Annotated in this window: 97 protein-coding genes (1 of these 97 cut by a window edge); 49 read left to right on the top strand and 48 right to left on the bottom strand. The window is 71.8% G+C overall.

Annotation, left to right across the window (positions count from 1 at the left end; genetic code table 11):
- Positions 1 to 45: 45 nt before the first annotated feature.
- Complete coding sequence (locus tag ACZ4SA_RS04320) at positions 46 to 642, top strand: TetR/AcrR family transcriptional regulator (RefSeq protein WP_468269840.1); 597 nt, start codon at positions 46 to 48, stop codon at positions 640 to 642.
- A gap of 146 nt (positions 643 to 788) precedes the next feature.
- On the opposite strand, the gene ACZ4SA_RS04315 is transcribed toward ACZ4SA_RS04320, so the two are convergent.
- Entirely contained in the window at positions 789 to 1,472 is a 684-nt protein-coding gene (locus ACZ4SA_RS04315) for a GDSL-type esterase/lipase family protein (RefSeq protein ID WP_468269649.1), read from the bottom strand.
- 148 nt (positions 1,473 to 1,620) lie between these two features.
- Here ACZ4SA_RS04315 and ACZ4SA_RS04310 point away from each other — a divergent pair, with 148 nt between their 5' ends.
- Positions 1,621 to 2,595 carry an SdiA-regulated/phytase-like domain-containing protein gene (locus ACZ4SA_RS04310; RefSeq protein ID WP_468269647.1) on the top strand — a complete coding sequence of 325 codons (975 nt, stop codon included), beginning with the start codon at positions 1,621 to 1,623 and terminating at the stop codon, positions 2,593 to 2,595.
- A gap of 173 nt (positions 2,596 to 2,768) precedes the next feature.
- Here ACZ4SA_RS04310 and ACZ4SA_RS04305 read toward each other — a convergent pair whose 3' ends face one another.
- Positions 2,769 to 3,536 (bottom strand): TetR/AcrR family transcriptional regulator, encoded by a 768-nt coding sequence (locus ACZ4SA_RS04305; protein ID WP_468269645.1) that lies wholly within the window; start codon positions 3,534 to 3,536, stop codon positions 2,769 to 2,771.
- Positions 3,537 to 3,654: 118 nt separating this feature from the next.
- Here ACZ4SA_RS04305 and ACZ4SA_RS04300 point away from each other — a divergent pair, with 118 nt between their 5' ends.
- Both ACZ4SA_RS04300 and ACZ4SA_RS04295 read left to right on the top strand, forming a co-directional pair.
- Positions 3,655 to 4,599 (top strand): ATP-binding cassette domain-containing protein, encoded by a 945-nt coding sequence (locus tag ACZ4SA_RS04300; RefSeq protein ID WP_468269838.1) that lies wholly within the window; start codon positions 3,655 to 3,657, stop codon positions 4,597 to 4,599.
- Entirely contained in the window at positions 4,596 to 5,480 is an 885-nt protein-coding gene (locus ACZ4SA_RS04295; protein ID WP_468269643.1) for an ABC transporter permease, read from the top strand. Before ACZ4SA_RS04300 ends, ACZ4SA_RS04295 begins: the two co-directional genes overlap by 4 nt.
- A 339-nt stretch (positions 5,481 to 5,819) precedes the next feature.
- Here the strand turns inward: ACZ4SA_RS04295 and serC are convergent, their stop codons facing one another.
- On the bottom strand, positions 5,820 to 6,938 hold the full coding sequence (serC, locus tag ACZ4SA_RS04290; protein WP_468269641.1) for a phosphoserine transaminase: 1,119 nt from the start codon (positions 6,936 to 6,938) through the stop codon (positions 5,820 to 5,822).
- A gap of 83 nt (positions 6,939 to 7,021) precedes the next feature.
- The gene (locus ACZ4SA_RS04285; protein ID WP_468269639.1) at positions 7,022 to 7,690 is read right to left on the bottom strand and encodes a GTP-binding protein; all 669 of its coding nucleotides are present in this window, start codon (positions 7,688 to 7,690) and stop codon (positions 7,022 to 7,024) included.
- 218 nt (positions 7,691 to 7,908) lie between these two features.
- On the opposite strand from ACZ4SA_RS04285, the gene ACZ4SA_RS04280 reads away from it, so the two are divergent.
- Complete coding sequence (locus tag ACZ4SA_RS04280) at positions 7,909 to 10,728, top strand: FAD-binding and (Fe-S)-binding domain-containing protein (protein WP_468269637.1); 2,820 nt, start codon at positions 7,909 to 7,911, stop codon at positions 10,726 to 10,728.
- Between the two features lie 54 nt (positions 10,729 to 10,782).
- Positions 10,783 to 11,076, top strand: coding sequence for a hypothetical protein (locus tag ACZ4SA_RS04275; protein ID WP_468269635.1), 294 nt, complete (start codon positions 10,783 to 10,785; stop codon positions 11,074 to 11,076).
- 16 nt (positions 11,077 to 11,092) lie between these two features.
- On the opposite strand, the gene ACZ4SA_RS04270 is transcribed toward ACZ4SA_RS04275, so the two are convergent.
- Both ACZ4SA_RS04270 and ACZ4SA_RS04265 read right to left on the bottom strand, forming a co-directional pair.
- Positions 11,093 to 11,521, bottom strand: coding sequence for a pyridoxamine 5'-phosphate oxidase family protein (locus ACZ4SA_RS04270; RefSeq protein ID WP_468269633.1), 429 nt, complete (start codon positions 11,519 to 11,521; stop codon positions 11,093 to 11,095).
- Between the two features lie 80 nt (positions 11,522 to 11,601).
- Entirely contained in the window at positions 11,602 to 12,459 is an 858-nt protein-coding gene (locus tag ACZ4SA_RS04265) for a LysR family transcriptional regulator (protein WP_468269631.1), read from the bottom strand.
- Positions 12,460 to 12,560: 101 nt separating this feature from the next.
- Between ACZ4SA_RS04265 and ACZ4SA_RS04260 the strand changes: the two genes are divergently transcribed.
- A complete protein-coding gene (locus ACZ4SA_RS04260) occupies positions 12,561 to 13,550 on the top strand; it encodes an EamA family transporter (protein WP_468269629.1) in 990 nt (329 codons plus the stop codon).
- 213 nt (positions 13,551 to 13,763) lie between these two features.
- On the opposite strand, the gene ACZ4SA_RS04255 is transcribed toward ACZ4SA_RS04260, so the two are convergent.
- Positions 13,764 to 14,942, bottom strand: coding sequence for a glycosyltransferase (locus ACZ4SA_RS04255; protein ID WP_468269627.1), 1,179 nt, complete (start codon positions 14,940 to 14,942; stop codon positions 13,764 to 13,766).
- Between the two features lie 104 nt (positions 14,943 to 15,046).
- Entirely contained in the window at positions 15,047 to 16,516 is a 1,470-nt protein-coding gene (locus ACZ4SA_RS04250) for a DUF2079 domain-containing protein (protein ID WP_468269625.1), read from the bottom strand.
- A gap of 315 nt (positions 16,517 to 16,831) precedes the next feature.
- On the opposite strand from ACZ4SA_RS04250, the gene ACZ4SA_RS04245 reads away from it, so the two are divergent.
- A complete protein-coding gene (locus ACZ4SA_RS04245) occupies positions 16,832 to 17,752 on the top strand; it encodes a hypothetical protein (RefSeq protein WP_468269623.1) in 921 nt (306 codons plus the stop codon).
- A 169-nt stretch (positions 17,753 to 17,921) separates the two neighbouring features.
- Here the strand turns inward: ACZ4SA_RS04245 and ACZ4SA_RS04240 are convergent, their stop codons facing one another.
- Both ACZ4SA_RS04240 and ACZ4SA_RS04235 read right to left on the bottom strand, forming a co-directional pair.
- Complete coding sequence (locus ACZ4SA_RS04240; protein ID WP_468269621.1) at positions 17,922 to 19,754, bottom strand: Dyp-type peroxidase; 1,833 nt, start codon at positions 19,752 to 19,754, stop codon at positions 17,922 to 17,924.
- A 45-nt stretch (positions 19,755 to 19,799) separates the two neighbouring features.
- The gene (locus tag ACZ4SA_RS04235) at positions 19,800 to 21,674 is read right to left on the bottom strand and encodes a galactose oxidase-like domain-containing protein (RefSeq protein WP_468269619.1); all 1,875 of its coding nucleotides are present in this window, start codon (positions 21,672 to 21,674) and stop codon (positions 19,800 to 19,802) included.
- Positions 21,675 to 22,091: 417 nt separating this feature from the next.
- Here ACZ4SA_RS04235 and ACZ4SA_RS04230 point away from each other — a divergent pair, with 417 nt between their 5' ends.
- From ACZ4SA_RS04230 to ACZ4SA_RS04195, 8 genes are read left to right on the top strand one after another with little or no spacing between them, the layout of a single operon-like run.
- Positions 22,092 to 23,057 (top strand): TIGR03084 family metal-binding protein, encoded by a 966-nt coding sequence (locus ACZ4SA_RS04230; protein WP_468269617.1) that lies wholly within the window; start codon positions 22,092 to 22,094, stop codon positions 23,055 to 23,057.
- Positions 23,054 to 25,012 (top strand): acyclic terpene utilization AtuA family protein, encoded by a 1,959-nt coding sequence (locus ACZ4SA_RS04225; RefSeq protein ID WP_468269615.1) that lies wholly within the window; start codon positions 23,054 to 23,056, stop codon positions 25,010 to 25,012. The genes ACZ4SA_RS04230 and ACZ4SA_RS04225 overlap by 4 nt, the downstream gene beginning before the upstream one ends.
- Positions 25,009 to 26,607 (top strand): acyl-CoA carboxylase subunit beta, encoded by a 1,599-nt coding sequence (locus tag ACZ4SA_RS04220; protein ID WP_468269613.1) that lies wholly within the window; start codon positions 25,009 to 25,011, stop codon positions 26,605 to 26,607. The genes ACZ4SA_RS04225 and ACZ4SA_RS04220 overlap by 4 nt, the downstream gene beginning before the upstream one ends.
- Before the next feature lie 9 nt (positions 26,608 to 26,616).
- Positions 26,617 to 28,563: an acetyl/propionyl/methylcrotonyl-CoA carboxylase subunit alpha gene (locus ACZ4SA_RS04215; RefSeq protein ID WP_468269611.1), complete on the top strand. Its 1,947-nt coding sequence runs from the start codon at positions 26,617 to 26,619 to the stop codon at positions 28,561 to 28,563.
- On the top strand, positions 28,560 to 29,690 hold the full coding sequence (locus tag ACZ4SA_RS04210) for an acyl-CoA dehydrogenase family protein (protein WP_468269609.1): 1,131 nt from the start codon (positions 28,560 to 28,562) through the stop codon (positions 29,688 to 29,690). The genes ACZ4SA_RS04215 and ACZ4SA_RS04210 overlap by 4 nt, the downstream gene beginning before the upstream one ends.
- 44 nt (positions 29,691 to 29,734) lie before the next feature.
- On the top strand, positions 29,735 to 31,321 hold the full coding sequence (locus ACZ4SA_RS04205; protein ID WP_468269607.1) for a 4-coumarate--CoA ligase family protein: 1,587 nt from the start codon (positions 29,735 to 29,737) through the stop codon (positions 31,319 to 31,321).
- 3 nt (positions 31,322 to 31,324) lie between these two features.
- The gene (locus ACZ4SA_RS04200) at positions 31,325 to 32,056 is read left to right on the top strand and encodes an enoyl-CoA hydratase family protein (RefSeq protein WP_468269605.1); all 732 of its coding nucleotides are present in this window, start codon (positions 31,325 to 31,327) and stop codon (positions 32,054 to 32,056) included.
- On the top strand, positions 32,044 to 32,637 hold the full coding sequence (locus ACZ4SA_RS04195; RefSeq protein ID WP_468269603.1) for a TetR/AcrR family transcriptional regulator: 594 nt from the start codon (positions 32,044 to 32,046) through the stop codon (positions 32,635 to 32,637). Before ACZ4SA_RS04200 ends, ACZ4SA_RS04195 begins: the two co-directional genes overlap by 13 nt.
- Before the next feature lie 211 nt (positions 32,638 to 32,848).
- On the opposite strand, the gene ACZ4SA_RS04190 is transcribed toward ACZ4SA_RS04195, so the two are convergent.
- Positions 32,849 to 33,949 (bottom strand): citrate synthase 2, encoded by a 1,101-nt coding sequence (locus ACZ4SA_RS04190; RefSeq protein ID WP_468269601.1) that lies wholly within the window; start codon positions 33,947 to 33,949, stop codon positions 32,849 to 32,851.
- Positions 33,950 to 34,348: 399 nt separating this feature from the next.
- Between ACZ4SA_RS04190 and pdxH the strand changes: the two genes are divergently transcribed.
- Positions 34,349 to 34,975, top strand: coding sequence for a pyridoxamine 5'-phosphate oxidase (pdxH, locus tag ACZ4SA_RS04185; protein ID WP_468269836.1), 627 nt, complete (start codon positions 34,349 to 34,351; stop codon positions 34,973 to 34,975).
- A gap of 989 nt (positions 34,976 to 35,964) precedes the next feature.
- Complete coding sequence (locus tag ACZ4SA_RS04180; protein ID WP_468269599.1) at positions 35,965 to 37,323, top strand: PAS domain-containing protein; 1,359 nt, start codon at positions 35,965 to 35,967, stop codon at positions 37,321 to 37,323.
- Positions 37,324 to 37,571: 248 nt separating this feature from the next.
- Here ACZ4SA_RS04180 and ACZ4SA_RS04175 read toward each other — a convergent pair whose 3' ends face one another.
- Positions 37,572 to 38,327 (bottom strand): SIS domain-containing protein, encoded by a 756-nt coding sequence (locus tag ACZ4SA_RS04175; RefSeq protein WP_468269597.1) that lies wholly within the window; start codon positions 38,325 to 38,327, stop codon positions 37,572 to 37,574.
- A 188-nt stretch (positions 38,328 to 38,515) separates the two neighbouring features.
- Here ACZ4SA_RS04175 and ACZ4SA_RS04170 point away from each other — a divergent pair, with 188 nt between their 5' ends.
- From ACZ4SA_RS04170 to ACZ4SA_RS04160, 3 genes are all read left to right on the top strand, one after another.
- Positions 38,516 to 39,214, top strand: a complete 699-nt coding sequence (locus ACZ4SA_RS04170) for a metal-dependent transcriptional regulator (RefSeq protein WP_468269595.1) — start codon at positions 38,516 to 38,518, stop codon at positions 39,212 to 39,214.
- 779 nt (positions 39,215 to 39,993) lie between these two features.
- Positions 39,994 to 40,857, top strand: coding sequence for an alpha/beta fold hydrolase (locus ACZ4SA_RS04165; RefSeq protein ID WP_468269593.1), 864 nt, complete (start codon positions 39,994 to 39,996; stop codon positions 40,855 to 40,857).
- Positions 40,858 to 40,904: 47 nt separating this feature from the next.
- Positions 40,905 to 41,681, top strand: coding sequence for a hypothetical protein (locus tag ACZ4SA_RS04160; RefSeq protein WP_468269591.1), 777 nt, complete (start codon positions 40,905 to 40,907; stop codon positions 41,679 to 41,681).
- Here ACZ4SA_RS04160 and ACZ4SA_RS04155 read toward each other — a convergent pair.
- From ACZ4SA_RS04155 to ACZ4SA_RS04140, 4 genes are all read right to left on the bottom strand, one after another.
- Positions 41,674 to 42,633, bottom strand: coding sequence for a hypothetical protein (locus ACZ4SA_RS04155; RefSeq protein ID WP_468269589.1), 960 nt, complete (start codon positions 42,631 to 42,633; stop codon positions 41,674 to 41,676). The two genes, ACZ4SA_RS04160 and ACZ4SA_RS04155, sit on opposite strands and share 8 nt — an antisense overlap.
- Positions 42,634 to 42,681: 48 nt before the next feature.
- Positions 42,682 to 44,280, bottom strand: coding sequence for a transporter (locus ACZ4SA_RS04150; protein ID WP_468269587.1), 1,599 nt, complete (start codon positions 44,278 to 44,280; stop codon positions 42,682 to 42,684).
- Complete coding sequence (locus ACZ4SA_RS04145; RefSeq protein ID WP_468269585.1) at positions 44,277 to 45,104, bottom strand: ABC transporter ATP-binding protein; 828 nt, start codon at positions 45,102 to 45,104, stop codon at positions 44,277 to 44,279. The genes ACZ4SA_RS04150 and ACZ4SA_RS04145 overlap by 4 nt, the downstream gene beginning before the upstream one ends.
- 118 nt (positions 45,105 to 45,222) lie before the next feature.
- Positions 45,223 to 45,888 carry a bifunctional DNA primase/polymerase gene (locus ACZ4SA_RS04140; RefSeq protein WP_468269583.1) on the bottom strand — a complete coding sequence of 222 codons (666 nt, stop codon included), beginning with the start codon at positions 45,886 to 45,888 and terminating at the stop codon, positions 45,223 to 45,225.
- A gap of 347 nt (positions 45,889 to 46,235) precedes the next feature.
- Between ACZ4SA_RS04140 and ACZ4SA_RS04135 the strand changes: the two genes are divergently transcribed.
- On the top strand, positions 46,236 to 47,621 hold the full coding sequence (locus tag ACZ4SA_RS04135; protein WP_468269581.1) for a transcriptional regulator: 1,386 nt from the start codon (positions 46,236 to 46,238) through the stop codon (positions 47,619 to 47,621).
- 118 nt (positions 47,622 to 47,739) lie between these two features.
- Here ACZ4SA_RS04135 and ACZ4SA_RS04130 read toward each other — a convergent pair whose 3' ends face one another.
- On the bottom strand, positions 47,740 to 48,327 hold the full coding sequence (locus ACZ4SA_RS04130) for a hypothetical protein (RefSeq protein WP_468269579.1): 588 nt from the start codon (positions 48,325 to 48,327) through the stop codon (positions 47,740 to 47,742).
- Between the two features lie 189 nt (positions 48,328 to 48,516).
- Here ACZ4SA_RS04130 and ACZ4SA_RS04125 point away from each other — a divergent pair, with 189 nt between their 5' ends.
- The gene (locus ACZ4SA_RS04125) at positions 48,517 to 49,620 is read left to right on the top strand and encodes a hypothetical protein (RefSeq protein ID WP_468269577.1); all 1,104 of its coding nucleotides are present in this window, start codon (positions 48,517 to 48,519) and stop codon (positions 49,618 to 49,620) included.
- 67 nt (positions 49,621 to 49,687) lie between these two features.
- On the opposite strand, the gene ACZ4SA_RS04120 is transcribed toward ACZ4SA_RS04125, so the two are convergent.
- Entirely contained in the window at positions 49,688 to 51,001 is a 1,314-nt protein-coding gene (locus ACZ4SA_RS04120; RefSeq protein WP_468269575.1) for an ABC transporter substrate-binding protein, read from the bottom strand.
- Positions 51,002 to 51,173: 172 nt separating this feature from the next.
- Here ACZ4SA_RS04120 and ACZ4SA_RS04115 point away from each other — a divergent pair, with 172 nt between their 5' ends.
- Positions 51,174 to 51,620 (top strand): SCO4402 family protein, encoded by a 447-nt coding sequence (locus ACZ4SA_RS04115; protein ID WP_468269834.1) that lies wholly within the window; start codon positions 51,174 to 51,176, stop codon positions 51,618 to 51,620.
- Between the two features lie 45 nt (positions 51,621 to 51,665).
- Positions 51,666 to 52,517, top strand: a complete 852-nt coding sequence (gene purU, locus ACZ4SA_RS04110; RefSeq protein ID WP_468269573.1) for a formyltetrahydrofolate deformylase — start codon at positions 51,666 to 51,668, stop codon at positions 52,515 to 52,517.
- A gap of 16 nt (positions 52,518 to 52,533) precedes the next feature.
- On the opposite strand, the gene ACZ4SA_RS04105 is transcribed toward purU, so the two are convergent.
- The 3 genes from ACZ4SA_RS04105 to ACZ4SA_RS04095 are packed head-to-tail and all read right to left on the bottom strand — an operon-like array spanning position 52,534 to position 54,967.
- Positions 52,534 to 52,899 (bottom strand): hypothetical protein, encoded by a 366-nt coding sequence (locus ACZ4SA_RS04105; RefSeq protein WP_468269571.1) that lies wholly within the window; start codon positions 52,897 to 52,899, stop codon positions 52,534 to 52,536.
- A 23-nt stretch (positions 52,900 to 52,922) separates the two neighbouring features.
- On the bottom strand, positions 52,923 to 54,329 hold the full coding sequence (locus tag ACZ4SA_RS04100) for a zf-HC2 domain-containing protein (RefSeq protein WP_468269832.1): 1,407 nt from the start codon (positions 54,327 to 54,329) through the stop codon (positions 52,923 to 52,925).
- Between the two features lie 56 nt (positions 54,330 to 54,385).
- Positions 54,386 to 54,967 (bottom strand): sigma-70 family RNA polymerase sigma factor, encoded by a 582-nt coding sequence (locus ACZ4SA_RS04095; protein ID WP_468269569.1) that lies wholly within the window; start codon positions 54,965 to 54,967, stop codon positions 54,386 to 54,388.
- Positions 54,968 to 55,254: 287 nt separating this feature from the next.
- Between ACZ4SA_RS04095 and ACZ4SA_RS04090 the strand changes: the two genes are divergently transcribed.
- Entirely contained in the window at positions 55,255 to 55,629 is a 375-nt protein-coding gene (locus ACZ4SA_RS04090) for an STAS domain-containing protein (RefSeq protein WP_468269830.1), read from the top strand.
- Positions 55,630 to 55,799: 170 nt separating this feature from the next.
- The gene (locus ACZ4SA_RS04085; protein WP_468269567.1) at positions 55,800 to 56,318 is read left to right on the top strand and encodes an EF-hand domain-containing protein; all 519 of its coding nucleotides are present in this window, start codon (positions 55,800 to 55,802) and stop codon (positions 56,316 to 56,318) included.
- Between the two features lie 54 nt (positions 56,319 to 56,372).
- Here ACZ4SA_RS04085 and ACZ4SA_RS04080 read toward each other — a convergent pair whose 3' ends face one another.
- A complete protein-coding gene (locus ACZ4SA_RS04080; protein ID WP_468269565.1) occupies positions 56,373 to 57,872 on the bottom strand; it encodes a class I adenylate-forming enzyme family protein in 1,500 nt (499 codons plus the stop codon).
- A gap of 124 nt (positions 57,873 to 57,996) precedes the next feature.
- Here ACZ4SA_RS04080 and ACZ4SA_RS04075 point away from each other — a divergent pair, with 124 nt between their 5' ends.
- From ACZ4SA_RS04075 to ACZ4SA_RS04060, 4 genes are all read left to right on the top strand, one after another.
- The gene (locus tag ACZ4SA_RS04075) at positions 57,997 to 59,208 is read left to right on the top strand and encodes an amidohydrolase family protein (protein WP_468269563.1); all 1,212 of its coding nucleotides are present in this window, start codon (positions 57,997 to 57,999) and stop codon (positions 59,206 to 59,208) included.
- The gene (locus ACZ4SA_RS04070; protein WP_468269561.1) at positions 59,208 to 60,341 is read left to right on the top strand and encodes an acyl-CoA dehydrogenase family protein; all 1,134 of its coding nucleotides are present in this window, start codon (positions 59,208 to 59,210) and stop codon (positions 60,339 to 60,341) included. Before ACZ4SA_RS04075 ends, ACZ4SA_RS04070 begins: the two co-directional genes overlap by 1 nt.
- Entirely contained in the window at positions 60,341 to 61,306 is a 966-nt protein-coding gene (locus ACZ4SA_RS04065) for an acyl-CoA dehydrogenase family protein (protein ID WP_468269559.1), read from the top strand. The genes ACZ4SA_RS04070 and ACZ4SA_RS04065 overlap by 1 nt, the downstream gene beginning before the upstream one ends.
- Positions 61,307 to 61,710: 404 nt before the next feature.
- The gene (locus ACZ4SA_RS04060; RefSeq protein ID WP_468269557.1) at positions 61,711 to 62,181 is read left to right on the top strand and encodes an ATP-binding protein; all 471 of its coding nucleotides are present in this window, start codon (positions 61,711 to 61,713) and stop codon (positions 62,179 to 62,181) included.
- A gap of 101 nt (positions 62,182 to 62,282) precedes the next feature.
- Here ACZ4SA_RS04060 and ACZ4SA_RS04055 read toward each other — a convergent pair whose 3' ends face one another.
- Positions 62,283 to 63,209, bottom strand: a complete 927-nt coding sequence (locus ACZ4SA_RS04055) for a cyclase family protein (protein ID WP_468269555.1) — start codon at positions 63,207 to 63,209, stop codon at positions 62,283 to 62,285.
- Between the two features lie 83 nt (positions 63,210 to 63,292).
- Here ACZ4SA_RS04055 and ACZ4SA_RS04050 point away from each other — a divergent pair, with 83 nt between their 5' ends.
- Both ACZ4SA_RS04050 and ACZ4SA_RS04045 read left to right on the top strand, forming a co-directional pair.
- A complete protein-coding gene (locus tag ACZ4SA_RS04050; protein ID WP_468269553.1) occupies positions 63,293 to 64,204 on the top strand; it encodes an SDR family NAD(P)-dependent oxidoreductase in 912 nt (303 codons plus the stop codon).
- 78 nt (positions 64,205 to 64,282) lie between these two features.
- On the top strand, positions 64,283 to 65,332 hold the full coding sequence (locus ACZ4SA_RS04045) for a Zn-dependent alcohol dehydrogenase (RefSeq protein WP_468269551.1): 1,050 nt from the start codon (positions 64,283 to 64,285) through the stop codon (positions 65,330 to 65,332).
- Positions 65,333 to 65,421: 89 nt separating this feature from the next.
- Here the strand turns inward: ACZ4SA_RS04045 and ACZ4SA_RS04040 are convergent, their stop codons facing one another.
- On the bottom strand, positions 65,422 to 66,414 hold the full coding sequence (locus tag ACZ4SA_RS04040; RefSeq protein ID WP_468269549.1) for a GlxA family transcriptional regulator: 993 nt from the start codon (positions 66,412 to 66,414) through the stop codon (positions 65,422 to 65,424).
- 59 nt (positions 66,415 to 66,473) lie between these two features.
- Between ACZ4SA_RS04040 and ACZ4SA_RS04035 the strand changes: the two genes are divergently transcribed.
- Positions 66,474 to 67,793, top strand: coding sequence for an MFS transporter (locus ACZ4SA_RS04035; RefSeq protein WP_468269547.1), 1,320 nt, complete (start codon positions 66,474 to 66,476; stop codon positions 67,791 to 67,793).
- A 25-nt stretch (positions 67,794 to 67,818) separates the two neighbouring features.
- Here ACZ4SA_RS04035 and ACZ4SA_RS04030 read toward each other — a convergent pair whose 3' ends face one another.
- From ACZ4SA_RS04030 to ACZ4SA_RS04015, 4 genes are all read right to left on the bottom strand, one after another.
- On the bottom strand, positions 67,819 to 68,436 hold the full coding sequence (locus tag ACZ4SA_RS04030) for a flavin reductase family protein (protein ID WP_468269545.1): 618 nt from the start codon (positions 68,434 to 68,436) through the stop codon (positions 67,819 to 67,821).
- Positions 68,437 to 68,482: 46 nt separating this feature from the next.
- Positions 68,483 to 69,199 (bottom strand): enoyl-CoA hydratase/isomerase family protein, encoded by a 717-nt coding sequence (locus ACZ4SA_RS04025; RefSeq protein ID WP_468269828.1) that lies wholly within the window; start codon positions 69,197 to 69,199, stop codon positions 68,483 to 68,485.
- A 68-nt stretch (positions 69,200 to 69,267) separates the two neighbouring features.
- The gene (locus ACZ4SA_RS04020; RefSeq protein WP_468269543.1) at positions 69,268 to 71,496 is read right to left on the bottom strand and encodes an acetate--CoA ligase family protein; all 2,229 of its coding nucleotides are present in this window, start codon (positions 71,494 to 71,496) and stop codon (positions 69,268 to 69,270) included.
- 287 nt (positions 71,497 to 71,783) lie between these two features.
- Complete coding sequence (locus tag ACZ4SA_RS04015) at positions 71,784 to 72,941, bottom strand: flavin-containing monooxygenase (RefSeq protein WP_468269541.1); 1,158 nt, start codon at positions 72,939 to 72,941, stop codon at positions 71,784 to 71,786.
- Positions 72,942 to 73,112: 171 nt separating this feature from the next.
- On the opposite strand from ACZ4SA_RS04015, the gene ACZ4SA_RS04010 reads away from it, so the two are divergent.
- Both ACZ4SA_RS04010 and ACZ4SA_RS04005 read left to right on the top strand, forming a co-directional pair.
- Positions 73,113 to 73,565, top strand: coding sequence for a DoxX family membrane protein (locus ACZ4SA_RS04010; protein ID WP_468269539.1), 453 nt, complete (start codon positions 73,113 to 73,115; stop codon positions 73,563 to 73,565).
- 35 nt (positions 73,566 to 73,600) lie between these two features.
- Positions 73,601 to 74,065 (top strand): Zn-ribbon domain-containing OB-fold protein, encoded by a 465-nt coding sequence (locus tag ACZ4SA_RS04005; RefSeq protein ID WP_468269537.1) that lies wholly within the window; start codon positions 73,601 to 73,603, stop codon positions 74,063 to 74,065.
- Here ACZ4SA_RS04005 and ACZ4SA_RS04000 read toward each other — a convergent pair.
- On the bottom strand, positions 74,011 to 74,694 hold the full coding sequence (locus tag ACZ4SA_RS04000) for a pyridoxine/pyridoxamine 5'-phosphate oxidase (protein ID WP_468269535.1): 684 nt from the start codon (positions 74,692 to 74,694) through the stop codon (positions 74,011 to 74,013). The two genes, ACZ4SA_RS04005 and ACZ4SA_RS04000, sit on opposite strands and share 55 nt — an antisense overlap.
- A 76-nt stretch (positions 74,695 to 74,770) precedes the next feature.
- Positions 74,771 to 75,940 (bottom strand): thiolase C-terminal domain-containing protein, encoded by a 1,170-nt coding sequence (locus ACZ4SA_RS03995; protein WP_468269533.1) that lies wholly within the window; start codon positions 75,938 to 75,940, stop codon positions 74,771 to 74,773.
- Positions 75,941 to 76,060: 120 nt separating this feature from the next.
- Between ACZ4SA_RS03995 and ACZ4SA_RS03990 the strand changes: the two genes are divergently transcribed.
- Positions 76,061 to 77,248, top strand: a complete 1,188-nt coding sequence (locus ACZ4SA_RS03990) for an acyl-CoA dehydrogenase family protein (RefSeq protein WP_468269531.1) — start codon at positions 76,061 to 76,063, stop codon at positions 77,246 to 77,248.
- On the top strand, positions 77,248 to 77,733 hold the full coding sequence (locus ACZ4SA_RS03985; protein ID WP_468269529.1) for a nitroreductase family deazaflavin-dependent oxidoreductase: 486 nt from the start codon (positions 77,248 to 77,250) through the stop codon (positions 77,731 to 77,733). Before ACZ4SA_RS03990 ends, ACZ4SA_RS03985 begins: the two co-directional genes overlap by 1 nt.
- Here ACZ4SA_RS03985 and ACZ4SA_RS03980 read toward each other — a convergent pair.
- The 3 genes from ACZ4SA_RS03980 to kbpA form a co-directional block, all read right to left on the bottom strand.
- Positions 77,720 to 78,421 (bottom strand): hypothetical protein, encoded by a 702-nt coding sequence (locus tag ACZ4SA_RS03980; RefSeq protein ID WP_468269527.1) that lies wholly within the window; start codon positions 78,419 to 78,421, stop codon positions 77,720 to 77,722. The two genes, ACZ4SA_RS03985 and ACZ4SA_RS03980, sit on opposite strands and share 14 nt — an antisense overlap.
- Before the next feature lie 154 nt (positions 78,422 to 78,575).
- Positions 78,576 to 80,990, bottom strand: coding sequence for a protein serine/threonine kinase AfsK (afsK, locus tag ACZ4SA_RS03975; RefSeq protein WP_468269525.1), 2,415 nt, complete (start codon positions 80,988 to 80,990; stop codon positions 78,576 to 78,578).
- Between the two features lie 205 nt (positions 80,991 to 81,195).
- Complete coding sequence (kbpA, locus tag ACZ4SA_RS03970) at positions 81,196 to 82,008, bottom strand: AfsK-binding protein KbpA (RefSeq protein WP_468269523.1); 813 nt, start codon at positions 82,006 to 82,008, stop codon at positions 81,196 to 81,198.
- 284 nt (positions 82,009 to 82,292) lie between these two features.
- Between kbpA and ACZ4SA_RS03965 the strand changes: the two genes are divergently transcribed.
- Complete coding sequence (locus ACZ4SA_RS03965; protein WP_468269521.1) at positions 82,293 to 82,940, top strand: TetR family transcriptional regulator; 648 nt, start codon at positions 82,293 to 82,295, stop codon at positions 82,938 to 82,940.
- Between the two features lie 181 nt (positions 82,941 to 83,121).
- Positions 83,122 to 83,616 carry a hypothetical protein gene (locus ACZ4SA_RS03960; RefSeq protein WP_468269519.1) on the top strand — a complete coding sequence of 165 codons (495 nt, stop codon included), beginning with the start codon at positions 83,122 to 83,124 and terminating at the stop codon, positions 83,614 to 83,616.
- A 31-nt stretch (positions 83,617 to 83,647) separates the two neighbouring features.
- Here the strand turns inward: ACZ4SA_RS03960 and ACZ4SA_RS03955 are convergent, their stop codons facing one another.
- Genes ACZ4SA_RS03955 through ACZ4SA_RS03945 form a run of 3 tightly spaced genes read right to left on the bottom strand, consistent with a single transcriptional unit; the run spans position 83,648 to position 86,033 of the window.
- On the bottom strand, positions 83,648 to 84,424 hold the full coding sequence (locus tag ACZ4SA_RS03955) for an enoyl-CoA hydratase/isomerase family protein (RefSeq protein WP_468269517.1): 777 nt from the start codon (positions 84,422 to 84,424) through the stop codon (positions 83,648 to 83,650).
- On the bottom strand, positions 84,421 to 84,876 hold the full coding sequence (locus ACZ4SA_RS03950; RefSeq protein ID WP_468269515.1) for a Zn-ribbon domain-containing OB-fold protein: 456 nt from the start codon (positions 84,874 to 84,876) through the stop codon (positions 84,421 to 84,423). The genes ACZ4SA_RS03955 and ACZ4SA_RS03950 overlap by 4 nt, the downstream gene beginning before the upstream one ends.
- A gap of 8 nt (positions 84,877 to 84,884) precedes the next feature.
- The gene (locus ACZ4SA_RS03945; RefSeq protein ID WP_468269513.1) at positions 84,885 to 86,033 is read right to left on the bottom strand and encodes a lipid-transfer protein; all 1,149 of its coding nucleotides are present in this window, start codon (positions 86,031 to 86,033) and stop codon (positions 84,885 to 84,887) included.
- A 70-nt stretch (positions 86,034 to 86,103) separates the two neighbouring features.
- On the opposite strand from ACZ4SA_RS03945, the gene ACZ4SA_RS03940 reads away from it, so the two are divergent.
- Complete coding sequence (locus tag ACZ4SA_RS03940) at positions 86,104 to 87,672, top strand: FadD3 family acyl-CoA ligase (RefSeq protein WP_468269511.1); 1,569 nt, start codon at positions 86,104 to 86,106, stop codon at positions 87,670 to 87,672.
- Between the two features lie 69 nt (positions 87,673 to 87,741).
- Here ACZ4SA_RS03940 and ACZ4SA_RS03935 read toward each other — a convergent pair whose 3' ends face one another.
- From ACZ4SA_RS03935 to ACZ4SA_RS03895, 9 genes are all read right to left on the bottom strand, one after another.
- Positions 87,742 to 88,977, bottom strand: a complete 1,236-nt coding sequence (locus tag ACZ4SA_RS03935; protein ID WP_468269509.1) for a cytochrome P450 family protein — start codon at positions 88,975 to 88,977, stop codon at positions 87,742 to 87,744.
- On the bottom strand, positions 88,974 to 90,215 hold the full coding sequence (locus ACZ4SA_RS03930) for a cytochrome P450 (RefSeq protein WP_468269507.1): 1,242 nt from the start codon (positions 90,213 to 90,215) through the stop codon (positions 88,974 to 88,976). The genes ACZ4SA_RS03935 and ACZ4SA_RS03930 overlap by 4 nt, the downstream gene beginning before the upstream one ends.
- Complete coding sequence (locus tag ACZ4SA_RS03925; protein WP_468269505.1) at positions 90,212 to 90,907, bottom strand: GTP-binding protein; 696 nt, start codon at positions 90,905 to 90,907, stop codon at positions 90,212 to 90,214. Before ACZ4SA_RS03925 ends, ACZ4SA_RS03930 begins: the two co-directional genes overlap by 4 nt.
- Positions 90,882 to 91,241 (bottom strand): DUF742 domain-containing protein, encoded by a 360-nt coding sequence (locus tag ACZ4SA_RS03920; RefSeq protein ID WP_468269503.1) that lies wholly within the window; start codon positions 91,239 to 91,241, stop codon positions 90,882 to 90,884. Before ACZ4SA_RS03920 ends, ACZ4SA_RS03925 begins: the two co-directional genes overlap by 26 nt.
- Positions 91,238 to 91,660 (bottom strand): roadblock/LC7 domain-containing protein, encoded by a 423-nt coding sequence (locus ACZ4SA_RS03915; RefSeq protein ID WP_468269501.1) that lies wholly within the window; start codon positions 91,658 to 91,660, stop codon positions 91,238 to 91,240. Before ACZ4SA_RS03915 ends, ACZ4SA_RS03920 begins: the two co-directional genes overlap by 4 nt.
- A complete protein-coding gene (locus tag ACZ4SA_RS03910; RefSeq protein ID WP_468269499.1) occupies positions 91,657 to 93,141 on the bottom strand; it encodes an ATP-binding protein in 1,485 nt (494 codons plus the stop codon). Before ACZ4SA_RS03910 ends, ACZ4SA_RS03915 begins: the two co-directional genes overlap by 4 nt.
- Before the next feature lie 267 nt (positions 93,142 to 93,408).
- On the bottom strand, positions 93,409 to 93,609 hold the full coding sequence (locus ACZ4SA_RS03905; RefSeq protein WP_403861313.1) for a hypothetical protein: 201 nt from the start codon (positions 93,607 to 93,609) through the stop codon (positions 93,409 to 93,411).
- Positions 93,610 to 93,918: 309 nt separating this feature from the next.
- Positions 93,919 to 96,867 carry an SARP-family global regulator AfsR gene (gene afsR / locus ACZ4SA_RS03900; RefSeq protein WP_468269497.1) on the bottom strand — a complete coding sequence of 983 codons (2,949 nt, stop codon included), beginning with the start codon at positions 96,865 to 96,867 and terminating at the stop codon, positions 93,919 to 93,921.
- Between the two features lie 122 nt (positions 96,868 to 96,989).
- The gene (locus ACZ4SA_RS03895) at positions 96,990 to 97,775 is read right to left on the bottom strand and encodes a polysaccharide deacetylase family protein (RefSeq protein WP_468269495.1); all 786 of its coding nucleotides are present in this window, start codon (positions 97,773 to 97,775) and stop codon (positions 96,990 to 96,992) included.
- A gap of 215 nt (positions 97,776 to 97,990) precedes the next feature.
- Between ACZ4SA_RS03895 and ACZ4SA_RS03890 the strand changes: the two genes are divergently transcribed.
- A complete protein-coding gene (locus tag ACZ4SA_RS03890) occupies positions 97,991 to 99,211 on the top strand; it encodes an amidohydrolase family protein (protein ID WP_468269493.1) in 1,221 nt (406 codons plus the stop codon).
- Positions 99,212 to 99,249: 38 nt separating this feature from the next.
- Here the strand turns inward: ACZ4SA_RS03890 and ACZ4SA_RS03885 are convergent, their stop codons facing one another.
- Positions 99,250 to 99,849: a Uma2 family endonuclease gene (locus ACZ4SA_RS03885; protein ID WP_468269491.1), complete on the bottom strand. Its 600-nt coding sequence runs from the start codon at positions 99,847 to 99,849 to the stop codon at positions 99,250 to 99,252.
- A 142-nt stretch (positions 99,850 to 99,991) separates the two neighbouring features.
- Here ACZ4SA_RS03885 and ACZ4SA_RS03880 point away from each other — a divergent pair, with 142 nt between their 5' ends.
- The 7 genes from ACZ4SA_RS03880 (at position 99,992) to ACZ4SA_RS03850 (ending at position 108,837) form a co-directional block, all read left to right on the top strand.
- Positions 99,992 to 100,405, top strand: coding sequence for a PaaI family thioesterase (locus ACZ4SA_RS03880; protein ID WP_468269489.1), 414 nt, complete (start codon positions 99,992 to 99,994; stop codon positions 100,403 to 100,405).
- 97 nt (positions 100,406 to 100,502) lie between these two features.
- Positions 100,503 to 101,423 (top strand): LLM class F420-dependent oxidoreductase, encoded by a 921-nt coding sequence (locus ACZ4SA_RS03875; protein ID WP_468269487.1) that lies wholly within the window; start codon positions 100,503 to 100,505, stop codon positions 101,421 to 101,423.
- Positions 101,424 to 101,438: 15 nt separating this feature from the next.
- The gene (locus ACZ4SA_RS03870) at positions 101,439 to 102,191 is read left to right on the top strand and encodes an SDR family NAD(P)-dependent oxidoreductase (protein WP_468269485.1); all 753 of its coding nucleotides are present in this window, start codon (positions 101,439 to 101,441) and stop codon (positions 102,189 to 102,191) included.
- 106 nt (positions 102,192 to 102,297) lie between these two features.
- The gene (locus ACZ4SA_RS03865) at positions 102,298 to 103,416 is read left to right on the top strand and encodes an LLM class flavin-dependent oxidoreductase (protein ID WP_468269483.1); all 1,119 of its coding nucleotides are present in this window, start codon (positions 102,298 to 102,300) and stop codon (positions 103,414 to 103,416) included.
- A gap of 413 nt (positions 103,417 to 103,829) precedes the next feature.
- Entirely contained in the window at positions 103,830 to 105,572 is a 1,743-nt protein-coding gene (locus ACZ4SA_RS03860) for an N-acyl-D-amino-acid deacylase family protein (RefSeq protein WP_468269481.1), read from the top strand.
- Positions 105,569 to 107,023, top strand: a complete 1,455-nt coding sequence (locus ACZ4SA_RS03855) for an aldehyde dehydrogenase family protein (RefSeq protein ID WP_468269479.1) — start codon at positions 105,569 to 105,571, stop codon at positions 107,021 to 107,023. Before ACZ4SA_RS03860 ends, ACZ4SA_RS03855 begins: the two co-directional genes overlap by 4 nt.
- A 260-nt stretch (positions 107,024 to 107,283) precedes the next feature.
- Complete coding sequence (locus tag ACZ4SA_RS03850; protein ID WP_468269477.1) at positions 107,284 to 108,837, top strand: APC family permease; 1,554 nt, start codon at positions 107,284 to 107,286, stop codon at positions 108,835 to 108,837.
- 190 nt (positions 108,838 to 109,027) lie between these two features.
- Here the strand turns inward: ACZ4SA_RS03850 and ACZ4SA_RS03845 are convergent, their stop codons facing one another.
- The gene (locus ACZ4SA_RS03845; protein WP_468269475.1) at positions 109,028 to 109,402 is read right to left on the bottom strand and encodes a VOC family protein; all 375 of its coding nucleotides are present in this window, start codon (positions 109,400 to 109,402) and stop codon (positions 109,028 to 109,030) included.
- Positions 109,403 to 109,475: 73 nt separating this feature from the next.
- Positions 109,476 to 109,927, bottom strand: partial view of a CehA/McbA family metallohydrolase gene (locus ACZ4SA_RS03840; RefSeq protein WP_468269473.1) — the final stretch only. It continues 1,111 nt past the right edge of the window; the window shows 452 of its 1,563 coding nt (coding positions 1,112–1,563); its start codon lies beyond the right edge, outside the window; its stop codon occupies positions 109,476 to 109,478.

Raw genomic sequence — 109,927 nt, 5'->3', positions numbered from 1 at the left:
CGGAGCAGTGTTCCGTTTCGTCAACTCCGCCGGAAGGAGAGCATGGTGCCGACTGCAGGCCAGTCCAGAGGGGCGTCGGCCCGCAGCAAGCGGGCCGATGCGGTACGCAACCAGCAGACGCTGCTCGACGCCGCAGCCGAGGTGTTCGTCACCTCTGGCGTCGACGCGCCGATCCGGGAGATCGCGGCCGCGGCCGGCGTCGGGATGGGAACGGTCTACCGCCACTTCCCCACCCGGGCGGACCTCGTCGTCGCCGTCTACCGGCACCAGGTCGAGGCCTGCGCCGAGGCCGGCCCGACCCTGCTGGCCGACGCCGACTCCCCGTTCACGGCACTCCGCCAGTGGGTCGACCTCTTCGTCGACTTCCTGGTCACGAAGCATGGACTCGCCGGCGCACTGCAATCGGACAGCAGCGGCTTCGACGCGCTCCACGCCTACTTCCTCGACCGCCTGGTGCCCGTCTGCACGCACCTGCTCGACGCCGCAACCCACGCCGGCGAAATCAAGCCCGGTACGCACGCCTACGAACTGATGCGCGGCATCGGCAACCTCTGCATCGGCCATGACAGCGATCCCCGCTACGACCCCCGCCGACTGATCGAACTGCTCCTCCAGGGACTACGGCGACCGCGGACACCCTGAAGTCGACTGCGTCGATGCCCCCTTCGAACCCCGCGGGTCCTCGCCTTCGCCCTTGTGGGCGCGCCCGCTGACCTGGCTCACCTTTCCCGTTCGCCACTCGGCCGGCTCCCCGTCGACCGTGCAGGTGGCGCGCCACGCGCCACGTGTTACGCGGCGATCGCGTACGCCCCGCCCAGCCCCCACGCCTGATGCATCGCGTCCGCGAACGCGCCCGCCAGTTTGATCTCGCCCGTCGGGCCGGGGTGGGTACCGTCGTAGGTGTCGGTGTGGATGTCGTAGGACGCCGGGTGGGAGGCCAGCAGGATCGGGGACGTGGACGTGTCCAGGTCAGCGACGGCCTTGGCGAGCAGTGTGTTGAAACGGTCGCATTCGGCGGCGAAGGGGGCGTCGGACTCGGCGCGGATGTTCGGGATGACCGGGAGCAGGACCATGCGGACGTGCGGGTTGGCGAGACGTGCCTGGGCGATGAACGCGCGGGCGTTCGCCGCGGTCTGGTCGCTGTCCGTGTAGAAGCCGAGGTCTATCAGGCCCAGCGACACGAGGAGGATGTCCGCGCGCTCGCGGGCCACCGTCCCGCGGATCACGGGGGCCATGTGCAGCCAGCCCTCGCCCCAGCCGGCCAGGTGCCGGCGGGCGGCGGCGGGGAACGCGGGGTCGGCGTAGGCGTGGGACACCGGGGCGTTCGCCTCCGTGTCGTACAGCTCGTCGCGCGGGCCGACGATCTCGTACGGGGCGGGGGATGCCTCGAGGTGCTGCCACATCCGGTAGCGCCAGCTGTAGTCGCCCGCGCGTCCGATGGTCATGGAGTCGCCGACGAACAGGAATCGCATGGGCGCAATCATCGCCGAACCCGCCGGTAACCCGTCACCGGTCTGCGATGTGAGACCGGCCACGGACACCGGTGAGTGCCGTGACCGTAGGCGCCGCCCGGCAGAGGAGGCAGGCGGAGGTGGCAGGCGGAGGTGGCAGGCTTGGGGCATGCGTTCGCTTCCGTACGTCACCGGCCTCGCCGTCGCTCTCGTCCTCGCCGCCGCCGTGCCCGCCGCCGCCGACGACGGCTCCGGGTTCACCATCGAGGACCCGCGGATCACCGAGTCGAGCGGGCTCGCCGCGAGCCGGGCGCACCCGGGGATCTACTGGACGCACAACGACCAGGACCAGCCGCGGATCTTCGGCGTCGACGCGAAGACGGGCAAGACGGTGGCGACCATCACCCTGCGGGGCGTCGGGGAGCCGAGGGACATGGAGGCGATCTCGGTCGGTCCCGACGGCAACATCTACGTCGGCGACATCGGCGACAACCTCGACGGAAGCTGGGACCACGTCTGGATCTACCGCTTCCCCGAGCCGGAGCAGCTGCGCGACCAGACGGTGAACGCCACGCAGTTCGACGTGAAGTACGCCGACGGCGCGCGCAACGCCGAGGCGCTGATGGTGCATCCGAAGACCGGGCGCGTCTACATCGCGTCGAAGAACGAGGACGGCGGGGGCCTCTACGAAGGCCCGGCCACGCTGAAGACCGGGCAGACCAACGTCTTCCGGCGGATCGGGGAGGTGCCGTGGGTGACCGACGGTGCCTTCTCGCCGGACGGCAAGGAACTCGTCCTCCGCTCGTACTTCTCCGCCCGCGGCTACGAGTGGAAGGACGGCCGCCTCGGCGCCGACCACCGGGTGCGCGCGCCGATCCAGGGGCAGTCGGAGTCGGTGACGTACACGCTCGACGGCACGGCGCTGATGTTCGGCACGGAAGGGGAGCGCAGCCCCGTCGAGCCGGTGGCGGTCGAGGGCGCAGGCGACGGCGGGTCCGGCCGGACCGAGGACCGCACCAAGCCCGAGGGGGGCGGGGGAGAGGCCGCCGGCGGTGACGGCGAGGGCGGCGCCACCACGTACGGGTTGCTCATCCTCGGCGGCGCCGGGCTGCTGGTGCTCGCACTGCGGCGGCGCCGCAACTAGGGCGTGTTTCGAAAGTAGCGTCGTCCGCCCGCAGGGCGGGGCCCGTGGCGTCTGGTGCGTGCAATCGCAAGGCGGAGGATCATCCTCGTACTGGACGTACCTGGATGACTCCGACAACGCAGCGAGTGTGCGTGCCAGGCGTCGTGGGCCAGGCGGGACTTCCGAAACACGCCCTAGCAGCCGCCCGAGCCCCGTTCGCGTACCAGCTGCTCGAAGCCGTCGATCAGACGGTCGAGTCCGAAGGCGAAGTGGTCGAAGTCCGAGCCGAACGCGTCCTCCGACAGGCTCGCGAGCCGCGGGTAGTTGCCGGTCGCCATGGCCCGTTCGAGGAAGGGCTCCTGGCTCTTCCAGAACTCCGCGTCGCTCTGCCCGGTCTGCTTCGCGGCCTCCGCGGCCTCCAGTTCCATGCGGGCGATGCCGGAGACGAAGCTCTGCACGGCGATGATCACCGAGATCAGTTCGGGGTCGCGCAGGCCCATGCCGTGCAGGGTGGCCAGTGACAGCTCCAGGCCGCGTACGGCGCCGGGGCCGAGGACCGTGCGGGACTGGTTGACCTTCAGCAGCCACGGGTGCGCGCGGTGCAGCGCGAGGTGGGCACGGGCCATCGCGCGGACCGCGTCGCGCCAGTCGGTCCCCTCGGGTGGGGGCTCCTGACCGGCGAGCATGTCGCCCGTGATCCGGTCGAGCATCAGGTCGAGCAGTTCGCCCTTGCCGGGGACGTACCGGTAGAGGGACATCGTGCCGGTGCCGAGCTCGGTGGAGAGGCGGCGCATCGAGACCGCGGGGAGGCCCTCCGCGTCGGCGATCTCCACGGCGGCGGTGACGATCCGGTCGACGGTGAGCCCTGGCCGGGGGCCGCGTGAGGGCCGTTCGCCGGTGCCCCAGAGCAGCTCGAGGCTGCGCCGGATGTCGCCGCTGCCACTCGTCTCCGTCGTCGTCATGGCTTCACCCTAATCCCGCGCCCAGAAATTGAGTACGGTGTACTCTTATCTGGGTACGGTGTACTCGGTTGGTTTGTCGGGTCGATGTAAAGGGGCGGACGTGGACGAATACGCAGTGATGGCCGAAGGGCTCGAGAAGCGGTACGGGGACAAACGCGCCCTCGCCGGTTTCGACCTCGCCGTGGGCAAAGGCAGCGTGCACGGCCTGCTCGGGCCGAACGGCGCAGGGAAGACCACCGCCGTACGGGTCCTCGCGACCCTGCTGCGGTTCGACGGAGGCCGAGCGCGGGTGGCCGGGATCGACGTCCGGCGCGCCCCGCAGCAGGTGCGCCGCCGGATCGGACTCACCGGCCAGTACGCCGCGGTCGACGAGGTGCTCACCGGCCGGCAGAACCTGGAGATGTTCGGCCGCCTCTTCCACCTCGGAGGCAGGCGCGCGGCACAGCGGGCCACCGAACTGCTGGAGCAGTTCGACCTGGTGGAGGCGGGCGACAAGGGCGTCGGCGAGTACAGCGGCGGCATGCGCCGCCGACTCGACCTCGCCGCGTCGATGATCCTCGCGCCCGACGTGCTGTTCCTGGACGAGCCGACGACCGGGCTCGACCCGCGCTCGCGCGGCGAGGTGTGGGAGGCGTTGCGCCGGCTCGTCGCGGGCGGCACGACCGTGCTGCTCACCACCCAGTACCTCGAGGAGGCCGACCGGCTCGCCTCCCGGATCACCGTCATCGACCAGGGCCGCGCCATCGCAGACGACACCCCCGACGGGCTGAAGAACCGTGTGGGCGCCGACCGTATCGAGGTCGTCGCCCGCGAGGCGGCCGACCTGCCGGCCATCGCCAGGACCGTGGCCCGGGTCGCCGACACCGACCCGACGACCGACGCCTTCGAACGCCGGGTCCACGCGCCGGTGACCGACCGGGTGGCGGCGCTCACCGAGGTGGCGCGGAATCTCCAGGACGAACGGATCCCGGTGGAGGACATCGGGCTGCGCAGGCCGAGCCTGGACGACGTGTTCCTGCGCCTGACCGGACACGGCACACAGACGACGGAGGAAGCGGCATGAGCACGACCGACACGGCGGACGTGAAGCACGCGCAGGCCCGGACGACCGCGACGACGACCACAACGACGGACCTGAGCCTCGACGACAGGCACGGCCGCGTCTACTGGGCGGTGGCCGACTGCGGGAACATGGTCCGGCGCGGCCTGACCTATTACCAGCGCCAGCCGGTCCTGATCGCCTGGCAGCTCGGCTTCCCGATCCTCTCCGTGCTGCTCTACGGATATGTCTTCGGCGGCGCGATGAAGTCACCCGACGGAGGCAGCGTCCGTGACTTCCTGATGCCGGGCATGTTCGCCATGACGATGGCCTTCGGCTTCATGAACACGGCGATCGCCGTGGTCACCGATGCCTCCAAGGGCGTCATCGACCGCTTCCGCTCGATGCCGATGGCGCCGTCGGCCGTCGTCACGGGCCGCGGGGTCAACGACCTGATCATCGCCTGCGCCGAGCTGACGATCCTGGCCGCGACCGCCTTCGCGATGGGCTGGCGCACGGACACCGGCGTCGTCGCGTCGGTGGCCGCGTTCGGACTGCTGCTGCTTCTGCGGTTCTGCCTGATCTGGGTCGGCATCCTGCTCGGGCTGCTCGTCCCCAGCACGGAGGCGGCCGGCAGCCTCTATGCGGTGGCCTTCCCGCTCACCATGATCTCGAGCGTGTTCGTGCCCCCGTCGACGATGCCGGACTGGCTCGGCACGATCGCCGCATGGAATCCGATCTCCTCGACGGCCGCGGCGGCCCGTGAACTGTTCGGCAACCCGGTGGCGAGCGACGGCAGCTGGATCCAGGAGCACTCGCTGCTGATGGCGGTCGTGTGGCCGGTCGTCATCACGGTGGTCTTCGCACCGCTGGCCGTCCGGCGCTTCCAGCGGCTCAGCCGCTGACGGTATCCGTCCGTCGTTGCCCGGCCTTCAACAGCTCGGCCGCATCCAGCTTCACCTCGGCGCCGATCGAGGCGGGAAGGGTGACCTGCCGGCCGGGGGGCGTAGATTTCGTGGCGTACTCGTCGGCCGAACCGGGTTCTGCTCCATGAGGCGGCCGGCCTCTTCGGGCAGCGTCCGCGGCTCGCCGTCACAGGGGTGCTCGACTGCTGCGGCAGACATGCGGGCCTCCTGGTGGCTGGTGCAGATGGCCTGAGGTCCGCCGTCCGCCGCCGCGGGGGAACGAGGAAGGGCCCGGCGTCCGCGATTCCGCGACACCGGGCCCTTCCTGGTGAAGAGCGGTTACAGCTTCTCGATCACGTAGTCGATGCAGGCCGTCAGCGCCTCGACGTCCGCCGGGTCGACCGCCGGGAACATCGCCACACGCAGCTGGTTGCGGCCCAGCTTGCGGTACGGCTCGGTGTCGACGATGCCGTTCGCGCGCAGCGCCTTGGCGACCGCGGACGCGTCGATCTCGTCGGCGAAGTCGATCGTGCCGATGACCTGCGAACGCTTCGCCGGGTCGACGACGAACGGGGTCGCGTACTTGGACGCCTCCGCCCAGCCGTACAGCGTGCGCGAGGATGTGGCGGTGCGGCCGACCGACCAGTCCAGGCCGCCCTGGCCGTTGATCCACTTCAGCTGCTCGTTCAGCAGGAAGAGCGTGGCCAGCGCCGGCGTGTTGTACGTCTGGTTCTTCAGCGAGTTGTCGATCGCCGTGGGCAGCGAGAAGAACTCGGGGACGTGCCGGCCCGAGCCGTGGATGCGGGCTGCGCGCTCGAGCGCGGCCGGGGAGAAGACGCCGATCCACAGGCCGCCGTCGGAGGCGAAGGACTTCTGCGGGGCGAAGTAGTAGACGTCGCTCTGCGTGATGTCGACCGGCAGGCCGCCCGCGCCGGAGGTGGCGTCCACCAGGACCAGCGCACCCTCGTCCGCGCCGGCGACCCGCTGGATCGGGGCGGCGACGCCGGTGGAGGTCTCGTTGTGGGTGAAGGCGTAGACGTCGACGCCTTCCTCCGCCTGCGGGTCCGGGTGCGTGCCGGGGTCCGAGGAGATGACGGTGGGCTCCGCCAGCCACGGCGCCAGCTTGGCGGCCTTGGCGAACTTGGAGGAGAACTCGCCGAACGACAGGTGCTGGGACTTGTTGTCGATCAGTCCGTGCGTCGCGATGTCCCAGAAGGCGGTGGATCCGCCGTTGCCAAGGATCACCTCGTAGCCGTCGGGGAGCGAGAAGAGCTCGCGCACACCGTCGCGCACCGCGCCGACCAGGTTCTTGACCGGGGCCTGGCGGTGGGACGTACCGAGGAGAGAGGTGCCGGTGGCGGCCAGGGCGTCCAGCGCCTCCGTACGCACCTTGGAGGGGCCCGCGCCGAAACGGCCGTCGGCGGGCTTGATGTCAGCGGGAATCTGGATATCAGCCACGTCCCGGAGCGTATACCGGTCCGGCTGCCGGGCGGGCGCGCGGTCCGGCGGCTGAGACGCCTCCACCACTGCTGACCTGGAGGTCAGGTGCCGTGTGCGCGGCCGAGCGAGCGCAGATGCTCCACCAGGGCGATCAGTACGAACTTGCTTGACGAATGGTCCCGGGCGTCGAACTCGACCATCGGCACCAACGACCCGAGGGCGAGATCCTTGCGGATCTCTTCCTCGGAGCGGAACGGGCCGCCGAAGTCGTTGACGGCGACGATGAACGGTGTGCCGTGCTCTCCGAGGCGCTCGATCGCGTACCGGGCATCGGCCACGGCGCGGGTGTCGACGAGGACGACCGCGCCGGTGGTGCCCGCGAGGAGGCGGTCCCAGAGAAAGCGGAAACGTTCCTGTCCGGGTGTGCCGAACAGATACAGCACCTGTTCCTCGTCGATCGTGATACGGCCGAAGTCGAGGGCGACGGTCGTCGCCGTCTTGGCGGGGACCCGGCCCGAGCCCTCCTGCCGGTCCGCGGGCCCGGTCATCGCCTCCTCCGTGTGCAGCGAACGGATCTCGCTGACGGAACGCACCATCGTCGACCGGCCGGCGCCGAAACCGCCGACAACCGCGATCTTCAGCGCGCCGGGACGGGCGTCGGGAAACGCGCCGGAGTGGGCCTCGGGACGGGCCTCGGAACGGGCGTCGGGACGGGCGTCGGTGGCCGTGCCGACGTCTCCGGGGACCGCCCGGGTGGTCGTGCCGGTCATCGTTTCTCGGAGGTGCCGGTCATCGAGTGGTGCCTTCCGGGGTGGCGGGGGGCGCAACTGGAGCCGCTGCTTCCTGGCGAAGTGGACGTCACTATAGGGGGGTTGACGATCACTTGGGCCAGTCCTGTGGCACTCCTCATGTTCGGGTGCGCACAACGTGTGCAAGTGACACGTTTCCTGCGGGTGCGGCAGCGGCCCCAGGGGTCATCCTGGATCACATGGTTGAACACACCAGGGGTACGAGCGAACTGGCCCGCGCGCTCAATGCGGCAGTCGGCGGCGAGGTCGACTTCTCCGTCGCCGCCCGGGCCCTGACGACCATGGACGCCTCCAACTACCGGCGGGTCCCGGTGGGCGTCGTCGCACCCCGCGACGCCGACGACGTCGCCGCCGCCCTCGAGATCTGCCGGCAGCACGGCGTACCCGTCGTGCCACGCGGCGGCGGCACCTCCATCGCCGGACAGGCCACCGGCACCGGCGTCGTCCTGGACTTCACCCGCCACATGAACAAGATCCTCGGCGTCGACCCGGAGGCCAGGACCGCGCTGGTGCAGCCGGGCGTCGTCCTGGACCGGCTGCAGAGCGCCGTACGGCCCCACGGCCTGGTCTTCGGGCCCGACCCGTCGACGCACAGCCGCTGCACGCTGGGCGGGATGATCGGCAACAACTCGTGCGGATCGCATTCGGTAGCGTGGGGGACGACGGCCGACAACGTCCGGGACCTGTCGGCCATCACGTATTCCGGTACGCGTCACCACCTCGCCCGGGGCGCGCAGGGCAGCGCCCCGCCCGGCCTGGCCGAACTCGTCGACAGCAGCCTCGCCCTCCTGCGCACCGGCTTCCCCGCCGGCCTGCCCCGCCGCATCTCCGGCTACGCCCTCGACGCCCTGCTGCCCGAGAACGGCGCCGACCTCGCCCGCGCGTTCTGCGGCAGCGAAGGCACCCTGGCCGTGCTCACCGAGGCGACCGTACGCCTCGTGGACGCCCCGGCCGCCCGCGCACTGGCCGTCCTCGGCTACCCCGGCGAGAGCGCCGCCGCCGAGGCCGCCGCCGGCCTGCTGCCGCACGGCCCGCTGACCGTCGAAGGCATGGCGGAGGACCTCGTGCCCACGGGGCACGGCCTGCCGCGCGGCGGGGCGTGGCTGTTCGTCGAGACGGGCGGCGCCACGCCGGCGGAAGCGAGGGACCGCGCGGAACGGATCGTGCGGGCGGCCGACGTGCTCGACGGCACCGTCGTCGACGACCCGGCCGCCATGCGCGTCCTGTGGCGGGTACGGGAGGACGCGTCCGGCACCGCGACCCGGATGCCCGACGGCGGCGAGGCCTGGCCCGGCTGGGAGGACTGCGCCGTACCGCCCGCCCGCCTCGGCGGCTATCTGCGCGAGTTCCGCGCCCTGCTCGCCGAACACGGACTGCGCGGCACCCCCTACGGCCACTTCGGTGACGGGTGCATCCACGTCCGCATCGACTTCGACCTGCTGACCGAGGCCGGAGTGCGGCGCTTCCGTGCGTTCTCCGAGCAGGTCGCCGGCCTCGTCGTCGCGCACGGCGGCTCGCTGTCCGGCGAACACGGCGACGGACAGGCCCGTGCCGAGCTGCTGCCGAAGATGTACGGCGACGAACTGGTCGCACTCTTCGGCCGCTTCAAAGACGTGTGGGACCCGGCCGGCGGCATGAACCCGGGCATGCTGGTACGCCCCCGCCCGCTGGACGCGGACCTGCGCTTCGCCGTGCTGCCCGACCGGCCCGTCGACGTCGTCTTCGGCTATCCGCACGACGGCGGCGACTTCGCCGGCGCGGTGCGCCGCTGCGTGGGCGTCGCCAAGTGCCGTACGACGCAGGCCGCGGCGGGCGGCGGCGTGATGTGCCCCTCGTACCGGGCGACCGGCGAGGAGCAGCACTCCACCCGCGGCAGGGCGCGGCTGCTGCACGAGATGCTCGCCGGCGAGATCGTCACCGGCGGCTGGCGCTCCACCGAGGTGCGCGACGCGCTCGACCTGTGCCTTTCCTGCAAGGGCTGCCGAAGCGACTGCCCGGTGGGCGTCGACATGGCCACCTACAAGGCCGAGTTCCTGCACCACCACTACGCGGGCCGCCGCCGGCCGGCCGCCCACTACGCCATGGGCCGCCTCCCGCAGTGGCTGCGGGCCGCAGCGCCGTTCGCGCCCGCGGTCAACGCGCTGGGGGGCGTACGGCCGCTGGCCGCTCTCGCCAAGCGGATCGGTGGCATCGCCCCGGAGCGGGACCTGCCGCGCCTGGCGCCGCAGACGTTCCGCGGCTGGCTGCGCGGGCACATGGGCGAGCGTGCGGAAGTGCTCAGGGAAGGCCGTACGGCCGTGCTGTGGCCGGACACCTTCACCGACCACCTCTCGCCGTCCGTCGGCCGGGCGGCGGTACGGGTCATGGAGGCGGCGGACATCGGCATCGTGCTGCCGCCCGGCCGGGTGTGCTGCGGGCTCACCTATGTGTCGACGGGCCAGCTCGACCGGGCGCGGAAGGTCATGCGGCACACGCTCGACGTCGTGGAGCCGCTGCTGGAGCTCGATGTGCCGGTCGTCGTCCTGGAACCGAGCTGTGCGGCGGCCCTGAGGACCGACCTGCCCGAGCTGCTGGGCGACGACCCGCGCTCGGGCCGGCTCGCGGCGACGGTACGGACCTTCGCCCAGGCGCTGGAGGAATGTGCCCCCGACTGGGCGCCGCCGCACATCGGCCGCCCGGTGGCGGGCCAGACCCACTGCCACCAGCACGCGGTCCTCGGCGACGCGGCCGAACGGCGGCTGCGGGAGAAGGCAGGCCTGAAGGGGGAGTTGAGCGGCGGTTGCTGCGGACTCGCGGGCAACTTCGGTTTCGAGCGGGGCCACTACGAGGTGTCGGTGGCGTGCGCGGAAGACCAACTGCTGCCCGCCGTACGGTCCGCCGCGGCGGGCACCGAGCTGCTGGCGGACGGCTTCTCCTGCCGCACCCAGCTCGATCAGCTTGCCGACCGCCGGGCCAGGCACCTGGCGGAGGTGCTGGCGGAGGGCCTGGCCGCGGGGTGAGGTGAGGGATCGGGCAGGATGGGCGGCCGGCCACGCAACGAAAGGGCGGTCGTCATGCGGGGGAGAGCCAGGCGGGCCGACATCGTGGGGCTGCTGACGCGGGCCGCTGCCGTCCTGCTCGTATCGGCCCTGGTGGGGCAGCTGCTGGTGGCCGCGATCGCGGTGGACCCGGTGGACGAGGCCACGTCCAGGGGCATCGGCTCCTTCGTCGTCTCACTGCTGCGCGGCGGTTCGCTGGGCGCGCTGAGCGCGGCGGGCTGCGTGACGGCGGTTCTGCTGCTGATCCTGGCGGTGCGGGGCGTCCGCCTCGGCTGGAAGCTTCTGGCGGGCCGCCGACAGGCGCTGTGATCCCCCGCCCGTGGGCTCAGTCCAGCTGTGCGGCGGAAACCTCGACGACATGCGGCGGCTCCTGGGCGAAGTCGCTGTACCGCACCCATGAGGGCCGCACCCTCACGTGGGTGATCCCGGGCCAGCTCAGTCGGTCACGCCCGTCCGGATACACGCGGAAGTAGCAGTCCCGTACGCGCTCGAGCTCGTCCCCGGTGGGAAAGTCGGCCGTGCCCTCGAGCTGGACGGTGATGGCGTCGTCCCAGCCGACGACGAGCGCGATGCGCGGGTCGGCCCGCAGGTTGAGGCTCTTGCGTGTCGTCTCGACGGTGTCGAACACGATCTCCAGGTCGTCGCTGACGGCGTATCCGACGACCGCCGCCTGCGGGGATCCGCCCGGCGCCACCGACGCCTGGACGGCGAGCCTGTACCTGCGGAGGAACCACACCAGTTCGTCACGCTTCATGCGCCCTGCCTATCACGGGGCCGCCCGGGCGGCCCGGCGTCGCGCCGGTGCCCGCGCAGCCGGGCCGGGGGCAGGGCCTGTCAGCGCTGCCGGGCCACCGCGCGTGCCAGAGCCACCAGTTGAGGGACGGCCGGATGCGGTCTCGTGCTGCGCCAGGCCAGATACACGGGCGCGCTCGGGGCGTCGGACAAGGGCCGGTAGGCCACGCCCCGGTGCGCGTGCATCTGGGCGGTGGAGGCCACCGACGAGCCCACGCCGCGGCCCGCGGCGATCGCGGTGAGCCAGTCGTCCGTGTTGGCGACCCTGATCGTCGCCGTGGGCCGGGCGTCCGCGGGCCACAGGTCGAGCGTCGTCAGCCCGGAGACGGTGTTGAGGACGACCGGCCAGGCGGCCAGGTCCGCCAGGGTCAGCGAGGCCCGTGCCGCGAGCGGGCTGTCCGACGGCACCGCCGCGACCCGGGGCTCCGTGAACAGCAGCTCGGTGGCGAGTCCCGGGTCGCCGACCGGGCCGCGCAGCACGGCGGCGTCGACCTCGCCGCGCGAGAGGCCCGCCGTACGGTCGTCGATCCTCAGCAACTCGAGCGGGGTGTCGGGGTGGTCGCGCTCCCAGCAGCGCAGCAGCGGGGTGGTGTACGGGCCGAGCGCCGACCAGGCGTGCCCGAGTCGCAGCGGCCGGTGCGGCAGGCCCCCGGGATCGAGCGCCTCGTCGAAGGCGGCGACGGCCACGGCGGCCTTGTCATGGAAGGCCCGGCCCTCAGCCGTGAGGACGAGATGGTGCGTGGAGCGGTCCACCAGCCGCACACCCACGTGTTCTTCGAGCGCGGCGAGCGTGCGGGAGACGCTGGGCTGAGTGAGGCCCAGCCGCGCCGCGGCCCTGGTCACGCTCGACTCCTCCGCGACGGCGAGGAAGCAGCGGAGATGGCGCAGCTCGATGCTCATACGTGTGGAGCATAACCGCAGCGAGAATCGCATTTCACGCGCGACGCCCCGGTCCGTAGCGTGGGGAGGACGGTCGAGGGGCAGGCTTTCGGGAGGCACGAGTGAAGGACGCGCAGTCCGTGGACACGGGCGCCGGCGCGCAGGCGGGCGCGGCGGTCGTGCTGCCGGAGGCGGCGGGCGCGGCGACGCAGGCGGCCGGGGGCACGGCCGCGCAGGCTCCTGGCGTACGCTGTTCGCTCGGCCCGGTCGCGCTTGTCGTCGCCGGCGGCCTCTCGGTGCAGTTCGGGGCGGCCGTCGCCGTGCTGCTGATGCCGCGGGCCGGTGCGCTCGGCGTCGTCACGCTGCGGCTGGTGCTCGCCGCCGTCGTGCTGCTCGCGGTGTGCCGGCCGCGGCTGCGCGGGCACTCCCGCAACGACTGGGCGACCGTCATCACCTTCGGCGCCGCCATGGGCGGGATGAACATGCTGTTCTACCAGGCTGTGGACCGGATCCCGCTCGGCGCGGCGGTCACGCTGGAAGTGCTGGGCCCGCTCGCCCTGTCGGTGATCGCCTCACGGAGACTGGTGAACCTGCTGTGGGCGGCGCTCGCCCTGGGCGGCGTGGTCCTGCTCGGCGGCGGCGGCTTCGACCGGCTCGACCCGGTGGGCGCGGCGTTCGCCCTGGCCGCGGGCGGCATGTGGGCGGCATACATCGTCTTCAGCGCCCGCACCGGCCGGCGCTTCCCACAGGCGGACGGGCTGGCGCTGGCGATGGGTGTCGGCGCGCTGCTGAGCCTGCCGTTCGGGCTGGTGGAAGCGGGCTCGCGGCTGTTCGTGCCGTCGACGCTGGGGCTGGGGCTCGCGGTGGCGCTGATGTCGTCGGTCCTGCCGTACACCCTGGAACTGCTGGCGCTGCGCAGACTGCCGGCGGCGACGTTCGCGGTCCTGATGAGCCTGGAGCCGGCGATCGCGGCGACGGCCGGGTTCCTTGTGCTGTCCCAGGCCCTGTCGCCGGCGGAGGGGCTGGCGATCGTGCTGGTCGTCGTGGCGAGCATGGGGGCGGTGCGGACGCAGGCGGCGGGGAAGCCGGGGAAGGCCGCGCGTCGGGCGTAGGGAGTACGTGTGGCTGAGGTCCGGGCTACCAGTCCACGAGGGCGTGTTTCGAAAGTCCCGCCTGGCCCACGACGCCTGGCACGCACACTCGCTGCGTTGTCGGAGTCATCCAAGTACGTCCAGTACGAGGATGATCCTCCGCCTTGCGATCGCACGCACCAGACGCCGCGGGCCCCGCCCTGCGGGCGGACGACGCTACTTTCGAAACACGCCCTAGGACTTCGCCCTCGCGGGGTTCCCCTGGCCGGACACCGCTTTCTGCATCCGCTTCGCGGACTTCGCCCGGGCCTGCCCGTCCCGCTTCCCGCCAGGTGACTGCAGGATCGCGGAGGCCCGCCGGGCGGCGAACTCCCGGTTCGCGCGTGTCTGCTTGCGGAATGCCTCGGGGAGGTCCGACATGGCCAGGAGGCGGTCGCACGCCTGCAGCGAACGCGCATAGTCCCCCACCCAGTATGCGGTGATCGAGAACTCGAACAGCAGCCCCCAGCGGTACACCCAGGGGTTGACGAAGAGCAGGTCGTCCGGGGCAGGCCGGCCGAGAGCGGCGCACGCGAAGGCGTGCGCCGCACGATGGCGGCCCATGGTGCGCAGGCGTGAGGAGAGCTCGTAACAGGCCTCGAGGCGAGCGGGACGGGACTCCCACGCCCGCACCAGCGCCTCCATACCGCCCGGCCAGTCCCCGCTGTTCGCCTTCAGGATTCCGACCTGGAGCAGCGAGTAGTAGACCTCCTCCGCCCAGCCGCCCATCCCCGCACGGTGCTCGTAGAGGTCGATGGCCTCCCGCGTCTTGCCCATGTCCCGCTTGGTCTGGGCGAGATAGAAGACCGTCCGGGTGTTGGCCGGGTCGCGCTCCAGCTCAGCGCTGAGCAGACGCTCGTCCCGCTCGAACTTGTCGTGGCGCGATCCCCCGTCGGCGAAGTCCATGATGACCAGGGCGTCGAGGTTCTTCTGATCCGCGGACGGATCGTCGGTGGTGAGGTACTCGTGTGTGACGCCCTCATATCGCCAGGCGATGTCGGCCCGGACGAGCCGCTTGATCCGGTACTCCAACTCGCCTTCGTGCCGCAGCATGTACGAAGCGGCCGTCAGCCGCGGGAGCGGACCGTCCTGGCGGACCACGTGGTCGGCGTCGAGCAGCAGCAGGTAGTCGGCCTTGCCACGCGCATGGGCGAGGTTCAGGCTGCGGTTGTGCCCGAAGTTCACCCAGGGCTCCTCGTGGAGCTCACCCGGGATGCCCGCGAGCGCACTGCGGATCAGCTGCTGGGTGCCGTCCGTCGATCCCGTGTCGGAGATCACCCAGGTGGACACGAGATCACGGACCGACGCGAGACACCGTTCGATCACACGCGACTCGTTCTTCACGATCATGTTCAGGCAGATCGTCGATTTCATCGGGGTCCATCCAACTCTCTGACGCAAAGGCCTGCATGACCGGTGCGCGAAGGTCTCTGGTGCTGTGGGGCCGGACTCCAGTCCGGGCAGGGGCGGATCATCCGTCAGTTCCTGCGGTTGAGCAGGACGAACCCCTGCTCCTCGGCCACGATGCGATACCCCTGGGTCCGGACAGCACGGTCCAGCGATACGCGCTCCTCGATCAAGCTCTGGGGCCATCGCCGGTGCTGCGGCACCTGGGTGTCCACGACGATCCACTCAGGGCCGGTCCGGCTGTCCGGCCAGCCGTAGAGGCTGACGCTCGTACGGTTGCTGAGCTGAGGCACGAGGTCGTTGTTCGCCTGGACCGTGGCTCCGTCGGGGATACGGTCCATCAGGCGGTGGGCGACGGCGACACGCGGATCGGTCCGCCAGGTGGCCGGCTCGACCAGCTGCCGCAGGGGGAACTGCGGAAGGATCAGAGCGGTGATCACGGCAGAACCCGCGAGGTAGCGGCGCAGGCTGGGTGCGTTCGAGCGCCGTCGGACCAGGGCGTCGACGAACGCCGCGAAGATGATGGGCATCAGGATCAGCGAGTAGTGGTACGTGGTGCCCCAGTGAGTGGAAAGCGTCGATGCGTAGCGCCACAGCATGGTCGGCAGTGCGATCCACAGCAGCGGGGACCGGAGGGCCAGGAACAGAGTCGGGGCCAGCAGGAACAGCAGGGTGCTGACCTTCGGCTCGGGCGTGATGAGACCGATCGTCACCTTGTACAGCAGATCCGTCAGCCCGCTGTCACCGCGTTCCTGGATCGTGTGCGAGAACAGATAGCCCTGGAGCCCTTGGGGATGGAAAGCCGGCAGGATCACCAGCGTCGTCAGCAGCGTCCCGGCCAGGCCGGCCGCCGCGGTGCCGATCCCGAGCCTGCGCTCGCCCCGCCAGGCGATGACGAGACCGATCACGGCGACCGTGAGCCCGAGATCCTCCTTCACCAGCAGGAGCGGCAGCGCCCAGTACACGGCCGTGCGCGACCGGCCGGTCCCCAACGCGACCAGCGAGCAGGCGAGGAGGGGGACGGCGAACGCCACTTCGTGGAAGTCCGCGCCAACGGCGCTCGCGATACCCCAGGAGAGCCCGTAGCAGACACCGATGACCGCGGCGGCCGGGGAGCCGAGCGCCTGGCGGGCCCAGAGGGCCATGGGCACCACGCTCACCGCGATCAGCGCCGCCTGGACGACGAGCAAGGTCTCCGGCCTGGACCACAGCGTGTACAGGGGTGCCACCAGAGCCAGGATCGGATGGAAGTGATCTCCCAGGACGGGGAAGCCGGGGCCCTTCACCTCGGAGACCGGCAGATGCCCTTCCGCGTAGGAGCGGACGACCTGCTCGAAGATCGCCAGGTCGAAGGCGTGGGAATGCAACTGGTGATGGATGCGTACGGACAACGCCGTGTACGCGAGGAACAGCGCTCCCGCCAGGGCCCAGATCCACCACGGAATGTTGAAGCGACGTGCGCGAGAAGGCTCCTGTGTCTTCCCTTCCCGGAGGGTCGACTGCTGCGGTGGGAATGTGCCGGTGGTGGGGGGCGCGTGCATGACGATGCCTTCCAGAGGCTGAGGCAGTCCGAGGCCCTCAAGATGCCAGCAAGGCCCCGGGCTCGGCTCTGAGCCGACCCCTGTGTAGCCGGAAACCCCCGAATGGCGGCATGCCTGCGGCCTCACCCATCGGCCGGTGGAAGCGCGGGCGGCACGACCGTGTGTCATACGAACGGTCACCTCTTGCTGGGCCAAAGTGTTGATCGTTCGGTGTGTGGGTCAAGACCGGGGCTCTGGAAGGCAAAGCATGCCGAGGGGGACGCCCTCAGGTCCTCCCGGTGCAAGCACCCCACTCGGTTCCAGAAGGAGTAATTCATGAGTCCTGACCACAGGCCCCCTTCCGGCCTCGGCCCGCTTCCGCAGCGGAGCAGGCTGGTCGCCCGCGGCGCGATGGCGTCGCTGGCCATCCTGATGCTGGGCTTCACCGTTCCGGCGATGGCGGCCGCCCCCGCTGGAACATCCCCGGGTTCGGCGGGCACGTCCGTGGCCGAACTCTGCGCCACGGTCGAGGACAGCCCGAACGGTCCCCGTCACTCGGAGCTGAGCGACGACTGCGACAAGGACAAGGACAAGGACAGGAAGGGGAAGACCGGTCCGACGGGTCCGACCGGTCCGACCGGTCCGGAGGGTCCGACCGGTCCGGAGGGTCCGACCGGTCCGACCGGTCCGACGGGTCCGGAGGGTACCGGTGCGACCGGTGCGACCGGTCCGACCGGTCCGGAGGGTCCGACCGGTCCGACCGGTCCGGAGGGTGAGCCGGGTACCAGCGGATGCGTCGACATCGACAGCTACGCTCCCAGCAACGCCAAGGAGTTCAGCATCGCGCTTCTTCCCAACGGGGAGACGTGGGTCGGTCAGCGGCCGCACGACGGCGGGGTCGACGATGACGGCGACGGCATGGTGGGCGAGCCGATCGGTGACTACACGTGGGAGGACCTGACCGACAACGATGACTACCCCGCGGACGAGATCCCGTGTGCGGTGTCCATCACGGCCCAGGGCAACACGGCCAACGCCAAGGTGCTCACGCTCGAGGGCAACGTGTGGGAGACCCAGGGCATGGTCAACAGCGGCGCGGGACTCGCACCCTTCATCTGGGACCAGGAATGGGTACTTCTCGACATGCAGCCCGGAATGGCCCTGAACTTCCAGGCCGACAAGGCCCTCAGCGGCCTTCCGCAGAACGCGCCGCTGAACACCCTCACCCCCGACGCCACCAGGAGCAAGGAGGACTGACCGCCCCGGCCGTCTCCTGGCGGCCGATCATCTCCTGAAGGCAGCGTGCGTGCCGTGCCCGGAACCGTACCGGCACGGCACGCACGCCGCCGGCCAGGGCGATGAGGACGTGCCCTGGCCGACAGCCGCCTCGGGCGGCGGGCCGGTTCCCGTCGAGGGGCGGTCCCGGTCAGTGCTGGGTCTTCGTGTGCCAGATCGGGTTGTCGCCGCTGTCGTAGATCACCACGTTCCCGTCGGACTGGACCGAGAGTTTGGCTCCCGGGTTGCCGTCGGTCCCCGTCGCCCACACCGGCTGGTTGTCCGGCGTGTAGATGACGAGGTTGCCGTCCTCCTGGAACACGGCGCGGGCGTCTGCGGTCGCCGGGTTGTTCGAGGCCCAGCGGGGGTTCTCGTTCTCGTCGAAGACGACGAGTCTGCCGTCGTCCTGGAGCGTCAGCTTGGCCTTGCCGGCGTCGACCTGTTCGCCGATGTCGATGACGGAGACGGCGGAGATGTCGTGGTTTCCGTTCTCCCTGACCCGTACCTTGATCTTGGGGGCGTCGTCCGCCAGTTTGCCGTCGGCCAGCCGGTCGAGGGCCGACAGCGACGGCGCGAACGCGTAGACCGCGCCCTCGGTCCGTACGAACTGCTCGAAGTGCACCTGCCGGCCGCCGATGGTGACGTCGGTCGACGGCCCGATCATGGGGTCGGCGCCGACCTTGGGGTCACGGTCGGGGAAATTCGTGTCGACGACCCAGTCCTTCTGGATGAACTCGAACTGCCGTACCAGGTCTGCCTGGTAGCTGACGAAGACCAGGCCGCGAGCGGCGTCGGGGCCGTGGCCACCCGCGCCCGCGGGGTCGAAGGGCAGACCGTACGGGATGCCGCGGCGCATGATGCGGCGGCCGTCCAGCCCACCCTTCTCCGGTACCGGCTTGTCGCCCTTCTTCAGCGCGAGGCCGTCCCGGGGGCTGGTCTTGCGGAGGTGGGAGAAGAGCGGGGTGATCTCCCCTTCCAGGTCGTTCGCGAAGCTGATGTCGTTGTCGTTCGCGCACTCCGGGTCGAACGGCACGTCGGCGTGCGGGCACTTCGCCACCGGCGTGCCCGATCGCCAGCGCCCGACCATGCGGGCCGCCAGCCACTCCGAGGTGGCCTCCGGCGGCACGGCCTTCGCGTTCTTCAGCTCCTTCAGCCGCGCGCCGACCTGCGCCCACCAGCCCGGTACGTCCTGGCCGAGCCGGCGCACCACGTGGAACGAGCCGTTCTTCGCCCATTCCGGCATGCCGGAGGGCGTGCCGGAGACCGTCTCCTCGCCGACGACGAACTCGCCGGCCGGGATGATCCGGGTCCCGGGGCTGCCCTTCTTCCACTCGGGGCGCTGGGGGTCGGGCTCGTCGAAGCCCCTGACGGCCGGCTCGCTGACGCCGTCCTTGAAGCCGAAGTGCTCCTTGCCCCGCCGGTCGCCCAGCAGGGTGCCGCCGTCCTGCTCGAAGATGATCACCACCTTGTGGACGGAGGCTTCCTGCCGCTCCTGGGCGAGGGCCGCGCGCAGATCCTCGACCTTGTCGGCGGCGATGGTGAGTACCGCGTGGACGGGCTGTGCGTTGCTGTCGCCGAACAGCCAGTTCTCCGGCGAGTTGTCCCCGGTGTCCCCGAGCCTCCCGGCCCGCATGGCGGAGCCCTGCTTGAACGCGTGCTCCGTGGTGCCCTCCCTGGCGTCCGGGAACGGGTCCTTGTCCGTCAGCGTCCGGATACCGCCGTGGGTGAAGCTGACGCTGCGCCATACGGCGGTGAGCGCCCTGGGGTCGTCGCCGCCGGTGTTGCGGCGTGCCGCGCTGAAGGCGGCGTTGAACGCCGCGACCTGCCGCGTCGTGGCGATGCGCGGCTTCAGCCGCCGCAGCCAGGTGCGCGCCCGTGTCGCGTCGTCGAACTTCAGGAAAAGCAGCTGTACGTGGTCCTTCTTGAAGCCGGCGATCACGTCGCCCTGGATCTCCGTGCTGTTCCGCAGTGCCAGATCAGTCATGCTGCCTTCACTTCCTCTCTTTCGGCGTCGGTCCGGAGCGCTGTGTCACCGGGCGGCCGGCGGGCCGAAGGACACGAACTTGGCGATGCTGGGCACGCCGTCCTCGTTGAGGAGGAAGAGCATGTAGTAGCCGGGGGGCGCGGCCTTGGCCGACGGCGGCGCCTGCAGTTCGAGGGAGCCGTCGCCCCGGCTCCTGATGCGGACGTCGAGGTGGCGCTGGCTGAAGTTCACCGCGTGGGTCGCCGTCGTGGGGGCCAGCAGGACGGCGCGGCTGACGGCCTCGGAGTCCGCCGTGAGCACCGTGAAGCGGGAGTCGTAGCCGATGGTGCGGCGCGGCACGGCGGAGAGGCCGGGGCGCGCGCCGTTGTGCAGGTAGGCGGGCTCGTAGATCTCGATGCTGCCGTCCATGTCGTCGCCGATATCAGGGTCGTTGGCGATCTGCTGGGCCTCGTCGCCGGTGACCATGATCCGGCCGTCGGGCAGGACGACGGCGTTCGAGTGGTAGCCGCGCGGCAGCCGCTGGGCGGGCCCGAGCTTCCAGTTGCCGTCGGTGTCGCGCATCTCGGTCTGGCGGTACTTCAGATCGGCGTTGGGGTTGTAGAGGCCGTTGCCGTAGTCGCGGATGTCGTGGGCGCCGTTGACGGTGAACAGGGTGCCGTCGGGCAGGATGAGGGTGTCGTCCTGCGTGCGGCCGAAGGCCCGGGGCTCCTTCTTCTTCCACTGGCCGCCGACGAGTTGGTAGGTGTTCGGGTCGTCCCTGTTGCCGCCGAGGACGAGGATGGAGTCGGGGCCGCGGAAGCCGGCCGGCAGCGGCACGGCGGAGCCGTAGTTGCGCATGAACTCGTCGGGCCTGTCGGGCAGGCTCGTGCGGGTCTCGGTGAGCGGGTTGAACAGCCACTGCTGGTCGTGGTCGCGGCCGAGCCCGTAGATCATGCCGTCGCGCAGCGAGAACAGGTGCGGATAGTCGTGCTTGTACGGGGCTTCCGCCTTGAAGACGTCCACCGGCACGTTCTCGGGGACGTCGGTGCTGGAGGTCGGGACCTCGCGGGTCAGCGCCGGGAAGCGTTCCACGATCGCGGTGGGGGTCGCCCAGCCGAGCTCCGACTGGCCGGACATGATGAGGATCCGCCCGTCGGCCCCGGTGACGGCGCTCGGGTACCAGCGTCCGACGGACATCTCCTGGTTGAGGGACCACGATTCGGTCCACGGGTCGAAGACGAGGGAGAGCTTGGCGCCGGCGCCGTGGTTCCCGCCGAGGTTGCCGCCGAAGACGCCGAGCATCCCGTTGGGCAGGAAGGCATGACCCGCGCAGAAGAACGGCGCGGGCCGCGGCTCGTTCTTCCCGTCCGGCATGTTGATGGTGGGCGGCGTGACCTTCTTGAACGCAGCAGCGCCGGTGCCCTTCGGGTCCCACAGATACGCGCGGCCCGCGTTCTCCTTGCCGATGATCTGGGTGGGCGCGGTCTCCCTGGTGGGGTCGGTCTCGATCCTCTCGAAGGAGAACAGCAGGACCTTGCCGGTGGGCAGTTGCGCCACGTGCACCCCGAAGTCGGGTGACGGGAAGTAGTCCTTGAAGGCCCCGTACTCCGCGGCGTCGAATGTGGCGTTGTGCTCCGCCTGCGACTTGGTGAGCGACTCCAGCCGCCCCGTCCGCATCGGCTGCGGGTAGTCGCCGGCGTCCTGCGCCCGCACACGGGCCTGGGCGTGCCGCTCGGCGTGCTCCTGGCCGAGCACGGCGGCCTCCGCCTTGTCCACGGCGGCCTCGCCGCCGGTGACGGGCGCACCGTCCTTGGAGGCGACACGGGGCTCCGGTGCCCCGTCGTGAGCGGTGGCGGGCAGCGCGGCTGCGAGAGGGGCGGCGGTGAGGGCGGAGAGGACGGCACAGGCGGAGACCAGCCTGGACAGTCGTGGTCGTGACATGGGGCTCCTCGTGGGCTGTCGGCCTGGGCGCATGGCAAGACGGCCCCGCGGTCGGGGCTGAATATGTCATCGGAACAGGCTGGACGTAACTGACTGTGACATATGAGCACAGAGAGTAAGCATCTGCAATGCGGTGGATCGACGTGTTGACCGGGCGGACGCGGGCGGTCCGGGCCGGACCGAAGGGGGGCGGTCCTCAACGTAGGCGGGGTGGTGGTGTCGGCCGCAATGGCCGATGGGTCGAACCACCCCTGCGGTGCAAAGAGAATCAATTCTGCGACGGCAACCGGTTTGACCTGCGAGGGGATCGGGTCGCCGCTTGAGTCGGCCGAAAATCAAAGCAAGCATGCTTGCTTGTTTCTTCGTGCGCTGCCATGCTCCGAGCCACAGACCGTCGTGCCCACAGGGGAGCGTTCCGTGTCCGATCCGGCCGTCGTACTCGACGACTTGCGCAGCGAAAGCGATGAACTCGACCGGCTGGTCGGGGAGCTGAGCCCCGGCGAATGGGCGGCAGCGACCCCCGCCGCGGGCTGGACCGTCGCCCATCAGATCGCCCACCTCGCCTGGACCGACTCCGCCGCGCTCGTGGCCGTCACGGACGCGGCGGGCTTCGCCGCGGAGGTGGAGACGGCTCTCGCGGCGCCGGACTCGTTCGTCGACGACGGCGCGGCGGCCGGCGCCGCGCTGCCGCCCGCCGAACTGCTCGCCCGCTGGCGCGCCGGCCGCGAAGCCCTTCAACTGGTTCTCCGGTCCGCCCCCGCCGGGGCACGCTTCCCCTGGTACGGACCGCCGATGAGCGCCGCGTCGATGGCGACCGCGCGGCTGATGGAGACGTGGGCGCACGGCCAGGACGTCGCCGACGCCCTCGACGTCGTACGGCCGCAGACGGCCCGCCTCGCGCAGGTCGCCCGGATCGGGGTGCGCACGCGCGACTTCGCGTTCGGGGTGCACGGCCTCACCCCGCCGGCCGAGCCGTTCCGGGTGGAACTGGACGGGCCAGGAGGCGAGTTGTGGGCCTACGGGCCCGAGGACGCGGAGCAACGGGTGACCGGCCCCGCGCTCGACTTCTGCCTGCTGGTGACCCAGCGCGCCCACCGCGACGACCTGGCCCTGCGGGTCGAGGGTGCGGACGCCGACCGCTGGCTGGACATCGCGCAGGCCTTCGCGGGCCCGCCGGGCAAGGGGCGCGCGTCGGGCGGGGGAGCTGGTGGGCGCGCGCCGGGTGGGGCCGGCGGTGGGCGCGCGCCCGGCACGGCGGGTGGAGGGCGCGCGCCGGGCGGAGTCGGCGGTGGGAGTGCGCCCGGTGCGGGCGGGTTCTCGGCCGCGGCCCGGTCCGATGGAGGCGCGACCGCGGCCGGGGCGCCTGAAGGCGGCCGCTCATGACCGGCAGATCCGGCGGTGTGGGCGCCGCCCCGGGCGCCGCCCCGGGCGGCGCCCCGGGCATCGGCACCGCGCCGGCTGCGGGAGGGGCCGCTTCCGCGGGCCGGCCGGCACGGATCGACGCCACAAGCCCGGAAGCCCGCGACGCGCGGTCGGCCACCGGCCCGGCCTCCGGGCACCCGGACAGCTCCTGGACCGGCTCGGCCTCCGGACCCGTTGCCGGATCCGGAGCCGCTCCCGACCCCGTACCCGTCCCGCCCGGCGCCGGAGGCGCCTTTGGCGCAGGCGTGTTGCGCGTCGGGAACGCATCCGGGTTCTACGGCGACCGGTTCGACGCCCTGCGCGAGATGCTCACCGGCGGGCCGCTGGACGTGCTCACCGGGGACTACCTCGCCGAGCTCACGATGCTCATCCTCGGCCGCGACCGGCTGGGGGACCAGCGGCTCGGCTACGCCAAGACGTTCCTGCGCCAGCTCGAGGAGACCCTCGGCCTCGCCCGCGAGAAGGACGTCCGCATCGTCGCCAACGCCGGCGGTCTCAACCCCGCGGGGCTCGCCGACGCGGTCCGCTCGCTGGCCGACCGCCTCGGTGTCCCGGTGGACGTCGCGCACGTCGAGGGGGACGACCTCACCTCCCGCTTCCCGGGTGCGCTGACCGCCAACGCCTACCTCGGCGGAGCCGGTATCGCCGCGTGCCTGCGTGCCGGCGCCCACGTCGTCGTCACCGGCCGGGTCACCGACGCCGCCCTCGTCACCGGCCCCGCCGTCGCCCGCTTCGGCTGGGGCGAGGAGGAGTACGACAAGCTCGCGGGCGCCGTCGTCGCCGGGCACGTACTCGAGTGCGGTACCCAGGCCACCGGCGGCAACTACGCGTTCTTCACCGGCCATGACATCCGCCGCCCCGGCTTCCCCGTCGCCGAGATCCACGCCGACGGCAGCTCGGTCATCACCAAGCACGACGGCACCGGCGGCGTGGTCGACGTCGGCACCGTCACCGCGCAACTGCTGTACGAGACGGGCGGCGCCCGGTACGCGGGCCCGGACGTGACCGCCAGGCTCGACACCGTCCGGCTCGAACAGGACGGACCCGACCGCGTGAGGATCTCCGGGGTGCGCGGCGAGGCCCCGCCGCCCACGCTCAAGGTCGGCCTGGGCCGGCTCGGCGGCTGGCGCAACGAGGTCGTCTTCGTACTGACCGGACTCGACATCGAAGCCAAGGCCGCCCTCGTGAAGGCGCAGTTGGAGGACACGCTCGGCAAGCAGCGCCCCGCGAAGGTGCGCTGGGAACTGTCCCGTACGGACACCTCCGATGCCGACACCGAGGAGCGGGCAGCCGCCCATCTGCGGCTTGTCGTCCGCGACCCGGACGCCGAACGCGTCGGCCGTGCCGTCAGCAGCGCCGCCATCGAACTGGCCCTCGCCAGCTACCCCGGCTTCCACGTGACCGCCCCGCCCGGCAAGGGCGCGCCGTACGGGGTCTTCGAGGCCGCGTACGCCGACGCGGGCGAGGTCCCGCACACGGCCGTCCTGCCCGGCGGCGAACGCGTCGACGTCCCGCCGCCGAAGCGGACCCGCGTGCTCGAGGACGCGGAGCCGGGCGCGCTGCCCGATCCCCTGCCGCACGGCCCGGTCCGGCGCGCCCCTCTCGGGCTCGTCGCCGGCGCCCGCAGCGGCGACAAGGGCGGCGACGCCAACATCGGCGTATGGGCGCGCACCGAGGACACCTGGCGGTGGCTCGCCCACGAACTGACCTCTCAGCGGCTGCGCGAGCTGCTGCCCGAGACCGCCGAACTGCCCGTCGTACGGCATGTGCTGCCCAACCTGCGCGCCCTCAACTTCACCGTCGCCGGGATCCTCGGCGAAGGAGTAGCCGCGCAGGCCCGTTTCGACCCGCAGGGCAAGGCGCTGGGCGAATGGCTCCGCGCCCGGCACGTCGACATCCCGGAGGCTTTGTTGTGACCGTTCTCGGCTCGGCCGTCGATGTGACGAGCCCCGAATACGCCGCCCACCGCGCCGCGATGCTCGGCAGGCTCGCAGAGCTGGACACCGAGCACGAAAAGGCCCTGGCCGGCGGCGGCGAGAAGTACGTGGCCCGGCACAGGAAGCGCGGCAAACTGCTCGCCCGCGAGCGCATCGAGCTGCTGGTCGACCCGGACACCCCGTTCCTGGAGCTGTCCCCGCTCGCGGCCTGGGGCAGCGACTACCCGGTCGGCGCCTCGATCGTCACCGGCATCGGGGTCGTCGAGGGCGTCGAGTGCCTGATCACCGCCAACGACCCGACGGTACGCGGCGGGGCGTCCAACCCGTGGACCCTGAAGAAGGCCCTTCGCGCCAACGAGATCGCGTACGCCAACCGGCTGCCCTGCATCTCGCTGGTCGAGTCGGGCGGCGCGGACCTGCCGTCCCAGAAGGAGATCTTCATCCCCGGCGGGGCGCTGTTCCGTGACCTCACCCGTCTGTCGGCGGCCGGGATCCCCACGATCGCGGTCGTCTTCGGCAACTCGACGGCCGGCGGCGCGTATGTGCCCGGCATGTCCGACCACACCGTCATGATCAAGGAACAGTCGAAGGTCTTCCTCGGCGGCCCGCCGTTGGTGAAGATGGCGACGGGGGAGGAGAGCGACGACGAGTCGCTCGGCGGCGCGGAGATGCACGCCCGCACGTCCGGCCTCGCGGACCACTTCGCGCTCGACGAGCCGGACGCGCTGCGCCAGGCCCGCCGGATCGTCGCCCGCCTCAACTGGCGCAAGGCGCACGCCGATCCGGGACCGGCGAAGCCGCCGGAATACGCGGCCGACGAACTGCTCGGGATCGTCCCCGAGGACCTGAAGACGCCGTTCGACCCGCGCGAGGTCGTCGCACGGATCGTCGACGGCTCCGACTTCGACGAGTTCAAGCCGCTGTACGGGCCGAGTCTGGTGACCGGCTGGGCGCGGCTGCACGGCTACCCGGTGGGGGTGCTGGCCAACGCCCAGGGTGTGCTCTTCTCCGCCGAGTCCCAGAAGGCGGCGCAGTTCATCCAGCTCGCCAACCAGCGTGACGTTCCCCTGCTGTTCCTGCACAACACCACCGGCTACATGGTCGGCAAGGAGTACGAGCAGGGCGGCATCATCAAGCACGGCGCGATGATGATCAACGCGGTGTCGAACAGCCGCGTGCCGCATCTGTCGGTGCTGATGGGCGCGTCGTACGGAGCCGGGCACTACGGCATGTGCGGGCGGGCGTACGACCCGAGGTTCCTGTTCGCCTGGCCGAGCGCGAAATCCGCCGTCATGGGCCCGCAGCAGCTGGCGGGTGTCCTGTCGATCGTCGCGCGTGCGTCCGCGGCGGCGAAGGGACAGCCGTACGACGACGAGGCGGACGCCGGGCTGCGCGCCGTGGTCGAGCAGCAGATCGAGGCGGAGTCGCTGCCGATGTTCCTGTCCGGACGGCTCTACGACGACGGCGTCATCGACCCCCGCGACACCCGGACGGTGCTCGGCCTGTGCCTGTCCGCCATCCACACGGCACCGGTCGAGGGCGCACGCGGCGGCTTCGGCGTCTTCCGAATGTGAGGGCCTGTTGTGATTTCCTCTGTCCTTGTCGCCAACCGGGGCGAGATCGCGTGCCGTGTCTTCCGCACCTGCCGCGAGCTGGGCATCGCGACGGTCGCCGTCCACTCGGACCCGGACGCCTCCGCACTGCACGTACGGGAGGCGGACGCGGCGGTACGGCTGCCGGGCAGGGCGCCCGCGGAGACGTATCTGCAGGGTGAGCTGATCGTGAAGGCGGCGCTGGCGGCGGGCGCCGACGCGGTGCACCCCGGGTACGGATTCCTCTCCGAGAACGCGGAGTTCGCGCGGGCGGTCACCGACGCCGGGCTGGTGTGGATCGGGCCGCCCGCCGACGCGATCGAGGCGATGGCGTCCAAGACCCGGGCGAAGGAACTCATGGGTCTGGCGGCCCTGGACCCCGGGTCGCTCACCGAGTCCGACCTTCCGGTGCTGGTGAAGGCGGCGGCGGGCGGCGGCGGGCGGGGCATGCGGATCGTCCGCACCCTTTCCGGACTCGCCGGGGAGCTCGAGGCGGCCCGCTCCGAAGCGGCATCGGCCTTCGGCGACGGGGAGGTCTTCGTCGAGCCGTACATCGAGGCCGGCCGCCACGTCGAGGTCCAGATCCTCGCCGACGCGCACGGCACGGTGTGGGCGCTCGGCACACGGGACTGCTCGCTGCAGCGCCGCCACCAGAAGGTCGTGGAGGAGTCCCCGGCGCCCGGTCTGGGCCCGGAGCTGGTGGACACGCTGCACACGCTGGCAGTGGGGGCGGCGCGTGCGGTGGACTACCGGGGCGCGGGCACGGTCGAGTTCCTCCTCGCGCCGGACGGCCGGGCGCACTTCCTGGAGATGAACACCCGCCTCCAGGTGGAACACCCGGTGACGGAGGCGGTGTTCGGCCTCGACCTGGTCGCCCTTCAGCTCTCGGTCGCCCAGGGCGAGGCGCTGCCCACGTCCCCGCCGCAGGAGCGAGGCCACGCGGTGGAGGCCCGCCTCTACGCCGAGGACCCGTCCACGGGCTGGACGCCTCAGGCGGGGGTGCTGCACGCGCTCGACGTGCCGGGCGCCGCCCCGGCCGTGCGGGTCGACGCCGGGTACGGCGCCGGGGACGTCATCGGGGTGCACTACGACCCCATGGTCGCCAAGGTCATCGCCTGGGCGCCCACACGGGCCGAGGCGATCCGGAGACTGGCGTACAGCCTGCGGCGGGCCAGGGTGCACGGGCCCGTCACCAACCGGGCCCTGCTCGTCGCGTCGTTGGAGCACCCCGACTTCACCGGCGGCCGGCTGGACACCGGCTTCTACGAACGGAATCTGGCCGACCTCACCGCCCCCGCCCCCGGCGAGGAGCACGCCGCCGTCGCCGCGGCGATCGCCGACGCCGCCGCACGCAGCGGCCGGTTCGGCGGCGCGTGGCGCAACCTGCCGTCCGCGGACCAGGTCAAGGCGTACGGCGACCACGAGATCCGCTACCGGCCGCTGCGCGACGGCGGGTACGAGGTGGTGGACCGGCCCGGGGTGCGGGTCGTGAAGGCGACCGCGCACCGCGTCGCGCTCGAGGTCGACGGGATCGTACGGAACTACGAGGTCAGCGACTGCTGCGACACCGTCTACGTCGACTCGCCCGCCGGTGCCCACGCCCTCACCCCGCGCCCCCGCTTCACCGATCCCCAGGACCGCGCCGAGCCGGGGTCGCTGCTCGCACCCATGCCCGGGACCGTCGTCCGGGTCGGGGACGGGGTCGTCGAGGGCGCCCGTGTCACCCAAGGACAGCCACTGGTCTGGCTGGAGGCCATGAAGATGGAGCACCGCATCGTCTCTCCTGCCTCCGGCACGCTCACCGCGCTCCACGCCGTCCCCGGCCGTCAGGTCGAGGTCGGCGCCCTGCTCGCCGTCGTCAACGCAGTCGCCAACGAAGTCGTGAACGAAGTCGCCAACGAGGTCGTCAACGAAGCTCAGGAGGACCCTGCGTCATGAACGCCATCGAGAGCCAGGACCACAAGGACCTGCGGGACGCCGTCGCCGCCCTCGGCCGCCGGCACGGACCCGGTTTCGACCGTGCCACCCTGTGGGCCGAGGCCGGCAAGCTGGGCTACCTCGGGGTGAACCTCCCCGAGGAGCACGGCGGCGGAGGCGGCGGCATCAGCGAGTTGTCCATCGTCCTCGAGGAGTCCGGCGCGGCAGGCTGCCCGCTCCTCATGATGATCGTCTCGCCGGCCATCTGCGCCACCGTCATCGCCCGCTTCGGCACCGACGAGCAGAAGCGCACCTGGCTGCCCGGTCTCGCCGACGGCAGCCTCACCATGGCGTTCGGGATCACCGAACCCGACGCGGGCTCCAACTCCCACCGCATCACGACCACCGCGCGCCGCGACGGCGACGGCTGGATACTGACCGGCCGCAAGGTCTTCGTGTCCGGAGTCGACATCGCCGACGCGACGCTGATCGTCGGCCGCACCGAGGACGCGAGCACGGGCAGTCTCAAGCCGTGCCTGTTCATCGTCCCCCGGGACGCCGAAGGCTTCGGCCGCTCGCAGATCGACATGGAACTCCAGGCCCAGGAGAAGCAGTTCGAGCTGGTCCTCGACGACGTCCGGCTGCCCGCCGACGCGCTCGTCGGCGACGAGGACGCCGGCCTGCTCCAGCTGTTCGCCGGACTCAACCCCGAGCGCATCATGACCGCCGCGTTCGCCATCGGTATTGGTCGCTACGCGCTGGCCAGGGCCGTGGAGTACGCGAAGTCCCGCCAGGTGTGGAAGGCCCCGATCGGCGCGCACCAGGCGATCGCGCACCCCCTCGCCGAGGCGCACATCGAGCTGGAGCTGGCCAGGCTGATGATGCAGAAGGCCGCCGCCCTGTACGACGCGGGCGACGACGCCGGCGCGGGCGAGGCCGCCAACATGGCCAAGTACGCGGCCGGTGAGGCGTGTGTGAAGGCCGTCGACCAGGCCGTGCACACCCTCGGCGGCAACGGCCTCACCCGCGAGTACGGCCTCGGGCGGCTCGTCACGGCCGCCCGGGTGGCCCGGATCGCGCCGGTCAGCCGGGAGATGATCCTGAACTACGTGTCCCACCAGTCCCTGGGTCTCCCCAAGTCGTACTGACAGACGACATCCTGGCCGTCCAACCCAACGCCGAGGGGGCCGTCATGGTGTTCCGCAGCAGCTACGCAGATGTCCCGGCCGTCGTCGAACCCATCCACGAGACCGTGCTCGCACGCGCCGCCGAGTTCGGTGACACCGCCGCCCTCGTCGACGGGGTGAACGGCACCACCGTCACGTACCACCAGCTCGACCTGTTCCACCGGCGGATCGCCGCCGCGCTCGCCGACGCGGGCCTGCGCAAGGGAGACGTGCTGGCCCTGCACAGCCCCAACACCGTCGCCTACCCGGCGGTGTTCTACGGGGCCACCCGGGCCGGCGCGTCCGTCACCACCGTCCATCCGCTGTCCACGGCGGACGAGTTCGCCAAGCAGCTCCGCGATTCCTCCGCCCGCTGGATCGTCACCGTCTCGCCGCTGCTGGAAGTGGCGCGCAGGGCAGCCGAACTGGCCGCGGGGATCGAGGAGATCTTCGTCTGCGACCGGGCGGACGGGCACGTCAGCGTGCTCGACATGCTGGGCTCGACCGCGCCGGAGCCACAGGTCGCCATCGACCCGTCGGAGGACGTCGCGGCCCTGCCGTACTCGTCGGGCACGACCGGCGTGCCCAAGGGCGTCATGCTCACGCACCGGTCCATCGCCACCAACCTGGAGCAGCTGGCGCCGTTCGTGCCGATGGGGCCGGGCGACCGGATCCTCGCCGTGCTGCCCTTTTTCCACATATACGGGCTGACGGCCCTGATGAACGCGCCGCTTCGGCACGGTGCGACCGTTGTCGTACTGCCCCGCTTCGACCTCGACATGTTCCTCGCCGCCATCCAGGAACACCGCATCAACGGCCTGTACGTCGCCCCGCCGATCGTCCTCGCGCTCGCGAAGCACCCCGCGGTCGCGAAGTACGACCTGTCGTCGCTGGAGTACATCGTCAGCGCCGCCGCCCCGCTGGACGCCCGGCTCGGCGAGGCGTGCTCGAAACGGCTCGGCCTGCCGCCGGTGCGCCAGGCGTACGGCATGACGGAACTGTCACCCGGCACCCATGTCGTGCCGCTCGCAGCGCAGAACCCGCCGCCCGGCGCCGTCGGCCTGCTGCTGCCCGGCACCGAGATGCGCATCCTCGACCTCGACGGCTCCGGCAGGGAACTGGGCGTCGGTGAGGGCGGCGAGATCCTGATCCGCGGCCCGCAGGTGATGAAGGGCTACCTGGGCCGGCCCGAAGCCACCGCGGCGATGATCGACGCCGACGGATGGGTGCACACCGGCGACATCGGCCGGGTCGACGACGACGGCTGGCTCTTCGTCGTCGACCGGGTCAAGGAACTCATCAAGTACAAGGGCTTCCAGGTCGCCCCCGCCGAGCTGGAGGCGCTGCTGCTCACGCACGAGTCGATCGCGGACGCGGCCGTGATCGGGGTGTACGACGGGGACGGCAACGAGATCCCCAAGGCCTACGTCGTACGGCAGCCCGGCGCCGCGGACCTGACGGAGGACAATGTCATGGACTTCGTCGCCGAACGCGTCGCCCCGTACAAGAAGGTCCGCCGGGTCGAGTTCATCGGCGGTGTCCCGCGCGCCGCGTCGGGCAAGATCCTGCGGCGCCAGCTGCGGGACCGGGAGAACGCTTCGAAGGAGCAATAGCACGTGACCATCGCCACCACGCACGAACGCGGCATCACCACCCTGACCCTGGACTCCCCGGCGAACCGCAACGCGCTGTCCGCGCGGCTCGTCGGCGAACTGGCCGAGGCGCTGGGCAAGTGCGCGGAGGACGACTCCGTACGGGCCGTCGTCCTCACGCACACCGGCTCCACGTTCAGCGCGGGCGCCGACCTGAAGACGCCGCCCAGCCCGTACACCTTCGTGGCGCTGCTGCGGCAGATCGTGACACTGCCCAAGCCCGTGGTGGCGAGGGTCGCCGGTCATGTGCGGGCCGGCGGTCTCGGCCTGGTCGGTGCGTGCGACATGGCGGCAGCGAGCGCGGCCTCCGACTTCGCGTTCACGGAGGTGCGCATCGGGGTCGCCCCCGCCGTCATCTCGCTGCCGCTGCTGCCGCGCATGGACCCGCGGGCGGCGGAGCGCTACTACCTCACGGGCGAGCGTTTCGACGCGGCGGAGGCGGCCCGCAGCGGGCTGTTGACACTGGCCGCCGACGACGTGGACGACGCCCTCGCGCCGCTCCTCGACGGGCTGCGCAGGGCCTCGCCGCAGGGCCTGGCGGCAGCTAAGCAGCTGGTCGCGGCTAGGGTGCTGGAAACCTTCGACCGGGACGCGGAAGACCTGGTCCAGCGCTCGGCGACGCTGTTCGCATCGGCCGAGGCGCGCGAAGGGATGACGGCTTTCCTCGAACGACGGGACCCCGCATGGGTGTTGTGACGCCACCGACCGCCAAGGCCCCCAAGCAGGACCGCAGCCGGGCCACCCGGCAGCGCCTGCTGGCGGCCGCGGTGGCGTGCCTGGCCGAGGTCGGCTGGGCGGGCTCGACGGTCTCGGTGGTCGCCGAGCGCGCCGGCGTCTCCCGCGGGGCGGCGCAGCACCACTTCCCGACCCGGGAGGACTTGTTCACGGCGGCCGTCGAGTACGTCGCAGAGGAGCGCTCGCAGGCACTGCGGGAACTCCCGTCGCGGGGGCGTGCGGCGGTCGTCGCGGCCCTCGTCGACCTGTACACGGGGCCGCTGTTCCGGGCCGCGCTGCACCTGTGGGTGGCGGCCTCCAACGAGGAGCAGCTGCGCCCCAGGGTCACGGAACTCGAGGCGAAGGTCGGCCGCGAGACACATCGCATCGCGGTCCGTCTGCTGGACGCCGACGAGTCCCGGCCGGGGGTGCGCGAGACCGTCCAGGGCCTGCTGGACATGGCCCGCGGGCTGGGCCTCGCCAACCTCCTCACGGACGACGCGGCGCGGCGGCGGCGGGTGGTGGCGCAGTGGGCGGTGCTGGTGGAGGAAGCGCTGGCGTAGGCCCTCTCTGGTGAACCTTGCCGGTTCTCGGGGCCCGGCACGCCTCCCACGGCCTGCGCCTTACGGGCGGTATCCCGAACCCTCGCAGTTCAGCGCGGCAGGTGCCCCCGTGCCGCGCACATGGCCCGCCTCTGCGGCGACCGGATCCGTCTCGTCGGCCTCCGAGCGGGTGCGGGGCCGCGCACGGCAGGCCCCACACCCCTCGCGGCCGTCAGCCGACGATGTCTTCGTAGCCCTCGATCTCGCGCGGGTTGCGCGTGCCCGGGCCCACGTACCGGGCCGACGGGCGCACCAGACGGCCCGTGCGCTTCTGCTCCAGAATGTGGGCCGACCAGCCGGCCGTACGGGCGCAGGTGAACATCGACGTGAACATGTGCGCCGGAACCTCCGCGAAGTCCAGCATGATCGCGGCCCAGAACTCGACGTTCGTCGCCAGCACCCGGTCCGGGCGGCGGTTGTGCAGCTCCTCCAGCGCCGCCTTCTCCAGCGCCTCCGCGACCTCGAACCGCGGCGCGTCCAGTTCCTGCGCCGTACGGCGCAGCACACGGGCGCGGGGGTCCTCCGCGCGGTACACGCGATGGCCGAAGCCCATCAGGCGCTCACCGTTGTCGAGGGCGCGCTTCACGTAGGCCGTCGCGTCGCCGGTGCGCTCGATCTCCTCGATCATGCCGAGCACCCGGGACGGCGCACCGCCGTGCAGCGGCCCGGACATGGCACCGACCGCGCCGGACAGCGCGGCGGCGACGTCCGCGCCGGTGGACGCGATGACGCGGGCGGTGAACGTCGACGCGTTCATGCCGTGCTCGGCGGCCGACGTCCAGTACGCGTCGACGGCTTTGACATGCTTGGGGTCCGGCTCGCCGCGCCAGCGGATCATGAACCGCTCGACGATGGACTCCGCCTTGTCGATCTCGCTCTGCGGCACCATCGGCAGGCCCTGGCCGCGTGCACTCTGTGCCACGTACGACAGCGCCATCACGGCCGCCCGTGCCAGATCGTCGCGGGCCTGTGCCTCGTCGATGTCGAGGAGCGGCTTGAGGCCCCAGACGGGGGCGAGCATCGCCAGCGCCGACTGCACGTCGACCCGGATGTCACCGGAGTGCACGGGGATCGGGAACGGCTCCGCGGGCGGCAGGCCCGGGTTGAACGCGCCGTCGACGAGCAGGCCCCACACGTTCCCGAAGGAGACATGCCCGACCAGGTCCTCGATGTCGACGCCCCGGTAGCGCAGCGAGCCGCCCTCCTTGTCCGGTTCGGCGATCTCCGTCTCGAACGCGACGACTCCCTCGAGTCCAGGTACGAAGTCGGACATCAGGCGGCTCCTCAAGATCTGTGCGTCATGCGGCGGCCGACGGCGTGGGCCGGTCACCCCGGTGATGCCCCGTGCGGCCGGTGGTCACCCAGCCGCCGGGAGGCAGGCACGATATCCCCTGCTGTATGGAGGCCACAGTGGCCCGACCCAAGATTTTGGCGGGTCCGTCCGGTGCGGGGAAGCGTGACATCCGGCACACTGCCCCAATTCGGCCCGGGAGGATTGACGGCACTCCGTGCCGGGCAGACTCGGTCGCTGCGGCAGGATGGCATCGTGACCGACCACGCCGACGCCAACGACTCCGCCGCCGACAAGCCCGCCGTCCCGGACGTCACCGTCTCCGGCCTGCCTTTGCCCGACCCGGCAGAGACCGGGCTCGTCGTACCCGACCCGGCGGTCATGCGCGAGCAGTACCGCTCGACACCGCTCGACGAGAGCCGGCTTGCGGGCACGCCCATGGAGCAGTTCGCCCGCTGGTTCGCCGAGGCCGCCGCCGCGGCGCTCCTCGAACCCAACGCGATGATCGTCTCGACGGCCACGCCCGACGGGCGGCCGTCCTCGCGCACGGTGCTGCTGAAGCAGTACGACGACCGCGGCTTCGTCTTCTTCACGAACTACGACTCGCGCAAGGGCCGCGAGATCGACGCCAACCCCTACGTCTCGCTGCTCTTCCCGTGGCACCCCCTCGAGCGCCAGGTCATCGTCACCGGCACGGCGTCCCGTATCGGGCGCGACGAGACCGTCGCGTACTTCCGCACCCGCCCGCACGGCTCCCAGCTCGGCGCCTGGGCGAGCGACCAGTCGGCGGTGATCGCCTCCCGCGCCGAGCTGCTGCGACGCTACGAGGAGCTGGCCGCCCGCCATCCGGAGGGCGAGCAGGTCGCCGCGCCCGCGCACTGGGGCGGCATCCGCGTCGTTCCCGACGCGATCGAGTTCTGGCAGGGCCACGAGAACCGCCTCCACGACCGGCTGCGGTACGTCCGCACGGACGGGGAGGGCTGGACGATCGAGCGGCTCGCGCCCTAGTGCTGTGACCGGAGAGGTTCACCGGCTCGCGACGCCCGGCACGGCACCTCGCTGCGTTGTCGCATCACCCAAGTACATCCAGTACGCGGGAGATCCTCCGCCTTGCGATGCACCGCACCGGACGCCGCGAGCTTTCCGGCAAACCTTTCCGGCCACAGCACTAGCGAGATCCAGGTCCAGGGGGCCCGGCCCACACGACCCTGGACGAGCCCCTGTGGTTCGTGTCGGCGTACGCCTCCCCGACTTCGCGCTGCCGGCCCTCGTCCGGATCGTCGGCGCGGTCTTCCCCCTGACCGGCAGCCCCGTCGCGGTCCGCGGCGCCCTTGAGGACGAGGACGCCTCGAGGGCCGCGCACCCTCACCGACCTGGCCCCGATCCTCGCGGCCCCGGCCGGCCTGAGCGCCCTGCTGCCGGCCGCGGCGGCGGGAGTCCTGCGCGTGGGGGAGGCCCGGTCGCAACGCACGGGCAAACCGAGCCTGGCCCGACGTCCTGGCCGGTGACTCGGCACGGGCGGCCCGGCATCCCGCGGGCGGTCCGGAGAACGCAGACGACCCGTGGGCCTTGGTCCCTCCGTCCGGACGGAGGGAGCCGGCCGGACTTACCGGCGGCCCACGGGTCGGGTGACTGCTTGGGTTTTCGGCAGACGACCTGCCGAGGTGCACAGAGTGCGACGGCAGGCGTCAGCCCGCAGCCACCTCGCTTGTCCGGTAAGAAATCACTTCCGGATCACCTCCTTTCTGAGCGTGGAACAGACCCTAGGTACTGCTTCGGGGCGGATCAACCCCTTTTTTCGAGTTCCTGGCCGTGGGTGTCGGAGCAGCGGTCGGCACCCCGGACGAGCTGGGGATTCATGCGGCGGCCAATCTGCGGGCGACGGGATTTTACGGAAACGCCGTGTGTCCTGGGTCACGTTCGCGTTCAATGATCTGAGGTGCCAAGACTTGAGGTGCATCGGCGCACGTGGACACGTCCTGCAGGGGGGTGCCGGGATGAGTGCTTCCAGGAGTGAGATCACCGACGAGCTCGACGCCGGAGGGCCCGAGCCGGGGCCGCCCGGGGCAGATCTGCTCGCGGCGCTGCTCGACGGGATGGACGCCGCGTTGTGCGCGTTCGACGCCGACGGGTCCGTGACGCACTGGAACCGCGAGGCGGAGCGAATCCTGGGGTGGTCGGCGCAGGAGGCGGTGGGGCGGCGGGGCTTCGCCGGATGGGCCGTGCGCAGCGCCGACGCCGACGAGGTGCAGGCGCGGCTGATGGGCGCGATGTCCGCACCGGGCCGGCAGGTGCACGAGTTCGCGCTGCTGCGCAAGGACGGCGGGCGGGTGCTCGTACGGACCCAGTCGGCGCGGGTGCTCGGAGCGGACGGGAAGCCCGCGGGGGTGTACTGCGCCTTCAGCGAGGTGCACGCGCAGATCGACCTGGAGCGGTCCATCGCGCTGAGCGAGGCGCTCTTCGACGACGCGTCGTGGGGTGTCGTACTGGTCGACGTGGATCTGCGGCCCGCGGTCGTCAACGGCGAGGCGGCCCGCGCGCTCGGCGCGGGGCGTTCGTCCGCGCTGGGGCGGCCGCTCGGCGAGCTGCTGGAACAGGGCGTGGAGGAGCTCGAGGGCGCGCTGCACCATGTGCTTGCGGAGGGGGCGCCGCGCGGGCTGGTGGATCTGTGGGTCGCGGTCGCCACGGCAGACGGGCAGCCGCGACGGCGCTGCTGGCGCAGCGGATTCCTGAGACTGGCCTCGCCGCTGACGGAGGAGCCGGTTCCGCTCGGGGTGGGGTGGCTGTTCCACGACGTCACGGACGTCAAACTGGCTGAGCAGGAGGCGGACCGGCTGCGGTTCCGGTCCAGTCAGCTGCACCGTGCGGGCCGCGCGGCCTCGGAGTGCGAGGACCCGATGGAGGCGGCGACCGCGTATCTCGACTTCGCGCTGGCGGGCTTCGCCGATCACGTACTGCTCGACGTGGCCGAGGCCGACGGTGAACGTCTGGTGCGGGCCGCCGCGTCGCCCGCGGGAGCGCCGGGCCCGTGCGCCGGGTCGGCAGGAGGCGGCCTGCCGGTGCGCTATGCCCCCGGCCACCCGGCGTTCCAGGCGATGGACCGGGTCGGCTCGGTCCGGGCGAGCTGCGGCGCGGAGGGCCCGCCCGGGGACTGGGCGGAGCGCCGTCAATGGCCGAGGGACGCGGCCCATGCGCTGTGCACGGTCCTGCGCTGCCGCGGCCGGACGCTGGGCGTGGTGACCTTTCTTCGCGGCGCGGCCAGGCCCGCGTTCGAGCGCCCGGACGCGGTGTACGCGGAGAGCGTCGCGGTCCTCGCGGCGGCCGCGCTGGATCTGGCGCAGGTGACGGGCGACTGACTGTGGTGCGCGCGGCCGCTTCGCGCCGCGCGGCCCTGGCGTGTGCGGCCGTTCCGCGTGGTGGTGTCCCCCGTCAGCCGTCAGCCGTCAGCCGTCTGGCGGGCGGCCGTCCCGAGTACGTCCGTCGCGCGCCGCGTGGCCGCCTCACGTACGACCGTCGCGCGTACCGCCGTCCTGCATGCCGCCGTCCCGAGCGCGGCCGTCCCGAGTGCTCACGTCTCCCGCCGCGCGGCCCGCGCCGCGTGGCGTCAGTGGCGGAAGAAGATGCGGTCGCCGTACTCGGTCATCACGCGGCCGTTCCACTCGTGGCCGCCGTCCACGTTGCCCGAACGGAGCAGCGGCGGTTCGATGCCGCGTGCGACGAGCTGTTCCGCCGCCGCGGCCATCGTCGCCTGCATCAGGGCGCTGGTCACGACGGTCGACGCCGGCGCGAACGGCGCCTCGATCTGCTCGTGCGTCAACTCCGCGTCACCGACCTCGATATGGGAGTCGAGCACGATGTCGCAGTGGTCCTTCAGGAACGTGCCCGACACATGACGGGACTTCGTCTCCTGCGCGTACGCGACGGATGTCACGCCGATCACGGTGAGGCCGAGCGCCCGGGCGTTCATGGCCATCTCGACGGGCAGGGCGTTGCGGCCGGACAGCGAGATGATCACCAGCAGGTCGCCCGCGCGGGCCGGGCTGGAGTCGAGCACCGCGCCGGCGAGGCCGTCCACGCGCTCCAGCGCGGAGCCGAGGGTGGCCGGCATGACGTCGACGCCGACCACGCCCGGGACGGCGAGCAGGTTCATCAGGGCCAGGCCGCCGGCCCGGTAGACGACGTCCTGCGCGGCGAGCGAGGAGTGTCCCGCGCCGAACGCGAAGAGCCGGCCGCCCGAGGCGACGGTGTCGGCGATCGCGGAACCGGCTGCCGCGATGTGCGCGGACTCCCCGTCCCGTACGCGTTGCAGCAGACCGATCGCGGCGTCGAAGAACTGACCGGCCAGCTTGCTCTCGCTCATTCGCCGAGCCCTTTCCACAGGGGTGAGGGGAGTACCCGGGGGTATCCGTGTCGCGGATCACGTTGCGGTCTGGACCATTGCCCTGTCAATACAGGGCCGGGCGGCTGCGGCACGGTTGTCGGCGGGATGCGCAAGAATTGAGCCGGGGCCAGCGCACGACTTTCACGTCACAGCATCGAGGGGCACGTATGTCCGGACTGATCGACACGACGGAGATGTATCTCCGCACCATCCTCGAGCTCGAGGAGGAAGGTGTGGTGCCCATGCGGGCCCGAATCGCGGAGCGGCTCGACCAGAGCGGTCCGACGGTCAGCCAGACCGTGGCACGTATGGAGCGCGACGGTCTGGTGACGGTCGCGGGCGACCGGCATCTGGAGCTGACACAGGAGGGCCGCCGGCTGGCCACACGCGTGATGCGCAAGCACCGCCTCGCAGAGTGCCTGCTCGTCGACGTGATCGGCCTGGAGTGGGAGCAGGTCCACGCGGAGGCGTGCCGCTGGGAGCACGTGATGAGCGAGGCGGTGGAGCGGCGCGTGCTCGAGCTGCTGCGTCATCCGACGGAGTCGCCGTACGGGAACCCGATCCCGGGCCTGGAAGAGCTGGGCGAGAAGGCGGAGGCCGACCCGTTCCTGGACGACAGCATGGTCTCGCTGGCCGAGCTGGACCCGGGCACGGACGGCAAGACGGTGGTCGTCCGCCGGATCGGCGAGCCGATCCAGACCGACGCCCAGCTGATGTACACGCTGCGGCGGGCGGGTGTGCAGCCCGGTTCCGTGGTGAGCGTGACGGAGTCCGCGGGCGGGGTGCTCGTGGGCAGCAGCGGTGAGGCGGCGGAGCTGGCGGTGGAGGTGGCCTCGCACGTGTTCGTGGCGAAGCGGCAGGTCTGACGGCCCGCGCCGCGGAGTTCGCCGGTTACGGCCCTGCCCCCTTCGTGGGGGGCGGGGCCGGTCGCGTACGCGCCCCCCTGGGGCGCCCTTGCTTCGGCGGCGGGGAGGCGGGGGCGGAGGTGGCCGGACCGAGGCGGGTTTCCTGTTCCCCGAAACCGTTTTCCGCCCGGAATGGCAGCGCCCGGGCGAATCGCGTGCCACCCTGTGGCTGAGGCATATGACCACGGTCGGGGTGGGGTCCCCGCCGAAGGCTGGGGGGAGGGAACCGCGTGATGCGCCAGTCGTGCGCCCCGCGCGCAAACCGGAGCGAACGCCCGCGCGGCTTCGCGCTCGTCCGCCTGTGCGGACGCCTGGTGACCGCTCGCTCGTCCGCCTGCGCGGCTTCTCGCGCGATGGGTCGCGGCCGTCGCCACGCCCTGAGGCGTACCGCATCCTGCCGCATCCGGGGCTGCCCGCCGCGGCGCCGCGTCTGCGGGGACTTGACGGCATGGAGGAGTCCCGGCGCCCGAGGGCGCCGGGACCTGTCCTCCCCTGTGCTGACCCGGAGCCCCGAGCTCTCAGGGTCAATCCCGTCGGACCGTTTTCCCCGAGCGGCCCGCCTCCCGCAGAAGATCTCCCCCCGGCAGCGCCGGTCAATCCCGCAACGTGGTCACTCGATTGAGGGGTGTTACGCGGCAGAGCCGCGTTTTCGAATATAGGTTCGATAGTCTGACAGTGTTCTACGCAGGGCTCGTGAGGAGCCGGCTCGACTCGGGGGAGAGAAGGGGGTGCCAGGCCCAATGGTGCGGCGCATCGATGTGACCGGAGCAGGCGGTGTCCGCCTGGCTGCCTGGGAGTTCGCGGACCCGCCGAAAGGCCGCGGCGAAGGGGAACAGGTCCCCGGAGTCTTATTGCTCCACGGACTGATGGGCCGTGCGTCGCACTGGGCGTCCACGGCCCGCTGGCTCAGCGAGCGGCACCGCGCGGTCGCGCTCGACCAGCGCGGCCACGGCCGCAGCGACAAACCGGCCGACGGCCCGTACGCACGCGAGGCGTACGTGGCGGACGCGGAGGCCGCGATCGAGCAACTCGGCCTCGCGCCGGTGACGTTGATCGGCCACGCGATGGGCGCCCTGACCGCCTGGCAGCTCGCGGCCAAGCGCCCGGACCTGGTCGCAGCCCTGATCATCTGCGACATGCGCGCCTCGGCGCTGGGGGCGGCGTCGCAGCGCGAATGGGAGGACTGGTTCCGCTCGTGGCCCGTCCCGTTCGCGACCCTGGCCGACGTCCGCAAGTGGTTCGGCGAGGACGACCCCTGGGTCGAGCGGCCGAACGCGGCCCGCGGGGAGTTCTTCGCCGAGGTCATGGCGGAGAGCGCCGACGGCTGGCGGCCGGTTTTCTCCCGCCGCCAGATGCTCGTTTCACGGGAGACATGGGTCCACGACGCCCACTGGGAGGAGCTTGCCCAGGTCCGCTGCCCCACGCTGGTGGTCCGCGGCCTCGACGGCGAACTGGGCCGCGCGGAGGCCCAGGAGATGGTCCGCGTCCTGCCCCGCGGCCGGTACGGAGAGGTCTTTGACGCCGGTCACCTGGTCCACTACGACTGCCCGTCCGGCTGGCGCACGGCCATCGAGCCCTTCCTGGACGGTGCGTTGACGCCGTGACAGGTCGGACAGGCGAGCTCGCCGTAGCGTCACGAACGGAAGGTGAGATGTCGGTCGCTGCCGACGTACCGGCAGAGTTGCTCATCCTCGAGATCGAGTCGAGGGACGAGCACACCGCCGTGTGTGTGGTGCGGTGCCTCGCCGGCGTCGTACGGACCGGTCAGGCCTACGACGGCGGGCGGTTCACCATCGACTGGATCGACCGCTACCGGCGTCACGTCGACGCCATTGAACCGCCCCACGCCGCCAAGGTCCGTTTCTCCGGCGTGGATGTGGCCTGCCTCCGCATCCGAACGGTTGTCTCGACCGCGGGCCCACGCCGCTACGCATACATCGGCCCACCGGAGATCTGGCGGGCCGCCTGGAACGCACCCGAGGGGCGCGTCGTTCGCGGTGTCGGCGACTTCGAGGTGTGGGCCGCCGCGTTGACGCCCGGCGAGCTCGCCGAGCCGTTCACGTACGTCGTCGACGCCTACGGGTTCCTGCGGCTGGCCGCCCGGCGCAGCGAGCATGTCGCATGCGCCGGGCGGGGGAGCGTGCGGGCGGCCGGTGAAGTGGCCTTCCGCCGGGCGGCGGGCCGCTGGGAGGTGGCCGAGGTCAGCAACCAGTCCACCGGCTACTGCCCCGACCCCGACTGTTGGCCTTCCGTGGCCGCGGCCCTCGATCGCGCAGGGGTCGCCCGCCCGGACCGGTTCACGCACGAGATCGTTTTCCGTCGCTGCACCGGGTGCGACGAGCTCAACATCGTCCGCGAGGGCGACTTCGTGTGCGTCTTCTGCGACGCCGACCTGCCCGCCGCCGGTAGTGCGGCGCGCCTCAGCTGAGGGGCCCGCGGATCTCCTCGCGGACCCGGGCCGCCGTCGCCGCCGCCGACTCGAGGTCGATGTCCTCCGGTGACTTCTGCGTCGTCCGGGCGGTCACGAGGGTGACCGAGGCGTTCGTGTTGGCGTCCGCCCAGGCGCAGACGGGGAGGTTGGCCGTGCCGCCGCCCGTCTGGTCCGTCGTGACGACCTGACAGGTGATCGTGACCTCCGGCCCCGCGGGCGTGAAGTCCTTCGCCGGTACGGCGAGGGTGGAGCCGTCGGCTCCGGCCGCGCCCCTGAGGATGCTCTCGCGGGCAGTGTCCGGGTCCTTGATGCTGCCGTGCATGCCGGAAATGATCAGGACGCCGCCCTCGGAGGTCGAGGTGTACTGCGCCACCGTGGCCTTCGGGTCACGGATGTTGGACTCGTCGACGGTGGAGGACTCCAGCTGCTTCTGCCGCTCAGCGGACTGGTCGTCGGCCAGCTCGTACGTGCCGTCGAGCAGCGTCTTCGGCGCCGAGAGCCCGTACTCGGCCACCGGGAAGCTGCTCTCACCACGACCCCCGCCGCCACTCGGCGAGTCGGAGTCGGAGCCGCGGTTGCCGAACCAGGCCAGACCGAGGAGCAGCGCGACAAGTCCGAAGGCGAGGGTGATGGTCAGTCCGGTGCGGTTCTTCCGCTTCGGCGGCGGGACCGGCGGGCCGTAGGGCGCGGGACCGCCCCAGCCGCCGCCCCCGCCCGGGTAGGGCTGCTGCCCGTTGCCCGGTTGCGCATACGGAGGTTGCTGCGGCGGGTACGGCGATTGCTGCTGCGGATACGCGGGTTGCTGCGGGTACGGCGATTGCTGCTGCGGATACGCGGGTTGCTGCGGGTACGGCGATTGCTGCTGCGGATAGGGCGATTGCTGCGGGAACTGCGGCTGGCGGCCGTACGGATTCGGCTGCTGCCCGTACGGGTTCGGCGGCGTCGACATGGACACGACGCTACGTCACCCGTACGGGCACCCAACGTGCCGGGCCTGTCACCCCTTGCTTACCGCCGTCAGGATCTCCGGCAGCCGCCTCGCCGTTTGCGGCGCCGCGAACCGTACGCCCGCCCACGCCAGCAGCGCGCCGTACACCGTGCCCACCGGCAACGGCAGCCACTGCGGCCCGGCACCCGATCCGGCAGAGGCGTTCAGCCAGATCGTGAGGGCGATCACCGGGGCGCAGAGCAGCGCCCCCATGATCATCCCGCCGAGGATGGAGAGCCAGGCGAGCCCGCCCTGCCCCGGGGCCACGTTCTTGTACGCGCTGTCCTGAGGGATCGAGTACGGGAAGCGGGCCGACGACACCGCACCGGTCGCCACCATCGCGCCCAGCAGGGCGAACGACAGGCCCAGCACCTCCGGCAGAGCGTGCCAGCGGCCGAGCGCCGCCGCCGTCAGCACCGACACCAGCGCCATGTACGGCACGGTGATCAGCAGCAGCGCCAGCGCCCGCGCCCGTAGTTCGGCGTACGCGTCACGCGTGGAGGAGATCGTCAGCGCCACCATCCAGAAGGCCGACGTGTCCTGGCCGAACTGGTTGTACATCATCATGCCGAGCATCCCGGCGGCGAAGCAGGCGAGGTAGATCGAGCCCGTGCCCTGCAGGGCGTTGAAGATCGGCACGATCAGTCCGATCGCCAGGGACGTCACCCACGCGCCCTTCGTCTTCGGGTCGCGCCAGATGTACCGCAGGCTGCGCTGCATCGCCGCTCCCGTGCGGCCCTCCGGCAGCAGTCCGTGCAGCCCGGACGAGGACGCCTTGCGGGTCGGTTCCGACGCCGCGAGCGTCGAGCCGTCCGGGGCGGTCATCAGCTTCGTGAGGCTGCGCCGCCACGCCCGCAGCAGCAGCGCGAGCGCCAGCGCGGACAGGGCGAGTTGGGCGAGCGCGGTGCCGTACGCGCCGTCGCCCGCCGAGTCCACCGCGCCGATCGCGGACGCCGGCGGCACCCACCGCACGATCGACGCCGCCGGGGCCAGCGCCGCGAGGCCGCCCGCCTCACCGAGGCGCTGCATGCCGAAGTTCACGAACTGGATGCCCACCGCGACCACCAGGCCGCTGAGTACCGCCAGATCGCGGCCCTTGCGCGACGTGAGCAGCCGGATGTTGGCCGCGGCGACCGCGCGGGCCAGTGCCAGGCAGACGAGCAGGGTGAGCGGGACGGCGACGACCGACACCACCAGCGCGAAGGCGCCGTGGGACAGTGCGAACGCCGAACCCACCACCACGCAGAGCGTGAACAGCGGGCCGATGCCCACGAGCGACGCGACGAGCAGCGCCGTCACCAGCGGCCCCGGTCGCAGCGGCAGCATCACCAGACGGGTGGGGTCGAGGGTCTCGTCGCCGCTCGGGAAGAACAGGGGCAGCACCGACCAGCCGAGGGCCAGCAGCCCCGTCAGCAGGACGACGAGCGACGCCGCGTGTTCGTTGCCGCGCAGCAGGACCAGCCCCAGCAGCTGGAGGGCGGCGAACAGCAGCACAAAAACCATGGAGACGATGTACGCGGCCCTGCGGCCCGAGGACCGGCGCAGCCCGTTGCCCAGCAGCGACAGCTTCAGCCGTACGAAAACGGAGGTCAGTGACGCCGTACTCAACGGGCACCGCCGCCGAGCCAGTCCAGCGACTCGCCGCTGTCCCTGCCCTGTGCGCCGACCAGTTCCAGGAACGCGGCCTGCAGCGACGGGGCGTCGCCGCGCACGTCGGCCAGCGGGCCCTGCGCGCGGATGGTGCCGGCCGCCATCACCGCCACCCAGTCGCACAGCGACTCGACCAGCTCCATCACATGACTGGAGAAGACGACGGTCGCCCCGGAAGCGGTGTACCGCTCGAGCACCCCGCGGATCGTCTGCGCGGACACCGGGTCGACGCCCTCGAACGGCTCGTCGAGGAAGAGCACCTCGGGGTTGTGCAGCAGCGCTGCCGCGAGCCCGATTTTTTTGCGCATACCGGTCGAGTAGTCGACGACCAGCTTGTGCTGCGCGCCCGCCAGGTCCAGTACGTCCAGCAGCTGGCCCGCGCGCTTGTCGACCTCCTCGCCGGGCAGGCCGCGCAACCGGCCGTTGTAGGCGAGCAGTTCACGCCCCGACAGGCGCTCGAAGAGCCGCAGGCCCTCCGGCAGTACGCCGATACGGGACTTGACCTCGACCGGGTCGCGCCACACGTCGTGCCCGGCGACCTGGACCCGGCCCTGGTCCGGCCGGAGCAGGCCGGTGATCATCGACAGCGTCGTCGTCTTGCCCGCGCCGTTCGGGCCGACGAGGCCGATGAAGCTGCCGGCGGGCAGCGTCAGGTCGATCCCCGCGACGGCGATCTGCTCGCCGAACCTCTTCCACAGCCCCTCGACCTGCACGGCCGGCGCTGCCGTACGTACTCCGCCCGTCCCGGCCCCGCCTGCTTCGTCAATCACCTGGTCCGGCATGTGCTTTCGCGCCTTTCAGTGTCCCCGTGCGTGCCTGGTACGGCACTCCTGTACTGATGTACGGGTCCACCCTACGGACGCCTCGGCGGGCCGCCCCGCCCCCGGGGGCAGTGGTCCGCTATCCCCGGCCCACCCTCGCCGCGGCCGCATCCCTGCCGCAGGCGTATGCGAGGGGGCTGATCAGCTCCTCCGCGTCCGGGAGCCAGCGGTTGGCGGGGGTGGGGCGGCGTGCCCACTGCACCGCGCCGTGGCCGCCGACGCGCGTCGGCGGGGCGGCGACGTAGTGGCCCTCGCCTCGTGCCACCACGTCGAGGGAGCTCGGCGACCAGTCCAGTTTCCTGATCAGATCCGGAGCCTTGAGCGCCGCGCCCGGCAGTACGAAGAACAGCATCCGGCGGTCGGGCGTGCAGGTCACCGGGCCGAGGGGGAGATCCATCCGCTCCATGCGCGCCAGGGCGAGGAAGCCGGCGGACTCCGGGACGTCGAGCGCGTCGAAGGTGCGGCCGGTGGGCAGCAGGATCGAGGCCTTCGGCTGCTTCGACCACAGTCTGCGCGCGGCCGCGGCGCTGCCGGTCGCCTGGTTCGCCCAGTCGGGCCGGGCCGCATGCGCGCCGGGCAGGGGGCAGGCCGTGCCGCCGCACGAGCAGCGTTCCGTGCCGTCGACGGCCTCCAGCCAGGTGCCGGGGAACACGTCCCAGTGCCGCTCTTCCGCGTACCGCACGGCGCTGTCCAGCAGCTGCTCCCCTCGCTGCTGGGGGATCTGTACGGCTTCCGTGACTCCCATGGTCTCTTCCACGACACACTCAACTACCGCCGCAACCTCGGGTTACGGGGCGTGATGCGGGGGGCGGTGGAGCATCGATCCTGCACGTGGGGCGCACGGGTGCACGGCCGGGGGCGCGCGCGGGGCAATGCCCCGACGGGCGGGTAACCAGTGCGGGGGGACGATCGCGGGCCGGCGGAATCGACAGGGTCCGTGCGACGTGCACAGCACCGAGGCCCGTCCGCAGTGACCACCAGGACCGGGCCCGTACGACGCGAAAAGGAACCAACCCGACCAACTCTGCATTCTCCGTATATCAGCCGGGCAGTGATCAACGCATTGATCACTGCGGCACCAGGGGGTAGTTCATGGCAGCCAGGCCTCTCGTCGCCCGCCAGCCGAACGAACGGCTGCAGGCGCTCATCCAGGAAGCCGGATGCTCGAACGCCGGGCTGGCCCGGCGCGTCAACATGGTCGGCTCGGAACGGGGCGTGGACCTGCGCTACGACAAGACGTCCGTGGCGCGCTGGCTGCGCGGCCAGCAGCCGCGCGGCCGGGCGCCGGGCGTCATCGCGGAGGCACTCGGCCGCAAGCTCGGCCGCACGGTGACCATCGACGAGATCGGCATGGCGAACGGGAAGAACCTCGCCACCGGCGTCGGCCTGCAGTTCGCGCCGACGGTGCCGGGAGCGATCGAGCAGGTCTGCGAGCTGTGGCGCAGCGATGTGGGCCGCCGCGACTTCCTGTCCGGCTCCGCGGTCGCCGCCTCGGCGCTCGTCGAGCCCAGCCGCGACTGGCTGATCACCGGCGCGGACGCCCAGGTGGCGCGCACGGCCGGCGCGCGGGTCGGCGTCCCGGACGTCGACGCGGTCCGTGCGATGACGGCGGCCCTGACGCAGATGGACCACCGCTTCGGCAGCGGACACGTCCGGCCGGTCGTCGTGCACTACCTGAACAGCGTGGTCGCCGGGCTGCTGTCCGGTTCGTACCGCGAGGCCGTCGGCCGGGAGCTGTTCGCGGCGGCCGCGCGGCTGACCGAGCTGGCCGGTTACATGGCCGTGGACACCGGCCAGCCCGGGCTCGCCCAGCGGTACTACATCCAGGCGCTGCGGCTCGCGCAGGCGGCGGGCGATCGCGGCTACGGCGGATACGTCCTGGCGGCGTCCATGAGCCACCTCGCCGCCGAGCTCGGCAATCCGCGCGAGATCGCGCAGCTCGCGCGGGCCGCGCAGGAAGGCACGCGGGGCCGGGTCACGCCGAGGGTGGAGGCGATGTTCCACGCGGCGGAGGCCCGCGGGCACGCCCTGCTCGGGGACGTCCGCACCTGCCACGAGGTGGCGGGCAGGGCGGTCGCCGCGATGGAGCGGGCCGAGCCGGGCGCGGGCGACGACCCCGACTGGATCGCCCACTTCGATCACGCGTATCTGGCCGACGAGCTGGCGCATTGCTACCGCGACCTCGGTCAGGCGGAGACCGCGGCGCGGCATGCCGCGGACGCGCTGGACGGCCACCCGGAGTCACGGGCGAGGCGACGTGCCATCGGCCTGGTCCTGCTGGCCTCCGCCCAGGTGCAGCAGCGCGAGGTGGAACAGGCCTGCTACACCGGCACGCGCGCGGTCGAGCTGCTGGACACTGTGCGCTCCAGCAGGGGCGCGGAGTATCTGGAGAACCTCCAGGTGCGGCTGGAGCCGTACGCACAGGAGCCCGCGGTCAGGGAGTTCACCGCGCGGCTGGAGCTGAGGGCCGCCGCGTGACGGACGTGACAGCCGAGGGTCGCGGCGTGACGTACGCGACAGGGGTGACGGGGGTTACGGCGTAGCGGCCGCAAGGGCTTTCTCCCGTACATGAACAGCGAGTTGTGTCCGCATCTTGTTACTGCTGCTGCACGTGTGTGCGGAGTGCTCCGAGCACCCGGTAGCGTGAACCGACGATTCCGTAGGTCCACACGTAGGAGTCCCGGTGACGCACAGCGGACAGGGTGACGAGCAGCGGCTTCCCGCCGCGCGGCCCGCGCACGAAGGCGTCGTGCTGCCCGCCGACGGAAGTGAGCCCTTGATACCGGGCTCGCCCGGCGCGCAGGCGGCTCCGGCGGGTGGGCAGCCCTGGGGCGAGCCGTGGGGGCCGCAGCAGCCGGCGCCTCAGGCGCCGGGCCACGGCCACCCGGGCGGCGAGGCGCAGCCCGGCCACGGCTACCCGGGTGGCCAGGCGCCGCCGGGCCATGGCTATCAGGGCGGTCCGGCGCAGCCCGGCCACGGCTACCCGGGTGGCCAGGCGCCGCAGGGCCATGGCTATCAGGGCGGTCCGGCGCAGGCCGGGGGCTACGGCTACCCGGGCGGTCCGGCGCAGCCCGGTGGCTACGGCCACCCCGGTGACCGGACGCCGCCGGGGCCGCCCCCGCAGCACGGCGTGCACGCGCAGCCGCTGCCCCCGCACGCCGGCGCGCACGGCCAGGACCCGCATGCGCCGCAGGGGCCGCCCCAGCAGGGCCGGTTCCCCCAGGGCGCACCCGCCCCGGCAGCCCCCACGGGGGCGTTGCCCCCGCAGGCGTCCCACGCGCCTCAAGAAGCAGCCCCCCAGGGGCAGTTCTCCCAGAACGCGTACGCGCAGCAGGCGCCTCAGGGCGCGCTCCCGCCGCAGCAGGGTCACGGCATGCCGCCCCAGGGCGTCGCGCCCATGGCGGACTCCGACGCCACGCAGTACATCCCGCCCGTCGCGTCCGGTGCTCCCGTCGCGCCCGGTGCGCTGCCGCCCGAGATGCCCGCCGAGTCGACGACCTTCCTCGGCACCGGGCCGCTGGGCCAGGGAGGCGGCGGCCGGCAGGGCCCACCCCAGGGTTCCGACGCCGACGCGACGCAGTACATCGCCCCCGTGCCGGGCGGCAGCGGCCCCGAGGCCGTGCCGCCCGCTCCCGCCGGTGCGCCGTTCGGGATCCGGCCGGGGGCTCCCGGCGACCGGCAGCCTCCGGCGGAGTTCGACAGTCTGTTCCGCTCGGAGGGCTCCGGGCCCCAGCCGGCCGACGCCACCCAGCAGATGCCCCGCTTCGGGGAGCAGCCGCCGGCGCCCGGTCATCCGCAGGCCCGCTATGCGCCGCAGTACGACCCCGACCCCGAGCCCCGCCGCCGGTCCACCGCGCCGGTGGTCGCCGCGCTCGTCACCGGGTGCGCCGTGCTCGGCCTCGGTGTCGGTGCGGTCATGTTCAGCGGCGGGGACGACGAGAAGGACCCGGGCCCGGACAAGAACGTCGCGGCCGAGTCCCCGGCGCCCAGTGAGAGCGCCCCCGCCACGCAGGCGGCCGATCCGGCGGAGCCACAGGCCAAGGAGCTGGACAAGCTCCTCGCGGACAGCAACAACAGCCGTTCCGCGGTGATCCGTTCCGTGGAGAACATCAAGGTCTGCAAGAACCTGGACCAGGCCGCCGCGGACCTGAAGGGTGCGGCCCAGCAGCGCCGCGGACTGGTGACCCGGCTGGGCGCCCTGAGCGTGGACAAGCTGCCGAACCACTCCGCGCTGACCGCGTCGCTGACGAAGGCGTGGCAGGCGTCTGCGTCGGCCGACGACCACTACGCGGCGTGGGCGGAGCAGGTCAAGGGCAAGAAGGGCTGCAAGGGCGGCAAGGCCCGCGGCACCGCCCAGACGGTGCAGGCGAACAAGGCGAGCGGCGAGGCGACGAAGGCGAAGAACGAGGCTTCGCCTCTGTGGAACTCCATTGCCCGCAAGTACGGCCTGACGGAACGCCGCAGCGACCAGCTGTGACAGACGGCGGCGCCCCGGGCCGGTTCCTCCAGGAACGGGCCCGGGGCGACCGGCGAACCTCAGGGCTTCAGGACGCGTCCACCAGCGTCGGCCCGACGTCCACGAAGTCCTTGCGCTGCTCCGTCAGCCGCCCGGCTCGCACCACCTGGAATGTCACGCTGCTGTTGACGATCCGCGGGTAGCCCGCCGCGCCGAGCATGTCCTCGTAGCCCCAGCGCAGTGGCGGTGTCAGACCGCCGGTCGACACCTCCACGCCCTGGTCGAGGGCGTGCGAGATCTTGCCGGCCGTGATGCGGTCGGTGTCGAGCGCGCGGATGACCTTGTCCAGCACGGTGTACGCGATCCATGTCGTCTGCACGCCCGCGTCGGCCGGGTCGACATTGTTGTCGCCGAAGGCGTGGGTGTCGATGACCTCGCGCATCGGGCCCCAGCGGGGGTCGCCCGCGTCCGGGTACCAGCCCGTGATGTAGGCGCCCTCGTAGGGGCCGTTGCGGCCACCCGTGCGGTCGATGAGGGGCTGGCCGACGCTGCCCATCACGGAGGAGATCCGCACCTGCCGGCCGTCTTCGGGCAGCCGCCGGAACGAGTCGAAGAAGGTCTCCGTGCGGTCGCCGAGGGCGGCCGTGACGCAGCCCGGCCGGTCGCCGTCGGCCACCGTCGTCGTCCAGGTCGGCTGCGCAGCCCGCTTGCGCGCTTGCAGTGCCTGGTCGGTGTAGTCGGTGGCGTCGTCCTCGGCGAGGATGTCCGCCGACTCCCGGCCCTTGCCGCGCGCCAGGCCCGCGTTGAGGAGCTCGGGCAGATCGTCGCCGGCGAGGCTGTCGGGCCGGACGAGGGAGACCTTCTCGCAGGCGTTCGCGAGCTGTTCGCCGTTCCCGGCGAGCAGCGCGGCCTGGCCGCCGTTGACGGGATAGGAGAGGTAGCTGCTGAACTCGGCGTCGGAGATGCCGTATCCGCCGATGAAGGGGATGCCCGCCGCCTCGAGCGGCGCCATGAAGGCATCGCCGTACTGGCTGTACGAGCCGACCACCGCGACCGCGCCCTCCTTGACGGCCCGCCGGGCACAAGTCGCCGCGCCCTGCGGCCTGTTCTCCTCGTTGCAGGTGAGGACCCGCAGTTCGTGGCCGTCTATGCCGCCCTGCGCGGCGGCCCAGCGGGCGTAGGCCTTGGCCATCGCCGGCATGCCGGGCACGTTGGTGGCCTGGGTGTCCTCGGGGGCGAAGGTCATGACGATGACGGGCTCCCTGGAGCCCCCCGGGTCTCCAGGGAGTACGCCGCAGCCGGCGAGCAGCGACGCCCCCGTCGCCGCCACCGCCGTACACGCGGTACGGAAGCGAAGTGTCTTGGAGGGGCGGGGAAGGGTGGAACGGCGCCGACCGGTCATGACTGTGCACGTTTCCGGGTCCAGGTAACGGCACAGTGAGCATCGTTCAACGTGGGGTGACCGGGAGGTGAATTGCAGGGGTGGGTGGGGGTGATCGAAAAGGGAACGTACGATCGAAGGCGTGCAGCAAGGTTCGGTCAACCCTTCCCGTCGCGGCCGTCGCTCCTCCACCATGGGCGGCATGCCGCTCAACGACATGCCCTGGTGGCGCTGGCGCAGCAACGTGCGCTCGGCGCTGCACATGCTTTCCGACCCCGTCTTCCACCAGGAGTTCTGGCTGGTGGGACGCGAGGGGTACGGCGACGTCACCGACGCCGTGTACCGCCTGGTCGAGGACACCTGGCTGGACAACTGGTCCGCCGAGAAGTACGTCGGGACGATCTTCCGCGACTCGGGCGAGGCCTCCCTCGTGGACGTCGCCGTGCTGCGGGTGCTGCGGATCATGCACCAGGTCGGAGCCGACGCCCCCGTCTCCGCCTACATGGAGCACCATGGCTGGCCGGAGGCCGTACGAGCCGCGCGGGAGGCACACGTCCGGCTGGCCCAGAACGACGGCGAGGACCCCGACGTCACGCCGCGCTCCCTGGAAGTGCTGCGGATCATGACGCGGTCCGCCTGACGGACCGGCTCCGGGCCCAGCCGCCCGATGTGGCAGTCTACGAGGATGACCGACCAGTACGTCCTCACGCTCTCCTGCCCGGACAAACAGGGCATTGTGCACGCCGTCTCGAGCTACCTCTTCATCACCGGCTGCAACATCGAGGACAGTCAGCAGTTCGGGGACCGTGACACCGGTCTCTTCTTCATGCGGGTCCACTTCTCCGCCGAGGCCCCGGTGACCGTCGACAAGCTGCGGGCGAGCTTCGCCGCCGTCGGCGACTCGTTCCAGATGGACTGGGAGATCCACCTCGCCGAGGAGCGGATGCGGATCGTCCTGATGGTCAGCAAGTTCGGGCACTGCCTGAACGACCTGCTGTTCCGTTCACGGACCGGCGCACTGCCCGTCGAGATCGCGGCCGTCGTCTCCAACCACACGGACTTCGCCGAGCTGGTCGGCTCCTACGGCATCCCGTTCCACCACATTCCGGTCACCAAGGACACCAAGGCCGCCGCCGAGGCGCAGCTGCTGGAGCTGGTGCGGGCCGAGAAGGTGGAGCTGGTCGTCCTCGCCCGCTACATGCAGGTGCTCTCCGACGACCTCTGCAAGCAGCTCAGCGGCCGGATCATCAACATCCACCACTCCTTCCTGCCGAGCTTCAAAGGCGCCAAGCCGTACCACCAGGCGCACGCCCGCGGCGTGAAGCTGATCGGCGCGACCGCGCACTATGTGACGGCTGACCTCGACGAGGGACCGATCATCGAGCAGGAGGTCGAACGGGTCGGCCACGGGGTCACCCCGGAGCAGCTGGTGGCGGTCGGCCGCGACGTGGAGTGCCAGGCGCTGGCGCGCGCGGTGAAGTGGCACGCCGAGCACCGCATCCTGCTCAACGGCCGCCGTACCGTCGTCTTCGCCTGATCCGACGCGCAAGGACCTACTCGCCGACGGCGTTGGCGCACAGGTCGTCCAGGACAGGACTCCTCTCCTGGACCTGCAGCTTGTGCTCCGCCTCCAGCCGCGCGAGCAGCCGGCCGAGCAGGCCCTCGTCACCCGGGTCGCCCACGAAGTCCAGCACGGCCCTGTGGAACGCGTCGCGCAGCGTCGGCGGCATCGCGCCGGAGGCGTCGAAGCAGATCTGTCCCGCCGAGTCGAAAAGATCCTGCACACCCTGCGTGCCGGGCGACCGCGGGACGGCGGCCGTCGTGCCGCCGGGGAAGAAGGGCCGCTCGCCCGGCCGCGCCGCGTTCGCCCGGATGCCGGAGCAGGAGGCCCGCGCGTCCGCCGCCGGCCACGCACCCAAGGCCGGGACGGACCCTCGTTCTGCTACAGCCGGCTGAGCGCTGCCGCCGCGAAGAGTACGTCCCGGATCGCCTCCCGGTCGCCGTCCTGGCCCGCCGCAGCCTCCTCCGGGGAGACATGGCCGGCGACCAGCTTGCAGAACTCGACCCCGTCCAGCGCCACTTGCGCCACCGACTTGTCCGGTGAGCCGACGGCGGCCGGCGAGTCCAGGGCGATGTACCAGCTCCCGCCGCCCGACCCCTCCACCTCGAGGTGGAGCGAGCGCCCGGGCGCTCCGGCCGCGACCAGATGCTGCGGCGGCCCGGCGAGCCCGGCCCGTCTGCGCTCGGCGAGTGCGGCGGGCAGCAGCCTGGCCGCCAGGTCGATCATCCGGTTCAGATGGGCGCCGCTCGGCGGCGCGTACGGGTAGTCCACCGCTTCGGCGATGTCCTCCGCATGGATCCAGCACTCGAAGGCACGGTCGACCAGCGCGTCCTGGAGTGGCAGCGCGAATGCCCCGTAGGAGACGGACAGTTGGGCGACCCCGCGACCCGCGAAGGACACCGTCCGGATGAGGGTGTGGCTCTGGTCCCGCCACGGCTCCCGGACCGTGCCGGTCGGCGGCAGGTCCGTGGTGCTCCAGAAGGACTCGGTCCGCTCCGTCGGCAGCGTCGGCGCGTGCGGGCCCAGCGGGTCGTCGAGCCCGAGCGCGGTCGCGACGAGCCCGTCGACGGTCATGAGGTGCCCGATCACACCGGCCACGGTCGTGCGCCGGCTGATCTGGCGTTCGCCCTCGTACCACTTGAGCCGTACCGGCGCGTGCCACTCCGAGTCCCCTATGTCCCGCAGCAGCGCGTCCAGCCTGGCGGTCTCCGCGTCGTACGGGTCGGCCCAGTCGGGGACGGGGATACGGGCGGGCCTGCGGCCCAGGCAGTTCTCCAGCACCCGGAAGCGCAGCAGCGGGTCGAGGTCCAGGTCGCGGTCGGTGTGCAGCAGTCCGACGGCGTCCCGCAGGCGCAGGGCCTCTTCGGCGCACGGGGCGCAGTCGCCGAGATGGTCCTCGACGGCGGTGGTCTCCTCCGCGGAACAGGCGGACAGCGCCCAGGCGCCGAGCAGCGACTTGAGCACACTGTGCGGCGGCGCGGCAGGGGCGGCCTCGACCGGGGCGGTTTCGACCGGGGCGGGCACGGGGGCGGCCTCGACCGGGGCGGTTTCGACCGGGGCGGGCACGGGGGCGGCCTCGACCGGGGCGGTTTCGACCGGTCCGGGCTCGACGGCGCGCGAGTCCCCGGCCGCCTCCGCCGCCTCGGGCGCGGTCTCCGCCTCGGCCCGCGTCTCGCGCTCGGCCTGCGGCTTCCGCTTCGGGAGCGGCGGCCGCTTCGGGCGGTACGCGTCGGGGTGGAGGTCGTCCGCCGCGAAGCGCGGGGACGGTATGCGGGGCACGCCCCGCATACCGTCGCCGTCCCGCTCGCGGTCGCCGCCACCGCTGCCGCCGTCCAGTGGCCCGTTCACAGCGCGCGTCCGTAGCCGGGCGGGGAGGAGCCCTCCAGCGCACGGGTGTGTGCCGTGGACAGGAGCTGCAGTCCCAGGCGCAGCCGCCGCCTCGCCTCGTCCTCCGTGACGCCGAGGTCCGCCGCTGTCTGCCGGTAGTCCCTGCGCTGGAAGTACGCGAGCTCCAGCGCCGCCCGCAGCGGCGCCGGCATGGACGTCACGATGTAGTCGGCCCGGGCAGCGACGGCGGCCCTGCGCACCTTCTGCTCCAGTTCCTCCGTCGTGCCCTCGCCGCCCTCCGCGAGCGCCGCGGCCTCGCTCTGGCGCAGCCGGTGCACGGCCTGGCTGTTGGTGAGCCTGGCCACCCACGACCGCATGGAGCCCTGCCTGGGGTCGTAGGCGTCCGGGTTCTCCCATACGTAGCCGAAGACCTCGCGGGTGACCTGGTCGGCCGCCTCGTCGTCCTCGAGCACGCGATGGGCCTGGCTGTGGACGAGCGCCGCGAATCTGTCGTAGAGCTCACCGAGCGCCGCGGCCTCGCCCCGCGCCAGCCGCTGCTGCATCCTGCGGTCCCAGCGCTGTGGTGCGTTCTTTGCCATACGGCCCCCAAGCTCCGCGCTCCGTGCCTGCTGCCTCTGCCCTCGTGCTTGTCGCTCCATCGAATGTAGTGCGCCGGGGCGGAAAACGTACGTCCCTTTGCGGCAAGTACGACCCCGTGCGGGACCGGGATGGTAGGGCCCGGAAGCGGGAACAACCTCGTTGTGGGGGCGCTGCCCTGCGGGTTCTCCGTGACGAACGTCGCGTTTGCGTGCCGGACAGTGGGGCAGCGGCAGTGGAAGGACAGCTTCCGGTCTTCCGGGCCGGCATCAGGAGGGGTCCAGACGTGGTGATGCTCAGTGTGGCCGAGACCCGGCAGGGCTCGTGGACCGTGCTGCATGTGTGCGGGGAGCTCGATCTCGTGTCCTCACCGGTGGTCCGCCAGCGGGTCCACGACGCGGTCGCCGAGGGTCATCACGATGTGGTGCTCGACCTCTCCGAGGTGTTCTTCTGCGATTCCAGCGGTGTCGGAGTGCTGATCGCCGCGCGGCGGCTGATGCGCTCGTGCCGCGGCAGGCTGCGGCTCATCCTGCCCGCGCGTGGCGCGGAGGACGGCTCGCACGTCAACCGTGTGCTCGGCGCGCTCGGCGTGCGACGTCTTTTCGAGGTGTACGCGGACACGGGCTCGGCCACCGACGACGGGGCGGAGCCGCTGTCCGCCTGAGCCCGGCGCGTATCCCGGAGAACGCCCTGAACGGCGCGCCCCTGTGCCCCGATCGCGCGCCCCCGTACGCCCCGCCGCACCCCCGTCACCTGCGCTTCGCCCCCGTGTTGCACACGTGCAATTCCCCGGGTGCGTACACACCCCGGCCTCCGGGGCTTTACGCTCCCCGCATGGACAGCGCAGAGTACGAGCGGAAGATCGCTTCCCGCTTCGCCGCTTTCGATCAGGACGGCAACGGCTACATCGACCGCGAGGACTTCAGTTCGGCCGCGGCCAAGCTGCTCGCCGAGTTCTCCGTCACCGCCCGCTCCGTCAAGGGTCAGGACCTGTACAGCGGTGCGGAGGCCTTCTGGCAGGGCATGGCCGGGATCGCCGACGTCGACGGCGACCAGCGGGTGACCCGCCAGGAGTTCGCGACCAGCGCGGTGAAGAGACTCCGGGACAACCCGAAGCGTTTCGGCGAGATCGCCCGTCCGTTCCTGCACGCCGTGATCAGGGTCGCCGACGAGGACGGCAAGGGCGTGACCCCGGCGGCCGTCGAGCGCGTGCTGCGTGCTCTGGGCATCGAGGCCGGCGTCGCGGCGCGGGCGGCGGCGGCACTGGACACGGACGGCGACGGCAGGATCGACGAGGAGGAGGCCCTGGCCGCCTTCGCCGCCTACTACGTCACCCCCGAGCAGCCCCAGTAGCGGCCCGCCGGCAATCCCGTAGACCTCGGGCGCTCCCGCGCAGCCGCGGGACGATCACCCGAACCGCTCCCTGAGCTTGTACTTCAGTACCTTGCGCAGGGCTTCGTTGCGGGGGAGGGCGTCCACGACCTCGAGCTGTTCCGGCAGTTTGTGGACCGACAGGCCCTCCCCCCGAAGGTGAGCGGCGAGTTCCTCGAGCGTGGGTTCCCCCGCCGCGCCAGGGGCCCGTTCGACGACCGCGCAGACCCGTTCGCCGCGTTCGTCGTCCGGCAGCCCGACGACCGCCGCGTCGCCCACCGCCGGATGAGTGTGCAGCAGGTCCTCGATCTCCTTGGCGGAGATGTTCTCGCCCTTGCGGATGATGACGTCCTTGGCCCGGCCGGTGAGCACGAGGTGGCCGCTCTGCGTGAGGTGCCCGAGGTCGCCGGTGATCAAAAAGCCGTCGGCGTCGAAGGCGGCCGCCGTCGCTGCCGGGTCCAGATAGCCCTTGCAGACGGCCTCGCCGCGCAGCCGCACCTCGCCGTCGACGATCCGGATCTCCATGCCGGCGGGCGGCCTGCCCTCGGTGTGTGCGAGATCGTCCTGCGAGTCGTCGGGCGAACCCATGGTGATCATCGGGACCTCGGTCATGCCGTATCCGTGGGTGAGCGTGCAGCCCATCTCGCGGACGACGGCACGGTGGAGCTCGGGCGGTTTGGGCGCGCCCCCGCCCGCGAGCAGCCGCAGGGTGGGGATCAGCTTGCGGCCGGGCTGTTTGCGCTGCTCCGCGAGGAACATCGAGTAGAAGGCGGTGGACCCGCCGGCGGTGGTCACTCCGTGCCGGCGGTATTCGTCGAGCGCGCCGGGCAGCGCGAACTTCTCGAAAAGGACCGCGGGGAAGCCGTACAGCAGCAGCATCACCAGGTAGTCGGGGCCGCCGATGTGCGCGAACGGGAAGGCGATCGAGCCGATGTCGTCCGCCGACAGGTGCAGCGCGTGGGCCAGGCACGAGCCGCCCGCGATCAGTGAGCGGTCGGTGTGCAGGACCCCCTTGGGGTCGGACGTGGTGCCCGAGGTCCAGTAGATCCAGCGCACGTCCGTGCCGGAGGCGGGCGGTGCGGGCAGCGCTGCCGGGTCGCCGTCGGGCAGTGAGCCGTACGCCTCGAAGACGCCGCGGGCGCCGAGCCGCTCCGCCATGGCGGCGAAGTCGAAGCCGCGCCACTCGCCGGGCACCGCGAAGTACGCGGCCTCGGACTCGCGCAGCGCGAAGCCGACCTCGCGGTCCCGGTAGAAGGGGATGACCGGCGACTGCACGGCGCCGAGCCGGGCGAGGGCCACGGTCAGCAGCACGGTCTCGATCCGGGTGGGCAGCTGCCAGGCGACGACCGTGCCGGGGTCGACGCCCATGGCATGAAGGCCCGCGGCGGTCCGCTCCGAGCGGTCGCGCAGTTCGCCGAAGGTGAGGGTGCGCCCGCCCTGGAGGAGGACGGGGCGGTGCGGGGTCAGGGCGGCGCGGCGGTCGACGAGTTCCCAGAGGGTGTGCGCGGCGCCCAGTGCGTGTGCGGTCTCGTTCATGCCCGGAACCCTCCGTAGCTGACGGTTCGTCAGATCGTAGGGGTGGGCGCCTTGTCGGTCCAGGGGTGCGGGGCTAGCCTGAGGTCAGAACTGACGTACCGTCAGAAGTGGAGGAAGGTCCCCGATGGAAAAGGCCCCGCCGGAAGAAGACCTGCCCCGGATCGTCAGCGTCGACGACCACGTCATCGAACCGGCGCACCTCTTCGAGACCTGGCTCCCCGCCAAGCACCGGGCCCGCGGCCCCAAGCCCCTGACCGCCGGCATCGGCGAGCTCGCCTACGTCGGCGGCAAGTACCGGATCACGATGGACCCCGACGGCCCGCCCGCCGACTGGTGGATCTACGAGGACCTCAAGTTCCCGTACAAGCGGAACATCGCCGCCGTCGGCTTCGACCGCGACGACATGACGCTCGAGGGCATCACCCGCGCCGAGATGCGGCCCGGCTGCTGGGACCCCGTCGAGCGGCTCAAGGACATGGACCTCAACCACGTCGAGGCGTCCCTCTGCTTCCCGACCTTCCCGCGCTTCTGCGGCCAGACCTTCGCGGAGGCCCACGACAAGGAGGTCGCGCTCGCCTGCGTGCGCGCCTACAACGACTGGATGGTCGAGGAGTGGTGCGGCGACAGCGGCGGCAGGCTCATCCCGCTGTGCATCGTTCCGCTGTGGGACATCGACCTGGCCGTGGCCGAGATCCGCAGGAACGCGGGGCGAGGGGTGCGGGCCGTCACGTTCTCCGAGATCCCCACCCACCTCGGGCTGCCGTCGATCCACTCCGGCTACTGGGACCCCTTCTTCGCCGTCTGCCAGGAGACGGGGACCGTGGTCAACATGCACATCGGGTCCAGTTCCCAGATGCCGGCCGCCTCACCGGACGCCCCGCCCGCCGTGCAGGCGTCGCTCTCCTTCAACAACGCCATGGCCTCGATGACCGACTTCCTCTTCAGTGGCGTCCTCGTGAAATTCCCCCGTCTCAAACTCGCCTACAGCGAGGGGCAGATGGGCTGGATCCCGTACGCGCTGGAGCGCGCCGACGACGTGTGGGAGGAGCACCGGGCCTGGGGCGGGGTGCGCGACCTCATCCCCGAACCGCCCTCCACCTACTACTACCGGCAGATCTTCTGCTGCTTCTTCCGCGACAAGCACGGCGTCGCCTCCATCGACGTCGTCGGCCGCGACAACGCCACCTTCGAGACCGACTACCCGCATGTCGACTCGACCTTCCCGCACACCAAGCAGGTCGCGCTCGACCATGTGCGGGACCTCGACGACGAGACGGTGTACAAGCTGATGCGCGGCAACGCCATCCGCATGCTCGGCCTGGACCTGGATTCGTAGTGGACCTGGCGTACACCGCCGCGGAGGAGGAGTTCCGCGCCCGGCTGCGCGAATGGCTCGCCGTCCGGCTTCCCGAGCTGCCCCCGCAGCCGTCGCCGGACGACTGGCCGGGGCGGCGCGCCTACGACACGGCATGGCAGCGGGCGCTGTACGACGCCGGATACGCGAAGGTGCACTGGGACGCCCCGCCGACCCTCCGGCTGATCTACCTCGAGGAGACGGAGCGGGCCGGGGCGCCCTACGTCGGCGCCAACTTCGTCGGACTGCTGCACGCCGGCCCGACCATCGCCGCCGAAGGAACACCGGAACAGCGGGCGCGCCGGCTCGGGCCGATCCTGCGCGGCGAGGAGATCTGGTGCCAGGGCTTCAGCGAACCGGAAGCGGGCTCCGACCTCGCCTCCCTGCGCACCAGGGCGGTGCGCGACGGCGACGCGTACGTGGTGACGGGGTCCAAGCTCTGGACCTCGCACGCCGAGGTCGCCGACCGGTGCGAGCTGCTCGTACGGACCGGCTCCGCCGGCTCCCGGCACCGCGGCCTCACCTGGCTGGCGATGCCGATGGACGCCCCCGGCATCAGCGTACGGCCGCTGCGGACCCTGGCCGGGTCGGCCGAGTTCGCGGAGATGTTCCTCGACGAGGTGCGCGTGCCCCTCGCCGACCGGGTCGGGGACGAGAACGACGGCTGGCGCGTCACCATGGTCACGCTCTCCTTCGAACGGGGCACCGCGTTCGTCGGCGAGGTCGTCGCCTGCCGCCGCACCCTCGCCGAAGTGGCCGCGGAGGCCCGTGCCAACGGTCGCTGGGACGACCCGGTCCTCCGTCGCAGGCTCGGCCGGCTGAACGCCGAGTTCACCGCGCTGTGGCGGCTCACCCAGTGGAACGTCAGCGAGGCCGCCGCGACCGGTGGCGTGCCGGGCACCGGCGGGTCGGTCTTCAAACTGCGCTACTCGCACGCCCGTCAGGAGCTGTACGACGCGGCGGCCGAGGTCCTCGGACCCGACGCGCTCGACCTCTCCCGTCCGTGGACGCGGGAAAGGCTCTCGTCCCTGTCGTACACCATCGCCGCCGGCACCTCGCAGATCCAGCAGAACATCGTCGCCGAGCGCATCCTCGGCCTGCCGAAGGGGCGCTGATGGACTTCCGGCTCACCGACGACCAGCGGGCGCTGCGCAGCGGTGTGCGGGAGTTGCTCGCCGGCCGCTTCGGGCGCGAGGCGCTGCGGGCCGCCGTGGACCGTGAAGGCAGGCTCGACCGGGGGCTCTGGCGCGAGCTCGGCAGGGCCGGACTCTTCGCTCTCCGGCTGCCGGAACGCGACGGAGGGGCCGGGCTCGGTCTGCCCGAGGCCGCGCTGGCCTTCGAGGAGGCGGGCCGGGTCCTGCTGCCGGGGCCGCTGGTGGCGACTCATCTGGCGGCCGGCCTCGTCCCGGGTGCGGCGGACGGGACGACGGTCGTCACCTGTGCGGACCAACTCGGCCCGCTCGTGGCGCACTTCGAGGACGCCGACGCGGCCGTCGCCTTCGCGGCCGACGGGTCGCTGCGCCTTCCGGGGGCAGGCGACCACGCCGCCGGCCGTCTGGATGCGGGCGAGCCGGCCGCCGTACGGTCCCTGGACCCCCTCACCCCGCTGCACCGCCTCGCCGGCCCGCCACGGCCCGCCACGCCCGGACCGCTGCTGGGTGCCGCCGTGCTGCTCACCGCCGCGGAGCAGCTCGGCAGCGCTGCCCGCAGCACCGAGGAGGCGGTGCGGTACGCGAAGAGCCGGGTGCAGTTCGGGCAGCCCGTCGGCGCCTTCCAGGCCGTCAAGCATCTGTGTGCCCAGATGCTCGTACGCACGGAAGTGGCGCGTGCGGCCGTCTACGCGGCCGCCGTCTGTGAGGACTTCACCGAGATCGCCGGGGCGAAGCTGCTCGCCGACGAGGCGGCGGTGCGGGGCGCCAGGGACTGCCTGCAGGTGTTCGGCGGAACCGGCTTCACCTGGGAGGCAGATGTCCATCTCCACCTCAAACGGTCCCTGCTGCGGGCCCAGATGTGGCTGACGACGGCTCACTCCGAGGAGATCCAGGCCCAGGCCCTGGCCGCAGAGTCCGTACGCCCCTGAACCCCTGGACTGGCCATGGCACTCCGGAGCGTCACCCTGCGTCGATATCGGGTTGTGTCCTTCGAACGACTCGTCACGCGGCGGAGTCGGGCACCCGCTCCGGTACGCTCCGTGGGATGGGAGTCGCTGCGATGACGGGGTCTCACGGTGTCGCCGGTACGGCGGTCCCGGGCCCGTCGGCGCGCGCTGTTCGGCCTGTGCGAATGCGTTCTGCGACCTTGTGTTCGACCCTCCGCCACGTGCGTCGCACAGTATGCACCATGGGTACTCCTTCGCGCTGGAATATGCCTGAAGCGCTTGTTGCGGTGACTGTACGTCAACCATGCTGTGCTGTAAGGGAATCACATTCCGTTATGGCTGTGAGGCGCGAGGCTATGTGTCCGCCGGTTCGGGTGGTGTGAGCGGTGCAGGTGCTTCAGATGCAGTTGGAGATCGGGGCCGACCCGTCGGAGGTGGGGCGAGCCCGTAGATGGGCCCGTTCACGGCTTGACAAGACCGGTTTGGCGGACGACGAGCCCCTGGCCGAGACCTTGATCCTGCTGATCTCGGAGCTGGTCACCAACGCCGTGGTGCACACCGGCTGTCCGGCGGTGCTCCGGATGCTGCTCGGCGCGGGTGCCGAGGAGCGCGGGACGGTCCGCGTCGAGGTGGCAGACGTCAGCGCCTGCCCGCCGAGACCCAGACACGCGCACGGCGAGGACACCAACGGCCGCGGCCTGGAACTGGTCGACGGTCTGGCGGACCGCTGGGGCTGGCAGCGCGAGGGTGCCGGCAAGTCCATCTGGTGCGAGGTGGACCGGTGCGTGCCCTCGAGCACCGCGTCGACGGTCGCCGCGCCCATGACTGCCGCGCGGGTGGCGGCGCGCGGAGCCTGAGCGCTTCGGCGTCTCGACGGACCGTACGTTCGGCGGCTCCACGGTCCTCAGGTCCTCAGGTCCTCAGGTCCTCAGGTCCTCAGGGCCTTGCGGTCCGAAGGTCAGAGCACGGCCACGGGCGCGACCGGTGTGCCCGTTCCGCCGACGAAGGGCTCCGGCATGGCGCAGAGCAGGAACGCGTACTGCTGTTCTTGTGCACAGGCTGTGGACAACTTTTCCAGATTCCAGTTCTGGCCCTGCAGCATGCCCATCTCCACAAGATCGAGTGCGTGCACCGGCAGCCAGAGGTTCTCGATCTCCGGCGGGAAGATCTCGAAAGTGAGAGTGTCGTTCGCCACGGCGGCGACATCGTGGGCGTGGAACCACTCGGGAGTGCGGACCGACAGCCCCGGGGACGGGTACGCGTAGCCGTGCCGGTCGCCGCCGAGGAAGAGCTGCATCTGCCCCGTCCGCACCAGGACGATGTCGCCGGAGCGGACGGTGACGCCGCCGTACTCCGCCGCTTCCTCGAGGTCCTCCGGTGTGACGGCGTGGTCGCCGGGCAGCCGGTCCAGCCCTTTCGCGCGCGCCACATCCAGCAGCACACCCCGTGAGACGACGGGCGGGGCCTTGTCGATGCCGCTGAAGCGGGCGCGGTCGTGCGGCGTGACGGTGTCGGCGGGGCGGCCGTTGTAGATCCGGCCGGAGTGCGAGACATGGGTCAGCGCGTCCCAGTGGGTGGCCGCCTGCAGTCCCATCGTCACGGTGTCGTCGCTGGTGGCGACGGTGCCCGGGCCGAACAGCTCCTGGTTGATCTGGACCATCGTGTGCAGGGGGTTCACCCGGCCCGGGATCGCGCCCGTCTGCACTCCGTCCTGGCGGAGCGGGAGTGCCAGAGGGATCCGCCGACCGCTGCGGACCGCGCCGGCGGCGTTTCTCACCACCTCGCCGGTGATCAGGTTGAGCGTGCCGATCTCGTCGTCCTCCCCCCAGCGTCCCCAGTTGTTCACACGCTTGGCGATGTCGTGGAACTCGGCCGGCAGTGACATCGGGCCTCCCGGGGCTTGTGTTCATGCATCCGACTGACCCTAGAATCTAACGGACCGTCAGAAACCGCGGGAAGGGGCCGGTCGTGGGGAACTTCTTGACAGGCAAGGTCGTCGCCGTGACCGGCGCCGGCCGTGGCATCGGACGGGCCGTGGCACTGGCCTGCGCCGCGGAGGGCGCCCGCGTCGTCGTCAATGACTACGGCGTCTCGATCGAGGGATCCGAGCCCACCGCGCAGATCGCGGAGGGTGTCGTCAAGGAGATCGAGGCGGCCGGCGGGCAGGCCGTCGCCGTGGCCGACGACATCGCCACGATGACGGGCGGACAGCGGGTCGTGGACGTGGCGCTCGCCGAATACGGGCGCCTGGACGGGGTGGTGTGCGTCGCCGGGATCCTGCGCGAACGGATGCTGTTCAACATGTCGGAGCAGGAGTGGGACCCGGTCCTCGCCACCCACCTCACAGGCACCTTCACCGTCTTCCGCGCCGCGTCGGCGGTGATGCGGTCCCAGCGCTCCGGCACCCTGATCGGTTTCACCAGCGGCAGCCACCAGGGCAGCGTGTCCCAGGCGAACTACTCGGCGGCCAAGGGCGGCGTCATCTCGCTCGTCCGCAGCGCGGCGCTCGGCCTCCACAAGTACGGCGTCACGGCGAACGCGGTGGCCCCGGTCGCACACACCCGCATGTCGGCGGGCGTCCCCATGGAGCTCAAGGAGATCGGCGACCCCAAGGACGTGGCCGCCCTGGTCGTCTATCTCCTCTCCGACCGGGCTCGCGAGGAGAGGATCACCGGCCAGGTCTACACGGTGGCCGGCCCCAAGATCGCGGTGTGGGCCCAGCCCAGGGAGCTGCGGGCGGCGTACGGAGAGGGCCCCTGGACCCCCGAGCGCATAGCCGACTTCCTTCCCGGCACCGTCGGCACCGACCCGATGCCGCTGCTGGCGCAGCTGGAGGCCATGTCCGCCGCGGCGTCCCGCGGTGACCGCCCCCACACCTGATCCGGCCGGGGCCCGGACGGGCCGGCACCCCGGACCATCCACCGCCGAGCACCTGCTCGGCCTGCCGAAGGAGCCACGGTGAAGGGTGTCGTGTACGACGGGGAACAGGTCCGGGTCGTCGACGATCTGGAGATACGGGACGTGGGGCCGGGCGAGGCCATGGTCGAGGTCGCGGCCGCCGGGCTGTGCCACAGCGACCTGTCCGTGATCGACGGGACGATCCCCTTCCCCGTTCCGGTCGTCCTCGGTCACGAGGGCGCGGGCGTCGTGACGGCGGTCGGCCCGGGTGTCGGCCATGTCGCCCCCGGCGACCATGTCGCGCTGTCGACCCTCGCCAACTGCGGTGCCTGCGCCGACTGCGACCGGGGCCGCCCCACCATGTGCCGCAGGGCCATCGGCCGCCCCGGCCGCCCCTTCTCACGCGCCGGCGCGAGCCTGTTCCAGTTCGCCTCCAACTCCGCCTTCGCCGAGCGGACGATCGTCAAGGCCGTGCAGGCGGTGAAGATCCCGGACGACGTCCCCCTGACCTCCGCCGCACTGATCGGCTGCGGCGTCCTGACCGGCGTCGGAGCCGTACTGAACCGCGCCAGGGTGGATCGCGGCGACACCGTCGTCGTCATCGGCACGGGCGGCATCGGCCTCAACGTCCTCCAGGGTGCACGGATCGCGGGCGCCGGCGCGATCGTCGCGGTCGACTCGAACCCCGCGAAGGAGGCAGTCGCCCGGCAGTTCGGCGCAACGCGGTTCCTCTCCTCCACCGAGGGCGTACGGGAGATCCTGCCGACCGGCGCGGACCACGTCTTCGAATGCGTCGGCAGCACCGCGCTCATACGGCAGGCGATCGACCTGCTCGACCGCCGGGGGCAGGCGGTCCTGCTGGGCATGCCGGCGGCGACCGCGGAGGCGTCGTTCGTGCCCGCCGCGATGTTCCTGGACAAGTCGGTGCTCGGCTGCCGGTACGGCTCCTCGCGCCCGCAGCACGACATCGCGCTCTACACCGAGCTGTACCGGCAGGGCCGGCTGCTCCTCGACGAGCTGGTCAGCGCGACGTACCCCGTCGAGGACTTCGCGAAGGCGGCCGAGGACGCCGAGCAGGGGCGGGTGGCCCGCGGCGTGCTCACCTTCTGAGCGGCGGGCAAGCCTCGTTCTGAGCGGCGGGCAAGCCTCGTTCTGAGCGGCGGGCAAGCCCCGTTCGTCATCCCCCGGTGACACCGCCCCTACATCGACCTGCGGCCGGCTCCCGCGCGGAACGTGCGCCGGTAGACGGTGGGCGGCACACCGAGCGTCGCCTGCAGATGCTGGCGCATGGACTGGGCCGTGCCGAAGCCGGCGTCCCGCGCCACCTCGTCCACCGACAGATCCGTCGACTCCAGCAGGTGCCGGGCCCGTTCCACGCGCTGCTGGCTCAGCCACTGCCCGGGGCTGATGCCGACCTCCTCGCGGAAGCGCCGGGTGAAGGTCCGGACCGACATCGCCTCTTGAGCGGCCATGTCCCGCAGCTGCAGCGGCTCGTGGAGCCGGCCGAGCGCCCAGGCGCGCGCCGTGGCGGTGGTCGCGACCTGCGGCTCGGGGACGGGCCGGTGGATGTACTGGGCCTGCCCGCCGTCCCGGTGCGGCGGTACGACGGTACGGCGGGCGACGTCGTTGGCGACGGCCGTGCCGTGGTCGCGGCGCACGATGTGCAGACACAGGTCGATACCGGCGGCGACCCCCGCCGAGGTGAGCACGTCGCCGTCGTCGATGAACAGGACGTCCGCGTCGACCTGTACGGACGGGAAGAGCCGCTGGAAATGCTCGGCCGACGACCAGTGGGTGGTCGCGGGGCGGCCGTCGAGGTAACCGGCGGCGGCGAGCACGTATCCGCCGGTGCAGATGGACACCATGCGGGTGCCGGGCCGGATGTGCGCGAGGGCCGCGGCGAGGTCGTCCGGGAGCCGGCCCTCGTCGAACACGGGCCCGAGCTCGTAGGAGGCGGGCACGACGACGGTGTCGGCGGTGGCGAGTGCTTCGGGGCCGTGTTCGACGCTCACGGAGAAGTCGGCGTCCGTCATGACCGGCCCCGGACTGATGCCGCAGGTGACGATCTCGTACAGCGGGTTGCCCGCCGGGTCCATGGCGCGGCCGAAGATCCGGTGCGGGATGCCGAGTTCGAAGGGGAGCAGCCCGGTCAGCGCCAGGACCACCACGCGGTGCGGTGTCACCTCATCCATGGCCCGATCATATCGAATGCTGTCTCTCGGGCCACTCGTTGCGGACGGAACGACATCGGATGCTGGGTGACGTGACCCAGACAACCGATCTCTCCGCCACACAGGACAGCCCGCTCCGCCGTCCGCCCCGTATCCACCGCGCCTGGTTCGTCGCCGCCGTCACCTTCGTGACGATCATCGGCGCCGCGGCCTTCGCGTCCCTGCCGGGCCTGCTGATCGAGCCGCTGCACTCGGAGTTCACGTGGTCGCGCGGAATGATCGGCTTCGCCGTCTCGGTCAACCTGGCGCTGTACGGGCTCACCGCGCCGTTCGCCGCCGCCCTGATGGACCGGTTCGGCATCCGCCGGGTCGTGGCCGTCGCGCTCAGCGTGATCGCGGCCGGGTCGGTGCTGACGGTGTGGATGACCGCGCCCTGGCAGCTGGTCCTCTACTGGGGCGTCCTCGTCGGTCTCGGCTCCGGCTCCATGGCGCTCGCCTTCGCGGCGACCGTGACGAACCGCTGGTTCGTGCAGCGCCGCGGCCTGGTCACCGGCGTCCTCACCGCCGCCGGGGCATCAGGCCAGCTGGTCTTCCTGCCGCTGCTGTCCTGGCTCGTGGAGGAGCACGGCTGGCGGCCCGCCGCGATCACCGTCTCGCTCTCGGCGCTGGCCGTCGTCCCGTTCGTCTGGCTGCTGCTGCGTGACCACCCGGCGGACGTGGGCCTCGCGGCGTACGGTGCCGAGGGCTTCACGCCCAAGCCCGCCCCGGTGCCCGGCGCGGCGCGGCGCGCGGTCACGGTGCTCTTCCGGGCGGCCCGCACCGGACCGTTCTGGCTGCTCGCCGGCACGTTCGCGATCTGCGGTGCCTCGACGAACGGACTGGTCAAGACCCACTTCGTCCCGGCGGCCCACGACCACGGCATGCCCATCACCGCGGCCGCGTCGCTGCTCGCCGTGATCGGCGTCTTCGACGTCGTCGGCACGATCGCCTCCGGCTGGTTCACCGACCGCTTCGAGGCGCGTCGGCTGCTCGCCGTCTACTACGCCCTGCGCGGCATTTCGCTCCTGTTCCTGCCGATGCTGCTCGGGCCGACCGTCCAGCCGCCGATGCTCTTCTTCATCGTTTTCTACGGCCTGGACTGGGTGGCCACCGTCCCGCCCACGATCGCTCTGTGCCGCGAGCACTACGGGGACGACAGCGCGATCGTCTTCGGCTGGGTCCTCGCCTCGCACCAGGTCGGCGCGGCCGTGGTGGCCTTCGCGGGCGGCGTGGCGCGCGATGTCTTCGGCGAGTACGACGTCGTCTGGTACGCCTCCGGAGCGTTGTGTGCCGCGGCGGCCCTGATGGCCCTGGTCATCCGCCGCAAGCCGCTCCCGAAGCTGGAGCCCGCCACGCGGTGACCGGCCCCGGGCCGGCCGGGGCCGGTCAGCGATCGAGCCGCCCGAACCGGCCGCGGTGGAACAACAGCGGCACGCCGTCCTCGTCGGCGTCCAGCGCCTCGACCCTGCCGACCACGATGAGATGGTCGCCGCCGGTGTGCACGGCCTGGACCGTGCAGTCGATCCAGGCGGCCACGCCCTCCAGCCGCGGCGACCCGGTGGCCGGCGCCGGCGCGTAGGCCACCCCCGCGAACTTGTCCGCCCCGCTCACCGCGAAGCCCCTGCACAGCGCGCTCTGGTCCGCCGCGAGCACGTTGACGCAGAAGGTCCCCGCACGGGCGATCCGCGGCCAGGTCGTGGACGTGCGCCCGACCATGAACACAATGAGCGGCGGTTCGAGCGAGAGTGATGCGAACGACTGACACGCGAACCCGGCGGGCCCGTCGGCGTCGAGGGCGGTCACGACGGTGACCCCGCTCGCGAAGTGCCCGAGCACCCGCCGGAACTCCCCGACGGCGACCGGCTGCCGCTCATCCTCCCCGACGGCCCGCAGGGCCGGCGCCGCGGGCACGTCGTGCACCCCCGCACCGGTGGGTGCCCCGACCGAACGAAGATAGCGAACGGCGGCGGCGGCCATCCCTGCGTGTCCCATCATGCCTCCCATTGAACCTGACGGGTCGTCAGCTGTGAACCCCGGCAACGGACGAGCCCTACCGCCCCTCGAACTCCGGTGTCCGGCGTTCCACGAAGCTCCGCACGCCCTCCTGCGCGTCCCGTGACGTCATGTTGAGTTCCTGGGCCGTCGCCTCCGCCGCGAAGGCGGTGGCGCGGTCGACGTCCATCGACGCGTTCACCAGCTGCTTGGTCAGGGCGATCGCGCGGGTCGGGCCCGTCGCGAGGCGGGTGGACCAGTCGCGGGCCGTTTTCTCCAGCTCGTCCGGGGGGACCACCCGGTTCACGAGGCCCAGCCGGGCCGCCTCCGGTGCGGAGAGGGCGTCGCCGAAGAACATCAGTTCCTTCGTGCGCTGCGGGCCGATCAGCCGGGGCAGGAGGTACGCCCCGCCGCCGTCGGGCACAAGGCCCCGGCGGACGAACACCTCGATGAAGCGCGCCTCCTCCGCAGCCAGGACCAGGTCGCAGGCGAAGGCCAGATGCGTGCCGATGCCCGCCGCCGTGCCGTTGACCGCCGCGATCACCGGCTTCTCGCAGTCCAGTACGGCCCCGATCAGGCGCTGCGCGCCGAGCCGGATGGTGCGGGCGACGTCGCCGGCGACGTGTTCGCGGGGCGGCGCGCCCCGCAGGTCCGCGCCCGCGCAGAAGCCCCTGCCGGTCGCGGTGAGGACGACCGCCCGGACCGCGGGGTCGGCGGAGGCCCCGGCCAGCAGCGCGATGATCCGCTCCCGCTGGGCCCAGGTGACCGCGTTCATCGCCTCGGGACGGTTCAGGGTGATCCAGGAGACGCCGTCGGTGACGGCGGACTGTACGTCGTCGTCGCTCACCGGCACACCGCCAGCGCGTCCAGCGCCACCGCGCCCTGCCCGCGGGGCAGCACCATGAGCGGGTTGACGTCCAGCTCCGAGAGTTGGTCGCCCAGTTCCAGTGCCATCCGCTGGACCCGCAGGACCACCTCCACGAGAGCGTCCACGTCCACCGGCGGTCCGCCCCGCACGCCCTCCAGCAGTGCGTGGCCGCGCAGTTCGGTGAGCATGGTCCTGGCCTGGTCCTCGCCGAAGGGCGGCACGCGTACGGCGGTGTCGTGGAGCACCTCCACCAGGACGCCGCCCAGCCCCACCGTCACAGTCGGGCCGAACAGCTCGTCCTGCGCGACGCCGACGACCATCTCGACGCCCCGCTCCACCATCTGGCAGACGAGGACGCCGTCGAGGTCGACGCCCTCGTAGCGGGCGATGTCCGTGAGCTCGCGGTAGGCGTCCCGCACCTGGCTGGCGGAGGTGAGGCCGATCTTCACCAGGCCCAGCTCCGTCTTGTGCGCGAGCTGGGGCGCGGAGGCCTTCATGACGACGGGGTAGCCCACCAGGGCCGCTGCCCGTACCGCCGCGGCCGCGCTGGTCACCAACTGCTCGCGCGGCACCCGGATCCCGTACGCGCGCAGCAGGCTCTTCGCCGCGTGCTCGCTCAGCTGTCCGCCGCCCGGCCGCATCAGCGCCTGCGCCTTGCGGAAGGACGGGGAGCAGGTGCGCGGGGCCTCGTCGAAGGGGGAGCGGTAGTGGGCCGTGAACCGGTGGTGGGACAGGTGGGCGCGCACGGCCGTGACGCAGTTGCCGAAGGTGCGGAAGGTGGCCACCCGCGAGGAGCCGAGCAGCGTGTCGCGGTACGCGGCCTCGGTGCCGACCGGCGACCCCCACACCACGCACACCAGCTTGTCGGTGGACCCGGCGGCGTCCACCAGGTCCTGGGCGAGGCGGTCGCTCATCGGCGGGAACGGGCCGGTGATCGGGCAGATCAGCACGCCGACGTCCGGATCGGCGAGTATCGAGTCGATGATCTTGCGGCCGCGCCAGTCGCCGACCGGGTGGCCACCGTTGTCGATCGGGTTCGAGACGTTGAGGTACGGCGGTATCCACTGGTGCAGCTCCGCCTGCCGGTCGTCGCTCAGCCGCGGAAGGCGCAGGCCCGCCGCTGTCGCCAGGTCGGCGAAGTGCGCGCCGGTGCCGCCGGAGATGGAGTAGACCGCGACGCCGTCGGACACCGGCCTGCGGGCGCGCGCCAGCAGGGCGGCGGTGTCCTGGAGTTCGTCGAGGCCGTCGACGCGGATCACGCCGTACTGCCGCATCGCCGCGTCCACCACCGTGTCCGCGCCGGTGAGCTTGCCCGTGTGCGAGGCGGCCGTCCGCGCGCCGGTGTCGGTGCGGCCGACCTTGACGGCGACGACCGGCACCCCGCGCCGGGCCGCCCGGTCCGCGGCCAGCAGGAACGAACGCCCGTCCTTGAGGCCCTCCACGTAACAGGCGATGGCGCCGACCTCCGGGCGTTCGGCGAAGTACGAGATGAAGTCGGCGGTCTCCAGGTCGGCCTCGTTGCCGGTGGGCGCCCAGTGGGAGAGCCGTATGCCCAGTTCCTGCAGGGTGAAGACGGGCCGCCCCTGGTGGCCGGACTGGGTGATGAGCGCGATCGCCGGGCCTTCGAGGTCGTCGCGGAACTTCTCGAAGGCGTTGAGGTTGGTGTTGGGGCCGAGGAGCCGGATGCCGGAGCGCTCCACGGCGGCGGCGAGCCGCGCCTGGGCGGCGGCGCCCTCCTCGCCGGTCTCCGCGTATCCGGAGGCGAAGGCCACGGCGAACTTCACCTTGATCTCGGCGAGTTCCTCGATCACCGGCAGCGGATCGCTGATCAGCAGCACGGCGAGGTCGACCGTTTCCGGCAGCGCGCGGACCGAGGGGACGCAGCCGAGGCCGAACACGGACGTGCGGGTGGGGTGCACGGGGTGCAGGCGGGCGCCGACGCGCGCGGCCCAGTCGACGAGTTGGCGGGTGATGCCCGTGTTGGGCCTGCCCTCGGTGTCCGACGCCCCGACGACGGCGACGGAGGAGGGGCGGAAGAACCGGTCCAGGTCGGGCACCGGCGCGTACAGGGGACGGCCGCTGACGTCGAGGTCGCCGGTGGACGATGCTGCCGCCTCGTGGACGGCGTTTCTGGGGCCGTCGCCGCAGGCGACGACGCGCGCGCGGAGGCCGGAGGTGAGGGTGCCGTGAGTTGATCCGAGCATCGCTGGTCTCCGCTCCCGCTCGATGGCCCGGGCGCGCCGGAGCCGCCCGGCCAGGTAACTGACGCTCTGTCAGATTAGCGAACTGACTGCGCGTCAGGAACCGTTGTGCCCGCAAAGACCGCCACCCACGCCACCCGCTCACCGCCACCCACGCCGCGCGCCTGCCGAAAACGCCGCCGCGGCCGCGCAGAGCAGAAGGCTCTGCGCCGGCCGCGGGCCGGGCTCCGCATGGACGCCGTTCCTCGCGTCGGGCCTTCGCCGCGCGCGGCCGGTCCGGTGGAGACGCCCTACGCCAGCTTCTTCGCGATCTTGCGGGCGTCGATCGCCATCTCGCGGAACATGCCGCTGATCGGGTTGGTGAACCCGGTGAAGTACAGCCCCGGCGCCTGCGCGGGCGTCCGCGCACCGTGCACGACCGGCTTGCCGCGCTCGTCGAGTACGCCGAGGTGCCCGACCAGGCCCTCCAGCGCGCGCCGGTAGCCGGTCGCGGCGATCACGGCTTCCACGGAGATCCGGGTGCCGTCCGCCAGTACGGCCTTGTCGCCCTCGAACGACTCGAGTGCCGCGACCGGCTCGACCCTGCCGCCGCGCACCGCGTCGATCAGGCCCACGTCCTGCACCGGGATGGCACCTTCCTTGACGCGGGAGTACAGCCCCGTGCCGGGACGTGGCAGCCCGTGCTCGGTGAGGTCCGGCACGGCGATTCTGCTCATGGCCTCGCCCGCCTTGTCGACGAGCCGCACCGGGAGCCGGCGGACGATGATGCCGGTGCGCTGGGCGGGCCAGCCCGCCGTGGAGCGGCGCACGATGTGCGGGGCGGTGCGCACGGCCAGCCGTACCCGTGCGGCCCCGCCTTCCACCAGGTCGACGGCGATCTCGGCGCCGGTGTTCCCCACGCCGACGACGAGTACGTCCTTGCCGGCGTAGGGCGCCGGGTTGCGGTAGGCGCCGGCGTGCAGCAGCTCGCCCGGGTACGCGTCGGCGCCCGGCCAGTCGGGCAGCCGCGGCGTGTGGTTGTGGCCGGTGGCCACGACGACGGCCCGGCCGGTCAGTTCACGTCCGCCGGTGGCGTGCAACAGCCAGCCGTTCCCGGCAGGTTCGATACGGGACACCTCGACGCCGGTGACGATCTCCAGCTCATGGAACTCGGCGTACGTGTCCAGGTAGCGGATCACGTCGTCGCGCGAGACCCAGCGCCCGAACGAGCGCGGCATCGGCAGGCCGGGGAGCGCGGAGAGCCGGCGGGTGGTGTGCAGGTGCAGGCGGTCGTAGTGCCGGCGCCAGGACGCGCCGACCGTCTCGGACTTCTCGAGCACGACGGCCCGTACGCCCCGCTCCCGCAGCGCGGCCGCCGCCGCGAGACCGGCGGGACCGCCGCCGACGATGTAGACGGGTCTGTCGTTCGTGAGGTCGATGCGCCCGACCCCGTCTTTGATGTCGGCCATGAACGCTGAGCGTAATCGCCCGATTGCCGGATGGGTCTCGGTCAAGGCGGCATTCGATTGCGAATCGGTCACGGTCGGGTATTCCTTGCGCGAGCCTCCCCTCCTCGACTGAACTGACGTACCGTCAGATCTCTGTGTGCGACTGGAGTCGTGTGGAGAGGGGTGTCCCCGATGCGGACCGTCTGGCTCACCGGTGCCGAGTGGCTCGCCGTCCTGCGCATCGGCCTCGGCCTGTGGTGGCTGGAGAGCTGGCGCCACAAGGACAGGAAGGCCTGGTTCGAGCGAGGCACCGGCATCGCCTGGGCGGCCGGCGTCGCGCGCGAGCACCGGTGGCCGGCCGTGCAGGCGGGCTTCGAGAAGATCGTGGCGCCCCGCCCGAAGACGATGGCATACCTCGTCGTCCACGCCGAACTCGCCCTCGGACTCGGCCTGATCACCGGCTTCCTCACGCCGGTGGCCCTCATCGGCGGGCTGCTGCTCAACCTGCTCTATCTGATCCTCATGATCCATGACTGGGCGGAGCAGGGGCAGAACGCCATGATGGCCCTGATATCGCTCGTGGCCCTGTTCGCCATGTCCTGGCAGGCATGGTCCCTCGACCGCGTGACCGGGCTCTTCCTGTGACCGGCCGCCCTGCCGCTGATCGTTCCACCGGCTCCGTGGCCGCCACCCCGGCGACCCCCGACGTCGACGACTTCACCCGCCCCTACTGGGAGGCGTCCGCCGTCGGCCGACTTCTCGTCCGCCGCTGCGGCGCCTGCCGCCGCCGCCACCACTACCCGCGCGAGTTCTGCCCGCACTGCTGGAGCGAGGACGTCCACTGGGAGCGGGCGAGCGGGCGGGCGACCCTCTACACGTGGTCCGTCGTCCACCGCAACGACCTGCAGCCCTTCGCGGGACGCGTCCCCTACACCGCGGCGCTCGTCGAACTGGCGGAGGGTATGCGGATGATGACCGAGGTGGTGGAGTGCGCGCCCGAGCACCTGGCCGTCGGTATGGAGCTCGAAGTCGCCTTCCGGGCGGGGGACGACGGTGTCACGGTCCCGGTGTTCCGCCCCTCGGGGGCCGTTCAGGGCCAGAGCAGTTCGCGCTCCCAGGGCTTCTCGGGGGATGCCCGGCGGTAGCGCAGCCGTACGTGGCGGCGGCGCTCGTCGCCCTGGAAGAACTCCACCGCGCGCGGTCCCAGTACGTACCGCGTCCATGTGGTCACCGGTGCGTCCGGCTCCGCCTGCGCCCGCTCCCATGCGGCCTCCGAGGTGCGGGCCAACTCGGCTTCTGACTCCAGTACTTCGCTCTGCCGGCCGGTCAGCGCCGCCGCCAGGGCACCCGTCGAGCGGGCGTGCAGATCGCCCAGGCTCTCCTCGGGAGAGGCGGAGAGGACGGGACCCCTCAGGCGCACCTGGCGGGCCTGCGAGGCCCAGTAGAAGACCAGCGACGCCTCCGGGTGGGCGGCCAGTTGGCGGCCCTTCGCGCTGGTGGCGTGGGAGGCGAAGTGCCAGCCGCGTGTGTCCGCGTCGTGGAGCATCAGGATCCGTGCGTCCGGGCGGCCCTCGTCGTCCACCGTCGCCAGTGTCATCGTGTGCGGCTCGCTCTGCCCGGCCGCCACGGCCTCTGCGAACCACCGGTGGAACAGCGGCAGTGGCTCGCCGGGCGCGGTGGCCGGGTCGAAGGCGGGCAGGGAGACGTCCCAGACCCGCTGGGCGTGCAGCAGTGCGCGGAAGGCGGCCTGCGGGTCCTGCTCGTCGTGGTCCATGGACGCAATTCAACAACGAGCGGGCCGGCGAGGGGGCGCTACCCCCGCCCCAAACGAGCGGGCCGGCGAGGGGGCGCTACCCCCGCCCCAGCACCACCGTGCCCGACGAGCAGAACCATCCGCCGGTCCCCGACGCGACCGCCAGCTCCGGCAGCCTGCCGCCGGCCCGGCGCACCTGGTGTCCGCCCGCCTCGCCCCGCAGCTGACGCACGGCCTCCACCAGCAGGAACAGTCCGCGCATCCCAGGGTGGCAGGCGGACAGCCCGCCGCCGTCGGTGTTCACCGGCAGTCCGCCGTCCCGCAGCAGCCGGCCCTTCTCGACGAACGCGCCGCCCTCGCCCTTGGCGCAGAATCCGAGATCCTCCAGGGTCACCAGGGTCATATAGGTGAAGGCGTCGTAGATCTCCGCGAGGTCGATCTCCTGCGGCCGTACCCCGGCCCGCTCGAAGGCGAGCCGCCCGCTCACCGCCGCGGGCGAGCATGTGAAGTCGTTCCACTCCGACATGGTGGTGTGCGAGACGTGTTCGCCGGTGCCGAGGATCCACACCGGGTCCTTCGCCGTGTCCGGTACGCACTCCTCGGCCGCCAGCAGCACCGCGCAGCCGCCGTCGCTGCGGATGCAGCAGTGCAGTTTGGTGAACGGGTCGGCGATCAACGGCCCGTCCAGCACGTCGTCGACGGTGATCGGGTCGCGGAACATGGCGTCCGGGTTGGCGGCGGCGTTCGCCCGCGCCTGGACCGCCACCTCGGCGAGCTGCTCCAGGGTCGTGCCGTACTCGTGCATATGGCGGCGGGCGGCCATCGCGTACTTGGCGACGAGCGTGTGCCCGTAGGGGACTTCGAACTGGAGCGGGCCGCGGCTGCCGAAGGAGAGGTTCGAGGTGCGCCGGCCGGCCCGTATGTCGGCGCGGGCGGTCGACCCGTAGACCAGCAGCACGGCACGGGCGTGACCGGCCGCGATCGCGTCGGCCGCGTGGGCCGCCATGACCTCCCAGGTCGCTCCGCCGACGGCCGTGGAGTCCACCCAGGTGGGCCGCAGGCCCAGATACTCGGCCACATCGATGGGCGCGAGCGTGCCGAGGCCCGCCGAGCCGAAGCCGTCGACGACGCTGCGGTCGAGACCGCTGTCGGCGAGTGCCCGGCGGGCCGCCTGGGCGTGCAGGGCATAGGGGGTGGGGCCGTCGACGCGGCCGCAGTCGGAGAGGGATATGCCGACGACGGCGACTTTGCGCGGTGTGCAGGGCATGGATCTGACGGTACATCAGATCATGCGTGTGCAGGAGGAGTCCGCCCGCGTCTGTGCATCCGGCGCTCGCGCATTTAACATGACGGCCCGTCAGTTCAGGGATGCCGGAAGGAGCCGCGGATGGACGCCGTCTTCACCGCCGAGCAGGACGAGATCCGCCGCACCCTGCGCGACGTGCTGTCCGGACACCCGGGCCCGGACAGGTCCGCAGCCGCCCGCACACCCGCCGGGTACGACATGAAGCTGTGGGCGGCGTTCGCCGGACAGCTCGGCCTGCCCGGTCTCATGCTGCCCGCGCAGTACGGCGGAAGGGGCCGCACCCTCACCGAACTGGCCCTCGCCTTCGAGGAGACGGGCCGCCTCCTGCTGCCGTCCCCACTGCTCTCCACGGCAGGCCTCACCGCACCTCTGATCACCGCACTCGGCACCCCCGAGCAGCGCATGGAACTCCTGCCGCGCATCGCGGACGCCTCCTCGACCTGCGCACTCGCCGTCCCCGGCAGCCTCGCGGAGGCGCTTGCGCTGACCGGCGACAACACCGCGGGAGACTGGGCCGGCGGCGGCAGGGCGGGCGGCATACAGGCCCGGCGGTCCGGTACCGGCTGGCTCCTCTACGGCGAGGCCAAACAGGTCCTCGACGGTCACAGCGCCCGGCTGCTGCTCGTCGCGGCCCACACGGGTGGCTTCCCCCGCAGCCGTACCCTGCTCTTCCTGGTCGACCCCGACGCCGACGCCGAGGCGGCCGGTCTGACCCGCACCCGGCTGACACCACTCGACGAGACCCGCCCGCAGGCCGTGCTCCAGCTCCGCGACTGCCCCGCCCGGCTGCTGGGCGAGGACGACGACGGCGGCGGCGTCCTCGCCGCCCTGGCCGCCACCGGCACGGGAGCCGCCGCACTGCTCGCGGCGGAGGCGGCGGGCGCGGCCGGACGCGCGCTGGCGAGAACGGCGGAGTACGTCCGGGCACACGAGCAGTCCGGCAGCCCGACCGGATCCGTCCAGGCCGTCGGACACCGGCTGGCCGACCTGTACGCGCACGTACAGGCGGCCCGCTCCGCCGTGTACTACGCGGCAGTGGACCCCGCCGCGGGATCCCTGGCGCTCGCGCAGGGACTGGAGGCGCTGCGCACGGTCGCCGGCGAGGCGGTCCGGCTGCACGCCGGTACCGGATCGGCCTGGGAGGACGAGGCGCATCGGTACTTCAGACGGGCAGCCGCGGACGAACTGCTCCTCGGCCCCGCCCACCGGCTGCGGGCGGTCGCCGCCGAGCGGTCCGGACTCCTCGCATCGGAAGGGACAGCCGCCTGATGACCGCCGCCCTCCGACTGGTCCGGAAGATCTCTTCCACCCGCGCCTTCGCGAGGATCGCACCGCATGTCGTCCCGGCGATGGACCGTGCAGTCCACAGTCTGACCCGGGGAAAGGTGCTGCCCAGCGCGCGGATGCTGCCGGGGCTCGTCCTCATGGTCCGCGGTGTGAGGACCGGTCTGCCGAGGCGCACCCCACTGGCCTGCGTACCGGAGGAAGCGGGCACCTGGCTCCTCATCGGCTCCAACTTCGGCCGCCCGGCGCACCCCGCGTGGACGACGAACCTGCTCGGCCACCCCGAGGCGGAGGTGAGCCTGCACGGCGAGACGATCCCCGTGCGCGCCACGCTCCTCACCGGTGAACTCCGCGCGGCGGCCTGGGAGTCGGCCTTGCGCTTCTGGCCGCCGTACGCGACCTACCAGGCCCGCGTGCCCCGTGAGATCCGCGTCTTCCGCCTCACCCGCCGCGAGGTCAGCGACGCCTGAACCGCATGCGCCGCGTGGGAGCCTCGTCCGGCGGCCCGTAGTCGTCCTGGTGCGGCTCGCCGCCGTCCTGCGGCCCGTAGTCGTGCCGGTGCTGCCCACCGCCGTACTGATCGCCGTACTGGCCTCCGTGCTGGCCGCCGTATTGGTCTCTGTACTGGCCGCCGTACTGCGCGGGCGGGGGGCTGTTCGGGTCCGGCCCGTAGGGGCCCCAGTCGTCCGCCGGCACTTGACCGGGCGGTTCCTCGTCGTACGGCTGCTCGCGCCCGCGCCGCAGCTCCCGGCGGCCGGGCATCAGTGCGGCGGCCAACAGCAGCAGCAAGCCGCCGCCGAGCGCGATCGCCATGCCGGGGCCGAGGCCGTTCCCGTCGCCGCCGATCGTGAGGCTGCCGGCCGCCTGGCCCTGACGGACCATCCACAGGGCCGTGAACCCGAGCACGATCACCCCGGACAGCGCCACCAGCAGCGGCGACCGCAGGACCAGCCCGATCAGCGTCAGCAGCGCGGCGAACGCGAGAGGGAGCAGCAGCGAGGTGGCCGGCGCCCCGTCGTTCGGGGTGATGCCGTTGAAGAGGTCCTGCACGCGGTAGTCGCGTCCGAGACGGCCGTCGTACCAGTCACGGAAGGGGCTCCATACGACGGCCGCCGCTCCGATGAGAGCGAGGATCGAGCCGATGACGTTGCGAATCATCGCCGGCCTCCTTCTGTCGGCGCTCTCGTCCGAATCGACGCTGCGCCGTAGCCGAGTACCCCGCCACCGCCGCCCGAACCCCGGGCGGTGCAGGCTTTCGCGGAGCGAAACCAGCCCGCCCGGCGTTCGAGGGCACCGCCACCGGAGTCGCGCGTCAGCGCGAACCCCGGCCCGTCGCCGTCCCCTTCACCGCGTCCAGCGCATACACGCACCGATCCTTGCTGCACGCGTACACCACACCTTTGCGGACCACCGGTGACCCCGTGATCTCGCCGCCGGTCGCCAGCTTCCAGCGCAGCTGGCCACCGCTCGCGTCCAGCGTGTAGAGGACGTGGTCGGCTGAGCCGAAGTGGACCCGGCCGTCCGCGACGACCGGGGTGCCGACGACCTCGCCGCCCGCCGCGAACCGCCACATCGGGGTGCCGGTGACGGCGTCGAGGGTGTAGAGCGCGCCGCCGCTGCCGACGTGGACGTTGCCGGCCGCGATGAGGACGGGCTCACTGGACTGGCGTGACTCGGTGGCGATGCGCCAGCGGTCCTTGCCGGTGGTGGCGTCCAGCGCGTACACGGTGCCGAGGTGGTCGGCGAGGTACACGCCGCCTCCGGTCACCGCGGGGCCGGGCGCGAAGGCGGGCGGCGAGAGGAAGACCGCGGGTGCCTCGAAGTGCCAGCGCACCAGACCGGACGCGATGTCGACGGCCAGGACGCGGGTGCCGGCGGACAGGTACACATAGCCGTCGGGCGCCGGATGCACCCGTACGGGTACGTTCCCGCACGAGGCCGCGTCGCCGATGGGGTACGACCACCGCTCGTCGCCGGTACGCGCCTCCAGGGCACGCAGCCGGGCGCTCTGCCACACGTACACGGTGTCGCCGAAGATCGCCGGACCGGCCTCCGGCGTCTCGAAGTCGCTCTGGGCACCGGTGATCTCCCACAGCTTCTCGCCGTTGGACGCCTCCCATGCCTGGACGCCGCCGCCGCGGGTACCGGTGAGGACCGTGCCGCGGTCGACCTTGAGGGAGTACACCCAGGCGTCGGTCTGCAGTCGCCAGCGTTCGGTGCCGGTGGCGGCGTCGAGGGCGTACAGCGTCGGTCCGTCGGAGCCGTGGATCCTGCCCCCGGAGACGGCCATCGCCCAGGCCACGTCGCGGGTCTTGAACTGGCGGCGGCCCGTGCCCACGTCCAGGGCGTGCACCTCGAAGGAGGTGACGTACAGCAGGTCGCCGTCGACGACCGGGGTGCCCCAGACGTCGTTCGACATGCGGAAACGCCAGGGCCGCCAGTGGCCGGGGCCCGCGTCGGGCGCCTGCGCGGGCGACGGGACCGGGGCGGGCGGTGCGGCGACGGCGCCGCCCGGGGCGTCCGCGCCGTTCAGCCCTCCGGCCATCCCGGCGGGCGGGCGCACCCAGCCGGTGGCGGGACCGGCCTCCACGACCGCGCCGCGGCCCGCGTCGGCGACCCGGGGTCCGGGGCCGATGGGCACATTGGAGCCGGGCAGCCGCACCGGGCTGCCCGGCGAGTGCGCGGCCCGGCCCGTGCGCGGGTCGCCGCCGCCGTGGTGCGCCGGCTCCCGGTCGGGGGCGGGCGGGGCGGACGGGGGTGGCGGAGGCGCCTGCGGGGCGGGCGGCGCGGCGACCCTGGAGGGCTCGCGCCGCTGGGCTGCGGGCTGTGCGCGGCCGCCGCCGCGACGGGCCTCGATCATGGCGGTGGACCGCGCCGGCAGCCATGCGGACGCGGTGCCGCTGTCGTCGCCGCCGGAGGAGAAGAGGTGCGGGGCGAGCTGGGCCTGCAGATCCTCCGGTGTCGGCCGCAGCGTGGCCTCCATCTGCATGCAGGAGTCGATCAGCGGCCGCAGCTCGTCGGGGAGGCCCTCGAGGTCGGGGCCCTCGCGCAGCAGCATGAAAACCGTCTCGACCGGGTTCGCGCCGTGGAAGGGCGCATGGCCGGTTGCCGCGAAGACCAGGGTGGAGCCGAGCGAGAAGACGTCACTGGCCCCGGTCACGCTGCGGGAGTCGCGGGCCTGCTCCGGCGACATGTACGCAGGGGTGCCGACGGCGACGTTGGTCATGGTCAGCCGGGTGTTCGAGACGCCGGACGCGATGCCGAAGTCGATGACCCTCGGCCCGTCCTCGACGACCAGGACGTTGGACGGCTTGAGGTCGCGGTGGACGAGTCCGGCGCCGTGGATGGACTGCAGTGCCTCGGCGATGCCCGCCGCCAGCCATCGGACCGCCTGGGCGGGCAGCGGCCCGCACTCGTTCACGATCTCCTCCAGGGAGGGGGCCGGAACATAGGCGGTGGCCAGCCACGGCACGGCGGCCCGCGGGTCGGCGTCCACCACGGCGGCGGTGTAGAAGCCGCTGACCGCGCGTGCCGCCTCCACCTCGCGTGTGAAGCGGACACGGAACAGCTGGTCCTCGGCGAGCTCGGTGCGAACGGTCTTGATCGCGACCCGGCGGCCGGACGCCGACCGGGCGAGATAGACCAGTCCCATTCCACCGGCGCCGAGCCTGCCCAGCACCTCGAACGGACCGATCCGTCTCGGGTCGTGCTGCGTCAGCTGCTCCATACCTGCGTGCCACCTCCCCGTACGGGCTCCCACGAATGGAGCCCGTCACATACAGCCCCGTGCAGAGTCTCACCATCGAGCCCCTCTGCGGTGAGCACCCTGATTCTTCCTGTCCGGGGCGACGGTTGCGAACCCGGGGGCGGATCGGGGTGTCTCACCGCGTTTCGGGCAGGTGGGACCTCCCACAGTCGCCAGGCGACGGGCTTCAGGCCTCTTTCGCCTTTTCCTCCGGTTCCGCCAGTGCCGCGAAAGTGGCGCCCTGATTGTCGGTGAGCACGGCGATCCGCCCGTACGGGGTGTCGAAGGGCGACGTACGGACCCGGCCGCCGAGCGCGACGACGGTCTCGGCCGTCCTGTCGCAGTCGGCGACGCAGAAGTAGACGAGGAAGTGGCCGGGCATCTCGGGCGGAACCTCGTCGGTGATCATGCTGCGCCCGCCGACGGCGGTGCTCTCTCCCGGTTCCGTACCGGCGGGCGACCACATGCGGAAGCCGGCCATGTCGCCGGTCAGATCCGTGCCCTGGAGGCCGAACACGGACTCGTAGAAGGCGTCTGCGCGCTCGGCGTCGCGGGTGTACACCTCGGTCCAGCAGAACGAGCCCGGTTCGCCCTGTTTCTCGAAGCCGGAACGCCTGCCGGCCTGCCACAGGCCGAACACCGCGCCTCCGGGGTCGGCGGCGACCGCGGCGATCCCGTCGTCGTCCACGGGCAGCGGGGCGCTGATCACCTGGCCGCCCTTCTCGGCGATCCGCCGGCCCAGGCCCGCGGCGTCGTCGGTGGCGAAGTAGACGCCCCAGACGGTGGGCATACGGCCGTCCCGCTTGGGCGTGAGGGCTGCGACGAGCCGTCCGTCGCTGTAGGCGTCGGCAGGACGGGCGCGGACGCCGCCGGGGACCTGACCGCCGTCCCGTTCGGTGAAGGTCCATCCGAAGAGCTCGCCGTAGAAGCGCTTGCCCGCCTCCACATCGGGGAGCGATGCGTCCACCCAGCACGGCGTGCCCTCTGTGAATGCGGCCATGGACCTGGTTCCCTTCGCGCGTGTGGTGCCCGTCACCCTCAAGCTAATGGGGCATCACGTGGTGCGCTCGGAATCAAATCGAACCTTTGTGCATAAACGGGTTGATTCCGGCGATTTCGCGGCGATCACCCCGAGGTCTCGGACGGCTTCGCCGGGGCCGATTTTGTTGAGTTGTCCACCGAAGTTGTCCACAGGCTGTTGATAACACTATTACCGTGTGTGCTCGGCACCCCATTTGCAGTCGGCCGAATAGCGCGCCGATCACCCCTCGGTAAGCTGACGGCATGACAGGACAAGTGCGTACCGTCGACGGCCGGGTGGCCGGACGACGCGGTCAGGCGACGCGGCAGAAGCTGCTCGACTGCCTCAGCGAGATGCTCAGCTCCTCGCCGTACCGGGACGTCAAAGTCATCGACGTGGCCCGGAAGGCGGGGACTTCACCCGCGACGTTCTACCAGTACTTCCCCGACGTCGAGGGCGCCGTCCTCGAGATCGCGGAGGAAATGGCCAAGGAAGGCGCGGAGTTGACCGAATTGGTCTCCGGCCGCTCCTGGTCGGGCAAGGCCGGCTGGCAGACCGCGGAGGAGCTGGTCGAGGGCTTTCTCGACTTCTGGCGTCGCAACGACGCGCTCCTGCGTGTGGTCGATCTCGGCGCCGCAGAGGGTGACAAACGGTTCTACAAGATCCGCATGAAGATCCTGAACTCGGTCACCAACTCCCTTACCGACGCGGTGAAGGAGCTCCAGAGCAAGGGCAAGGTGGACAAGGGCGTCAGCGCGGCGGCGATGGCCGGCTCGCTGGTGGCGATGCTGGCGGCGGTCGCCTCCCATCAGAAGGGCTTCACCACCTGGGGGGTCAAGCAGGCCGAACTGAAGCCGAATCTGGCCCTGTTGGTGTATCTGGGCATCACCGGAAAGAAGCCCACGAAGTAGTCCCGGCGCGGAGCCCGGTCCTCCGTTCCCTGTGCGCGAGTCCTGTCATGCCGACGGCGGTCACCCTCCCTGGGTGGCCGCCGTCGGCGTTCTCGGTCCGGAGTCGTCGCGGCGCGCTGCTAGGGTGTCGTGCGCTCGTCAAGCGAGCCCATCCGTCAACACTTTCAACGGGGGTTGAAACGTGAAGATCCGTCATGTCCGCGCCATTGCCGTCTTCGGGATCGCGCTCGTCGCACTGACCGGGGCCCGTGGCTCCAGCGGCGGCGGCTGCGACAACTCCAGCAGCTCCAGCAGCTCCTCGAGCAGCAGCGGCGGCAGCGGCAGCAGCGACGACGGCAGCTCCAGCAGCACCGGCGGCTCGCTGCCCGGCGGCTCCCGTGCCGACAAGGCCGCGCGCGACGTGACCATCGACGAGTGCAAGCTCGACGACGCCGGCAAGAACCTCACCGCGAAGATCACCATCAGCAACAGTGACTCGCTGGACTACGACTACGACGTCACCATGAAGTTCACCGGCGATCCGGGCGGCACCGCCGTCCCGGCCGGCGCCACCAAGACGGCGATCGCCGTTGCCGCCGGCGCCTTTGAGACCGTGGTGCTCAGTACCCCGTACACCGGAACCGGCGACGGCTCCGAGTACACCAAGTGCGAGGTCTCCCGGGCCGCCCGCAGCTGAACCGGCGGTAGTGCCGGTACCGCCGGCACGGCTAACGCAGCCGGAAGCCGCCCCTGCCCCGACCGCTCGTGAACAGCTCGGCCTGCCGCCCCGGTGGCAGGTTGCCGAGCGCGACCAGGTGCGGGGCATGGGCGAGCGCACGGGTCCGTGCCCCCTCGGTGGCCGACCACAGGGCGCGTACCGTCCCCTGGACGGCGTCCGTCGGATACGACGCCATCACCGCCGCGGCCCGCAGCGCCGCCTGCGCCGCGCCGCCCGGTTCCGTCAGCTCGGAGACCAGGCCGATCTCGTACGCCCGTCCGGCCGACAGCCGCTCCGCCGTGCCCATCAGCGCCGTTCTGGCCGCCTCGCCGGGCGGCATGAGCTGGGCCATGAAGACGGACTCGTAGGCGCTGACCATGCCGTATGTCGTGTGCGGGTCGAAGAACGTGGCTTCGTGCGAGGCGATCACGAACTCAGCTTCCCCGAGCAGATAGAAGGCCCCGCCGCAGGCCATCCCCTCCACCGCAGCGACCACCGGCTTCCACAGGTCGTTCGCCTTGGGGCCGATCGTGAGCAGCGGATCGTCGATCGAGTACGGGGACGGGGGCTGCGGCACCTCGGCGGAACGGTCGATGCCCGTGCAGAACGCGCTGGTGCCGGCGCCTGTCACCACCACCGCCCGTACGGTGTCGTCGCGGCGGAACTCACGCCAGACGGCGGAGAGTTCGGCCGCGGTCCCCAGGTCGATCGCGTTGTGTTTCGCGGGCCGGTCGAGGGTGACCAGGGCGACGCCGGTGTCCTTGTCCCTCTCCACCCGCAGGCTCATGGCCGCTCCAGCAGCCAGCGCGGCAGGACGATTCCGTCGCGGGCGGTGGTGAACGCCACCTGCACGCCCGCGCCGATGCGCAACCGGGCCGCAGGGACGGAGTTCAGCGGCGCGTCGGGGGAGGCCACCACAGTGCCGACGAGCCGGATGCGGGGGGCATCCAGCAGTTCGACGACGACCGCGTTGTAGGGGGCTTCGGCGGCGTAGGCGGGAAGCAGCGGCGGGTGGGGGAGCACATACGACCAGATGCGGCCCCGGCCGCCCATCAGACGCCATGCGCTGTCGAAGGACCCGCAGTGCGGGCAGCAGGGCCGGGGCGGGAAGCGCAGCTCGCCGCAGGCGGGTGCGGCGCAGGCCTGCACGCGCAGCTCGCCGCGGGCGGCGTACTCCCAGAACGGGGCGCCGTCGTCGTCGACGACGGGCATCAGGTGTCCACTGGTGAGGTTCGTCATCCGTCGTCTCAACTCCTCAGGAGCACGGCCGAGGTCGGAACACCCTCGCCGGCCGTCACCAGGCAGGTCCCCGCGTCCGGTACCTGGGCGGTGGATGTGCCGCGCAGTTGCTTCACGCCCTCGTTGATCAGGTTGAAGCCGTGGACGTATGCCTCGCTGAGGCCGCCTCCGCCGGTGTTCAGGGGCAGCCGGCCGCCGATCTCCAGGGCGCCGCCCTCGGTGAAGGCGGCGCCCTCGCCCCGTCCGCAGAAGCCGTAGCCCTCCAGCGACAGCGGGATCAGCGGGGTGAAGGCGTCGTATATCTGCGCCACGTCGACGTCCTCGGGCCCGAAGTCCGCCTGTTTCCACAGCTGTCTGGCCGCGGTCCAGGCAGGTCCGGTGAGCGGGTCGTCGTTCCAGTAGTTGACCATTCCGTGGTGCTGGGCGGGCAGTCCCTGGGCGACCGAGTGGACGTACACCGGCTTCTGCCGGCAGTCGCGGGCGCGGTCGGCGCCGACGAGCACACAGGCGAGGGCGCCGTCCGTCTCCAGGCAGTTGTCGAAGAGGCAGAGCGGCTCGCTGATCCAGCGCGCGGTCATGTACATCTCGCGGGTCAGCGGCCGTTCGTACATCATCGCGGCCGGGTTCTGGTTGGCGCGGTTGCGGCAGGCGAGGGCGACGTTGAACAGGTGGTCGCGGGTGGCGCCGTACTCGTGCATGTAGCGGCGGGCCAGCATGCCGATCTCGTCGGCGGGCCGCAGCAGCCCGAAGGGGCGGGTCCACTGGGCGGGGGTGGGCAGCTGTGCCGCCGTGTCGGTCCACGGCCGCGGGCCGGAACCCCGTTTGCGTGAGCGCCAGGCGACGCCGACGCTCGCCTGGCCGGTGGCGACGGCCGCGGCGAGATGCGCGACGGTGGCGCAGGAGCCGCCGCCGCCGTAGCCGACCTTGGAGAAGTAGGTGACGTCGCCGGCGCCGATCGCCTTGGCGATCTCGACCTCGTCGGTCTCCTCCATCGTGTAGGAGGCGAAGCCGTCGACCTGCGAGGGCGCGATGCCGGCGTCGTCGAGCGCGGCGAGGATCGCGCGGCAGGCGAGGGTCTTCTCCGACTCCGGCAGGTGCTTGGCGAAGGCGGTCTGGCCTATTCCGGCTATCGCTGCTCGGTCCTTGAGGGTCGCCATGCGGGGAGCGTACAGCTAATCTGACGTACCGTCAGCTATTGCGGCGGGGATGACGTGAGGGAGGCTTGCGATGCGACGGGGCGACCTGGAGTGGGGCTCCATACCGGGGCTGGTGCGCAGTGCGGCACGGCGCCACGGAGAGCGGGAGGCCGTCGTCGACGGCCGCACCCGCGTCTCGTACGAGGAACTCGGCGAACGCGTCGAGCGGGCCGCCGCCGCGTGCATCGCCTCCGGCCTCCGCAAGGGCGACCGCGTCGCGATCTGGGCGCCCAACACACTCGAGTGGATCGTCTGCGCCCTCGGCGCCGTGAGCGCGGGCGGCGTGCTCGTACCGCTCAACACCCGCTTCAAGGGCACGGAGGCCGCCTACGTGCTGCGGCGCTCACGCGCCAGGCTCCTCTTCATCACCGGCACCTTCCTCGGCACCTCCTACGTCGCCTCCCTGCGCCGCTCGGACGTCGACCTCCCCGACCTGGAACAGGTCGTGGTCCTCGCCGACAGCGCCCCGGAGGACTACCGCACCTGGAAGGACTTCCTGGCGGGCGGCGACGGCGTCGGCGTCCGCCAGGTGCACGAGCGGGCGGGCACCGTCACGGCCGAGGACCCCTCCGACATCATCTTCACCTCGGGCACCACCGGCCGCCCCAAGGGCGCCGTCATCACCCACGCCCAGACACTGCGCTGCTACGACCTGTGGAGCGAGCTCGCCGGCCTGCGCGAGGGCGACCGCTATCTGATCGTGAACCCGTTCTTCCACACCTTCGGCTACAAGGCCGGCATCATCGCCTGCCTCACGCGCGGCGCGACGATGGTCCCGCAGCCCGTCTTCAACGTCGACACCGTCCTCGCCAACATCGCCGCAGAACGCATCTCCGTCCTGCCGGGTCCCCCGACCCTGCACCAGTCGCTGCTCGACCACCCGGCCCGTGACCGCCACGACCTGAGCACCCTGCGTCTTGTCGTCACCGGCGCGGCCGTCGTCCCGCTCCGGCTGGTGGAGCGGCTGCGCGGCGAACTGCGGATCGCCACCGTCCTGACGGCGTACGGCCTCTCCGAGGCGAGCGGCATCGTCACCATGTGCCGCCGCGGCGACGACCCCGCCACCATCGCCGCCACCTCGGGCCGCGCCGTCCCCGGCACCGAGGTCCGCGTCCTCGCGCCCGCGCCGGGCGAGCCGGGCGAGGTCCTGGTCCGCGGACACAACGTCATGCGGGGCTACTTCGAGGACCCGGACGCCACCGCCGAAGCCATCGCCCCCGAGGGCTGGCTGCGCACCGGAGACGTCGGCGTCCTCGACGAGAGCGGGAACCTGCGGATCACCGACCGGATCAAGGACATGTTCATCGTCGGCGGCTTCAACGCCTACCCCGCCGAGATCGAGCAACTGCTCGGCCTGCACCCGGACATCGCCGACGTCGCCGTCATCGGCGTGCCGGACGCCCGGCTCGGCGAGGTCGGCAAGGCGTACGCGGTCCGCCGGCGTGACGCGACGCTCACGGCCGACGACCTGATCGCCTGGGCACGGCGTGAGATGGCGAACTACAAGGTGCCCAGGCAGGTCGAGTTCGTCGACTGCCTGCCGCGCAACGCGAGCGGGAAGGTCGTCAAGACGGAGCTGAGGTCCGCCCCGGGGCGCTGAGCACGCCGCCGGCCGGCGCGCGCGGTGCCGGGCCGGCGGCGCTCCGGCCGCGGGGGGGGGGGGGGCGGGTCAGCCGTGGAGGCGGACCGGGATCTGCTGCCAGCCGTACGCGATGAACGAAGGGACCTGCTGCAGCTCGTCCGGCTTGAACGCGGGCGCGAGGTCCGGGTACCGCTCGAAGAGCGCGGGCAGCGCGGTGATCGCCTCCATGCGGGCCAGCGGCGCGCCGATGCAGCGGTGCACGCCGATCCCGAACGACAGGTGGTCGTCGGCCGCGCGCGTGGCGTCGAAGGCCGCCGCCGCCTCCCCGTAGCGGGCCGGGTCGTTGCCGGCCGCCGCGTAGGTCGTCAGGATCGCGTCGCCCGCCGGGATGGTGACGCCGTCGATGGTGATGTCCGTGACCGCGAACCGCAGGGGCAGGGCGGCGATGGACGGGCGGACCCGCAGCACCTCCTCGACGACCTGCTCCCAGCTGATTTCGCCGGCGCGTACGGCGGCGAGCTGCTCGGGGTGCTCGAGCAGCGCCACGACGGCGTTGCCGATGAGGTTGACCGTCGTCTCGAAGCCGGCGCCGATGACGAGCAGCAGGGTGTAGAGGAGCTCCTCGTCGCTGAGCCGGCCGCCGTCCTCGTCGCGGACCTTGATCAGCTCGGTGGTCATGTCGTCGCCCGGGTGCTCGACCTTGTGGGTGATGAGTGAGCCGAGGACCGTGCCGATCCGCTCCTGGACCCAGGCGGCCTGCTCGGGGCTCGGGTCGGAGGTGTCCATGAGGGCGGCGATGAGCCGGCCGGTGTCCTCGCGCAGACGGTCGGGAACACCGAACAGCTCGCAGATCATCTGCATGGGCAGCGGGTGCGCGAATGCCGCCTTCACGTCCACGACGGAGCCGTCGGCTCCGGCGGCGTCCAGCTTTTCCAGCAGCTGGGTGGTGATGGCCTCGACCCGGTCGCGCATCGCCTCGGTGCGGCGGGCGGTGAAGCTGGGCGCGACGAGCTTGCGGAGCCGGGTGTGGTCGCTGCCGTAGGTGGAGAGCATGTTGATCACGCCGACCCAGCCCATGATCCAGCCCCACTCCGGGTGCTCGCCGACCTTCGGGAACAGCGACCAGTGCCTGCGCGGGTCCTTGCTCACCTCGGGGTTCAGGATGAGTGCCTTGAGGGTGTCGTAACCGGTGGGTGCCCAGGCGGGTATGCCGCCGGGCAGCTCGACGGGCACCACCGGTCCGAGCGAACGCAGCCGGGCGCTCTCGGCGATGATGTCGGCACCGAACGGATCGACGGCCACTCGAGTGGTGGACACGGTCATGAACGGTCTCCTGCCTGGTCGGGGCTACGGGGAGTGAATCTGACGGGCAGCGCCGTCAGCGAACGGTGGAACGGTCCCGGCCGCCAGGTGAGCCGCTCGCGCGGCACCACCGGCTCCAGGTCGGGAAGCCACTGGGTGAGACGTTCGATCGCCTCCGTGGCGATCAGCACGGCGGGCTGTTTGACCGGGCACGCGTGCTCACCGGCCGAGAACGACAGGTGCGACGCGTCGTGCCGGTGGTGCGTCCCGGCGAAGGCCTGCTCGGAGAAGTGGCCCAGCGCGCCGTAGGACACCACGACCGGGACGGCCGCCTGCACCCACACGCCGTGGAAGGACACCGACTCGCGGGCGAAGTGGATGCCGTAGTTCGCCAGTGGCGTCTCGTAGCGCAGCACTTCGAGGACGGCGTCCATCACCGGGCGGGAGCCGCTGGTGAGGGTGGAGTAGTACGCGGGGTTGCCGAGGATGCGCGAGAGGGCGTTGGAGACGAGATTGGCGCTGGGCTCGTGGCCGGCGCCGAGGGTGAGGAAGACCTGCCAGGTCACTTCCTCCGGCGTGAGCGCCAGCGGATGGTCCAGGAGCCAACTGGTCATGTCGGGGCCGCGCTCCGCCGACTTTGCGGCGATCAGCTCCAGTACGTACTTGCCGTACTCGGCCTCCCCCTCCGCCGCCCGGTCGCCGCCCTCCATCATCGCGCCGAGCGCGGCGTCCAGGCGGCCGGACTCGCTGTCGGGCAGGCCGAAGAGGTTGTTGAAGACCAGCGCCATCAGCGGGCGGGCGAAGCCGGCCACCAGGTCGGCCTGACCGGCCGGGCCGAACCGGCCGACGAGCACGTCCACCGAGTGGTGCACCCGCTCGCGCAGGTCGTGCGGCTCGACCAGGTCGAAGGCGTCGACGAGCGTGCGACGGTAGCGGACGTGTGCGTCGCCGTCGGCGAAGAGGGAGTTGGGGCGCCAGCGCATCATGCCGAGCACGGGGGAGTCCTCCGCGACGGTGGCCTCCCACGGCCGCGGGTCGTGCGACCAGGTCCCGGTGTCGTGCAGCAGGTCGAGGGCGGCGCGGCGGTCGGTGACGACATACGCCGGGACTCCGGGGGCGAGCTCCGCCCAGCCGACGGGGCCCTGTGCCCGCAGCGCCTCGTAGTAGCGGTGCGGGTCGGTCGCGAAGCCCTCCTCCCACAGCCGTACGGGCGCGGAGAGGGAGAAGGCGTCGGCGCGGGCGGGATAGGCGGCGGTCACCGGGCCTCCGTCTGCTGGCTGTTGAGATGGATGAGGTGCTGGACGAGGGCGAGCAGCGCGTCGGCGGAGGAGTTGGTGTCACGGGCGTCGCACATCACGAGCGGCGTGTCCGGCTCGAGGTCCAGGGCGCGCATCAGCTGCTCCTTTCCGTAACTCTTAGAGTCGGGAAAGGTGTTGAGGGCGACGGCGTAGGGCAGGCCCGACTCCTCGACCATGCCGAGGACGTCGAAGGAGTCGTCGATGCGGCGGGTGTCGACGAGGACGAGCGCGCCGAGGGCGCCGTACGCGATGTCGTTCCACAGCGAGCGGAACCGCTCCTGGCCGGGGGTGCCGAACAGGTACAGGACGACCCCGCCGCCCAGCGAGATCCGTCCGAAGTCGATGGCGACGGTGGTGGTCTGCTTGTCGCGCACCCCGGCGAGGTCGTCGACGGCCGTCGACGCCTCGGTCAGATGTTCCTCGGTGTGCAGCGGCCGGATCTCGGACACGGAGTCGATCAGCGTGGTCTTGCCGACGCCGAACGGGCCCGCGACGAGGATCTTGACGAGCCGGCGTGCGGTGTCCGGCAGATGGAGTCCGCCGTCGCGGGAGGGCCGGCCGGAGGCCGAGGCCGGGACGGTGCCCGCGGGCGGGCCGGCGCTTGCGGTCGGGCCGGCGCTGGGCGGGCTAGAGCTTGAGGGCGCGGAGGCCATCGGCCACTCTCTTCAACAGGTCACGGTCGGGCAGGGCGGCGGACGGGACCGGCGGGCGTGCGCTCACCAGCCCCTGGTCGATCAGGGAGGCGGCGAGAACGCACACCGCGGAGACCGGCAGCTCCAGCAGCGCCGCCGTCTCCACCACGGTCAGCGACCCGCCGTCCAGCGCCTCCAGCACGGCGTGCCGGGCGGCGGGCAGTTCGGCGGGCGCGGGGCCGCCGGTGCCGGTGAGCACAGAAAGGCGTTCCAGGCTGTTGCGACTGGGCCGCGCCACCCCGCCCGTGGCGAGGTAGGCGGGCACCAGGGGGCGGCCGCTCCGGCGGCCGGTCATGCCGGGGTGCCGCCGTCGGCGCCGCGGGGCGCCGCTGCCATCGCCTTCTCGCCGAGCCTGGCCACCTGGGAATGGACACGGTGGCCGAGCAGGTCGAGCCGTACCTCCGGGTCGCCGTACGCCGCCACACAGGTGCCGTGGTCGGTGGGGGCCACCAGGATGTAGCCGTGGTCGGACTCGATGACGACCTGGCGCAGCTGGGCGGTGCTCTCGTCGGCGAACGCGGCGGCAGCCGTACGGCACGCCCCCTGGACGGTGCTGATGATCGCGGCGACGCGCTCCGCCGACTCCTGGGACAGCGCAGCGGAGTAGCCGGAGACGAGGCCGTCCCTGGTCAGCAGGGCAGCGGCCCGGACATGCGGGATCTCGAGGATCGGGTCGAGCACCCAGGCCGTTTCACCGGGGTCGCGGCTGTTCATCGGGGGTCGGTCCCTTCGGTTCGGGCGGTGTTGCGCGCCGCGGCTGTTGCGGACTGCAGGGCGCCCAGGGCCGCGGCGGACTCCTCGGGCGTACGGGCGGGTGCGGCCGGGGACGGGCCGGCGGCGGTCGTCGGAAAGGGCTCCGCGCGGACCCGGCGGCGGCGCTGCGGCAGCTGCTCGCCGTCCGGTGCCGGGTCGGGCACCGGCGCGTGGGCGGGCTCGTCGCTGTGGACGGGAGCGGGGGCGGAAGCGGGCGTGGGAACCGGGGCAGGGGCCGGTGTTGCCGTCGCCGTCGCGGGCGCGGCGGCGCGCTCGGGCCGCGGGGCCGGAAGCGCCCGCTGCGAGGTCTGCTGTGCCTGCTCGGCCGTGAGCTCGGGCTCCGCCGTCTGCCGGGTGGAGCGGGCGGCCCCCGCGGCCGGCGGGTGCAGGACCGGGTCGATATGGCTCAGCAGATGGTTCTTCACGAGCAGCACGGCCCGTACACCGCCGTAGGGCGACGGTGTGGACAGATCGACGGACAGGTCGAACTGACGGGTGAGCTGACCGATCGCCGCCAGGCCCATCCGGGGCGGGTCGCCCAGGTCGGACAGCAGGATCGGGTCGTGCCCGGCCACCAGCCGTTGTGCGGAGGCCCGTTCGTCGCTCGCCATGCCGACTCCGGCGTCGTCGACGGTCACGGAGACGCCGTGGTGGGCGCGTTCGAGATGGACTACGACGGTGGTGTCGGGGGCGGAGTGACGCAGCGCGTTGTCGAGGAGCTCGGCCACGATGATGGCGACGGGCTCGACGGCGTGCGAGACGAGTGCGGTGCCCGGCTCGAGGTGGTTGTGCACGTGGACGCGGTGGTAGCCGACGAGCCGGGCCTGACCGCCGGTCACGGCGTCGACGAGGTGCGACTCCTCGCGGGCGAGCCCGACCCATGCCCCGCACACGACGGCGGCGACCTGGGCGCGGCGCAGCGACTGCTCGTTCTCGTGGTCGAGGGCGAACAGCGTCTGGGCCAACTCCGGGTCGTCGTAGCGCTGCTGGAGGCCCCGCAGCACGTCCTGGAGGCGGTAGAGACCAGCCTGGATCTCGCGGGTGGCGCCGCGCATGCCCGCCCGGGCGGCGGCGTCGACGCGTTTGCGCTCCTGGGCCATGGCGGTGAGCAGGGCCTCGAGGACCTGGTCCATGCCCTGGCCGAGTGCGCTTCCGGTCACCGCGGGCTGCAGCGGGCCGGGGACCTGGACGTGCGGGTGGGCTGCGCGGGTGGCCTCGGCGGGCATGCGCCGGTCGGCGAGGTGGCCGACCTCTGCGGCGAACGCCTGTGCCGCACGGTCGACTTCGGACCGGGCGGCCTCGAGATGCGACCGGAGTTGGGCGATCTCCTGGCGCTGCCGGGCCCTCTCCCGGCGGGAACGGATGAGTCCGCCTCCCAGTGCGAGTGCCGACAACGTCCCGGCGGCCAGGCCGCCGGCGGCCAGGTCCGGTATCTCGATCATCGATTAGACCTCGGGAGGGCAGGGTGTTGGGGGCGTCGTGAGTGCGGACCCGCCAAGTACACACTGCCGCCGAGCGGTTGCGCTCGGTTTCGCGCCAAGAATCCTTTGATTTTGTCCGATCGGTGACCAATTGTTTACGAAGTGCTGAGTGCACATCAGCAGCTGCTGTCAGGACAGTACTTACACACGACGGGCATGCCACGGCCGCGGCGGCTCCCCTCCGCGCCGCCGCGGCCGTTCCCCGTCGTGAGACGTCGTTCTCCTGGATCAGTCGGTCGGCTTCACCGGCTTCAGCGGCTCGGACGTCGCATGCGTGTCCATCGGGCGCATCTCGCCACCGGTCGCGTGCGTGTCCATGGTGCGGATGTCGCCGCCCGTGGCGTGGGTGTCCTGGGTCGTCACCGGCTCGGACGTCGCGTGCGTGTCCTGCGGCTTGAGGATCGGGTCCTGCTTCTTCGCGTCAGCCATGATGAGCTGCCCTCCCGTTCGGGTTTTCTTCTGCTGGTGGGACGGACCCGTCCGGCTGCTCCCCCGATGGCTGCCGGACGGGTCCTCCAGGGCGGCTCACCCTAGCGGTATGGCCGCGTGTCCCCCGTTGCCCCGTCGTTCCCCCGTCTTCCCCCCGACGCGAGGGGCTGACAGGAACGACAATGCACGGCGGCGATAAACGAACGATGAACGCCCCGGCCGGCGGGCGTACGACCCGTCGTGCCCCGTCCGTCCGGACGAGATCGCCCCGCCCGCTCCGAGCCCCGCCGCCCGGCTCCCGCGCCTGGCCTACGCCGCCGCGACCGGCGCGAGCAGCGCGCGTACCTCGGCGCCCTCCGGTGACCCCAGCTCGTCGTAGATGCCGAGCGCCTCGCGCCAGCACACCTCGGCCCTGCCGTTCTGCCCGAGGCCGCGCAGGGCCTTGCCGAGCACCGTCAGCACATTGCCCCGGCGCCACTCGCCGCCGATCCCGCGGAGCACGGTCAGCGCCATCTCCGCGTTGGACGCAGCCTGCGCGGGCCTGCGGCCGGCGAGGTCGGCCTCCGCGAGACGGAACAGCGTCATCCCCTCCCACAGCCGCTGGCGGCTGTCACGGAAGATGTCCAGCGCCTCGTGCAGCCGCGCGTCCGCCTCCGCGAGCTGGCCGCTCCGGGTGAGCGCCATGCCGAGGGCGTACCGGGCGTTGGCGCCGCGCAGCGCGTGGCCCATGCGGTCGTATATGTCGATGCCCTGCTGGGCCAGGGCGACCGCGCTGTCCGTACGGCCCATGGCGAGGTGGATGCGCGACAGGTTGCACAGGGCGGCCGCCTCGCCGGGCTGGTTCTCGCCGGTCCGGAAGTCCGCGATCGCCCGCTCCAGATGCCGCTCACCGTCCGCCTGCCGGTTCTGGTAGATCGCGATGACACCCCGGTGGTTCGACGCCCAGCAGCCGGTGATCGGATCGCCGGCGGTCCGGGACAGCTCCTGGGCATGCCGGGCCTCGTCGTCCGCCAGGTCGAACCGGCCGGCGACGAGGTGGACGTTGCTCAGGGTGATCAGCGAGCGGCCCTCCGCGCGGGTGTCGCCGCAGGCGCGGGCCGCTTCCGGCATGGCCGCCGCAACCCCCTCGTACTGCTTGGAGTTGGCGCCCGACTCGGCCAGGTCCAGCGATGCCCACAGCAGGTCCACCGCCCGTCGGAGCGTCTTCGGCCCGGACGACTGGCGTACGCAGGCGAGCAGTGTGCCGGCCTCCGCGTACAGCCAGTCCTGGGCCTCGTGCCGGTCGGCGAATCGGAGCCCGGCCGTGCCCGTCGGCTCGAGGTGTTCCACGAGCCGGTCGCCTGGCCGCTCCATCGCGTACACGCGTGCCGCGGTCGCCAGGTAGAAGTCCAGCAGCCGTGACAGCGCCGCCTCCCTCCCCTGGCCTTCGGGCTGTTCGTCCCTTTCGGCGCATGCTCGCGCGTAGAGGCGTACGAGGTCGTGGTAGCGGTACCGGCCCGGCGCGGCCGACTCCAGCAGGGAGGTGTCGACCAGTGCCTCCAGCAGGTCCTCCGTCTCGTGAGGCGGCAGGTCCAGCACGGCGGCCGCCGCGGCGAGCGAGATGTCCGGGCCGTCCGCGAGGCCCAGCAGCCTGAAGGCGCGGGCCTGGGCGGGCTCCAGCTGGCCGTAGCCCAGCTCGAAGGTGGCCTTCACCGCCAGGTCTCCGGCCTGGAGTTCGTCGAGACGGCGCCGCTCGTCGGCGAGCTTGGCCGCGAGCACGGAGACGGTCCAGGTGCGCCGGGCGGCCAGCCGGGACGCCGCGATGCGGATCGCCAGCGGCAGGAAGCCGCACGCGGCGACCACGTCCAGCGCCGCCTCCCGTTCGGCTCCGACCCGTTCCGCCCCGACGATGCGGGTGAACAGCTGGAGCGCCTCCTCGGGCGACATTACGTCCAGGTCCACCAGATGCGCACCGGCGAGGTCGACCATCCGCACCCGGCTGGTGATCAGCGCGGCACAGCCGGCCGTGCCGGGCAGCAGGGGCCGGATCTGGGCGGCGTCCCGGGCGTTGTCGAGCAGGACCAGCACCCGCCGTCCGTCCAGAGTGGATCGGTACAGCGCGGCCCGCTCGTCCAGCGTGGCGGGGATGGCGGAGTCGGCGGTGCCGAGGGCGCGCAGGAAGACCCCGAGCACCGTCTCGGGCTCCGCGGACCGGCTGCCGGTGCCCTGGAGGTCCACATACAGCTGACCGTCGGGGAAGTGCTTGCGCGCCTGGTGGGCCACATGGACGGCGAGGGTGGTCTTGCCGACGCCGCCGATGCCGGCGAGCGCGGACACGGCCATCACGGAACCTTCGGCGGTGGCGAGTTGGCTGCCCAGGTCCGTCACGAAGGAGGAGCGGCCGGTGAAGTCGGGGACGGTGGCGGGGAGCTGGGCGGGCCGGGTGAACTGCGGGGCAGGGGCGGGCTCCTCGCTGGGACGGGCCAGTTCCGCGTCGGCCTGCAGGATGCGCTGCTGGAGGCTGGAGAGCTCGGGCCGCGGGTCGACGCCGAGTTCGTCGGCGAGGAGCCGGCGGGTGTCGGCGTATACGGCGAGCGCCTCCGCCTGCCGCCCGCTGCGGTACAGCGCGAGCATCAGCAGCTCGCGCAGCCGCTCCCGCAGCGGATGCGTGGCGGTGAGTGCCGTCAGCTCGGAGACGGCCTCCGCGTGGCGGCCGATCTCGAGGTCGATGTCGAGGCGGGTCTCGAGCAGTTGCAGGCCCCATTCGACGAGCCGGGTGCGCTGGTTCTCCGCGTACGGCCCCGGCACGTTGGCCAGCGGTTCGCCGTCCCACAGGTTGAGCACCTTGTTGATCAGCGTACGGGCCTGGGCGCGGTCGCCGGCGGTGTTCGCCTTGTGCGCCTCGGCGGCCAGCTCCTCGGCGACCGCGAGATCGAGGGCGTCCCGCCCGATCCGCAGGGCGTAACCGCCCGATTCGCTGACCAGGGTGTCGTTGAGCGCCTTGCGCAGCCGGGACGCGTATGTACGGACGGCGGCGAGGGCCTGCGAGGGCGGCTCCTCGCCCCAGATGGCGTCGATCAGTTCACTCGCGGTCGCGGTGCGCCCGTCGCGCAGCAGCAGTGCGACCAGCAGGGCTCGCTGCTGCGGCGAGCCGGACGGCAAGGTCTGCGCGCCCCGCCGAACCCGTACCGGTCCGAGCACACTGAAGTAGAGCTCGGCGTCCTCGCCTTGAAGCGGAGCGCGCTGGTTCGGTACGCGTGGCCCGCTGTCACGGTCCATTGGTGCCCCCTGCCCGTACTGCCGGAATCGCCCTCGACAGTCTGCCCTGTTGGGGGCGGCCGCGTCAGCAGCGGGGCGGGTCCGTCTCGCTGCCGCGAGGGTGACCGGCTGCCCGCTTCTGATCAGGGGCGATAGACCGTTCCGGGCTCGGGAGCGGCCGGTGAGAGAAGCTCGGGGACCGTGACGAAGGTGTAACCGCGCTTCTTCAGCTCGGCGATGATGCCGGGCACGGCGGGGACGGTTCCGTCGTAGATGTCGTGCAGCAGGATGATGCCGTCACGCCCCGCCTGGTCGAGGATGCGCTCTTTGATGAGCTCGCTGTCGGTGGTCGAGTAGTCCTTGGCGGTGGCGCTCCACAGCACCTGGGAGAGGCCGAGCTCCTTGCTGACCTCAGTCACCTCGTCGTCGGTGCGGCCCTGGGGCGGGCGCATCAGCCGCGGCTTCTCTCCGGTGATCTCGGCTATGGCGTCCTGGGTACGTCCGAGTTCCTCGCGTATCTCCTCCTTGCCGAGCTGGTCGAGCCGCTTGTGGGTCCAGGTGTGGTTGGCGACCTCATGTCCCTCGGCGGCGAGGCGGCGCACGACGTCGGGGTGCTTGAGGACGTGGTTCTTGCCCAGGAGGAAGAACGTGGCGTGCACGTCCTCCTTCTTGAGGATGTCGAGCAGCTCCGGGGTGTCCCTGCCGGGGCCGGCGTCGAAGGTCAGGGCTATGCACTTGGCCTCGTCGCAGTCGACTGCGGGTCCGGACCTACCGCTCGCGGGCGGCTTGGCGTCGGACTTCGGGGCGTTCGCCCGGGCGTCGGAGGGCGAGGTGCTGTCGACGGAGCAGCCGCCGAGCAGGAGCGTGAGAGAGGCGGCGACGAGCGCCGGGACAACCCGGACCCGGCTTCTGTGCGTCTTCGTGGGCATGGTGGGACTCCCGGGTTCCTGGTGGTGTGCAGGCGCCGGCGCCTGCGGTGACGGCGCGGCCGGTGGTCGGCCGGTGGTCGGCCGGTGCGCACGGCTGCACTATACACAGCGTGTATACGTGGGGTTCATAGTGGGTCCGGGCTCGTGCGTCCGGCCTTCAAGTGGGGACTTCGTCATAGCTGACGGGCCATCAGATCGGCGCTACCGTGGGAACCATGGAGACCTTCCCCAAGATCATCTCGGTGGACGATCACACAGTGGAGCCCCCCAACGTCTGGCGGGACCGGCTCCCGTCGAAGTACGCCGACACGGCCCCGCGCATCATCCGCGCCCCCCTGAAGGAAATGACCTTCATGGGCGGCAAATTCGCGCCCGTGATGGGCGAGCCCGGCGACGAGGGACCGGTCGGCGACTGGTGGGTGTACGAGGACCTGCACCGGCCGCTCACCCGGCTGGACACGGCCGTCGGCTACGACCGCGACGAGATCAAGCTGGAGATCATCACCTACGAGCAGATGCGCCCCGGCTCGTACAGCGTCCCCGAGCGTCTGGCCGACATGGACGTCAACCACGTCCAGTCAGCCCTCTGCTTCCCGACCTTCCCCCGCTTCTGCGGCCAGACCTTCACCGAGGCCGCCGACCTCGAGCTGGGGCTGCTCGGAGTCCGGGCCTACAACGACTGGATGGTGGAGGAGTGGTGCGGACCCGAAGCCCGGGGCCGGCTCATCCCCCTCACCCTCGTTCCGCTGTGGGACGCGGAACTCGCCGCCGCCGAGGTCCGGCGCAACGCCGCGCGCGGGGTGCGTGCCGTGGCCTTCTCCGAGATACCGCCCCGCCTGGGCCTGCCGTCCATCCACAGCGACGACTGGGACCCCTTCCTCGCGGCCTGCGACGAGACCGGCACCGTCATCGCCATGCACATCGGGTCCTCGTCGAAGATGCCGTCCACCTCGGCGGACGCGCCCCCGGCGGTCGGCTCGACGATCACGTTCGCCAACTGCTGTTTCTCGATGGTCGACTGGTTGATGAGCGGCAAGTTCGAGCGCTTCCCCGGCGTGCGCGTCATGTACGCCGAGGGCCAGATCGGCTGGATCCCGTACATCCTCGAGCGCGCCGACGTCGTCTGGGAGGAGAACCGTGCCTGGGGCGGCGTGGCCGACAAGGTCACCCGGCCCCCGTCCGAACTCTTCGCGGAGCACGTCTACGGCTGCTTCTTCGACGACGCCTTCGGGCTGCGGAACCTCGACGCGATCGGCGCCGGCAACGTCCTCTACGAGACGGACTACCCGCACTCGGACTCGACCTGGCCGAAGTCGAAGGAGGTCGGTGAGACCCAGATGGGTCACCTGGCACCCGACGTCGTCGACCGGATCGTCCGCGGCAACGCGATCGACCTGCTGGGCCTGACGGCGGAGGGTCTCTGGTCGGGGCCGTGAGGCCCCGGACCGGGCCGGCCGGGGGCCGGCGCCGGGCGTCAGCCTTCGGCCGGCGCCTGGAACCCGGTGGTGTCGACGTGGCAGTCGAACGGGGCGGGGATGTGGATCTTCTCGCCGAACGGCACGGTGAGGTGGGAGGCGTATCCCTTTGGCGTCGGCGACCAGTAGACGGTGGCGCTGTCCTCCTGCATGTCGAGCAGGAGGTAGACAGGGACGCCGGCCTTGCCGTAGCGCTCGACCTTGTCGGTGAGATCGTCGTCGCGCGCCGAGGGTGAGGTCAACTCGGCGACGAAGGAGAGCCCTTCCCCATCCAGGTGGCGGCTCGTCGTTCGGCGGGTCTGGCGATGAGCGGCGTGGACGTTGGGGCCGTATGCCCGCTCCACGCCGGGGAACACGTAAAGTGCCGGAGCGGAGCTGATCCGGTGGCCCTCCGGAAGGCAGGGGTGCAGCTGGTCGCAGACCAGATCCATGACGTCGAGGTAATACGCCTTCGACCATGGTGACACGACGATGTTCCCCCTGATGATCTCGGCGTTGAAGCCGTCGGGCACGTTCAGCTCGTCGAGGGCTTCGCACAGCTCCTCGAAGCGGCGGGGGTCGGTGCCGTCTGTCGTCGGGCGTTCCAGCATCACCGTCATGATGCGCCTCCCTCGCGTGGCGGGCCAGTCGATACTCAGCGTAGTGGTCCTTCTCGACACGAGTGGTCGAATCCGCCCGGGAGCCCGTCGCGCACGGGCCGCAACGCTACCGTGACGCGCTGCGGCCCGGCACCATCGGGGCATGACGCTCTCCCTCGCAGAAGCAGACAAGATCCTCGCCGGCAACTTCGCGCCCTGGGTCCTCGAACTGGGACTGTCCGTCCTGGAGGCGGGCGACCTGCACGCCGTGCTGAGACTTCCCTGGGACGCCCGGCTGGCCCGGGAGGGCGGCGGGCTGAGCGGGCAGGCGCTGATGGCCGCCGCGGACACGGCAACCGTGATCGCCGTGTCTTCGGCGCGCGGCGCGTTCGTCCCGATGACAACGGTCCAGCAGTCCACCACTTTCCAGCGGTCCGTCGTCGGCACCGACGTACTGGTCGACGCGCGCCTCACCAAGCTGGGCAGGCGCATGGCCTTCGCCGACGTCACCATGACCGCCGAGGGCGCGGACGGCCCGGCCGCGCGGGCCTCGACCGTCTACGCACTGCTGGGCTGAAACACCCTCGCATCCGCACCCCTTGTCTGATGGCGCGTCAGCTACGACGATGGCGAACAGTCGTTTGTGACGGTCCGTCAGATTGTGGGGAGACTCCATGGTGGCGTACGGGATGCAGCTTCCGGTCCAGTCCCAGAGCACCCTCTACGCCGAACCCTGGGAGGTCGAGGCCGGCCCGCAGGACCTCGCCGAGATCGCCCGGGCAGCCGACCGGGCCGGCTTCGCGTATGTCGCCGCCTGCGACCACGTCGCCATCCCGCGCCGCCTCGCGGACGCCATGTCCACGGTCTGGTACGACCCGGTAGCCACTCTGTCGTTCCTCGCGGGAGTGACTGAGCGGGTCCGGCTGCTGAGCCATGTCGCCGTCGTGGGTCTGCGTCACCCCCTGCTGACGGCCAAGCAGTACGCGACCCTCGACCACCTCTCCGGCGGACGCCTGATCCTCGGTGTCGGGGCCGGGCACGTGCGGGAGGAGTTCGAGGCCCTCGGCGTCGACTTCGACGCCCGCGGCCCCGTCCTCGACGAGACGCTCGACGCGCTGCGGGCGGCGCTCGGCCCCGAGGAGTTCCCCGAGTTCGGGGGGGAGCGGTACTCCTTCAAGGGCATGGGGCAACGGCCGCGGCCCGCCCAGGCGCGCGTCCCCGTGTGGGTCGGCGGCTCCTCGCCTGCCGCTGTGCGCCGGGCTGCGCTCAAGGGTGACGGCTGGCTGCCGCAGGGCGACCCGCGCGACAAGCTGCCCGCTCGGATCGCCCGGATCAAGGAGCTGCGCGAGGCGGCCGGCATCGAGGCGCCCATCACGATCGGTGCCATCACCGAACCCCTCTACGTCGGCGAACCGAACTGGCGCACCGGTCGCAGAACGCTGACCGGCAAGCCGGGTGCCCTCGCCGAGTCGCTGCGCGCCTACGCGGTGATGGGCGTGCACCAGATCCAGGTGCGGTTCCGCAGCAGGAGCCGCAGCGAACTCACCGACCAGATGGCGGCCTTCGCCGCCGACGTCGCCCCGCACCTCGACTGAGCAGGGAGAGCACGCATGGGCAAGCTGGACGGACGCGTCGTCCTCATCACGGGCGCGGCGCGCGGGCAGGGGGAGCAGGAGGCGAGGCTGTTCGCCGCGGAGGGCGCGCGGGTGGTCCTCGCGGACGTCCTCGACGAGCCGGGCGAACCGCTCGCCAAGGAGATCGGCGGTCTCTACGTCCACCTGGACGTGAGCCGTGAGGCCGACTGGACGGCAGCGGTGGCCGCGGCGAAGGACGCCTACGGGAAGGTCGACGGACTGGTCAACAACGCGGGCATCCTGCGCTTCAACGAGCTGGTCTCGACCCCGCTGGAGGAGTTCCAGCTGATCACGCAGGTCAACCAGGTCGGCACGTTCCTCGGCATCCGCACTCTCGCCCCCGAGCTCGAGGCGGCCGGCGGCGGCACGATCGTCAACACCGCCTCGTACACGGCGCTCACGGGGATGGCGTACGTGGGCGCCTACGCCGCCTCCAAGCACGCGATCCTCGGTCTGACGCGGGTGGCGGCGCTGGAGCTGGCGGCGAAGGGCGTCCGGGTCAACGCGGTCTGCCCGGGCGCCGTGGACACCCCGATGAGCAATCCGGAGGGCGCGGACCCAGGGGCGATCGAGGGCCTGTACCGCACGCTCGTGCCGCTCGGCCGGGTCGGCCGGCCGGAGGAGGTCGCGAAACTGGCGCTCTTCCTGACCGGCGACGACTCCTCCTACATCACCGGCCAGCCGTTCGTGATCGACGGCGGATGGCTGGCGGGCGTCAGCGTGCTCTGACGGGCTGTCATCTCTTGACTGCTCGGGCACCCGGTGGAACAGTCGACCCCATCCAGATCTGACGGTGCGTCAGAAACTGTCGGAAACCTTAAGGCGGTGAACCCCCTTGGAATTCGGCCTCTTTGTCCAGGGATACCTCGGCAAGCGCGCCGAGACCGACCCCTTCGCCGAGCACAAGGCGCTGATGGAGGAGACCGAGTACGTCATCCAGGCGGACAGGTCCGGGTTCAAGTACGCCTGGGCCTCCGAGCACCACTTCCTGGAGGAGTACTCCCACCTGTCGGCCAACGACGTCTTCCTCGGCTACCTCGCCCACGCGACCGAACGGATCCACCTCGGCTCCGGGATCTTCAACCCCCTGGCCCCCGTCAACCACCCGGTCAAGGTCGCGGAGAAGGTCGCGATGCTCGACCACCTCTCCCAGGGCCGCTTCGAATTCGGCTCCGGCCGGGGCGCCGGATCCCACGAGATCCTCGGATTCATGCCGGGCATCACCGACATGAACCACACCAAGGAGATCTGGGAGGAGACGATCGCCGAGTTCCCCAAGATGTGGCTGCAGGACGAGTACGTCGGCTTCCAGGGCAAACACTGGTCCCTCCCGCCGCGGAAGATCCTCCCCAAGCCGTACGGGGCCGCCCACCCGCCCATGTGGTACGCGGCCGGATCCCCGTCCTCGTACGCCATGGCCGGCAAGAAGGGCCTCGGGGTACTGGGCTTCAGCGTCCAGAAGGTCTCCGACATGGAGTGGGTCCTCGAGTCCTACAAGAGCGCCGTGAAGGAGGCGAAGGCGGTCGGCGCGTTCGTCAACGACAACGTGATGGTGACGTCGACGGCGATCTGCGCGGAGACGCACGAGCGCGCGGTCGAGATCGCGGTCGGGGGCGGGCTGAACTACCTGCAGTCCCTGCTCTTCCGCTACCACGACACGTTCCCCCGGCCGGACGGGATCCCGGAGTGGCCGGAACTGCTGCCGGAGTACACGGCGGAGATCGTCGAGCTGCTGATAGCCGAGGAGTTGATGATCTGCGGCGACCCGGGCGAGGTGCTGCAGCAGTGCAAGCGGTGGGAGCAGGCGGGGGCGGACCAGCTGTCGTTCGGGCTGCCGATCGGGGTGTCGTACGAGGACACGATGACGACGATCCGGCTGATCGGGGAGCACGTGATCCCCCAGATCGACACGGACCCGGTCCACCGCACGACGCGCTTCCGCGAGGCGGCCTGACACATCCGCGTGGGCGGCGGGTGGTGCCGCTGCGCGGGGCTGTTCCCCTACCCGCCCCTTCCCGTAACCGGGGCAAGCCCCGGGCCCCGTACCGCGCTTCGCGCGGTGTCCTCAATCGCCGGACGGGTTGCAGTTGCCGCTCTGCGGCAATCCAGCCCCGCCGGCGTTTGAGGCGCGGGGGTCCGGGGGCGGAGCCCCCGGTTCGGGAAGGGGCGGGGTGGGGAGCAGCTCCCGCGCAGCGGCACGCACCCCGTACACCCCCGCCCGCCCCCGCCGCGCACCCCAAGGCACGGGCGGCGTCTTCCCGGACCGCCGCCCGTACCGGCCCGGTCGGAGGGTGCGCCGCGGCCGCGGCCGGCCGCGGCGTCCTTCGACCGGGCCACGTCGGAACCCCACCCGCAGAAGGGGAGACCATGCTCGCCCACCTCATCCGCAACGCGACCGTCGTCGACGGCACCGGCGCCCCCGCCCACCGCGCCGACGTCGGCATCGGTGGCGACGGCCGCATCGCCGTCGCCGCCCCGCCCGGCCGCGTCACAGAACTCGCACGCACCACAGAGGACGCCACCGGTCTCGTCCTCGCCCCCGGCTTCGTCGACCCGCACACCCACTACGACGCCCAGCTGTTCTGGGACCCGTACGCCACCCCGTCGCTCAACCACGGCGTGACCACCGTCGCCGGCGGCAACTGCGGCTTCACGCTCGCCCCGCTCAACCCGGCCCGTCCCGAGGACGCCGACTACACGCGCCGGATGATGTCCCGGGTCGAGGGCATGTCCCTCGTGGCGCTGGAGCAGGGCGCGCCCTGGAGCTGGCACACCTTCGGCGAGTACCTCGACGCGCTCGACGGCCGCATCGCCGTCAACGCGGGGTTCATGGTCGGCCACTGCGCCCTGCGCCGCCACGTCATGGGGCCGGACGCAGTCGGCGGCACGCCGACTGCCGTCCAACTCGACACCATGACCGCCCTCTTGCACGACGCGATGGACACCGGCGCCTGGGGGCTGTCCACCACCCAGTCCGCCACCCACTCCGACGGCGACGGCATGCCCGTCGCCTCCCGCCATGCCCGTCCCGACGAGCTTCTCGCGCTGTCCAAGGCGGTGGGGGAGCACGAGGGCACCCAGCTCGAGGCGATCGTCGCGGGCTGCCTCGACCAGTTCGGGGACGAGGAGATCGATCTCCTCGTCGAGATGAGCGCCGCCGCGGGACGGCCGCTCAACTGGAACGTGCTGACCATCGACGCCTCCGTCCCCGAGCGCGTACCGCGCCAGCTGGTCCCGTCCGAGCGCGCCCGCAAGGCCGGTGGGCGGATCGTCGCGCTCACCATGCCGATCCTGACGCCGATGAACATGTCCCTGGGCACGTTCTGCGCGCTGAACCTCATCCCCGGCTGGGGCGATGTCCTGTCGCTGCCCGTCCCCGAGCGCGTCGCGAAGCTCCGCGACCCGGCGACGCGCGCCGAGATGCTGCGCCGCGCCGATTCCAAGGAGGCCGGCGTGTTCCGCCGGCTCGCGAACTTCGGCCGTTACGTCATCGGCGACACGTACACCCCCGAGAACGAGGCTCTGACCGGCCGGGTCGTCCGCGACATCGCCGCCGAGCGCGGGCAGGACCCTTTCCAGTGCCTCGTGGAGATCTGCGCCAACGACGATCTGCGCACGGTCCTCTGGCCCATGCCCACCGACAACGACCCGGACTCCTGGGCCCTGCGTGTGGAAACGTGGCAGCACGAGGACGTGCTGCTCGGCGGCTCGGACGCCGGCGCGCACCTGGACCGGATGTGCGGCGCCCCCTACACGACCCGTTTCCTCGGCGACTGTCTGCGGGGCCGGAAGCTGGTGGGCCTGGAGCAGGCGGTGAAGATGCTGACCGACGATCCGGCGCGGCTTTTCGGTCTGCGGGGACGCGGCCGGATCGCTGTGGGCCACCACGCCGACCTGGTCCTTTTCGACCCGGAGCGGATCGACGCCGGCCCGGCGACGCTCGTGCACGACCTGCCGGGCGACAGCCCGCGACTGGACGCGAAAGCCATCGGCGTCGTGTCGGTCCGCGTCAACGGCGTGGAGACGATACGCAACGACGAGGTGACCGGTGCCGTACCGGGCATCGTTCTTCGTTCGGGACGGGACACCAGGACGGTGTCGACCCGATGAGGGCGCAGCGGCTGTTCATCGCGGGGGAGTGGGCCGAGCCGGACGACGGCCACTACGAGGTGATCGACCCGGCCACGGAGGAGGTCGTCGGGCTCGCGCCCGAGGCGAGCCGTGCCCAGGTCCGGGACGCCGCGGCCGCCGCCCGTGCGGCTTTCCCGGCGTGGTCCCGTACGAAGCCGGAGGAGCGGGCCGCGATCCTGGACCGGGCGGCCTCCCTCATCCAGCGGGACAGCGACGCGCACACGGACCTCGCCCGCGCCGAGAGCGGCGCGACGACGGCGACCGCGCGCGGTATGCAGGTCGCGGTCGGCGCGGCCCGCTTCCGCCGCTACGCCAAGGGCGCGCTGGAGCCGGTCGAGCAGGCCGTGCCGCCGCAGATCAACGCCGCGGGACCGATGGGCAGGTCGGGGATCTTCGGCGCGATCGCCGTCCGCCGCCCGGTCGGCGTGGTCACCTGCATCACCTCGTACAACAATCCGTGGGCGAACCCGGCCGGCAAGGTCGCGCCCGCGCTGGCGGTGGGCAACACGGTCGTCGTGAAGCCCGCGCCGCAGGACCCCCTGTCGGTCTACCGGATGGCGGCGGCGCTGGAGGAGGCCGGAGCACCGCCCGGCACGGTCAACGTGGTCACCGGTTCCGCGCCGGCCGTCGGCGAGGCGGCCGTCGACTCCCCGGACGTCGACATGGTCAGCTTCACCGGTTCGACGGCGGTCGGGCAGCGGATCGCCGAGGTGTGCGGCCGAGGGATGAAGCGGCAGCTGATGGAGCTCGGCGGCAAGGGCGCGGCGCTCGTCTTCGACGACGCGGACATCGGGGCGGCGGTCCGCGGGATCGGCACGACGTTCTCCTTCTACAGCGGGCAGATCTGTACGGCGCCGACGCGGGTGATCGCGCAGCGCGGGGTGTACGACCGCCTCGTCGAGGGGCTCGCGCGGTACGCCGCCCATCTGAAGGTCGGCGACCCGTCCGACCCGGCGACGGTCGTCGGCCCGGTCATCTCCGCGGCGCACCGCGACCGCGTGGAGTCGTACGTCGAGCTGGGCAGGAAGGAGGGCGCGCGCGTGGTGGCGGGCGGCGAGCGCCCCGCGTACGACAGGGGCTTCTATGTCGCGCCGACCCTCTTGGCCGACTGCACCAACGACATGCGGGTGGTGCGGGAGGAGATCTTCGGCCCTGTGGTGGTCGTGGTGGCGTTCGACGACGAGGAGGAGGGCGTCGCGCTCGCCGACGACAGCGACTACGGCCTGATCGACTACGTCTGGTCCAGGGATGTGGCGCGGGCGTTCCGGGTGGCGGGGGAGCTGCGGGCGGGCGGGGTCGGGGTGAACACGGTCGGCCGGAACATGGAGGCGCCGTTCGGCGGGTTCAAGAGGAGCGGGGTGGGCAGGGACGTCGGCTCGTACGCGCTGCATGCATACAGCGAGCTCCAGGCGGTGGTGTGGCCGGGCTGACGAAGGCCGCAGCCCTTGTGCCGGCGGGGCCCGAAAATGGAGCGGGAAATTTTGCAACCCGACAAAACGGACGTCGCTGCGGTTTTCGCGTTCCGGGCGGGAGGGTAGGTCACCTCGTGATGTGCTGCCGGTAACGCCTGTTTACCTTGCAAACATTCATCATGCGCCGATCCATCCTTCGAATTGAACCCGGAGCGTCGGTCCGGTATCCGGATCTCGATCTTCCGGATGTGGAAACCGCAGCACTTAACGTCCTCCTCATGACTCAGCTCGATGCGCGGCCACAGGCCGGAGAAACGGTACGGAGCGCCCCCGACGGGGGTGTCCGCACCAAGGGCCTCGGCGGGAACTCCGTCGGCCTGATGGGCGGAGCCGTCATCGGCGTCTCGACAGTCGCCCCCGTTTACTGCCTGACCTCCACCCTGGGGCCGACCGTCTCGGAAGTCGGGCTCCAGATGCCCGCGATCTTCCTGGCGGGCTTTCTCCCGATGCTGCTCGTGGCCTTCGCGTACCGCGAGCTCAACAAGGCAGTGCCGGACTGCGGCACCTCCTTCACATGGTCGGTGAAGGCCTTCGGGCCCAAGATCGGCTGGATGTGCGGCTGGGGCCTGCTGGTGGCCACCGTCGTGGTCCTCTCCAACCTTGCCGGCGTGGCCACGTCGTTCTTCTGGCTCACCGCCGGGGAGATCACGGGCAGCGGTAGTGTCGCCGCCCTCGACGGCAACAAGGCCGTCCACATCCTCACCACCCTCGCCTTCATCGCCATCGCCACGGCGATCAGCTACCGGGGCATCACCGCGACCAAGTGGGTCCAGTACGCCCTGGTCGGACTCCAGCTCACCGTCATCGTCATCTTCGCCGCCATGGCGGTCATGAAGTCCGACGAGGTGGCGGGCTCCCTGGACTTCTCGCTGTCCTGGATGAACCCCTTCGGTATCGAGTCCTTCTCCGCCTTCACCGCCGGACTCTCCCTCTCGATCTTCATCTACTGGGGCTGGGACGCCTGTCTGTCCATCAACGAGGAGAGTGTCGGCAGCTCCCGCACGCCCGGCCGCTCCGCCATGCTCGCCATGGTCGTCATCGTCGCCTCGTACCTGATGGTCGCCATCGCCGTGCAGATGTACGCCGGCATCGGTGAGGAGGGCACCGGCCTCGGCAATCCGGACACCTCCGACAACGTGTTCGCCGTCCTGGCCGACCCGATCATGGGCTCCGGTCTCGGCATCCTGCTCTTCGTCGCGGTGCTCGCATCCGCCGCGGCGAGCCTGCAGACCACCTTCATCCCGGTCGCCCGTACCGCTCTCGCGATGAGCGCGTACGACGCCATGCCGAAGGCTTTCGCCACGGTCCACCCGCGCTTCAAGACCCCCGGCCTCGCCACCGTGGCCGCGGGCATCGCCACCGGCGCCTTCTACACGGTGATGAGCCTTGTCAGTGAGAACGTCCTCGTCGACACCATCTACGCCCTCGGCCTGATGATCTGCTTCTACTACTCGATCACGGCCTTCGCCTGCGTCTGGTTCTTCCGCAAGGAGCTGACCCGGTCGACCGCCAACCTGCTCGTCAAGGGCGTCCTGCCCGGCGTCGGCGGCCTGATGCTCACCGCCGTCTTCGCCAAGACCCTCTACGACATGTGGGACCCGGCCTACGGCTCCGGCTCGTCGGTCCTCGGCATGGGCTCGGTCTTCGTCATCGGCGTCGGCCTGCTCCTGCTCGGAGTCGTCCTGATGCTCGTCATGCAGCGCCGCAGCCCGGCGTTCTTCCGGGGCGAGGTGCTGACGAAGGAGACACCGTCGCTGGTCATGGCGGACTGAGCAGCCGCCTGAGCCCCCCGACTGTCGGTGCCGGGTCCTGAAGTCGCCGGCCTGACGCAGCCGTTGACCAAGCCGTTGGTCCGCGCCAAGGAAGCCGGCGGGACCCCGCTCTTCCCGACCGGCAAGGACCGCCGACGGGGAGAGCGGTGTCCGGTAGAGCGGGAGCCGGGGGCCGGCGGCCGTTCCGGCGTCACGCCGTGCGCTCGGCCGATCCGCGCTCGACGCAGAACTCGTTGCCCTCCAGGTCCGCAAGCGTCACCCACCCCCGGCCGTCCGGGACACGGTGGTCGCCCACCAGGGTCGCCCCCAGGGCCAGCAGACGTTCCACCTCCGCGTCCCGGCTGCGGTCCGTCGGCACGATGTCCAGGTGGACGCGGTTCTTCAGAGTCTTCGGCTCGGGGACGGTGACGAACAGCAGCGCCCCGCCCTTCGACTCGACGAGCGCCTCGGGGTCGCCGGGCGCGTCCTCGTCGGAGACCCGGGCGTCGAGCACCTCGGCCCAGAAGGCGGCCAGCCGGTAGGCGTCGGCGCAGTCGATGGTGATGTGGCGTACAAGAGATCCCATGTTCGGGACCCTAGGGGCCGCGAGTGTCTCCGACATCTCCTTTTCTCCGCCCCCGGTTGTGTGCCGCCGCCGGTCACCGCCCGCCGAGGAAGACCGGATTGGTGAGCGCGGCAGGTGCCCCCGGCAGCGGCGGCATCACGGGCGGGTGCCGCACCTCTGCGCGTACGTAGGTGGCGTACTGCGGGGCCGTACGCCACTCCACCGTGCCCGCGCCGTCCGCCGGCAACGCCGCCGTGTGCAGCACGCCCTGGTCGGTGACAAAGCGGACCGAGCAGCCGGGCGCGCCCGTCACCTCCAGCCGTACCGTCACCGGATCGTCGTCCGCCACCCGCAGCCGCTCGCCGATGCCCGCGTGCCGCCCGCGCCCGCCCGCTGCGGAGAACCTCACCGTGACGTCCTTGGACTCGGCGATGTAACTGCGCCCGGCCCTGATCCCTTCGAGGATCGCCTCGCGCGTCAGATCATCGGCGAGCACGACGGTCTGCGGTGTCCCGATCGGATCCGGGTCGCGGTGCGCGTCACTGC

It is taken from the genome of Streptomyces sp. NPDC027962, from assembly GCF_055566095.1.
Note: the sequence above shows the minus strand (reverse complement) of the source record. Positions and strands in the feature narration are given on the sequence as shown.

What these genes read in the sequence shown, in the direction of transcription:
- ACZ4SA_RS03920 (WP_468269503.1), bottom strand. Translation starts at nt 91,241, where the DNA reads ATGACCGGCCGCCGGAGCGGCCGCCCCCTGGTGCCCGCCTACCTCGCC.
- ACZ4SA_RS04075 (WP_468269563.1), top strand. Translation starts at nt 57,997, where the DNA reads ATGGAAAAGGCCCCGCCGGAAGAAGACCTGCCCCGGATCGTCAGCGTC.
- ACZ4SA_RS04155 (WP_468269589.1), bottom strand. Translation starts at nt 42,633, where the DNA reads ATGTCGACGCCGCCGAACCCGTACGGGCAGCAGCCGAATCCGTACGGC.
- ACZ4SA_RS04100 (WP_468269832.1), bottom strand. Translation starts at nt 54,329, where the DNA reads ATGCGGGGCGTGCCCCGCATACCGTCCCCGCGCTTCGCGGCGGACGAC.
- ACZ4SA_RS04190 (WP_468269601.1), bottom strand. Translation starts at nt 33,949, where the DNA reads ATGTCCGACTTCGTACCTGGACTCGAGGGAGTCGTCGCGTTCGAGACG.
- ACZ4SA_RS04080 (WP_468269565.1), bottom strand. Translation starts at nt 57,872, where the DNA reads ATGAACGAGACCGCACACGCACTGGGCGCCGCGCACACCCTCTGGGAA.
- ACZ4SA_RS04140 (WP_468269583.1), bottom strand. Translation starts at nt 45,888, where the DNA reads ATGGGAGTCACGGAAGCCGTACAGATCCCCCAGCAGCGAGGGGAGCAG.
- ACZ4SA_RS04115 (WP_468269834.1), top strand. Translation starts at nt 51,174, where the DNA reads ATGGGCGGCATGCCGCTCAACGACATGCCCTGGTGGCGCTGGCGCAGC.
- ACZ4SA_RS03990 (WP_468269531.1), top strand. Translation starts at nt 76,061, where the DNA reads ATGGACGCCGTCTTCACCGCCGAGCAGGACGAGATCCGCCGCACCCTG.
- ACZ4SA_RS03845 (WP_468269475.1), bottom strand. Translation starts at nt 109,402, where the DNA reads ATGGGATCTCTTGTACGCCACATCACCATCGACTGCGCCGACGCCTAC.
- kbpA (WP_468269523.1), bottom strand. Translation starts at nt 82,008, where the DNA reads ATGGCCGCATTCACAGAGGGCACGCCGTGCTGGGTGGACGCATCGCTC.
- ACZ4SA_RS04040 (WP_468269549.1), bottom strand. Translation starts at nt 66,414, where the DNA reads ATGGATGAGGTGACACCGCACCGCGTGGTGGTCCTGGCGCTGACCGGG.
- ACZ4SA_RS04175 (WP_468269597.1), bottom strand. Translation starts at nt 38,327, where the DNA reads ATGAGCGAGAGCAAGCTGGCCGGTCAGTTCTTCGACGCCGCGATCGGT.
- ACZ4SA_RS04020 (WP_468269543.1), bottom strand. Translation starts at nt 71,496, where the DNA reads ATGCTCGGATCAACTCACGGCACCCTCACCTCCGGCCTCCGCGCGCGC.
- ACZ4SA_RS04315 (WP_468269649.1), bottom strand. Translation starts at nt 1,472, where the DNA reads ATGCGATTCCTGTTCGTCGGCGACTCCATGACCATCGGACGCGCGGGC.
- ACZ4SA_RS04265 (WP_468269631.1), bottom strand. Translation starts at nt 12,459, where the DNA reads ATGAGCATCGAGCTGCGCCATCTCCGCTGCTTCCTCGCCGTCGCGGAG.
- ACZ4SA_RS03995 (WP_468269533.1), bottom strand. Translation starts at nt 75,940, where the DNA reads ATGCCCTGCACACCGCGCAAAGTCGCCGTCGTCGGCATATCCCTCTCC.
- ACZ4SA_RS04125 (WP_468269577.1), top strand. Translation starts at nt 48,517, where the DNA reads ATGCCGCCCCAGGGCGTCGCGCCCATGGCGGACTCCGACGCCACGCAG.
- ACZ4SA_RS04210 (WP_468269609.1), top strand. Translation starts at nt 28,560, where the DNA reads ATGAACGCCATCGAGAGCCAGGACCACAAGGACCTGCGGGACGCCGTC.
- ACZ4SA_RS04225 (WP_468269615.1), top strand. Translation starts at nt 23,054, where the DNA reads ATGACCGGCAGATCCGGCGGTGTGGGCGCCGCCCCGGGCGCCGCCCCG.
- ACZ4SA_RS03935 (WP_468269509.1), bottom strand. Translation starts at nt 88,977, where the DNA reads ATGACCGTGTCCACCACTCGAGTGGCCGTCGATCCGTTCGGTGCCGAC.
- ACZ4SA_RS03950 (WP_468269515.1), bottom strand. Translation starts at nt 84,876, where the DNA reads ATGACGAACCTCACCAGTGGACACCTGATGCCCGTCGTCGACGACGAC.
- ACZ4SA_RS03925 (WP_468269505.1), bottom strand. Translation starts at nt 90,907, where the DNA reads ATGGCCTCCGCGCCCTCAAGCTCTAGCCCGCCCAGCGCCGGCCCGACC.
- afsR (WP_468269497.1), bottom strand. Translation starts at nt 96,867, where the DNA reads ATGGACCGTGACAGCGGGCCACGCGTACCGAACCAGCGCGCTCCGCTT.
- ACZ4SA_RS03910 (WP_468269499.1), bottom strand. Translation starts at nt 93,141, where the DNA reads ATGATCGAGATACCGGACCTGGCCGCCGGCGGCCTGGCCGCCGGGACG.
- ACZ4SA_RS04025 (WP_468269828.1), bottom strand. Translation starts at nt 69,199, where the DNA reads ATGAACGCGGTCACCTGGGCCCAGCGGGAGCGGATCATCGCGCTGCTG.
- ACZ4SA_RS03880 (WP_468269489.1), top strand. Translation starts at nt 99,992, where the DNA reads ATGACGCTCTCCCTCGCAGAAGCAGACAAGATCCTCGCCGGCAACTTC.
- ACZ4SA_RS03855 (WP_468269479.1), top strand. Translation starts at nt 105,569, where the DNA reads ATGAGGGCGCAGCGGCTGTTCATCGCGGGGGAGTGGGCCGAGCCGGAC.
- pdxH (WP_468269836.1), top strand. Translation starts at nt 34,349, where the DNA reads ATGCGCGAGCAGTACCGCTCGACACCGCTCGACGAGAGCCGGCTTGCG.
- ACZ4SA_RS03955 (WP_468269517.1), bottom strand. Translation starts at nt 84,424, where the DNA reads ATGAGCCTGCGGGTGGAGAGGGACAAGGACACCGGCGTCGCCCTGGTC.
- ACZ4SA_RS03940 (WP_468269511.1), top strand. Translation starts at nt 86,104, where the DNA reads ATGCGACGGGGCGACCTGGAGTGGGGCTCCATACCGGGGCTGGTGCGC.
- ACZ4SA_RS04250 (WP_468269625.1), bottom strand. Translation starts at nt 16,516, where the DNA reads ATGCACGCGCCCCCCACCACCGGCACATTCCCACCGCAGCAGTCGACC.
- ACZ4SA_RS04300 (WP_468269838.1), top strand. Translation starts at nt 3,655, where the DNA reads ATGGCCGAAGGGCTCGAGAAGCGGTACGGGGACAAACGCGCCCTCGCC.
- ACZ4SA_RS04285 (WP_468269639.1), bottom strand. Translation starts at nt 7,690, where the DNA reads ATGACCGGCACGACCACCCGGGCGGTCCCCGGAGACGTCGGCACGGCC.
- ACZ4SA_RS04120 (WP_468269575.1), bottom strand. Translation starts at nt 51,001, where the DNA reads ATGACCGGTCGGCGCCGTTCCACCCTTCCCCGCCCCTCCAAGACACTT.
- ACZ4SA_RS04160 (WP_468269591.1), top strand. Translation starts at nt 40,905, where the DNA reads ATGTCGGTCGCTGCCGACGTACCGGCAGAGTTGCTCATCCTCGAGATC.
- ACZ4SA_RS03905 (WP_403861313.1), bottom strand. Translation starts at nt 93,609, where the DNA reads ATGGCTGACGCGAAGAAGCAGGACCCGATCCTCAAGCCGCAGGACACG.
- ACZ4SA_RS04235 (WP_468269619.1), bottom strand. Translation starts at nt 21,674, where the DNA reads ATGTCACGACCACGACTGTCCAGGCTGGTCTCCGCCTGTGCCGTCCTC.
- purU (WP_468269573.1), top strand. Translation starts at nt 51,666, where the DNA reads ATGACCGACCAGTACGTCCTCACGCTCTCCTGCCCGGACAAACAGGGC.
- ACZ4SA_RS04255 (WP_468269627.1), bottom strand. Translation starts at nt 14,942, where the DNA reads ATGAAATCGACGATCTGCCTGAACATGATCGTGAAGAACGAGTCGCGT.
- ACZ4SA_RS04310 (WP_468269647.1), top strand. Translation starts at nt 1,621, where the DNA reads ATGCGTTCGCTTCCGTACGTCACCGGCCTCGCCGTCGCTCTCGTCCTC.
- ACZ4SA_RS04245 (WP_468269623.1), top strand. Translation starts at nt 16,832, where the DNA reads ATGAGTCCTGACCACAGGCCCCCTTCCGGCCTCGGCCCGCTTCCGCAG.
- ACZ4SA_RS04195 (WP_468269603.1), top strand. Translation starts at nt 32,044, where the DNA reads ATGGGTGTTGTGACGCCACCGACCGCCAAGGCCCCCAAGCAGGACCGC.
- ACZ4SA_RS03915 (WP_468269501.1), bottom strand. Translation starts at nt 91,660, where the DNA reads ATGAACAGCCGCGACCCCGGTGAAACGGCCTGGGTGCTCGACCCGATC.
- ACZ4SA_RS04000 (WP_468269535.1), bottom strand. Translation starts at nt 74,694, where the DNA reads ATGGACCACGACGAGCAGGACCCGCAGGCCGCCTTCCGCGCACTGCTG.
- ACZ4SA_RS04275 (WP_468269635.1), top strand. Translation starts at nt 10,783, where the DNA reads ATGCGGGGGAGAGCCAGGCGGGCCGACATCGTGGGGCTGCTGACGCGG.
- ACZ4SA_RS04145 (WP_468269585.1), bottom strand. Translation starts at nt 45,104, where the DNA reads ATGCCGGACCAGGTGATTGACGAAGCAGGCGGGGCCGGGACGGGCGGA.
- ACZ4SA_RS03875 (WP_468269487.1), top strand. Translation starts at nt 100,503, where the DNA reads ATGGTGGCGTACGGGATGCAGCTTCCGGTCCAGTCCCAGAGCACCCTC.
- ACZ4SA_RS04055 (WP_468269555.1), bottom strand. Translation starts at nt 63,209, where the DNA reads ATGTCACTGCCGGCCGAGTTCCACGACATCGCCAAGCGTGTGAACAAC.
- ACZ4SA_RS04095 (WP_468269569.1), bottom strand. Translation starts at nt 54,967, where the DNA reads ATGGCAAAGAACGCACCACAGCGCTGGGACCGCAGGATGCAGCAGCGG.
- ACZ4SA_RS04180 (WP_468269599.1), top strand. Translation starts at nt 35,965, where the DNA reads ATGAGTGCTTCCAGGAGTGAGATCACCGACGAGCTCGACGCCGGAGGG.
- ACZ4SA_RS03980 (WP_468269527.1), bottom strand. Translation starts at nt 78,421, where the DNA reads ATGATTCGCAACGTCATCGGCTCGATCCTCGCTCTCATCGGAGCGGCG.
- ACZ4SA_RS04280 (WP_468269637.1), top strand. Translation starts at nt 7,909, where the DNA reads ATGGTTGAACACACCAGGGGTACGAGCGAACTGGCCCGCGCGCTCAAT.
- ACZ4SA_RS03885 (WP_468269491.1), bottom strand. Translation starts at nt 99,849, where the DNA reads ATGACGGTGATGCTGGAACGCCCGACGACAGACGGCACCGACCCCCGC.
- ACZ4SA_RS04205 (WP_468269607.1), top strand. Translation starts at nt 29,735, where the DNA reads ATGGTGTTCCGCAGCAGCTACGCAGATGTCCCGGCCGTCGTCGAACCC.
- ACZ4SA_RS04085 (WP_468269567.1), top strand. Translation starts at nt 55,800, where the DNA reads ATGGACAGCGCAGAGTACGAGCGGAAGATCGCTTCCCGCTTCGCCGCT.
- ACZ4SA_RS03895 (WP_468269495.1), bottom strand. Translation starts at nt 97,775, where the DNA reads ATGCCCACGAAGACGCACAGAAGCCGGGTCCGGGTTGTCCCGGCGCTC.
- afsK (WP_468269525.1), bottom strand. Translation starts at nt 80,990, where the DNA reads ATGGAGCAGCTGACGCAGCACGACCCGAGACGGATCGGTCCGTTCGAG.
- ACZ4SA_RS04065 (WP_468269559.1), top strand. Translation starts at nt 60,341, where the DNA reads ATGGACTTCCGGCTCACCGACGACCAGCGGGCGCTGCGCAGCGGTGTG.
- ACZ4SA_RS04035 (WP_468269547.1), top strand. Translation starts at nt 66,474, where the DNA reads ATGCTGGGTGACGTGACCCAGACAACCGATCTCTCCGCCACACAGGAC.
- ACZ4SA_RS04305 (WP_468269645.1), bottom strand. Translation starts at nt 3,536, where the DNA reads ATGACGACGACGGAGACGAGTGGCAGCGGCGACATCCGGCGCAGCCTC.
- ACZ4SA_RS04270 (WP_468269633.1), bottom strand. Translation starts at nt 11,521, where the DNA reads ATGAAGCGTGACGAACTGGTGTGGTTCCTCCGCAGGTACAGGCTCGCC.
- ACZ4SA_RS03870 (WP_468269485.1), top strand. Translation starts at nt 101,439, where the DNA reads ATGGGCAAGCTGGACGGACGCGTCGTCCTCATCACGGGCGCGGCGCGC.
- ACZ4SA_RS04135 (WP_468269581.1), top strand. Translation starts at nt 46,236, where the DNA reads ATGGCAGCCAGGCCTCTCGTCGCCCGCCAGCCGAACGAACGGCTGCAG.
- ACZ4SA_RS03965 (WP_468269521.1), top strand. Translation starts at nt 82,293, where the DNA reads ATGACAGGACAAGTGCGTACCGTCGACGGCCGGGTGGCCGGACGACGC.
- ACZ4SA_RS04030 (WP_468269545.1), bottom strand. Translation starts at nt 68,436, where the DNA reads ATGGGAGGCATGATGGGACACGCAGGGATGGCCGCCGCCGCCGTTCGC.
- ACZ4SA_RS03890 (WP_468269493.1), top strand. Translation starts at nt 97,991, where the DNA reads ATGGAGACCTTCCCCAAGATCATCTCGGTGGACGATCACACAGTGGAG.
- ACZ4SA_RS04240 (WP_468269621.1), bottom strand. Translation starts at nt 19,754, where the DNA reads ATGACTGATCTGGCACTGCGGAACAGCACGGAGATCCAGGGCGACGTG.
- ACZ4SA_RS04130 (WP_468269579.1), bottom strand. Translation starts at nt 48,327, where the DNA reads ATGCGGGTCCTGGCCGTGCGCGCCGGCGTGCGGGGGCAGCGGCTGCGC.
- ACZ4SA_RS04015 (WP_468269541.1), bottom strand. Translation starts at nt 72,941, where the DNA reads ATGGCCGACATCAAAGACGGGGTCGGGCGCATCGACCTCACGAACGAC.
- ACZ4SA_RS03945 (WP_468269513.1), bottom strand. Translation starts at nt 86,033, where the DNA reads ATGGCGACCCTCAAGGACCGAGCAGCGATAGCCGGAATAGGCCAGACC.
- ACZ4SA_RS03850 (WP_468269477.1), top strand. Translation starts at nt 107,284, where the DNA reads ATGACTCAGCTCGATGCGCGGCCACAGGCCGGAGAAACGGTACGGAGC.
- ACZ4SA_RS03985 (WP_468269529.1), top strand. Translation starts at nt 77,248, where the DNA reads ATGACCGCCGCCCTCCGACTGGTCCGGAAGATCTCTTCCACCCGCGCC.
- ACZ4SA_RS04010 (WP_468269539.1), top strand. Translation starts at nt 73,113, where the DNA reads ATGCGGACCGTCTGGCTCACCGGTGCCGAGTGGCTCGCCGTCCTGCGC.
- ACZ4SA_RS04165 (WP_468269593.1), top strand. Translation starts at nt 39,994, where the DNA reads ATGGTGCGGCGCATCGATGTGACCGGAGCAGGCGGTGTCCGCCTGGCT.
- ACZ4SA_RS04295 (WP_468269643.1), top strand. Translation starts at nt 4,596, where the DNA reads ATGAGCACGACCGACACGGCGGACGTGAAGCACGCGCAGGCCCGGACG.
- ACZ4SA_RS03860 (WP_468269481.1), top strand. Translation starts at nt 103,830, where the DNA reads ATGCTCGCCCACCTCATCCGCAACGCGACCGTCGTCGACGGCACCGGC.
- ACZ4SA_RS04170 (WP_468269595.1), top strand. Translation starts at nt 38,516, where the DNA reads ATGTCCGGACTGATCGACACGACGGAGATGTATCTCCGCACCATCCTC.